This window comes from Streptomyces sp. NPDC006743, from assembly GCF_040703815.1.
GTDB lineage: Bacteria > Actinomycetota > Actinomycetes > Streptomycetales > Streptomycetaceae > Streptomyces.
The window spans coordinates 57,534-170,186 of sequence record NZ_JBEYJA010000014.1; the positions used below are offsets into that span (position 1 = coordinate 57,534).

Consider the following 112,653-nt stretch of genomic DNA (forward strand, 5'->3'; position numbering starts at 1 on the left):
ATCTTCGGTACGTCGATGCTCAGCCAGCTGTCCGCGTTCACGGTGCCCGGGATGTTGGCGCAGCCCGTGTCCGCCTTGGCGACCAGGTTGGTGCGCGGGGAGACCAGGATGAAGGGGGCGACCCGGCCGCTGCGCATCAGCCCTTCGAGCTGCTCGTGCACCTTCATCGAACCGAACCAGGCCTTCGCCGAGCCGGGGTAGCCGGACAGCAGCTCCACCACGGGGAACTTCCTGCCGCGGTAGGCGGGCTCGTCGTACTGCGGCGGCAGCCAGACGTAGACCTCGGCGCTCACCCCGGAGACCCGGCCCTTCAGCTGGGTGACGCGGACCCCGCCCGCCGCCCGCATGCCGGGCCCGTCGGCCTGCGTGAACTTCTGCCGGACCTTGGGCAGCTTGCGGTAGGCGATGCCGCCGGTGCCGTCGGCGCCCAGGTCGGCGGCCTGCTGGACGTGGTTGCCCGTGCCGAGCAGGTCGCCCCAGTTGTCGTACAGGTTGTTGGCGTTGTTCACCAGGACGAAGACCAGGGTGATGGCCGTGGCCTGGGCGAACAGCAGCATCAGGGCCCGCAGGGCGGTGCGCAGCACCTTGGGGCCCCGGGTCCGCGTCCACAGGGCGAACGGCAGGACGAGGGCCACCACGGCCAGCGCGATGGTGGTGTACAGGAACGGAGTCCCGGTGAGGCTCATGTCCCCGTAGAGGGAAAACCGGGGCCGTGGGTTTACGGACGAGTGCGGACACTTACCGAGAAATTGCCGGACGTTCACGCAGCGCGGGGCGTCCGTCACGGAGGCGTCATCAAAGAAAGCTACCGCTTAGTAGTTTGCTGTTGTACGGTTCCCGTATGCCAGAAGCAGCCTCCGCCCCGGCCGTACGGGCCGCGATCGGCGACAGCGAGTTCGACCGGGACACCGCCGTCACGCGGCGCGCCCCCGGCGTCTACGACGCCGGCCTCTCGGCCGGCTGGACCATCATCAACGCCGTCAACGGCGGCTATCTGCTGGCCGTCCTCGGCCGCGCGCTCGCGGACGCCCTGCCGCACCCCGATCCGTTCACGATCTCGGCGCACTACCTGACCGCCTCGCGGCCCGGCCCGGCCGTCGTGCGCACCGAGGTGGTCCGCACCGGCCGCACCCTCTCCACCGGCCAGGCCTCCCTCTTCCAGCGGGAGGAGGACGGCGCCGAGGTGGAACGCATCCGCGTCCTCGCCTCCTACGGCGACCTGGACGCGCTCCCCGACGACGTCCGCACCACCGCCGAGCCGCCCGCGCTCCCGCCGCTGGAGCAGTGCTTCGGCGCCGAGGACGGGCCGGCCCCGGTCGAGGGCAGCTCCGCCATCGCCGACCGCCTGATGCTCAAGCTGGACCCGGCGACCCTCGGCTGGGCGCTCGGCGCGCCGTCCGGCAAGGGCGAGATGCGCGCCTGGTTCGGACTGGCCGACGGCCGCGACCCCGACCCGCTCTCGCTGCTGCTCGCGGTGGACGCGCTGCCGCCGACCGCGTTCGAACTCGGCCTCAAGGGCTGGGTCCCGACCGTGGAGCTGACCGTGCACGTCCGCTGCCGCCCCGCCCCGGGCCCGCTGCGGGTCTCGATCACCACCCGCAACCTGGCCGGCGGCTTCCTGGAGGAGGACGCCGAGGTGTGGGACGGCGCGGACCGGCTGGTGGCGCAGTCCCGGCAGCTCGCGCGGGTCAGGCTCGGCTGAGCGGACGCCGGCCCAGCCAGGCCGCCAGCCGCTCGTAGGCGCCGGCGTCCTCGGACACCGGCTGGGCCGAGCCGAAGGGGACCCGCGCGTCCCGCTCCGGCTCGGCCAGCACCCGGCGGGCGTTGGCGAGCGAGAACTCGGCCAGCTCCGCATCGAGCGCCATCGGCCGGCCGAGGGCCTCGTTCAGGTCCCAGGTGTGGGTCACCAGCTCCATCACATAGCCGGTGAGCGCGGCCCGGCCGGGCACCTCGCCCCACGGTGCGCGCGTCATCGCCGTCATCCGCTCGTCGCTCGCCCACGCCTTCAGGACGCGGGTGCGGACCTCGTCGTAGGCGGCGGGCCAGCCGTCGTCGGGGACGCCCTCCACGGTGGTGTCGACGGCGAGTCCGTCGCCGCCCTCGCCGATGACCGCGATCCGCCGGCTGCTGCCGACCACGTGCGCCAGCAGCGCGCGCACGTCGTACTCGGTGCACGGTGTCGGATCGGTCAGCTGTTCGGGCCGGACGGTCGCGATCAGCGCGGCGGCCTGCTCGGTGGCGCGGGAGTAGAGGGGGCGGGGGTCGGGGGAGTTCATGTGCTTCCTCTTCCGGTTCGGCGACCGGGCCCGCTGCCCGGTGGTGAGTCCACGGTCGGCGCAAAACCTGACAACCGCCGTCAGCATTTGATCCGGGTGTCCAGGGACCTGATCCTGGGGCGGTGAAGTCCGACCGCCTGCTGTCGATCCTGCTGCTCCTGCAGACCCGGGGCCGGGTGCCCGCGCACGAACTCGCCGGCCGGCTGGAGGTGTCGGTGCGCACCATCTACCGCGACGTCGAGTCGCTCTCGGCCGCCGGCGTCCCGGTCTACGCCGAACGGGGCCGGTACGGCGGCATCGAACTGCTCGCCGGTTTCCGCACCGACGTCACGGGCCTGACCGCCGACGAGTCCCGCGCGCTGTTCGTACTGGCCGCGCAGGGCGCGCACGCGGCCCTCGGGCTGGACTCGGCGCTCGGTTCGGCGCTGCGCAAGGTGATGGCGGCGCTCCCGGCCCCGCACCGGCCCGCCGCCGAGGAGGTCAGCCGCCGGATCCTGGTGGACGCCACCCGCTGGAAGAGCGGTCCGCTGCTCCCCGTCGACCTGGGCGTCCTCCAGGACGCCGTGTTCAGCGACCGCCGGCTGCGGCTGCGCTACCGGCACGGCGGCGACGCGGAGCCGCGGACGTACACCGTGGACCCCTACGGGCTGGTCGCCAAGGCGGGCGTCTGGTACCTGGTCGCCGACCGGCGCGGGGCGCCGCGGCTGTTCCGGGCCGACCGGGTGCGCTCGGCCCGGGTCCTGGAGGATCCGGTGCGGCGCAGGCCGGGCGTCGGACTCGCCGATGCCTGGGAGGTGCTGCGCCGCCGGGTCGAGGAGCGGCCCGGCGGCCTGGACGTCACCGTCCGGGTGCGCCGCGAGCGCCTGGACATGTTCCTGCGCCTGTACGGCTCCTCGCTGACCGGGCACCCCGAGGACGACGGGGAGGGCGAATGGGTCACCGCCCGGCTGTCCTGTCCCGCGGTGGGCGCGGTGCGCCAACTGCTCGGTCTTTCCGACCAGGTGGAGGTGGTAGCGCCGCCCGAGGCGCGCGCGGAGCTGCTCGCCGCGGCCGCCTCGGTCACCGGGCTGTACGAGCGCGGTGCGGGGCAGGGGGCGTGAGCCTCACTCCCGCCAGTGCCGGCGGCCGATGCTGATCAGGCGCAACTGCCGGGTCGCGAGCCGGGTGACCCGGTCGCGTTCCGCGGGGGAGTCCGGCGCCTCCAGGAAGAGCGAGGCGGTGATCAGCATCTGGTCGACGTACAGATGCGCGAGCATCAGCAGGTCGTCGTCGCTCCACCCCTCGGCCAGGGCGTCCTCGGCCAGTTCCGCCTTCACCTCGTGCGCGAACCGCGCCAGTTGGCCGCGTATGGCCTCGCGCACCGGCTGGACCCCGCCGTGCCGCTCCCGGGCGATGAACCGGACGTGGGCCGGGTACTCGGCCACATGACGGGCGATCAGGCCGACGGCGCGCGCGATGCGTTCCTCGCTGTCGTCCGCGGCGGTCACGGTGGTCCTGATCATCGGGTGCAGGCTGCCCAGCGCCTCCTCCACCAGGGCCACGCCGAGGTCGGCGGTGGAGCGGAAGTGCCGGTAGAAGGCGGTCGGGGCCACCCCGACGGCCCGGGTGACCTCGCGCAGCCCCAGGCTGCTCAGGCTCTGCTCCTCCAGCAGCGCCAGCGCCGCGTCCAGCAGGGCCTGGCGGGTCTTCTGCTTCTGGGCCTGCCGGACGCCGGGCGTGTGACTCATGCCATACAGTTAACAACTGTTCTCCGGAATTTCCAAGCGGTGGGCAGCGCTAGACTGGGTAGTCAGTGAACAACTGTTACCGCAAGCGTCCGCCGGAAGAACACCGGCCGGCGCCGAAGGGGGATCTCGTTCCCATGCTGTTCCTCGTCGCCGCACTGATGCTGCTCGGTGTGACCCTGGGCGCCGTCGCCCACGTGCCGCTCGGCGTCACCGCCGTGGCCGGCGCCGTGATCGCCGCCTGGCTCGCCGTCTTCGCGCTCCGCGAGCGCCACGCGCGCCGCCGCGGCACCTCCCACTGAGGCCGCCGGGTCCGTCCGGCGCCCTCGTGCGGCCGCCCCGGCGACGGGCCCGACGTGCGGCCGGCCGACCGGCCGCAGGCGCCGTCCGCCCGGCCCTGCACCGCCGCCCGGCTCGTCCGCCGGGCTCGACCGCCAGCCCCTCCGACCGTCCCGTACGACCACAGGAGCCACCCGTCATGCAGCTCACCGCACCGGCCACACGCCGCACCGCCACGCGTGACGCCGACGGCATGGCCGTCGCGTCCTTCATCCTCGGCCTGCTCGGCCTGCTGGTCCTCAACGTCGTCCTCGGCCCCGTCGCCGTCGTCCTGGCGGCGGTGGCCCTGTGGCGCGGCACCGAACGCCGCGGCCGCGCCCTGCTCGGCCTCACCCTGGGCATCGCCGACCTCGTCGTCCTCCTGGCCCTGACGCAGATGGACCACACGATGTCCTGGAGCTTCTAGGGCGGCTCGCGGTCCTGGAGCTTCCAGGAGACCTCGCGCGGACCGTGCCGCGGACGCGGGGCCCGGGCGGGCCGGGTGCCGCGGGTTCCCCGCGATCCGGCGCGACCTCGACCGGGGATCCCCGGCGGGCGACCCGTAGAATCAGCCTCACCATGGCTTACCTCGACCACGCCGCGACCACCCCCATGCTCCCGGAGGCGGCAGAGGCGCTGACCGCCGCGCTGGGCGTCACCGGCAACGCCTCCTCCCTCCACGCATCCGGCCGCCGGGCCCGCCGCACCGTCGAGGAGTCCCGCGAAGCCCTCGCCGAAGCACTCGGCGCGCGCCCCAGCGAGGTCGTCTTCACCTCCGGCGGCACCGAGGCCGACAACCTCGCCGTCAAGGGCCTGTTCTGGTCCCGCCGCAACGCCGATCCGGCCCGCACCCGGGTCCTGGCCAGCCCCGTCGAGCACCACGCCGTCCTGGACGCCGTGCACTGGCTCGGCGAGCACGAGGGCGCCACCGTCGAGTACCTGCCCGTCGACGCCCACGGCCGCGTCCACCCCGAGACCCTGCGCGAGGCCATCGCCCGCGACCCCCGTGACGTGGCCCTCGCCACGGTGATGTGGGCCAACAACGAGATCGGCACGGTGCTGCCGGTGGCCGAACTGGCGGCCGTCGCCGCCGAGTTCGGCGTCCCGCTGCACGCCGACGCCGTCCAGGCCTTCGGCCAGGTCCCCGTCGACTTCGCCGCCTCGGGCCTGGCCGCGATGACCGTCTCCGGACACAAGATCGGCGGACCCTACGGCATCGGCGCGCTGCTGCTCGGCCGTGAGCACACGCCCGTACCCGTGCTGCACGGCGGCGGCCAGGAACGCCACGTCCGCTCCGGCACCCTGGACGTGCCCGCCATCGCCTCCTTCGCCGTGGCCGGCCGGCTCGCCGCCGAGCGGCGCGAGTGGTTCGCCCGCGAGATCGGCGCGCTGCGCGACGCCCTGATCACCGCCGTCCGCACGGCGGTCCCCGACGTGATCCTGGGCGGCGACCCCGCGCCCGCCGGGCGCCTCCCGGCCAACGCCCACTTCACCTTCCCCGGCTGCGAGGGCGACTCGCTGCTGCTCCTGCTGGACGCCCAGGGCATCGAGTGCTCCACCGGCTCGGCCTGCACCGCCGGCGTCGCCCAGCCCAGCCACGTCCTCCTCGCCACCGGCACCGACCCCGACCTGGCCCGCGGCACCCTCCGCTTCTCCCTGGGCCACACCTCCACGCAGGACGACGTCGACGCCGTCGCCAAGGCCATCGGCCCGGCGGTGGAGCGGGCCCGGGCGGCGGGACTCAGCTGACACCGCGCGGCGGCCCGGCACGCGCGGCGCGGAAGGCCGGGGCGCGCCGGGCTCAGGCGCGCGCCGCCCGTGAGGCCGGCGCGGTGGGTGAGGTGCTCGGCGCCGGCGCGGTCCGCGCGCGGCGCACCAGCCGCAGGTAACGGTCCCAGTCCCAGTACGGTCCCGGGTCCGTGTGGTCGGTGCCCGGCACCTCCACGTGCCCGATGATGTGCTCCCGGTCGACGGGTATGCGGTACCGCCCGCAGATCCCGGCCGTCAGCCGGGCCGAGGCGGCGTACATCGCGTCCGTGAACGACGACGCCTTCTCCACGAAGCCCTCGTGCTCTATGCCGACGCTGCGCTCGTTGTACGCGCGGTTGCCCGCGTGGAAGGCCACGTCCAGCTCGCGGATCATCTGCGTCACACGGCCGTCCGCGCCGACGATGTAGTGCGCCGCGGCCTGGTGCGCGGGGTCCTGGAACACCTTCACCGCGCTCGCGTAGCTGCCCTGGGTGACATGGACGACCACCCGGTCCACCGGGTAGTCCTCGGGCCGGTCCGCGCGCCGGTAGTTGGCCGGGGAGGCCGCCACCCAGCGGGCCCCGGCGAAGTCCACCGCACCGGCCACCCGGGGTCTGCGCTCGCCCGGCGATCGCAGGCCGCCGTGCCACAGCACCGCCCCGCCCGCGACGGCCACCGCCCCGCCCACGAGCACCGCCCGCCGCGCCGGCCACCGTCCCGCGCCACCGGCCCCGCCGGCCGGCCCCGCCTTCTTCGCCCCCATACGGTCTCCAACGCATATCCGGCGGACCCGGTTCCCGCACCCCCGTACCCTGGAGGGGCTATGACTGACACCTCGCAGCGCTCCCGCCCCCTCCGCGTCCTCGCCGCCATGTCCGGCGGGGTGGACTCCGCCGTCGCCGCGGCCCGCGCCGCGGAAGCCGGTCACGACGTCACCGGCGTCCACCTCGCGCTCTCCGCGAACCCGCAGTCCTTCCGCACGGGTGCGCGGGGCTGCTGCACCGTCGAGGACTCGCGCGACGCCCGCCGCGCCGCCGACGTCATCGGCATCCCCTTCTACGTGTGGGACCTCGCCGACCGCTTCCGCGAGGACGTCGTCGAGGACTTCGTCGCCGAGTACGAGGCGGGCCGCACCCCCAACCCGTGCCTGCGCTGCAACGAGAAGATCAAGTTCGCGGCGCTGCTGGACAAGGCGCTCGCCCTCGGCTTCGACGCGGTGTGCACCGGCCACTACGCGAAGGTGGTCGAGCACGAGGACGGCACCCGCGAGCTGCACCGCGCCTCCGACATGGCCAAGGACCAGTCGTACGTCCTGGGCGTCCTCGACGAGAGGCAGCTCGCGCACGCGCTGTTCCCGCTCGGCGACACCGTCACCACCAAGGACGAGATCCGCGCCGAGGCCGAGCGCCGGGGCCTGGCCGTCGCCAAGAAGCCCGACTCGCACGACATCTGCTTCATCGCGGACGGCGACACCCAGGGGTTCCTGGCCCGCCGCCTGGGCAAGGCCGAGGGCGACATCGTCGACGAGTCCGGCGCGGTCGTCGGCACCCACGAGGGCGCCTACGGCTTCACCGTCGGCCAGCGCAAGGGCCTGCGGATCGGCACCCCGGCCCCCGACGGCAAGCCGCGCTACGTCCTGGACATCTCGCCGGTGACCAACACGGTGACGGTCGGCCCGGCCGCCGCCCTCGACGTGGACGCCCTCACCGCGATCAGGCCCCGCTGGTGCGGCACCGCCCCCGCCGGCCCCGGCACCTACACCGCCCAGCTGCGCGCCCACGGCGGCGAGAGCGAGGTGCGCGCCGAACTGGTGGACGGCACCCTGGAGGTGACGTTCACCGAGCCGGTGCGCGGGGTCGCCCCCGGCCAGGCGATCGTGCTGTACGACGGCACGCGCGTGGTGGGCTCGGCGACGATCGCGACGACCCGGCGGGCGACGGCGGGCGCCGCCTGAGCGCGGAGCACCCCTGGCACCTCTCGTCCGGATCAGTCCGGGCCCGCGGGCTCCGGCCCTGACCCGGACGAAGGACCCCGCGCCCCGTAGAACTCCGCCAGCACCGGCGCCAGCACCTCCGGCTCCACCGCGTGGGTCTGGCCCGCCAGGACGCGGTACGTGCCCTGGGGGGCGGCCTCGGCCACCTGGCGGGCCGCCTCGCGCATCCACGCCGGGCCCGCGTCGCCCGCGACGGCCAGGACCGGCACGGTGACGGCCGCCAGCAGGTCGCGCGGGACCGTGCCGTCGCCCATGACCGCGTCGTCGTAGGCGAGGGTCGGGGCGACGGCCTCCAGGCCCGGCCACATGGGTGACTGGCGGGCGTTCACGATCATCTGCTCGGCCAGTCCGGTGACGCGCAGGAACAGCTCCACCGCGTCGCCGCGGCGGCCCTGCGCGAGCGCCCGCTCCAGCTCCTCGGTGTACCGGGCGTGGTCCGCGGCGCGGTCCTCCCGGACGTCGAACGGCGGCTCGTACACCGCGACCCGCCGTACCGGCAGCCCGGCCGCCGCCGCCCGCAGGGCCAGCGCACCGCCCGAGGAGATGCCGTAGAGCGCCGCGTCGCCGCCCACCGCGCCGATCACGGCCGCGAGGTCCTCCACCTCGCGCTCCACCGCGTACGGCGTGGTGTCCCCGCTCTCACCGCGGCCCCGCCGGTCGTACACGACCGCGCTGAACCGCCGCGACAGCGCCGCCGCCAGCGGCGCGACCGTGGCACCCGTCGACATCGCCCCGCTGACCAGGACGACCACCGGGCCCGTGCCGGTGCGCTGGTAGGCGATCGGGGTGCCGTCACGCGAGAGGGTCTTCTTGTCCATGGCTTCGAAGACTGCCACAAGAGCGCCGCGTCGGCGGCTCAGCGGGCTACAGCACCTCGGCGTCGTAGAAGCACAGGTGGTCCTTGATCGGCGCGACCTCGGGCTTCGGGTCCGGGTAGGCCCAGGCGAGGTCCGCCGCGTCCGGCAGGGACCAGTAGGAGGCGTCGCCCTTGAAGGGGCAGTGGGTGCGCGTGCCGGAGGGCGTCAGCAGGTCGAGGCGCACGTCCTCGGCGGGCAGGTAGTAGCGCGGGGGACAGCCGGTCTCGCGCAGCACCAGGGGGCGGTGGCTCTCGGCCAGGACCTGCCCGCCGCGCACCACGCGCACGTGCTCGTCGCCCTGTTCGACGGTGATCGTGTGTCCTTGGGTCATACCCGGGACAGCGCTCGCGCGCGCGGGCTTCTTCCCGCGCGCGGGAAGAACCCTCCGGCCGCGTACCGTGGGGCGCATGAACATCTGCGTCTTCCTCTCCGCCGCCGACCTCGACGAGCGCTACACGCGCCCCGCCCGGGACTTCGCCCGGCTGCTCGGCAAGGGCGGGCACAGCCTGGTGTGGGGCGGCTCGGACACCGGCCTGATGAAGGTGGTCGCGGACGGCGTGCACGAGGCGGGCGGCCGGCTGATCGGCGTGTCGGTCGACTTCCTGTCGGCCAAGGCCCGGCCCGGCGCCGACGAGATGGTGATCGCGGGCGACCTCGCCGAGCGCAAGAAGCTGCTCCTGGAGAAGGCCGACGCGGTGGTGATCCTGGTGGGCGGCACCGGCACCCTCGACGAGGCCACCGAGATCCTGGAGCTGAAGAAGCACGGCCGCACGGACAAGCCGGTGGTGCTGCTCAACACGGCGGGCTTCTACGACGGCCTGCGCGAGCAGTTCCGCCGGATGGAGGAGGAGGGGTTCCTGCCCCGGCCGCTGGCCGAGCTGGTGTTCTTCGCCGAGGAGCCCGCGGACGCGCTCGCGTACCTGGAGGAGTCGCTGAGCGGGCGCTGACCGGCGGGTGCGAGCATGGCGGGCATGGCTACACATGTGATCACCGGGGCCGGTTCCGGCATCGGCGCGGCCGTCGCCCGCCGTCTGCACGCGCGCGGGGACGACCTCGTGCTGCACGCGCGCGACGCGGGCCGGGCCAGGGAACTGGCCGCCGAGTTCCCCGGCGCCCGCACCCTGGTCGGCGACCTGGCCGACCCGGACCGGCTCAGCTGGGCCTTCTCGCACCAGACGCTCCCCGACCGGGTCGACTCCCTGCTGCACGTCGCGGGCGTGGTCGACCTCGGCCCCGTGGGTGAGCTGACGCCGAAGTCCTGGCACCACCAGCTGAACGTCAACCTGGTCGCCCCCGCCGAGCTGACCCGCCACTTCCTGCCCCAGCTGCGCGCCGCACGCGGCCACGTGGTCTTCGTCAACTCGGGCGCGGGCCTGAGCGCGAACGCCGACTGGTCCGCCTACGCCGCCTCCAAGCACGGCCTGAAGGCCCTCGCCGACGCCCTGCGCCAGGAGGAGCACCCCAACGGCGTCCGCGTCACCTCCGTCTACCCCGGCCGCACCGCGAGCCCCATGCAGGCCAAGGTGCACCGGCAGGAGGGCAAGGAGTACGAACCCGGGAAGTGGATCGACCCCGAGTCCGTGGCGACCACCGTCCTGATGGCCCTCGACCTGCCCCGCGACGCCGAGGTGAACGACCTCACGGTGCGCCCGGGGCGCTGACCGGGCCCGCCCGTTCCGTACGCTGCTGCGGTGAGCGAAAACAGCCAGTTCAGCTTCGGTGGCGCCACCGGGCTCGGGTCGATGCCCGGCGGGGACGCCCGCGAGGCCGTCAAGACCGTCACCGGGACCTTCGAGGACTTCCCCCACCTGCCCGAACTGCCCGCGCGCGGGCCGGGCGCCGACATGATCGGGCGTACCGCGGGCATGCTCGTCGAGATGTACGCGCGCGTGGAGCCCAGCGGGTGGCGCCTGGGCGACCGGCCGGGACGGGACACCAGACGGGCGCGGTCCTGGCTGGGCGAGGACCTCGACGCCCTGGAGGAGTTCACCCAGGGCCACGAGGGCGTCCTGAAGGTCCAGGCGGTGGGGCCGTGGACGCTCGCCGCCCACCTGGAGCTGCGGAACGGCGAGGCCGCCCTGTCCGACGCCGGCGCCTGCCGGGACCTGGCCGGCTCGCTCGCCGAGGGGCTGCGGCTGCACCTCGCGGAGGTCCGGCGGCGGGTGCCCGCCGCCCGCCTCGTCCTCCAGCTCGACGAACCGTCCCTCACCGCCGTGCTGCGCGGGCAGGTGCGCACCGCCAGCGGCTACCGCACCCACCGTGCCGTCGACCGGCAGGTCGTGGAGGCCACCTTGCGCGACGTCCTCGCCGCCCACCCCGGCGGGCCCGTCGTCGTCCACTCCTGCGCGCCCGACGTGCCCTTCGCGCTGCTGCGCAGGGCGGGCGCCGCCGGCGTCTCCTTCGACTTCTCGCTCCTCACCGAACGTGACGACGAGGCGATCGGGGAGGCGGCGGAGGGCGGCACCCACCTCTTCGCCGGTGTCGTCCCCACCACGGACGGCCCGTTGTCAGACCCTGCCGGTAGCGTCATGGGTGTCAGAACGCTGTGGCGCAGGCTGGGGCTGCGACCGGGGCTGCTCGCCCGGTCGGTCACCCTCACCCCGGCGTGCGGACTCGCGGGCGCTTCCCCCGCGTACGCACGCCAGGCCCTCGCCCACTGCGTACGGGCGGCGAGATCCCTCGCGGACAACCCAGAGTAACGGGAGGACAACACGGTGGCCGGCGACAAGCAGCAAGCGGAGACAGCGGTGCCCGCCGAGGCGCGGGAGGAGCACGCCCGGCTCGCGGAACAGGTCGAGGAGCACCGCTTCCGGTACTACGTCAAGGACGCCCCCGTCATCAGCGACGCCGACTTCGACCGGCTGCTGCGCTCCCTGGAGGCACTGGAGGACAGGCACCCGGAGCTGCGCACGCCCGACTCGCCGACCCAGAAGGTCGCCGGCTCGTACGCCACGGAGTTCACCGCGGTCGAGCACCGCGAGCGGATGCTCTCCCTGGACAACACGTTCAACGACGACGACCTCGCCGCCTGGGCCGACCGCATCGCCAGGGAACTGGGCGAGCAGGAGTACCACTTCCTGTGCGAGCTGAAGGTCGACGGCCTCGCCGTCAACCTCACCTACGAGCACGGCCGGCTCACCCGCGCCGCCACCCGCGGCGACGGCCGCACCGGCGAGGACATCACCCCCAACGTCCGCACGATCGCCGAGATCCCCGACCGGCTGCACGGCGACGAGGTGCCCGACCTCGTGGAGATCCGCGGCGAGGTCTACTTCCCGATGGACAAGTTCGAGGAGCTGAACGCCCGGCTGGTCGCGGCCGGCGACAAGCCCTTCGCCAACCCGCGCAACGCGGCGGCCGGTTCGCTGCGCCAGAAGGACCCGCGCGTCACCGCCACCCGTCCGCTGCACATGGTGGTCCACGGCATCGGCGCCCTGCGGGGGTACGAGGGCCTCACCCGCCTCTCCCAGGCCTACGAGCTGCTGCACACCTGGGGCCTGCCCACCTCCCCGCACAACAGGGTGGTCGACGGCCTCGCGGGCGTACGGGAGTTCATCGCCCACTACGGCGAGAACCGGCACTCCGTGGCGCACGAGATCGACGGCGCCGTCATCAAGCTCGACGAGATCCGTCTCCAGGGCCGGCTCGGCTCCACGGCCCGCGCGCCCCGCTGGGCGATCGCGTACAAGTACGCGCCCGAAGAGGTCAACACCAAGCTCATCGACATCAAGGTGGGCGTCGGCCGCACCGGCCGCGTCACGCCGTACGCCCAGGTGGAGCCGGTCACCGTGGCCGGCTCCGAGGTCGAGTTCGCCACCCTGCACAACCAGGAGGTCGTCAAGGCCAAGGGCGTCCTCATCGGGGACACGGTGGTGCTGCGCAAGGCCGGTGACGTCATCCCGGAGATCCTCGGCCCGGTCGTCGACCTGCGCGACGGCAGCGAGCGGGAGTTCGTGATGCCCGCCGAGTGCCCCGAGTGCGGGACGCCGCTGCGGGCCATGAAGGAGGGCGACATCGACCTCCGCTGCCCCAACGCGCGCACCTGCCCGGCCCAGTTGCGCGAGCGGGTCTCCTACCTCGCGGGCCGCGAGTGCCTGGACATCGAGCACTTCGGCGCGGTGGCCGCCGCCGCGCTCACCCGCCCGCTGGAACCGGCCGATCCGCCGCTGGCCGACGAGGGCGACCTGTTCGACCTGACGGTGGAGAAACTGCTGCCCATCAAGGCCTACGTCCTCGACCCGGACAGCGGGCTGCCCAAGCGCGACCCGAAGACGGGCGAGGAGAAGGTCGTCACGGTCTTCGCCAACCAGAAGGGCGAGCCGAAGAAGAACACCCTCGCGCTGCTGCGGAACATCGAGGCGGCCAAGGACCGTCCGCTGGCCCGTTTCCTGAACGGGCTCTCCATCCGGCACGTCGGCCCCGTCGCGGCCCAGGCGCTGGCGCGCGAGTTCCGTTCCGTCGACCGCATCGACCAGGCCACCGAGGAGGAACTGGCCGGCACCGACGGGGTCGGCCCGATCATCGCCGCCGCCGTCAAGGAGTGGTTCGCCGAGGAGTGGCACCGCGAGATCGTGCGCAAGTGGAAGGCCGCCGGAGTCCCGTTGGAGGACCGCTCCTCGGGAGAGGAGCAGGGGCCGCGTCCGCTGGAGGGCCTGACGGTCGTGGTCACCGGCACCCTGGAGCACTTCACCCGGGACGGCGCCAAGGAGGCGCTGCAGAGCCGGGGCGCGAAGGTGACCGGTTCGGTCTCCAAGAAGACCGCCTTCGTGGTGGTGGGGGACAACCCCGGTTCGAAGTACGACAAGGCGATGCAGCTGAAGGTTCCGGTGCTGGACGAGGCGGGTTTCGGCGTACTGCTGGAACAGGGCCCGGACGCGGCGGCCGAAGTCGCCCTGCCGACCGGCGAGTAGCGGTTGAAGGCCCCCCGTTCGGCGCATACCAGATGCATACGGGTGGCCGGGGCGCATTCGGGCAACCGTCGGCGACCGCTGCCCGGGGAAGCCTTCCGCGGCCTACTGTTGAGGGGTGCGCCCGCCGTGCCCGGCTGGGGTCGGGGCGTCCCCGTGCTCCTGCCGAGTACGTGGAAGGGTTTTCCAGCGCGGCCGTGCCCAGGGGACGTCGGGCACCGGGCCGCGTGGCGTGGGCACCGCCGGCAGTGAGAGGGACGGGAATGGAACCGACCGAGAGCGCCGCCCCGCACTCACGGCTGCGCCGGATGACCGGCGCATGGCGAGGGGGCCGGGAGCGGGCGGCAGAGCGTCCGGCCGCGGACAGGCACACCGGGCGCGCGGGACTCGCCGCCCGCGCCGCGCGGTCGTACCCGGTGGCGGAGGACCACGTCCCGGCGGGACCGCCCGGCCGGGGTGCCTCCGCGCTGCCGGGCGCCGGGGCCGAGCGGCCCCCGGCCCGGCCGGCCCTGCCCACGGTGGTCGTCGCGGTGGCCGCCCTCGCCCTCGGCGCCGGTCTCTACGGCGCCTTCTCCGCCGGGCACGCCCTCTTCCCCTCCGGTACGGCCGGCTGGTCGCTGGCCGTGCTCACCGGCGTCATCGTCGGCCACCTGGTCATGCTCGGCCGGGCCCGCTGGTGGGGCGGCACCGGCTCCGGCGCCGCCCTCACCCTGGCCGTGCTCCTGCTCTACGGCTGGGTCCCGGCCGGCCTGGTCAGCCTCACCGTCGTCGTCCTGGTCGGCATAGCCAGGCGGCACCGCTGGCGCCCGGGCGTACTGCACGGCGCGGTCGACATCCTCGGCATCGGCGCCGCCGCCCTGGTCCTCGGCGCCTTCGGCCGGGTACCGACCGTGGAACGGCCCTGGGACCCGGGCACCTGGACCGCGTACACGGCCCCCCAGGTGGTGCTGGTCGCCGCCGTCTACCTCGCGGTCACCCGCGTCCTGCTGTGGTACCTGCACTCCCCGCGCACCGACCCGCTGCCCACCGTCGCCCGCACCGCGCTGGTCCGGCAGGGCCTGGTCGCGGTGGCGCTGCTCGGGATCGCCCCGCTGGTCTGCGTCGTCGCCGTCGCCGCCCCGGTGCTGCTGCCGCTGTTCGCCATCCCGCTCATCGCCCTCGACTCCACGCTGTGGATCGCCCGCGCCCGCGCCGAGGAACAGCTGCGCGACCCGCTGACCGGGCTGCCCAACCGGCAGTGGCTCCTGGAGCGCATCTGGACCGCCCTGGACGACGCCGAACGCATCGGCGCCCGCGCCGCCCTGATGCTGATCGACCTCGACCGTTTCCGCTCGGTCAACGACACCCTCGGTCACCTCGCCGGGGACCGGCTGCTGCTCCAGATCGCCGACCGGCTGCGGCAGGCCCTGCCGCGCGGCGCGGAGGCGGCCCGGCTCGGCGGCGACGAGTTCGCCGTGTTACTGCCCGTCGCCGACTCCACGACGTCCGCGACGCGCATCGCGCGCGGCCTGGTCACCACCCTCAGCTCCCCGCTCGACCTCGACGGGCTCACCCTCGTCCTGGAGGCCAGCGCCGGGGTCGCCGTCTTCCCCGACCACGCCCTGGACGCCGAAGGCATGCTGCGCCGGGCGGACGTGGCGATGTACCAGGCCAAGCGGGACCGGACGGGCGTGGAGGCCTACGAGTCCAAGCGGGACTCCAACACTCCCGACCGGCTCGGCCTGCTCGGCGATCTGCGCCGGGCCCTGGACGCCCACGAGGTCCAGCTGCACTACCAGCCCAAGGTCCGCTTCGACGGCCAGGTCGCCGGCCTGGAGGCGCTGGTGCGCTGGGTGCACCCCGAGCGCGGCAAGGTCCCGCCGGACGAGTTCATAGCGATAGCCGAGTCCTCCGGACTGATGCCCCACCTGACGGAGTACGTACTGGAGACCGCCCTCGGACAGGTCGCCGCGTGGCGCGCCCAGGGCCTGTTCGTCCCGGTCGCCGTCAACGTCTCCCCGCGCGACGTGCACACCCCCGGCTTCGCCGGCTCGGTGGCCGCCCGCCTGGCCCGGCACGGCGTCCCGGCGGGCGCCCTCCAGCTGGAGATCACCGAGCACGTCCTCCTGGAGGACCCGCAGCGGGCCGCCGACACGCTGGCCGGCCTGACCGCGCACGGCGTGAAGATGTCGCTGGACGACTTCGGCACCGGCTACTCCTCGCTGGTGCACCTGCGGCGGCTGCCGGTGAGCGAGCTGAAGATCGACCGCTCGTTCGTGGCCCGCCTCGCGGTGGACACCGAGGACGCGGAGATCGTGCGCTGCACCGTCGACCTCGCCCACTCCCTGGGCCTGCTCGTCGTCGCGGAGGGCGTCGAGGACGACGAGACCTGGGAGCGGCTGCGCGACCTGGGCTGCGACGCCGTGCAGGGCTGGCTGGTCGCCGCCGCCATGCCGCCCGAGGAGACGACGGCGTGGCTGCGGGCGCGCGGCTCGCGCGGCTGGGTGCGGCCCGCCGCCGCGCTGCCCGCCGCGGCCGGCGACGAGTGAGGCCCGGTCCGGCGGGCAGCGAGGTCCCGGGCGGCCGGCCCGCCGGACCGCCGCGCCGCCGCGGCGGCAGGACGCGCGCCGCTGCCCGACGCCCGCACTGCCGCTGAAGGCGCACGCTGCCGCTGAGGCCCGCCCCGCCACTGATGACGCGCGCTGCCTCTCGCTCCGGGCGGTGCGCGCACGGGCGGTGCGTGCAGGTCAGATCAGGCCATATCTCGTCAGTTCGTGGCCCTCCAGTTCTGGCCATGGTGCTTCGAATCAGGCCAGACCGGACAGTTCGGTCCAGCCCGGTTCAGGCCGACTGAGGGCGAGCCGGGGTCACGCGGCCCGGCTAGGGCGAGCCGGGTCACGCGGCCCGGCTCGGCGCGGCTCACCGCGTGCCGGGCGGCACGAAGTGGCCGATCAGCAGGGACAGCCGGCGTTCGTGGGTGTGCTCCGGCAGCCGTCCGCTGCGCATCAGGGTCACCAGCCCGTGCAGACCGGCCCAGAACGTCTCCGTGAGGTGCCCGGGGTCCTCGCCCGGCGCCGCGACCGGCTCGACGGCCGCCAGCAGCTCGCCGAAGGCCTCGCGCAGGGCCGCGGGCGCCTCGGGCGTGGCGAACGGCAGGTCCACCAGGTGCGTGAACATCGCGTCGTAGAGTGCGGGCCGCCGCCGACCGAAGGCGGTGTAGGTCTCGCTGACCGCCGTCAGCGCCTCGCGCGTGCCCCCGGCCGCCGTGCGCGCCGCGCGCAGGGCGGCGGCCAGCTCCGCACAGCCCTCGACCGCGACCGCCGCCATGATCGCGTCCTTGCCCTTGAAGTGGCTGTACAGGACCGGCTGGCTGTACTCGATCTCGGCGGCCAGCCGCCGGGTGGTGACCGCGTCCCAGCCTTCCGCCTCGGCCAGTTCCCGGGCGGCCGTCACGATCAGCCGCTCGCGTTCCGCTCGTTCGCGCTCCCGGCGCGTCTGGATCGTCATGCCTTTCATTCTAGCGGTGCTAGCCAATCTGTCGATGCTCTGTTAGCTTCGCTCTCATTGCTAGCGCCGCTAGCTCATTCGAGGTGGGAGAAGAGACGTGACCGTCACCGCGTACACCCTGGCTGTCGTGCTCGACCTGTTCTGCGTCTTCCTCGGCTACCGCTTCCTGTTCCGGGCCGCCCCCTCCGCCGCCGCTTACGGGGTCCCCGCCGATCCGGCCGGCGACGCCGGCGCCTACCTGACGGTCAAGGGCCTGCGCGACGGCACCTTCGGCCTGGTCGGTCTCGCGCTGCTGGCCTTCGCGGGCGCCCGCGCCGAGGCCTGGTTCATGCTGTGCGTGGCCCTGGTGCCGCTCGGCGACACCCTGATAGTCCTGCGCCACGGCGGTCCGAAGGCCGTCGCCTTCGGAATCCACTGCGCCACGGCCGTCGTTGTCCTGATCGGTGCCGGACTGCTCTTCGCCGTCTGACGTCCGTGCCGGACCGCCTTCACCGGCCGGTGTCCGACCCGAACGGCCGAACCCACCGGGAGAGACGCATCATGTCCCTGTTCGTACCGAAGTTCGACGAGTCCGTGATCGTCCGCGAGGCCGAGGCCGAAGTGGTCGGCCGCGCGCCCGCCACCGTGCGGCTGCTGGCCGACAGCAGCGCGACCGGTGGTGCCCTGTCCACCCAGCGCGTCACCCTCGTGGCGGGCGCCGACGGCGCCAAGCCGCACTGGCACGACAACTCCGCCGAGATGTTCTTCCTGCTCGACGGCGCCGCCGACATCCTCTCCGGCGACGAGGTCCTCACCGCCGGCCCCGGCGACCTCGTCGTCGTCCCGCCCGGCAAGCCGCACGCCTTCGCCGCCGTGCCCGGAGCCGACGCCGACCTGCTCATCGTCCTGGCGCCGGGCGTCGAGCGTTTCGAGTACTTCCGCCACCTGCGGCGCATCGCCCTCGGCGAGGTCGCCCCGGAGAGTCTGCTGGAGGTCCAGGACCTCTACGACAACCACTTCCTGGGCAGCACCGCGTGGGACGCGCGGCGCCGGGCGCAGGCGCCGGGGGAAACCGTTTAACGGCCACGGGGTCCGGCCCCATAGGATTGGGCCAAACCGACTTTCCCAAGCCGATTTGCCCAACCACACACTCACCCCAGAGGAACGCTGCATGCCTGGCATCACGCGCGAGGAGGTCGCCCACCTCGCCCGGCTGGCGCGTCTGGAGCTGAAGCCCGAAGAGCTCGACCACTTCGCGGGACAGCTGGACGACATCATCGGCGCGGTGGCCCGCGTCAGTGAGGTCGCCGACCAAGACGTACCCCCGACCTCCCACCCGCTGCCGCTGACCAACGTCATGCGCGCGGACGAGGTCCGTCCGTCGCTCACCCCCGAGCAGGCGCTGTCCGGCGCCCCGGCCCAGGAGCAGCAGCGTTTCAAGGTGCCGCAGATCCTGGGGGAGGAGTAAGCAATGACGGACATCATCAAACTCACCGCTGCCGAGACGGCCGCGAAGATCGCCTCCGGTGAGCTGACGGCCGTCGAGGTCACCGAGGCCCACCTCGCCCGGATCGAGGCCGTCGACGAGAAGGTGCACGCCTTCCTGCACGTCGACCGCGAGGGCGCGCTCGCCCAGGCCCGCGCCGTGGACGAGAAGCGGGCGCGCGGCGAGAAGCTCGGCCCGCTGGCCGGCGTACCGCTCGCGCTGAAGGACATCTTCACCACCGAGGGCGTGCCGACCACGGTCGGCTCCAAGATCCTCGAAGGCTGGATCCCGCCGTACGACGCGACGCTCACCAAGCGGCTCAAGGACGCCGACGTCGTCATCCTCGGCAAGACCAACATGGACGAGTTCGCCATGGGGTCCTCCACGGAGAACAGCGCCTACGGCCCGACCGGCAACCCCTGGGACCTCACCAAGATCCCCGGCGGCTCCGGCGGCGGTTCCTCCGCCGCGCTCGCCTCCTTCCAGGCGCCGCTGGCCATCGGCACCGACACCGGCGGCTCCATCCGCCAGCCGGCCGCCGTCACCGGCACGGTCGGCGTCAAGCCGACCTACGGCGCGGTCTCCCGCTACGGCATGGTGGCGTTCTCCTCCTCCCTCGACCAGGGCGGCCCCTGCGCCCGTACGGTCCTGGACGCCGCGCTGCTGCACGAGGTGATCGCCGGGCACGACCCGCTCGACTCCACCTCCATCGACGAGCCGGTCCCGCCGGTCGTCGAGGCCGCCCGCAACGGCAGCGTGGCCGGCATGCGCGTCGGCGTCGTCAAGCAGTTCCGCGGCGAGGGCTACCAGGCCGGCGTCATCCAGCGCTTCGACGAGTCCGTCGAGGTGCTCAAGGAGCTGGGCGCGGAGATCGTCGAGCTGGACTGCCCGTCCTTCGACCTGGCCCTGTCGGCGTACTACCTGATCGCGCCGTCCGAGTGTTCGAGCAACCTCGCCCGCTTCGACGGTCTGCGCTACGGCCTGCGCACCGGTGACGACGGCTCGCACTCCGCCGAGGAGGTCACCTCCCTCACCCGTGAGGCGGGCTTCGGCCCCGAGGTCAAGCGCCGCATCATGCTCGGCACGTACGCGCTCAGCTCCGGCTACTACGACGCGTACTACGGCAGCGCCCAGAAGGTCCGTACGCTGATCAAGCAGGACTTCGACAAGGCGTTCGAGCAGGTCGACGTGATCGTCTCCCCGACGACCCCGACCACCGCCTTCGCGATCGGTGAGCGCGCCGACGACCCGATGGCGATGTACCTGGCCGACCTGTGCACCATCCCCACCAACCTGGCGGGCAACGCGGCCATGTCCCTGCCCTGCGGTCTCGCCCCCGAGGACAACCTCCCGGTGGGCCTGCAGATCATCGCCCCGGTGATGAAGGACGACCGCCTGTACAAGGTGGGTGCCGCCGTCGAGGCCGCGTTCGTGGAAAAGTGGGGACATCCGCTGCTTGAGGAGGCTCCGTCGCTGTGAGCAACGCACTGTCCAAGGCCAAGGGCTTCAAGAAGTCCAAGTCCGGTACGTACCTGTCCATGGCGACGACCGCGTTCGGCGCCGTCAGCGTCATCAAGCAGGCCAAGAAGGCCCGCACGGAGAGCGACACGCTGCGCCTGATCGACGCCGCCGTGTCGGCCGCCGCCATCGTCACCGGCCTCGCCATCCTCTACCGCGAGCTGAAGCGGCTGGGCGACGACGACGTCCTGCTGGGCTGAGAGGGAAGTTTTCACCGTGACCACCACGACCGACCTGGTGTCGTACGAGGACGCGCTGGCGTCGTACGACCCCGTCATGGGCCTCGAGGTCCATGTCGAACTCGGCACCCGCACCAAGATGTTCTGCGGCTGTTCGACCGCGCTCGGTGCCGACCCGAACACCCAGACCTGTCCCGTCTGCCTCGGCCTGCCCGGCGCCCTCCCGGTCGTCAACGCGACCGGCGTGGAGTCCGCCGTCAAGATCGGCCTCGCGCTGAACTGCTCGATCGCCGAGTGGTGCCGCTTCGCCCGGAAGAACTACTTCTATCCGGACATGCCGAAGAACTTCCAGACCTCCCAGTACGACGAGCCGATCGCCTTCGACGGGTACCTCGACGTGCAGCTGGAGGACGGCGAGACCTTCCGCGTGGAGATCGAGCGCGCCCACATGGAGGAGGACACCGGCAAGTCGACGCACGTCGGCGGCGCCACCGGCCGTATCCACGGCGCGTCCCACTCCCTGCTCGACTACAACCGCGCCGGCATCCCGCTCATCGAGATCGTCACCAAGCCGATCGTCGGTGCCGGTGAGCGTGCCCCGGAGGTCGCCAAGGCCTACGTCCGTGAGCTGCGCGAGCTGATCCGCGCGCTCGGCGTCTCCGAGGCCCGCATGGAGATGGGCCAGATGCGCTGCGACGTGAACCTGTCGCTGATGCCCAAGGGCGCCGACAAGTTCGGCACGCGCAGCGAGACGAAGAACGTCAACTCGCTGCGTTCCGTCGAGCGCGCCGCCCGGTTCGAGATCCAGCGGCACGCGGCGGTGCTCTCCTCGGGCGGCACCATCGTCCAGGAGACCCGCCACTTCCACGAGGACACAGGGTCCACGACCTCGGGCCGGATCAAGGAGGAGGCCGAGGACTACCGGTACTTCCCCGAGCCCGACCTGGTGCCGGTGGCCCCCTCGCGCGAGTGGGTCGAGCAGATCCGCGCCGCGCTGCCCGAGCTGCCGCTGGCCCGCCGCACCCGGCTGCTGGCGGAGTGGGGCATCTCGGCCACCGACATGCAGGCCATCCTCAACGCCGGCGCGCTGGACCCGATCGTCGCCACCATCGACGCCGGGGCCGATGCGGCCTCCGCCCGCAAGTGGTGGATGGGCGAGCTGGCGCGCAGCGCCAACGAGTCCGGCAAGAGCCTGGACGAGCTGGCCATCACCCCGCAGCAGGTCGCCCGGGTCACCGAGCTGGTCGCCGCGGGAGAGCTGAACGACAAGCTGGCCCGTCAGGTCATCGAGGGCGTCCTCGCGGGCGAGGGCACCCCGGACGAGGTCGTCGACAAGCGCGGCCTGAAGGTCGTCTCCGACGAGGGCGCGCTGACCGCCGCCGTCGAGGAGGCCATCGCCGGGAACCCGGGCGTCGCGGACAAGATCCGCGGCGGCAAGGTGGCCGCGGCCGGCGCGCTGGTCGGCGCCGTCATGAAGGCCACCCGCGGCCAGGCGGACGCGGCCCGCGTCAAGGAGCTGATCCTCGAGAAGCTCGGCGTCGGCGAGGGCTGAGCCGCCGGAGGCGGTGACGCAGTGACCCTGGGGGGACGCATCGGGCGCGATGCGTCCCCCCAGGGGTTTCCCGGGCCCTCGGGTTCCCGGGACGGGGCAGACGCCCCAGGGGGCGCCCCTCCGGTCGTCCCGCGGTGGTCGCGCCGGTCCTCGGCACCATGGCCGTCCCGTGGCCGTCGCCCCCGTCGGCGACCCCGCTTCAGGCCGGCCGGACGCAGCCGCTACGCTCGCCCGCCATGAGTGGACGCGCCGATTCCGAGACGCCGGCACGGATATCCGACACCGGGACGCCCGCCCGGACAGCCGACCCAGGGACGCCGCCACGGACAGGCGAGACGCCGGCACGGACAGCTGATGCAGGGACGCCGGCACGGACAGGCGAGACGCCGGCACGGACAGCCGAGGCGCCGACCCGGACGGCTGATGCCGGGACCCCGGCACGGTCCTCCGTGGCGCCCGCCCGGTCCTCCGTCGCGCCCGCGCAGTCGTCCATGGCGCCCGCACGGAGCGCAGGGACCCCCGCACGGAGCGCAGGAACGCCCGCATCGAGCGCAGGGACCCCCGCGCGGGCCCTGCCGAAGGGCGGGACGCCTCGTGGGGCACACGCCGGGCCGTGCGGTTCCGCCGGCGCACCCGCGGCGGACGTCGCCCTGCTGGACGCCGCCCCGCCGCACGAACCCGGCGACGAACCGCCCGAGGGCGTCTCGGTGGCCCGCCGGGCCCGCTGGGTGGCCGCCGGTACCGGTGCGCTGCTGACCCTCGCCGGACTCGGCGCGTCCCTGCTGCGGCTCAGCGGCGCCGCCCCGGCCCGCATACCGGCCGCCTACGCCGTCGGAGCCGTCCTGTGCGCCTGCGCGGCCGTCCTGGGACACCGGGGCCGTACCCGGCGGGCACTGTGGCTCCTCATCGCCGGGGTGATGGTGATGGCCCTCGGCGACGAGCCCGCCTGACGGCCCCTCGCCCCCGGCTCTCCCAGGAGCCTGTGACTTCCCCGGTGAATCGCGTCGCAATGGTGTGAGTAAGGCCACGAATGCGGTAAACGATCACATTCGCCTGCAAGAGTGTTTTCACCTTGCTCATGCGTTCTTTGCGGGCTGTTCCGTTCAGGGACGACTGTTCCTGGTCAAAGATCCACAAAAAGACACTGGGAGCACGTTTCGTGGCAGCCCTCGCGCGCTGGTGCGTCCGGCACCGCCTCGTCACCGTTCTGCTCTGGCTCCTCGCCCTCGGCGGGGTCACGGTCGCCGCCGCCGTCGCAGGCCCCGCGTACTCCAACGACTACGAGGTCCCCGGCACCGAGTCGGGCCGTGCCACCCAGTTGCTGCAACAGGGTTTCCCGGGCCTCGGAGGGGACAGCGACACCGTCGTCTGGCACACCGCCTCCGGCACCGTCCGGGCCGCCGACGTCGAGCAGACCATGACCCGCGCCCTGGACCGCATCGAGTCCCTGCCCGCCGTGGCCTCCGTGACCAGCCCCTACAAGGGCCAGGCCACCCAGGTCACGGACCGGATCAGCCGTGACGGCCACACCGCGTACGCGACGGTCACCTTCGCCCGCCCCGCCCAGGACATCACCAAGGCCCAGGCGGAGGCCGTCGTCCGGGCCGCCAAGGAGGCCCAGAGCGACGGGCTCCAGGTGGAACTGGGCGGGAGCGCCGTCGGAGCCACCCAGTCCTCCGGCGGGCACCTCGCCGAGATCCTGGGCGTCGCCGTGGCCGCCGTGGTGCTCCTGGTGGCGTTCGGTTCGCTCGCCGCGTCCCTGCTGCCCATCGCCACGGCGCTGGTGAGCGTCGGCACCGCCCACGCGGCCATAGGGCTGCTCGGCCACGCCATGACGGTCGCCGACTTCGCCCCGATGCTGGGCATGCTCATCGGGCTCGGCGTGGGCATCGACTACGCGCTGTTCATCGTCACCCGCCACCGCAGGGGGCTCAAGCGCGGTCTCCCGGTCACCGAGGCGGCCACGAACGCCGTCGCCACCACCGGACGCGCCGTGGTCTTCGCGGGCGCGACCGTCTGCATCGCCCTGCTGGGCATGCTGATCCTGCGTCTCGGCTTCCTCAACGGCGTCGCGGTCGCCGCCGCGTCCACCGTCGTCCTCACCGTCGCCGCCTCGGTGACCCTGCTGCCCGCCCTGCTGTCCTGGATCGGCCCGCGTGCCCTCAGCCGCCGCGAGCGGCGGCGCCTGGCCGAGCACGGCCCCGGGCCGGAGGTGCCCACCGGGTTCGCCGCCCGCTGGTCGGCCTTCGTGGAACGCCACCCCAAGCTCCTCGGCTCCCTCGCCCTCGCCGTCGTCACCGTGCTCGCCCTGCCCACGCTCTTCCTCCACCTGGGCACCTCCGACCAGGGCAACGACCCCGCGTCCTCGACCACCCGGCGGGCGTACGACCTCCTCGCCGACGGCTTCGGGCCCGGCGTCAACGGCCCGCTCACACTGGTGACCCGTATCGACGGGGCCGGGGACCGGCTCGCCCTGGACAACCTCGGCACCACCCTGCGCGCCACCGACGGCGTCGCCGCGGTCACCCCGGTGACCTACAACACCGGCGGCACCACCGCCTACCTGAACGTCGTCCCCGACTCCGCGCCCCAGTCGCAGCGCACCAGCGACCTCGTCGACCGGCTGCGCGAGAAGGTGCTGCCGCGCGCCGAGACCGGCACCTCGCTCGACGTGCACGTCGGCGGCGTGACCGCCGGGTACGACGACTTCGCCGGCGTCATCGTCGCCCGGCTGCCGCTGTTCGTCGGTGTCGTCGTGGGCCTCGGCTGCGTCCTGCTGCTGCTCGCCTTCCGCTCGGTGGGCATCCCCCTCAAGGCCGCCGTCATGAACGTCGCGGCCGTCGCCGCCTCCTTCGGCGTCGTCGTCACGATCTTCCAGTGGGGCTGGGGAAGCGAGTTCCTCGGCCTCGGCCGCGCCGGGCCCATCGAACCCTTCCTGCCCGTGATCATGGTCTCGGTCCTCTTCGGACTCTCCATGGACTACCAGGTCTTCCTGGTCAGCCGGATGTACGAGGAGTGGCTGGAGACCGGTGACAACCGGCGCGCCGTCCGGGTCGGCCTGGCCGAGACGAGCCGGGTGATCAACTCCGCCGCGGTCATCATGATCTCCGTCTTCCTCGCCTTCGTGCTCGGCGGCGACCGGGTGATCGCCATGTTCGGCATCGCGCTCGCCGCCGCCGTCGCCCTGGACGCCTTCGTCCTGCGCACCCTGCTCGTGCCCGCGCTCATGCACCTGCTCGGCCGTGCCAACTGGTGGCTGCCGCGCCGCCTGGACCGCGTCCTGCCGCGCATCAGCATCGAGCCGCCCGAGTGCCGCGCCGCCCATGAGAGGCTCGGCGACGTCATGGCGGAACTGGCGAAGGAGCAGGAAACGGATGTACGCGATATCCCTGGATGACGGCGCCGAACTGCGGCCGCTGGAACCCTGGCACGCCCAGGACTTCCTCGCCCACCTCGACCGCGGGCGCGCGTTCATCAACCGGCACGTCCCCTTCGCGGCGCACGCCACCGACGTGGACTCCGCCCGCGCCGTCCTCCAGTCGTACGCCGACAAGCGCGCCGCCGACCGCGGCTTCCTGCACGGCCTGTGGCTGGAGGGGACCCTGGTCGGCGGGCTGCTGTTCCCCGCCTTCGACGCGACGACCGGCACGTGCGAGATCGGCTGCTGGCTGGAACCGGAGGGCACCGGCCGGGGGCTGGTCACCCGTGGGGCCCGGGTCCTGCTCGACTGGGCGTTCGACGAGCGTGGCATGCACCGCGCGGAGTGGCACGTGTCGTCGGCCAACGAGGCGAGCATCAACGTCGCGCGGCGCCTGGGCCTGACCCGCGAGGGCGTGCTCCGCGAGCACTACCCCTACCGGGGCGTACGCCAGGACACCGAGATCTGGGCCGTCCTCGCCCCTGAGTGGCGGGCGTCCCGCGCGCATGGCGGCGACGGCGACCGTTAAGAGCCCTCTCAGACTGCGTCCGTACGGTGCCCGCATGGGAACCAGGACCGCAGACGAGGCCCGAGCCACCACCGGCACCGAGGCGACGGACGAGACGGAGGCGAAGCGCGAGACGCAGGCGCGGAACCGGGCGCAGCAGGAGACGGAGCAGCCGGCGGCGGCCGGCCGGGCGACCGCGCCGGACCAGACGAACGAGGCCGACGAGGCGCACGACGCCGACGAGGCCAAAGATGCGGAGACCGGGGTGACGGCTGGCGCCGGCGCGGCAGGGGAGGACCGGGACCGGGAAGCCGGTGAGCCCGGGGAAGCCGGTGCGACCGCTGCCGAGTCCGGTACCGCGACCGGCGAGCCCGGCCACGCCGGTCCCGAAGCCGGTACCGAAGAAGCCGGAGCCGGTACGGAGGAAGCCGAGGCCGGCGCCGAGGAAGCCGGTGCCGAGGAGGCCGGGGCCGAGGCGGCCCGCTCGGGCGTGGGGCAGGGCGCCGGTGCCGTCGTGTCCGCCGCCCTGGGCCTCGTCTCGCTCAGCGGCAGCTGGCTCGGCACCGTCGCCGGTGCCCGCGAGCAGTTGACCGGCCAGTTGCGGACCTCCACCTCCGCGAGCGTCGCCACGCAGATCAAGGAGGTCTACGGCGACGCCTGGCACACCACCGCCCTGTGGGGCGGCCTGTTCGCGCTGCTCGCTCTGATCGTCGGTGCCGCGGTGCTGGCCCGGCCGGCGTTCGGAGCCCCGGGCAGGCCGCAGGCACCCTGGACCAGGTCGGTCGCCTGGGCGGGCGTCGCCCTCGGTGCCGTCGGCCTGCTGCTGGCCGTCCTGAAGTACACCGACGTCCTGCTCGGGCTCCCCTCCGCCTGAGTCCGGCCACCCCCTGCCCCGGCCGTGCCACGCGGGATCTCATGACCCCGCGATCTCATGAACGTCATAAGGACCTCAGAGGCGGCTCCGAGGCCCCCGTGCGCGACTGAGAGCTGCGTGCAGAAGGGGGCGCCCGGCTCGCGACGCCCGGCACGCACCCTCGCGGCGTCGCCGAAAGGCCCTGACAGCTCCGCCACAACGGACCTTCCGGCGCCTTGCGATCGCACGCACCGGACGCCGCGACCTGGTCGGACTCCCCTTTCGTCCGCGGTTCTAAGGCCCCAGGCCCCCCGAAGATGCGGAACTCGCCCGATGCGGGCCGCCCGCCTGGGTGGCGAAGGTGGTGTCCGGCACCGCGAGAAGCGTGGCCGGACACCACCTCACCAGGGGGACACCATGTTCACGTACGAGTTCCACGAGCTGCGCTCCAGCGAGCTGCGCCGCCAGGCCGAACAGGAGCGGCTGGCCCGGTCGGTGCTCCGCCACCGCCGTGCCGCCCGCCGCACAGCCTCCCAGGAGGCACCCGAGGCCGAGGCGCATAGCGACGGCCCACGCCGGCACCGGTTCACCAGGGCCGCGTGAGGACACAGCCGCGGAAGGCGTCCGGCCCCCAGGAACAGGGCCGGCGCCTCCCGCCGGGCGACGACACGAAAACCCGTCCCGCACTGTCGTACCTCCGTGCGATGCTCGGGCCCGTGGAGACCAGGTCTGTCAGTCCGGTGTTCGTGGGCCGCTCGAACGAGCTGGACACGCTGCACGACGCACTCACCAGCGCCGACGCGGGCGAGCCGCGGACCCTGCTGATCGGCGGCGAAGCCGGCGTCGGCAAGACGCGGCTGACCGAGGAGTTCGCCGCCGCCGCCACCCGCCGGGGCGCGGTCGTCGCGGTCGGCGGCTGTGTGGAGATGGGCGCCGACGGACTGCCCTTCGCCCCGTTCTCCACCGCGCTGCGCGCCCTGCGCCGCGAACTGCCCGAGGCGTTCGAGGCGGCGACCCGCGGCCAGCAGGAGGAACTGGCCCGGCTGCTGCCCGAACTCGGCGAGCACCCCGCACCGCACGGCGCCGGCCGGCACGACGAGGAGGGCATGGCCCGCCTCTTCGAACTCACCGCCCGCCTGCTGGAGCACATGGGCGCCGAACACACCGTGGTCCTCGTCCTGGAGGACCTGCACTGGGCCGACGCCTCCACCCGGCACCTGCTCACCTACCTGTTCCGCACCCTGCGCACCGGCCGGCTGGTCGTGCTGGCCACCTACCGCTCCGACGACATCCACCGCCGCCACCCGCTGCGCCCCCTGCTCGCCGAACTCGACCGGCTGCGCACCGTCCGCCGTCTCGAACTGGACCGCTTCACCCGCTCCGAGGTGTGCCGCCAGATCGCCGGCATCCTCGCCGCCGAACCGGACCCCGCCCAGGTCGACCGCATCTTCGAACGCTCCGACGGCAACGCCTTCTTCGTCGAGGAACTCGCCGTCTGCGCCCACGAGGGCTGCGCCGACGACCTCAGCGACTCCCTGCGCGATGTGCTCCTGGTCCGTGTCGAAGCCCTGCCGGAGGCCGCCCAGGGGGTCGTCCGGATTGCCGCGGAGGGCGGATCCACCGTCGAGTACCGGCTGCTCGCCGCCGTCGCCCGGCTCGGCGAGGACGACCTCATCGAGGCCCTGCGGGCCGCCGTGAACGCCAACATCCTCACCGCCGCCCCCACCGGCGACGGCTACCGCTTCCGGCACGCCCTGGTCCGAGAGGCCGTCGGCGACGACCTGCTGCCCGGTGAACGCTCCCGCCTCAACCGCCGCTACGCCCAGGCGCTGGAGGACGATCCCTCGCTCGTCGCCGCCGACCAGCGCGTCATGCGGCTGGCCAGCTACTGGTACCACGCCCACGACCCGGCCAAGGCCCTGCCCGCCGTCCTGGAAGCCTCCGTCACCGCTCGCGCCCGGCACGCCTACAGCGAGCAACTCGGCCTCCTGGAACGGGCGATGGAACTGTGGGACGTCACCCCCGAGGACGTACGGGAGCGGCTGCGGCCCGTGGACTACACCGAGGTCTGCCCGCCGTGCGGCAGCGATCCCGCCACCACGTCCCTGTGCTACCTCGACCTCATGGCCGAGGCCGCCGTGGCGGGCCGCTTCTGCGGGGAGCGGGACCGCGCCATGAAGATCATCAAGCGGGCGCTGCGCCTGCTGGACGAGGAGCACGACCCCCTGCGGGCCGCCTGGTTCTGGGTCCAGCGCTCCCGCCTGGTCCAGGCGAAGGCCCAGGGCAACGGTTGGCGGGAGCTGGCCCGCGCCCAGGACCTGGTGCGCGGTCTGCCGCCGTCCGAGGTGCACGCCGAGGTCCTGGCCAACGTCGCCAACTGGTCGATGGTCCACGAGCCCGGTCCCGAGGCCTTCTCGGCCGCCGAGCGGGCCGTGGAGTACGCGCGCATGGTCGGCGCCCGCGAGATCGAGATGACCGCCCGGCTGACCCTGGGCGGTCTCATGGTCCAGGCGGGCGACGTCGAGGCGGGACTCGCTGAGATGCACGAGGTCAACCGGCGCACGGTGGAGGACGGCATCGCCGCCGTCGCCGGCCGCTCCTACGTCAACCTCCCCTCCGAACTGGAGTCCGTGGGCCGCTCCCGCGAGGCCGTCCCGCTGCTGGAGAAGGGCATCGCCTTCACCCAGCGCTACGGCCTGCTCGACCACGAGGCCTGGGTCTGGGGCAACCTCGCCGAGTCCCTGTTCACCCTGGGCCGCTGGGAGGAGGCGGCCGAGGCCGCCTCCCGGTCGCGGCGCGTCGGGCAGAGCGCCAAGCCGCGCGCCTTCCACGCCCGCATCCGCGCCGAACTCGCGCTCGCCCGCGGCGAGCTGACCGAGGCCGCCGCACAACTCGCCGACGGACGCTCCCACTTCGGCACGCACGACTGCGCGCCGCAGCACACCCTGCCCCTGGTCCGCATCGCGATCGGCGTCGCGGCGGGGGAGGGCCGCCTGCTGGACGCCCGCGCCGAACTCGACCGCGCCCTGGCGGACGGCTTCCCGCCCGGCACCCAGCGCTACGGCTGGCCCCTGCTGCTCACCGCCGCCACCGTCGAGGCCCGCACGGCCCCACTGCCCGCCGCCGGCCCGGGCCGCCCCGACGCCCTCGCACGCATCCGCGCGGCCGCCAAGTCACTGACCGTCAACGTGCCCGTCTGGGAGGCGTACGAACACTGGGTACGCGCCGAACTGCTGCGCGCCGAGGGGCACGTCCGCCCCGACGACTGGGCCCGGATCGTCGCCGCCTTCGAGACCCTGGAGCGCCCCTACGATCTCGCCCGTGTGCGGCTGCGACTGGCCGAGGCACTGCTCCTGGCCGGCGAGGACCGGCGGGAGGGCGCCACGGAACTGCTCCGGCTGGCCCACGCGGTCGCCGGCCACCTCCGCGCTCGCCCGCTCGCCGACTCCGTCGCCCTGCTCGCCCAGCGTGCCCGTCTCTCCCTGGCCCCGCCCGCCCAGCCGTGCACGGCCCCCGAGGACCCCGCCGAGTCCCTCGGCCTCACCAGCCGGGAACGCGACGTGCTGCGTCTGGTCTCCCTGGGCCGCACCAACCGCCAGATAGCCGAGGAACTGTTCATCTCGCCCAAGACGGCCAGCGTCCACGTCTCCAACATCCTCGCCAAGCTCGGCGTCTCCGGCCGGGGCGAGGCGGCGGCGGTGGCGCACCGGCTGGAACTGTTCCCCGGCGACACGCTCGCCGCCCCGGCGGCCGGCTGAGTCGTACGGTGGAAGCGGGACCGGGAGGGGAGGGGCCGTGTTCGACGTCTTCGAGGAACTGTTCGCCCCAGGACGCAAGCACACCCGTGACGAGCAGAAGCGGCTGGAACTGACCCGTGAGGACGTCGGGGACGGCGATCCCGGGCGGGGGCCGATCGATCTGGCCTCGGGCAAGGTCGTCGTACGGCCGCCGGGGCGTGAGAAGGCGTCCGGGGCGGACCCCGGCCCCGGGTCCGGGGCCGGGCCCGACGAGGAGTGAGCGCCGCCGCTCACCTCACCTCCAGTTCCAGGATCCGGTCGTCGCCCTTCTTCGGTGAGCCCCGGCCGTCGGTGTTGCTCGTGACCAGCCAGAGCCTGTGGCCGCCCGCCGGGGCGACCGTGCGCAGGCGGCCGAACCGGCCGGTGAGGAAGGCCTGGGGCGGGGCCGAGGCCGCCGTCCCCTTCAGGGGTGTCCGCCACAGGCGCTCACCCCGCAGACCCGCCATCCACACCGAGCCGCCGGCGTAGGCGATGCCGCTGGGGGAGGCCTGGCCGGTGTGCCACTGGGCGACGGGGTCGCGGTACCGCGCGTCACCGGACCTGCCCTCCGCGTCGGGCCAGCCGTAGTTGCCGCCGGGGGCGATCGCGTTCAGCTCGTCCCAGGTGTCCTGGCCGAACTCCGAGGCGAACAGCCGCTGTCTGCCGTCCCAGGCGAGGCCCTGCACGTTGCGGTGGCCGTAGGAGTACACCGGGGAGCCGGGGAAGGGGTTGCCCGGTGCCGGTTCGCCCTCCGGGGTCAGGCGCAGGATCTTGCCGCCCAGGGACTTCCTGTCCTGGGCCAGGCCGCGCTCGCCGCTCTCGCCCGTCCCCGCGTACAGCATGCCGTCGGGGCCGAAGGCGATCCGGCCGCCGTTGTGGACGTGGCCCTTGGGGATGCCCTTGAAGACCGTGTCGGGCGCCCCCAGTTGTTCTCCGGGGGGTTTCTTCTCGTCGTACAGCATCCGGACGATGCGGTTGTCCGAGGCCGAGGTGAAGTAGGCGTAGACCATGTGGTCGGAGGCGTAGTGCGGGGAGAGGGCGATGCCGAGGAGGCCGCCCTCGCCCTGCGGCGCCACTCCGGAGACCGTGCCCAGCTCCGTCTTCCGCCCCGTCTCCTCGTCCACGCGGGTGAGCGTCGCCCGGTCACGGGAGGAGACGAGGAGACCACCGCCCGGAAGCGCGGCCAGGCCCCACGGGGAGTCGAGGCCCTCGGTGACCGTGCGCAGCACTTTCACGGAGCCCTCGGCCCGTGGCGTGCTCTCCCCGGGGGGCCGTGCGGGGGAGGTGGACGCCACCGCCGGACCGGGCGGGGCGCTCCGGGCGCCGGGCGGCGGCTCCCCGGAGGAGCACCCGGCGGTCAGCAGCAGTGCGGCGGCGGCCAGCATGCCGGTCACAGCCCGAGCCTGAGCCTGCACGATCATGTCCTCTCGACGCGGCGGTCGCTCCTTCTCATACGCCGCCCGCGCCTCCCAGGTTCCCGGTCACCCGCACCCCACGCGGATCCGGATCCGGCCCGCACCCGCCACCGCAGCCCGCGCCGCCCACCGCCGCCCGCGACCCGCACCCGCCACCGCCGGCGTCCGTCACCGTCACCGGCGCCCCACGCGGCGGCCCCGGCGCGGCGCCCGTCACCCCGGCCGGTCCAGCCGGCGCCGTACCGCTCCCGCCCCGCCCGTGCTCACCGCCCCGCGGTCAGTCCCACGACCCCCGCGCCGCCGGAAGCCGTCCCAGCTCCGTCAGGTCGCGCGCCGTCAGCCGCAGCCCGGCGGCGGCCGCGTTCTCGGTGACCCAGCCTTCCCGCTTGGTGCCCGGCACCGGTATCACGTGCGGCCCCTGGGCGAGCACCCAGGCCAGGGCGACCTGGGCCGGGGTGACGCCGTCGCCGTGCCGGGCCGCGACCCGCCGCAGACCGGCGACGATCGGCTGGTTGGCGGCCATCATCTCGGCGGTGAAGCGGGGATGGCGGGCCCGCAGGTCGTCCGGTTCGAACCCCTCGCCCGGGGTCAGCGTGCCCGTCAGGAAGCCGTTGCCCAGCGGCATCGCGGCCAGCAGGCCCACCCCCCGGGACACGCACCACGGCAGCAGGGACTCCAGGGCCTGCGGCGACCACACGGACAGTTCGGCCTGCACGGCGCTCACCGGGAAGACCTGCTGCACCCGCTCCAGTTGGCGGATCGTTCCGTCGTACAGCGGGCCCCGGGACCGGCGTCCGCCGCGCACCCCCACGGCGCACAGGCCGAGCGCCCGCACCTTCCCGGCCCGCACCAGATCCGCCATCGCCCCCCAGGTCTCCTCCACCGGCACCTCGGGGTCGGCCCGGTGCAACTGGTAGAGGTCGATCACGTCCGTCTGCAGCCGCCGCAGCGACGCGTCGCAGGCCCGCCGCACGTACCCCGGACGGCCGTTGGCCACGATGTGCTGGTCGCCCGCCAGCAGGCCGACCTTGGTGGAGACGAACGCGTCGCTACGCCGCTCCTTCAGCACCCGCCCCAGCAGCAGTTCGTTGGTGAACGGGCCGTACATGTCGGCGGTGTCCAGCAGCGTCGAGCCCAGGTCGAGCGCCCGGTGCACGGCACGCAACGACTCCTCACCGCGCCGCCGGGACGCGCTGTAGGCCCAGCTCATCGGCATGCAGCCAAGTCCTACGGCCCCCACCGCGAGTGCCGCCGCGCCGATCGTCCTGCGCTCCACCTCGCCGTAACCCTCCCTCGCCTCGGTTCACCAACCTAACCTCTGCGTCCGCACGCGCCTGGCATAGCCTCCTGGCCATGAGTGCTGACGTGTGGCTGCCCATTCCGCCGGAGGAGATCGAAGGGCTCCCCGCGGGGCCGAACTACCTGTTCTGGGACGGAGGTGACGACGGTGAGCAGGCCTTTCCCGGCGATCCGGCCGACTGCGCCTTCTACGTCGTGCCCTACATGAGGCCCGCCGGTCTCGTCGTGCGCCCGCTGGAGCGCATGCGCTCGGTGCGGGTCGTGCAGACGCTGTCCGCCGGGACCGACAACGTGGAGCCCGGCCTGAAGCACCTCCCGCCCGGTGTGACGCTGTGCAACGCGCGCGGGGTGCACGAGGCGAGCACGGCCGAGCTGACCCTGACGCTCGTCCTGGCCTCCCTGCGCGGCGTCCCCGGCTTCGTGCGGGACCAGGACCGCCGGCGGTGGAACGGCGGTTTCCACCCCGCGCTCGCCGACAAGAACGTCCTCATCGTGGGGTACGGAGCCATCGGGGCCGCCATCGAGGACCGGCTCGTGCCCTTCGAGGTCGCGCGGGTGGCGCGCGTGGCGCGCTCCGCGCGCACCACGGCGCGCGGTCCGGTGCACCCCTTCACCGAGCTGCCCGCCCTGCTCCCCGACGCCGACGTCGTCATCCTGTCCACGCCCCTGACGAAGGCCACCCGCGGCCTGGTCGACGAGGGCTTCCTCGCCCGGATGAAGGACGGCGCGCTGCTGGTGAACGTCGCGCGCGGAGGGGTGGTGGACACCAAGGCGCTGCTGGCCGAGCTGGAGAGGGGACGGCTCACCGCCGCCCTCGACGTCACCGATCCCGAGCCGCTGCCCGAGGACCATCCGCTGTGGCAGGCGCCCGGCGTGCTGATCACTCCCCACGTCGGCGGCCCCACGTCGGCGTTCCGGCCGCGCGCCGAGCGTCTGCTGACGGGCCAGTTGCACCGGTTTGTGAACCACGAGCCGCTCGCGAACGTGGTCCTGACGACGGGCGCGGGCCGCGGATAGCCCCGGTCCGCGCACCGTCCGCGACCCCCCGGACGCGGTGCGTATCAGCATATGCGCTGGTCGTCACGGAGCGTAGAGCAACTATGTCCCTGAGTGACGAGACTGGTGTATCGTCCCCGGCAGGGGCTGCGCCGGGCACCGTTCGGCGCCGGGGATGGACATGTCGGACTGCGAGGGGGGCGACGGGCGATGCACGGCCTATGGACGAACGATCCGACGCGGCGAAGCCGCCGGAGGCCCTGGCACACGGCCGCTCGCGGCAGCGGGGACCGGTACGGCGACCGGCCCGGCCACCACGACCGCCGCGGCTGTCACCGGTGCCGTCACCGGGGGCCCGGTGGCCACGCGACGCACACGCACCGGAGCACGAGCAACACGGCGGCCCGGACCGGGAGGTCCAGGTGAGCCCGCCCACCGCCACCGTGACCGCGCTCGACGAGGCGCGCCCCACCCCGCCCTCGCCGGGTGCGCGCCCCGAGCGGCCGCCCGTCCCGGCAGGCGGGTTCGGCAGACTGGCCTCGCAGCTCCTGCTCGCCCTGGTGTGCGCGGGATATGCCGTCGGGTCGGCGTGCGACTGGGGTTCACGGGAACTCGCCCTGATCATGGGTGACTTCGGACTGGCCGCCGCGGCGGGCACGGCAGCCGTGTCGTGCGCTCTGTACGCCCGCAGGCACCGGGTCCGCTTCCGGTCCGCGTGGCTGCTGTTCGCCCTCTCCTCGGCCATGGCCGCCCTGGGCAACGGCGTCTGGGGCTGGTACGAGGTCGTGCTCGGCGAGCCCGTGCCCAGTCCCAGCTACGCGGACCTGTTCTTCCTGTGCTTCGCGCCGCCGGCGATCGTCGGACTGCTGGTGCTCGCCAAGCGTCCGGTGACGAAGGCCGGCTGGGTCTGCCTGGCGCTGGACGCCTGGCTGATCGGCGGTTCGCTGCTCACGCTCTCCTGGAGCCTGGCACTGGCGCAGGCGGCCAGGTTCGACGGGCCGAGCGTCGCGCACACCGCGCTCTCGCTGGCGTACCCGCTGCTGGACATCGCCCTGGTCAGCATGGTGCTCGCGCTGCACTTCCGGCGTTCCCCGCTCAACCGCACCGCGGTGAACACCGCGATCGGCGGGCTCGCCCTCACCGTGCTGAGCGACGCCCTGTTCACCTCGCCGCTGATGCACCACAGCTACCGCTCGGGGCAGCTCCTGGACGCGGGCTGGTTCGCCGGGTCGCTGATCCTGGCGTACGCCCCCTGGGTCGGCTCCTCGTGCGCTCCCGCGCCCGGAACCGGCCGTCCCACCCGGGACACCCGCCCCCACGACGGCCGCGCGACGGCACACGACGGCCGCGGAGCCCCCCAGGGCGGCCCCGCCCGTCACGGAACCGGCCACGACCGGTCCGGCCTCGACCGGCCCGCCCGCGACGGCACCCGCCACGACGGCACCGTCCGTCACGACTCGGGCCACGACGGCACCGTCCGTCACGACTCGGACCGCGACGGCACCGTCCGTCACGACTCGGACCGCGACGGCACCGTCCGTCGCGCCGCCGCCGAAGCGGCCGGCGCGCACCCGCTCAGCGCCCACGCCCGCCCGCACACCCGCGCGCGCGTGGCCGACGGGCACCCTCCCGAGGCCGACGGCCACGCCCCCGCGGGCGACGCCCCCGAGCCCGACGGGCACGCGCGCGTGCCGCATGAGCGCGTGCCCGGCCAGCGCCGGGCCCCGCGCGGCGCGTACGCCCCTTTGCCCGCCGCACCGGAAGCGGACCACGACCGGTATCCGGCGGCCCGGCCCATCGCCGGTTCCCTCGCCGCCCTCACGCCCTACCTCGCCGCCGCCGTGTGCACGCTGGGAGTCCTGTACAACGTGCTCAACGGCCACAGCGTCGACCGGGTGGTGCTGATCACCGCCGGTGCGGTGGTGCTCGCCCTCGTCGTGCGCCAGGGCATCATGCTGCTCGACAACATCGCCCTCACCCAGGAACTCGCGCAGAAGGAGAACCACTTCCGCTCCCTGGTGCAGGGCTCCAGCGACGTCATCATGATCGCCGCGCCCAACGGGATCCTGCGCTACGTCTCGCCTGCCGCGGCCGGGGTCTACGGCCGGCCCGCCGAGGAACTGGTCGGCACCGAGCTGGCCGGCCTCATCCACCCGGAGGACCTGGGCTGCGTGGTGCACGAGGTGCGCCGGTTCCTCGCCGCCAGCCCGCTGGAAGAACCCACTACGCGCATCGAGTGCCGCTTCCGGTCCGGAGGCGGGGGCACCTCCCGCTCGAGCGAGGGCGAGGGCGAGAGCGGGGGCGGCTGGCTCAACGTGGAGTCGACCATCAACCGCCACCACGGCGGCCTCATCTTCAACAGCCGGGACGTCACCGAGCGCGTGCGCCTGCAGGCGCAGCTCCAGCACAACGCCGAGCACGACCCGCTCACCGACCTGCCCAACCGCGCGCTGTTCACCAAGCGCGTGCAGCAGGCGCTGTCCGGCCGCCGTTCCACCGACCGCGGCACCGCCGTTCTCTTCATCGACCTGGACGGCTTCAAGGCCGTCAACGACACCATCGGCCACCAGGCCGGGGACGAGCTGCTCGTCCAGGCCGCCCGCAGACTCCAGGACGCCGTCCGGTACGGGGACACCGCCTCCCGGCTCGGCGGCGACGAGTTCGCCGCGCTCATCGTCGGGGACGGCACCCGCGACAGCACCGCCCGCGAGGGGCACATCCTGGAGCTGGCCGACCGGCTCAGGGTGACCCTCTCCCAGCCCTACCTCATCGACGGCAACGATGTCCGGGTCGCCGCGTCCATCGGCGTCGCCTTCGCCGAGCCGGGCCTGGGCGCGGGGGAGCTGCTGCGCAACGCCGATCTCGCCATGTACCGCGCCAAGGCGGCCGGAAAGGGCCGCGTCGAGCTGTACAAGCCGCAGATGCAGCAGGACGTCGTCCGCAAGGCGGAGCTGGCGACCCGGCTGCGGTCCGCCCTGCACGACGGCGAGTTCACGCTGCTGCACCAGCCGGTGGTCTGCCTGGCGACCGGCCGGATCACGTCGGTCGCCGCCCAGGCCCGCTGGCGCTCCTCGCAGGGCGTGCTGTTCACCCCCGCCGAGTTCCTGCGGGTCTCGGAGGACAGCGACAAGACGGCCGAACTGGGCCGCTGGATGCTGGAGGAGGCCGTCGAGCAGGCCGCCGAGCGGGCCCGGAGCGGGCTGAGCGTGTCCGTCGTGGTCCGCCTGGGCGCGCGCCGCCTGGTGGACCGCTCGATGCCGCCGGGCACCGTCGAGGCCCTTCTGACGCGGCACGGACTGCCCTCCGGGTCCCTGGTGATCGAGCTGGCCGACACCGACCCGCGGGTCTCGCCGGACGAGCTGGAGCGCCGCCTGTCCGCCCTCAGCCGGCTCGGCGTACGGATCGCCCTGGACGGCTTCGGCAGCGGCCACGGAGCCCTCACGGCGCTCCGCAGGCTCCCCGTCGACGTCCTCAGACTCGACCGCTCCCTGGTCGAGGGCGTCGTGGAGTCCGCCCGCCTGCACAAGATCACCAGCGGACTGCTGCGGATCGCGGGCGACCTCGGACTGCAGTCGGTGGCCGACGGCGTGGACCTGCCCGAGCAGGCCGAGGCCCTGCGCGCGATGGGCTGCACGCACGGGCAGGGCATGGCGTTCTCCGGCCCGCTCGACGAGCACCGGCTGCGCCGGGCGCTCGCCTGCGGCCACTACCCGGTGCCGCACGGCCCGGCCGAGCCCGCGTTCGCCGGGGGCGGCGGCGCCGGCGTGTACACCGGGCAGGTGCCGGCCGTCTTCGGCGGCGGGACGGCACTGCGCCCACATAATGAGACTCCCGTCCCACCCACTTGACAGTGGATGCGCGCCGGGGGGAGGGTCAGTGCCATGCGCACCCGAATTCTCGTACTTGGACAGCGCGTCGGCTGAGCTGGGACCCACCGGAGGACGATCCGGAATCCCCAGCGACCCTCACCGGCGCGCTCCCCTCGCTTGCCTCACGGCACGAGGGGTTTTTTGTTGCACGGGCACCCGCCGTACCGCGGTCCCGCACCGTGCGAACCTGGCGAAAGCCGACACCCGAATACTCGCAGAACCTCAGCATCGAGAAGAGAATGCCGATGACCGAGCAGGCCACCGGGGCCCACCATCCGCAGCCGCGGCCCCGTTCCGGAGGACAGCAGTCCGCTCCCGAGCACGTCACGGGTGCGCAGTCCCTCATCCGCTCCCTCGAGGAGGTCGGCGCGGACACGGTATTCGGCATTCCGGGCGGCACGATCCTGCCGGCGTACGACCCGCTGATGGACTCCACCCGGGTGCGGCACGTCCTGGTCCGGCACGAGCAGGGCGCCGGCCACGCCGCCACCGGCTACGCGCAGGCCACCGGCAAGGTGGGCGTCTGCATGGCCACCTCGGGCCCGGGCGCCACCAACCTGGTCACCCCGATCGCCGACGCCAACATGGACTCCGTGCCGCTGGTCGCGATCACCGGGCAGGTGGTGTCCTCCGCGATCGGCACGGACGCCTTCCAGGAGGCGGACATCGTCGGCATCACCATGCCGATCACCAAGCACAGCTTCCTGGTCACCAAGGGGGAGGACATCCCGCGGGTGATCGCGGAGGCGTTCCACATCGCCTCCACCGGCCGCCCCGGCCCGGTCCTGGTCGACATCCCCAAGGACATCCTCCAGAAGAAGACCACCTTCTCCTGGCCGCCCGTCATGGACCTGCCCGGCTACCGGCCCGTCACCAAGCCGCACGCCAAGCAGATCCGCGAGGCCGCCAAGCTCATCACCGCCGCCAGGCGCCCGGTCCTCTACGTCGGCGGCGGCGTCCTGAAGGCCAAGGCCACCGCCGAGCTGAAGGTGCTGGCCGAACTCACCGGAGCGCCCGTCACCACCACCCTGATGGCGCTCGGCGCGTTCCCCGACAGCCACCCGCTGCACGTGGGAATGCCGGGCATGCACGGTGCGGTCACCGCCGTCACCGCGCTGCAGAAGGCCGACCTGATCGTCGCCCTCGGAGCCCGCTTCGACGACCGCGTCACCGGCAAGCTGGACAGCTTCGCCCCGTACGCCAAGATCGTCCACGCCGACATCGACCCCGCCGAGATCGGCAAGAACCGCGAGGCCGACGTGCCGATCGTCGGTGACGCCCGCGAGGTCATCGCCGACCTGGTCCAGGCCGTCCAGAAGGAGCACGCCGAGGGCCACCGGGGCGACTACAGCGCCTGGTGGAAGGACCTCAGCCGCTGGCGCGACACCTACCCGCTCGGCTACGACGAGCCCGGGGACGGCTCGCTGTCCCCGCAGCACGTCATCGAGCGGATCGGACAGCTCGCCCCCGAGGGCACGATCTTCGCGGCGGGCGTCGGCCAGCACCAGATGTGGGCCGCGCACTTCGTCCGGTACGAGCAGCCCGCCACCTGGCTGAACTCCGGCGGCGCCGGAACCATGGGCTACGCCGTCCCGGCCGCCATGGGCGCCAAGGCCGGCATGCCGGAGCGGACCGTCTGGGCGATCGACGGCGACGGCTGCTTCCAGATGACCAACCAGGAACTGACCACCTGCGCCCTGAACAACATCCCGATCAAGGTCGCCGTCATCAACAACGGCGCCCTCGGGATGGTCCGCCAGTGGCAGACCCTGTTCTACAACCAGCGCTACTCCAACACGGTCCTGCACTCCGGCCCGGACGACGTCAACCCCGACGCCCGCGGCACCCGCGTCCCCGACTTCGTGAAGCTGTCGGAGGCCATGGGCTGCCACGCCATCCGCTGCGAGCGCCCGGAGGACCTGGACAAGGTCATCGAGGAGGCGAACGCGGTCAACGACCGGCCGGTCGTCATCGACTTCATCGTCCACGAGGACGCGATGGTCTGGCCGATGGTCGCCGCCGGCACCTCCAACGACGAGATCATGGCCGCGCGGGACGTCCGTCCCGACTTCGGCGACGGCGCCGACGACTGAGAGCCGTCCGAGGACTTCAGGAAGGTACGACCGTCATGTCCACCAAGCACACGCTCTCGGTCCTGGTCGAGAACACCCCCGGCATCCTCGCCCGGATCGCCGCCCTCTTCTCCCGCCGCGGCTTCAACATCGACTCGCTCGCGGTCGGCGTCACCGAGCACCCCGACATCTCCCGCATCACCATCGTGGTCGGTGTCGAGGACCTGCCGCTGGAACAGGTGACCAAGCAGCTCAACAAGCTCGTCAACGTGCTGAAGATCGTCGAACTGGAACCCGGCTCGGCCGTGCAGCGCGAACTGGTCCTGGTGAAGGTGCGCGCCGACAACGAGACGCGCTCCCAGATCACCGAGATCGTCCAGCTCTTCCGCGCCAAGACGGTCGACGTCTCCCCGGAGGCCGTCACCATCGAGGCCACCGGCTCCAGCGACAAGCTGACCGCGATGCTCAAGATGCTGGAGCAGTACGGCATCAAGGAGCTGGTGCAGTCCGGCACCATCGCGATCGGCCGCGGTGCCCGTTCGATCACGGACCGGTCGCTGCGCGCCCTCGACCGGTCGGCGTAACGACACCGGACGACGCATGCGGGCGCTCGGGTGACACCGTCCGCCCGTATGCCGAGACCCCGAAACCTCCCGTCCGCCCACCGGCATACGGTGGGACGCACAACCTGCACACCAAGGAGAGAACCCAGTGGCCGAGCTGTTCTACGACGCCGACGCCGACCTGTCCATCATCCAGGGCCGCAAGGTCGCGGTCATCGGCTACGGCAGCCAGGGTCACGCCCACGCCCTGTCGCTGCGCGACTCGGGTGTCGACGTGCGTGTCGGTCTGCACGAGGGATCCAAGTCCAGGGCCAAGGCCGAGGAGCAGGGCCTGCGCGTGGTGAGCCCGTCCGAGGCCGCCGCCGAGGCCGACGTCATCATGATCCTGGTGCCGGACCCGATCCAGGCCGAGGTCTACGAGAAGCACATCAAGGACAACCTGAAGGACGGCGACGCGCTGTTCTTCGGTCACGGCCTGAACATCCGCTACGGCTTCATCAAGCCCCCGGCCGGCGTGGACGTCTGCATGGTCGCCCCCAAGGGCCCGGGCCACCTGGTGCGCCGTCAGTACGAGGAGGGCCGCGGCGTCCCGTGCATCGTGGCCGTCGAGCAGGACGCCTCCGAAGGCGCGTTCGCGCTGGCGCTGTCGTACGCCAAGGGCATCGGCGGCACCCGCGCCGGCGTCATCAAGACCACCTTCACCGAGGAGACCGAGACCGACCTGTTCGGTGAGCAGGCCGTCCTGTGCGGTGGCACCGCCGCCCTGGTGAAGGCCGGTTTCGAGACGCTGGTCGAGGCGGGCTACCAGCCGGAGATCGCCTACTTCGAGTGCCTGCACGAGCTGAAGCTGATCGTCGACCTCATGTACGAGGGCGGCCTGGAGAAGATGCGCTGGTCGATCTCCGAGACCGCCGAGTGGGGCGACTACGTCACCGGCCCGCGGATCATCACCGACGCCACCAAGGCCGAGATGAAGAAGGTCCTCGCCGAGATCCAGGACGGCACCTTCGCCAAGAACTGGATGGACGAGTACCACGGCGGTCTGAAGAAGTACAACGAGTACAAGAAGCAGGACTCCGAGCACCTCCTGGAGACCACCGGCAAGGAGCTGCGCAAGCTCATGAGCTGGGTCGACGAGGAGGCCTGAGCCTCCTTCGGGTCGAGGGGCTGACGGGAGAGCGACGCCAGCCCCGGGGGCCGGAGCCTGTGCTCCGGCCCCTTGTGACGAACCGGGAGTAACGTCGAAGCCGTGGCCGGCTCGCGGCGTTGTCCACCCCGTCCAGCCACGGACGGGTGATCCTTCCGCAGCGGCGTAATACGACGCACGCGACGCCACTACACTGCTGCACAACAACGCGTCAGGCCCACAGCGTCGTGCGTCTTCCACGCGGCTAGCACCCCGCCCACTCCACCGCCTGCGGCCGTCGGGACGGCCGTCCGCACGCATTGGACTTGTGAGGACTCACGTGAGCTCGAAACCTGTCGTACTCATCGCTGAAGAGCTGTCGCCCGCGACCGTCGACGCACTCGGTCCGGACTTCGAGATCCGGCACTGCAACGGCGCCGACCGGGGCGAACTGCTGCCGGCCATCGCCGACGTCGACGCGATCCTGATCCGCTCGGCCACCAAGGTCGACGCCGAGGCGATCGCCGCCGCGAAGAAGCTCAAGGTCGTCGCCCGCGCCGGTGTCGGCCTGGACAACGTCGACGTCTCCGCCGCCACCAAGGCCGGCGTGATGGTCGTCAACGCCCCGACCTCCAACATCGTGACCGCCGCCGAACTGGCCTGCGGTCTCCTCCTCGCCACCGCCCGCAACATCCCGCAGGCCAACGCCGCGCTGAAGAACGGCGAGTGGAAGCGCAGCAAGTACACCGGTGTCGAGCTGGCCGAGAAGACCCTCGGTGTCGTCGGCCTCGGCCGCATCGGCGCCCTGGTCGCCCAGCGCATGTCCGCCTTCGGCATGAAGGTCGTCGCCTACGACCCCTACGTGCAGCCCGCGCGCGCCGCGCAGATGGGCGTCAAGGTGCTGACCCTGGACGAGCTGCTGGAGGTGTCCGACTTCATCACCGTCCACCTCCCCAAGACCCCCGAGACCCTCGGCCTGATCGGCGAGGACGCGCTGCGCAAGGTCAAGCCGAGCGTGCGCATCGTCAACGCCGCGCGCGGCGGCATCGTCGACGAGGAGGCGCTGTACTCGGCGCTCAAGGAGGGCCGCGTCGCGGGCGCCGGCCTGGACGTGTACGCCAAGGAACCGTGCACCGACTCCCCGCTGTTCGAGTTCGACCAGGTCGTGTGCACCCCGCACCTGGGCGCCTCCACGGACGAGGCGCAGGAGAAGGCGGGCATCGCCGTCGCCAAGTCGGTGCGTCTCGCCCTCGCCGGTGAACTGGTCCCGGACGCGGTCAACGTCCAGGGCGGCGTCATCGCCGAGGACGTCAAGCCGGGCCTGCCGCTCGCCGAGCGCCTGGGCCGGATCTTCACCGCGCTGGCCGGCGAGGTCGCCGTCCGCCTCGACGTCGAGGTGTACGGCGAGATCACCCAGCACGACGTGAAGGTGCTGGAGCTCTCCGCGCTCAAGGGCGTCTTCGAGGACGTCGTCGACGAGACCGTCTCCTACGTCAACGCTCCGCTGTTCGCCCAGGAGCGCGGCGTGGAGGTCCGGCTGACCACCAGCAGCGAGTCGGCGGACCACCGCAACGTGGTCACCGTGCGCGGCACCCTCGCCGACGGCCAGGAGGTGTCGGTCTCCGGCACCCTGGCCGGCCCCAAGCACGTGCAGAAGATCGTCGCCGTCGGCGAGTACGACGTCGACCTGGCGCTCGCCGAGCACATGGTCGTCCTGCGCTACGAGGACCGTCCCGGTGTCGTCGGCACGGTGGGCCGGGTCATCGGCGAGGCCGGTATCAACATCGCCGGCATGCAGGTCGCCCGTGCGACGGTGGGCGGCGAGGCGCTGGCCGTGCTGACCGTGGACGACACGGTGCCCGCCGGGGTGCTCGCGGAGGTCGCCGCCGAGATCGGGGCGACGTCCGCCCGCTCGGTGAATCTCGTCTGAGGCCGTCGCCCCCTTCCGGCAGCCGAAGGCGCCGGGTGAGCCGGAGGTTCCCGGCTCACCCGGCGCCTTTCGCGTGCGCCGCGGGGATCAGGCCGGCGCCTTCACCGTCCCGGCCCGCCCGGCCTGCGTGACCTCCCGGGCCTGCGTGACCTCCTCGGCCCGCGCGGCCGGCCGGGGCTCTTCGCGGACGTTCACCCGGCGCAGGGTGGCCGCCGCCGCGACACCGGCGAGCACCAGCAGCGCCGCTCCCGCGAGGGCCGCGCCGTGCATCCCGCTGGTGAACGCCTCCCGGGCCGCCGTCGCCAGGGCCTGCCCGGCCCGGTCCGGCAGCCGGCCCGCGACCGCGAGGGCGCCGCCGAGGGTCTCGTGGGCCTCGGCGGGGGCGCCGGAGGGGATCCGGTGACGGTAGACCGCGGTGCCGACGGAGCCGAGCACCGCCATGCCGAGCGCGCCGCCGAACTCCGAGCCGGTCTCCAGGAGGGAGGAGGCCGCGCCCGCCTGCTCCGCCGGGGCCGCGCCCAGTGCCAGGTCGGTCATCTGGGAGATGACCATCACGATGCCGCAGGACAGGACGGCACAGGCCGCCAGGACCAGCCAGAGGGAGTCCGTCCCGGCCAGGACCAGCATCCCGTAGCCCGCCGCGCCGATCGCGAAGCCGGTGGTGACGACGTGGGCCCGGTTGACGCCCTTCTGCACCAGCTGGGTGGCGACCGGGGCCGCCATGCCGATCGGCAGCGAGGGCAGCAGCGCCCACAGGGCCGCCTCCATCGCGCTCCTGCCGAGCACCGACTGCAGGTACTGGGTGGTGAAGAAGGCCGAACCCATCATGGCGAACGAGGAGACGAGGTTCAGGACCACCGCGGGGGCGAAGCCCCGGCCGCGGAAGAGGGCCGGCGAGATCATCGGGGAGGCCGCGGTGCGCTGGCGCCGGACGAAGACGGCGGCGAAGAGCAGACCGGTGGCGATCGAGGCGACGTAGAGCGGGTGCACGCCCTCGGAGGGGATCTCCTTGAGGCCGTAGACCACGGGGAGCACCGCGGCCATCGACAGCACCACGCTGACCAGGTCGAAGCGGCCGGGGGCGGGGTTCTTCGACTCGGGCAGCAGGAGGGGGCCGAGCACCAGCAGCAGGGCCATCGCGGGCAGGTTCACCAGGAAGACCGAGCCCCACCAGAAGTACTGCACCAGGAGGCCGCTGAGCACCGAGCCGAGCGCGATGCCGGCGGTCATCACACCGGACCAGATGCCGATCGCCCTGGCCCGCTGGCCCGGGTCGGTGAACATCGTGCGCACCAGCGCCATGGTCGAGGGCATCAGGGTCGCGCCGCCGATGCCGAGCACCGCGCGGGCGGCGATCAGCGTCTCGGCGCTGTGGGCGTACGCGGCCACCAGGGAGGCGGCGCCGAAGGCGGCGGCCCCGGCCAGGAGCAGCCGGCGGCGGCCGATGCGGTCGCCCAGGGAGCCCATGGTCATCAGCAGACCGGCCAGGACGAACGCGTAGATGTCGAAGATCCACAGCTGCTGGGTGCCGGTCGGCTCCAGGTCCGCGCTGATCGCCGGGATGGCGAAGTAGAGGACCGAGACGTCCATCGAGACCAGCAGCAGCGGCAGCATCAGCACGCCGAGGGCGGTCCATTCGCGGCGGCCGGCGAGACCGGCCGCGGTCGTGGTGGTGCTCGTCGAGTTCGTCATGGCCATGAATGTACAAGCGTCCTAAACAACTGTCTAGTACGGGCGTATAGATCGATCGTGTAAGACGGTCGTTTGGGACGGTCGTATGGATCCGCGGGTAGGCTGGAGGGCATGGGACACCGCGAAGATCTGCTCGACGGCGCCAAGCGCTGCCTGCTGGAGAAGGGGTTCGTGCGCACGACCGCGCGCGACATCGTCAAGGAGTCCGGGACCAACCTGGCCTCCATCGGCTACCACTACGGCTCCAAGGACGCGCTGCTGGTGAAGGCCTACGTCTCCCTGATCGAGGACATGGGGGACAGCTTCGGGCCCGCCTGGCCGGAGGGCGGGGCGGCCCGGACGCCCGCCGGGTCGCTGGAGCGCTTCCAGGAGGTCTGGGAGAGCATCATCCGCTCGGTGCCCGCGTCCCGCCCGATCTGGCTGCTGAGCCTGGAACTGGTCCTCCGGGGAGACCGCCTGCCCGAGGTGCGCAAGCTGCTCGCGCAGGCCCAGGAGGAGGGCCGCTCCGGAATGCTCCCGCTCTTCACCGACATCCCGGAGACCGACCTCGACAAGGAGACCGTCGACACTGAGGGCCGCCTCTACCAGACCCTGCTCCAGGGCCTCATGGTGCAGTGGCTCTTCGACCCCGGCACCGCGACCCGCGCCGACCAGCTCACGGAGGGCCTGCGCCGGGTCGTCGCGGGCGCCGCGCCGAGCGCCTGAGCGGGGAGGCGGCCGGCTACAGCCGCGCCGCCTTCAGCGCCATGTGCAGCAGCAGCCGGTCCTCGCCGTCGTCCAGGTCCAGGCCCGTCAGCTGTTCCACCCGGGACAGCCGGTAGTACAGGGTCTGGCGGTGCACGCCCAGCTCGGCGGCGGTGCGGCCGGCCTGGCCCGCGCAGTCCAGGTAGACCTCGGCGGTGCGTGCCAGCTCCTGGTGGGCGGGGGACAGGAGCGGGCTCACGGCCGCGTCGTGCCGCGCCTCGGGGGACAGCGAGGTCAGCAGACGGTACGGGCCGAGGCGGGCCCACTGCGCGACCGGGCCGAGCCGGGGCTCGGCGAGTGCGGCGCGGGCCGCCGCGACGGCCTGGGTCCAGGCCGTCCCCAGTTCGGCCGGCCCCGACCGCCCGGCGGCCACACCGGCGGCCACCCCGGGCCGGGCCGCGCCCGCCGCCGTGCCCGCCGTGGCGTGCCCCGCCGCCGCGCGCTCCAGCAGCCGGGTCGCGGCCGACACCGCCGGGGTCAGCGTGTCCGCCGAGCGCAACCGCACCAGCAGCGCCAGGCACTGGTCCGCCGTCCCCCACGGCACGGTGCACAACGCCGTCGCGCCCGGCAGGGTCCGCACCGACGGCGCGTCGTCCGGGTCGGCCGAGGGCCAGGGGGCCACGCACACCATCGTGTGCGGCCCCTGCGCGCGCGCCCCCAGCGCCGTGCGCAGCTCGGCCACCGCCATGTCCTGCGGCCAGCCCCGTTCGGCGGTCAGCACCGCGCGCAGCTCACGGGTGAGGTCGGCGCCGTGCTGCGCCTCGTCCGCGAGGAGCGCGCCGATCCGCGCGGTCACCCGCATGGCCGCCGCCAGCCGGGGTTCGTCGGGACCCGGCTCGTCGACCAGCAGCCAGACGTAGCCGAGGACCACCCCCCGGTGGCGTACCGGCAGGCAGATCCGTCCCCGGTAGACGCCGGCCTCGGGGGTGGGCGGGATCCGGACCGGTCCGGTGGCCCGGGTGATGCCGAACCCCTCGAACCAGCGGCGGACCGCGGCCGTGGAGCGGCGGGTGAGGATCGAGCGGGTGCGCACCGGGTCCAGCGCCGAGGGGTCCAGGTCGCCCTCGCTGTCGTAGGCGCCGAAGGCGATCAGCTCGAAGTTCCGGTTCTCCAGGGTGGCCGGAGCGCCCAGCAGCTCCGAGATCTCGTCGACCAGCTCCTGGTAGTCGCCCTTGTAATCCGCCGTCACCCGGGCATTCTCCCGCATTTCCGGGGAGCCTTCATACATCTGTCTGAGATCGGATCCACGGATGCGTGACAGCTGTCGATGGCAGACGATCGCACGGATCCCTAACTTTCACGGTGGTTCTCCGTGCCGTTCCCGATCGGTCGGGTGGCGGCCTTGTGCTCACTGTTGTGGAGGTGCCCCGTGCTGGGTCCCGTGATTCTTGCCGCGTCGCGCAGCGACCGGATGCGACGTCTGATCTCGGCGGCCCCGGTGACCAAGCAGGTCGTGGACCGCTTCATCCCGGGCGAGACCGTGGACGACATCGTCCCCATCATCGCGGACCTGACCGGCAAGGGCCTGGAGCTGACCATGGACGTGGTCGGCGAGGACATCACCACCCCCGAGCAGGCCACCGCCGCCCGGGACGCCTACCTGGCGCTGATCGACCACATCAAGGACCTGGAGCTGGGTCCGAAGGTCGAGATGTCGGTCAAGCTGTCCATGTTCGGCCAGGCGCTGTCCGGCGGCCACGAGCTGGCCCTCGCCAACGTCCGCCCGGTCGTCGAGGCCGCCGCCGCCATCGGCACCACGGTCACCCTGGACGCCGAGGACCACACCACCCTCGACTCGATGTTCGCCATCCACGAGGAGCTGCGGAAGGACTTCCCGCAGACCGGCTGCGTCATCCAGGCGTACCTCTTCCGCACCGAGGCCGACGCGCGCCGCCTCGCCGCGAGCGGCTCTCGCGTACGGTTGGTGAAGGGCGCCTACAAGGAGCCCGCCGAAGTCGCCTACCAGGACAAGCACGAGATCGACAAGGCGTACGTGCGGATCCTGCGCACCCTGATGGAGGGCGAGGGCTACCCGATGATCGGGTCCCACGACCCGCGCCTCATCTCCATCGCGCAGGAGCTGGCCCGCACGGCCGGCCGCAAGCTCGACGAGTACGAGTTCCAGATGCTGTACGGCATCCGCAGCGACGAGCACCTGCGGCTGGCCGCCGAGGGCCACCGCATGCGCGTCTACACCGCCTACGGCACCGACTGGTACGGCTACTTCATGCGCCGTCTTGCCGAGAAGCCGGCCAACCTGCGCTTCTTCGTCCGCTCGATGGTCAGCAAGGGCTGAGCGAGCCCGCTCCACAGCTCGAAACACCGCTCAAGTCAAGGAGTTACGGAACCCATGGACGCTGTGACCCAGGTCCCCACCCCCGTCAACGAGCCGGTGCACGGCTACGCCCCCGGTTCGCCCGAGCGGGCCCGTCTGGAGGCCAGGCTCAAGGAGCTGGCCGAGAACCCGGTCGACCTGCCGTGCACCATCGGCGGCGAGAAGCGGATGGGCGGCGGCGACGCCTTCGAGGTCGTGCAGCCGCACAACCACAAGGCCGTCCTCGGCACGTACCGCAACGCCACCCGGCAGGACGCCCAGGACGCGATCGACGCCGCCCTGGCCGCCGCCCCCGCCTGGCGCGCGATGTCCTTCGACGACCGCGCGGCGATCATCCTGCGCGCCGCCGAGCTGCTGGCCGGCCCCTGGCGCGAGACCATCGCCGCCTCCACCATGCTCGGCCAGTCCAAGACCGCGCAGCAGGCCGAGATCGACAGTCCCTGCGAGCTGGTCGACTTCTGGCGCTTCAACGTCCACTACGCCCGCCAGATCCTGGCCGAGCAGCCCCCGGCCAACGCGCCGGGCGTGTGGAACCGCCTGGACCACCGCCCGCTGGAGGGCTTCGTCTACGCGATCACGCCGTTCAACTTCTCGGCGATCGCGGCCAACCTGCCCACCGCGCCGGCCCTCATGGGCAACGTGGTGATCTGGAAGCCGTCCCCGACCCAGACGCACGCCGCCGTCCTGCTCATGAAGCTGCTGGAGGAGGCGGGCCTGCCCAAGGGCGTCATCAACCTCCTCACCGGTGACGGCCTGGAAGTCTCCGAGGTGGCCCTGAACCACCGCGACCTGGCCGGCATCCACTTCACCGGCTCGACCAAGACCTTCCAGCACCTGTGGAAGACGGTCGGCAACAACATCGAGAAGTACCGCTCCTACCCGCGCCTGGTCGGCGAGACCGGCGGCAAGGACTTCGTCGTCGCCCACCCGAGCGCCGACCGCGCGGTGCTGAAGACCGCCCTGACCCGCGGTGCCTTCGAGTACCAGGGCCAGAAGTGCTCGGCCACCTCCCGCGCGTACATCCCGGCGTCGATCTGGAACGACGGCTTCAAGGAGGAGTTCGCGGCGGAGGTCGACGGCATCACCATGGGTGACGTCACCGACCTGTCGAACTTCATCGGCGCGGTCATCGACGAGCGGTCCTTCGCCAAGAACAAGGCCGCCATCGACCGGGCCGAGGCGGACCCGAGCTGCACGATCGTGGCGGGCGGCTCCTACGACGACTCGGTCGGCTACTTCGTGCGTCCCACCGTCATCGAGTGCACCGACCCGGAGAACGAGGTGTTCACCACCGAGTACTTCGGCCCGATCCTCGCCGTGCACGTCTACGAGGACGACAAGTACGACGAGATGCTGACCCAGATGGAGTCGGTCTCCGACTACGCCCTGACCGGCTCGGTCATCGCGGGCGACCGCGCGGCGGCGGCGTACACCATGGAGAAGCTGCGCTACGCGGCCGGCAACTTCTACATCAACGACAAGTCGACCGGTGCCGTGGTCGGCCAGCAGCCCTTCGGCGGCGGTCGTGCCTCCGGCACCAACGACAAGGCCGGTGCCCCGCAGAACCTGATGCGCTGGACGCTGACCCGCGCCATCAAGGAGGCCCTGGTCGCGCCGACCGACTACACCTACCCGCACATGGGCTGACGCCCGCGCGCGACGGGCCGGGTCCGCCGAGGACCCGGCCCGTTCGCATGCCCGCCACCGCGCCGGCCGGCCCGGCCCGCCGGCCGGTCGGCCGCGGCACTAGCCGGGCAGTTCCGTCCGCTCCCACCACTCGTACACCGGGAGCCTGCCCTCCGGGGTGTCCGCGTGGCGCGAGGTCGGCCGGAAGTGCTCGTAGCCGCCCCGCAGCTCGATCTTCACGTCCTCCCCGGGTGCGGTGATCGGGACGATCCTCTCGGGCAGGTCCTGCGGGCCGCCCTCCAGCAGTGCCTTGGCCGTGTCGTTCATGACCTCACCGTTCCCCCCGCCGCGTCCCGATGCCGCCTGCCGCGCGGACGATCAGCCGTGTGGGCGATCCGCGCCCCGATCGCCTCCCGCCGCGGACCGCAATGCCGGCCGGCTCCCGCCGCGGACCGCGGTTCCGGCCCGGTTCCCGCCGCGGACCGCGATTCCGGCCCGCCGCCCGCCGGGGTCCGGGACACTGGCCCGATGACAGACGCGATCCGCACCATCCACACCGCCGGGCTCACCCCCGCCGAACTCCGCGCCGTCCGCACCCTCCTGGACGACGCCTTCGACGGCGACTTCAGCGACCACGACTGGGACCATTCCCTGGGCGGCCTGCACGCCCTGGTGCACGACGAGCACGGCCTGGCCGCGCACGGCTCGGTCGTCATGCGGCGGGTCCGGCTGCGCGGACGCTGGCTGCGCACCGGGTACGTGGAGGCCGTCGCCGTCCGCGGGGACGTCCGGCGCACCGGCCTCGGGACGCTCGTCATGGACGCCCTGGAGCAGGTCCTCGCCCGCGCCTACGACTTCGGCGCCCTCTCGGCGAGCGAGGCCGGCGCCCGGCTCTACGCGGCCCGGGGCTGGCGGGCCTGGCCCGGACCCGTGTGCGCCCTCGGACCGGACGGCGTGGTCCGGCTGCCCGGCGAGGAGGGGTCCACCTACGTCTGGCCCCGCGCCGCCGCGGCCGACCCTGGTGCCGAACTGGTCTTCGACTGGCGGGACGGCGACATCACCTGAAGGCGCCGTGGCGATCTCGCGCGGCCCGGCGGGAATCTCCCCAGGTCACGGGCGTGCGGCAAGGTCCGCGTCAGCCGTACGGCCGAGGCCGCCGTCTCAGATAGTAGGAAGTCCGAGTAATTGTGCAGACAGCGGCGCGGTCCTGGCCTAGTTTTGTAGGAGCCGAACGTCTCGCTGATCCAGCGAATGGCGGCCGTGAGCCGGGCCCCTGGCAGGACACCCCTGCGGCCCGCTCCCCGCCCACTCCGGCCTCTCGTATCCCTCTGCCGGTGCGCCGCATCCGTGCGCCGCTGCCGTGTGTCACGAAGGAGTCGATCCCCATGGCCGAGACCACCGTCCGCCGCCGAGTCCGCCACGCCTCCCGTACGACCGAGTCCGACCGCAAGAACGCCGCCGCGGCGCTCCAGCGCGCCCTGGACCGCCGGGACAACGGCGGCGAGACCGGCCACTGAGCCACCCGCCCGTGTCCAGATACCGGACACTCCATGTCATCTCTCGGGACGAGGGGTAGGGTGCCGACATGTCTCGCAGCATCGATCTCGCAGTGATCCCCGGTGACGGCATCGGCCAGGAAGTGGTGGCCGAGGGGCTGAAGGTCCTGGCCGCCGCCCTCCCGCAGGATGTGAAGCTGGAGACCAAGGAGTACGACTTCGGCGCCCGGCGCTACCACGCCACCGGTGAGACCCTCACCGACGCCGATCTCGACGCCCTCAAGGGCCACGACGCGATCCTGCTGGGTGCGATCGGTGACCCGTCGGTGCCCTCCGGTGTCCTGGAGCGCGGCTTCCTGCTCAAGCTCCGCTTCGCCTTCGACCACCACGTCAACCTGCGCCCGAGCAAGCTGCTCCCGGGTGTCGCCACCCCCCTCGCGGGCGAGCCGCGGATCGACTTCGTCGTCGTCCGCGAGGGCACCGAAGGCCCGTACACCGGCAACGGCGGCACGATCCGCAAGGGCACCGCGCACGAGGTCGCCACCGAGGTCTCCGTCAACACGGCCTACGGTGTCGAGCGCGTCGTCCGTGACGCCTTCGCCCGCGCTCAGGCCCGCCCCCGCAAGAAGCTCACGCTCGTCCACAAGAACAACGTGCTGACCTTCGCCGGTCACCTGTGGACGAACATCTTCAACCAGGTGGCCGAGGAGTACCCCGAGGTCACCACCGAGTACATCCACGTCGACGCGGCGACCATCTACCTGGTCACCCAGCCCGAGCGGTTCGACGTCATCGTCACCGACAACCTCTTCGGCGACATCATCACCGACCTCGCCGCGGCCGTCTCCGGCGGCATCGGCGTCGCGGCCTCGGGCAACATCAACCCGAGCCGCGAGTTCCCGTCCATGTTCGAGCCGGTGCACGGCTCGGCCCCGGACATCGCCGGCCAGGGCAAGGCGGACCCCACCGCCACGGTGCTCTCCGTCGCCCTGCTCCTGCGCCACCTCGGCTACGACGCCGAGGCGACCCGGATCGAGGACGCCGTCTCCGCCGACCTCGCGGAGCGCGGCACGCAGCCCGGGCGCACCACCGCCCAGATCGGCGACGCGCTCGCCGTACGAGTAGCCGGCTGACCTTTCCCAGTGCCTGAAGGACCTGGGTGGGACCCCCAGGCCACTCGAACCACTTCGAAGCCGTCGGGTCGCACACCGCGCCCGGCGGCTTCCCCCTGTCCGCCGCCGGGTGCCACCATCGAACCCTAGGGCCCCTCTGACGGATCTCCGCGGGACAAGGAGCGCCGTCAGAGGGACCCGGACCGCGTTCACCCCGTTTCCTGCCGCCGTGGACCCCGCGCGATAATCGAACGCGGAGCCGCGACATGAGGGAATGCTCGGACGTCCTAGCACCGGCCACGGGCCGTGCGGGCGTGAGCGCGGCCCGTCACGACAACCCGGTGAAGGACACTCACTCATGACGACGCCCACGATCGAGCTCAAGCCCTCGGCCAACCCGCTCTCCGCCGCCGAGCGCGACGCGCTCCTGGCCAACCCGGGATTCGGCCGCCACTTCACCGACCACATGGTGACGATCAGGTGGACCGAGGGCCGGGGCTGGCACGACGGTCAGCTCGTTCCGTACGCGCCGATCCCCATGGACCCGGCCACGACCGTCCTGCACTACGCCCAGGAGATCTTCGAGGGCCTGAAGGCGTACCGCCAGCCCGACGGCTCGGTCGCCACCTTCCGCCCGGAGAAGAACGCCCGGCGCTTCCAGGCCTCCGCGCGCCGGCTCGCCATGCCCGAGCTGCCCGTCGAGACCTTCATCGAGGCCTGCGACGTGCTGGTCCGGCAGGACAAGGACTGGGTGCCGGCGCACGGCGGCGAGGAGTCCCTGTACCTGCGCCCGTTCATGATCGCCACCGAGGTCGGTCTCGGCGTCAAGCCGGCCAACGAGTACCTGTTCCTCGTGATCGCCTCCCCGGCGGGGGCGTACTTCCCCGGCGGGGTCAAGCCCGTCTCCATCTGGGCCTCCGAGGACCGCGTCCGTGCCGTCCCCGGCGGCATGGGCGACGCCAAGACCGGCGGCAACTACGCGGCCTCCCTGCTCGCCCAGGCCGAGGCCGCCGCCGAGGGCTGCGACCAGGTCTGCTACCTCGACGCCGTCGAGCACAAGTGGGTCGAGGAACTGGGCGGCATGAACCTGTACTTCGTGTACGGCGACAAGATCGTCACGCCCACCCTCAGCGGCTCGATCCTGGAGGGCGTCACCCGCGACTCGCTCCTCACCGTCGCCCGTGACCTCGGCTACCGGGCCGAGGAGGCGCGGGTCTCCGTCGACCAGTGGCAGCGCGACTCCGAGAACGGCACGCTGACCGAGGTCTTCGCCTGCGGCACGGCCGCCGTGATCACCCCCGTGGGCACGGTCAAGCGCGCGAACGCCCAGTGGCAGCAGTCGGGCGGCGAGCCCGGCGAGGTCACCATGCGGCTGCGCCAGGCCCTGCTCGACATCCAGCGGGGCGTCACCGAGGACAAGCACGGCTGGATGCACCGGCTCGGCTAGGACCCGTCCGGCCGGTCAGGGCGCAGGGAAGTCACGGCGCCCGGCCGGCCCCCCGCGTCCGGGTCCGGTCCGCCGGACGGGGCCCGGCGCACCCGCGCCCACCGGAGGCCGCCGTGGACACCGCGTCCACGGCGGCCTCCGTGCGTTCCCGACGGGTTCCTTCCGCCGTTCCTCCTGTGCTCCTCGCGCGCCCGCGCGTTCCGATTTGAGCGTTGCTCCAAATGTGACGCGGTAGCGCGCACCCATGTCTATCGCTCCTTTGTCTCCACTGTTTAGAGTGTCGTTCTAAACTCTGGAAGCCAAGGAGGTGCCGCCGCGTGAGACTGACCCCCACCGAGCGTGACCGGCTGCTGCTCTTCAGCGCCGCCGAGCTGGCCCGCGCCCGCAGGTCCCGCGGTCTGCGGCTCAACGTGCCGGAGGCCACCGCGCTGATCGCCGACACGGTGTGCGAGGCGGCCCGCGACGGGGCCCGGCTCGCCGAGGCGATCGAGCGCGCCCGCACGGTGCTCGGCCCGGACGACGTCCTGCCGGGCGTCGCCGACGTGGTCACCGAGGTCCACGTGGAGGCCGTCTTCGACGACGGGTCACGGCTCGCGATCGTCACCGACCCCCTCGCCGGCGGCTCCCTCGGCGAGGACGGACCGGGCGCGCTGCTGCCCGGTCCGCGGCACGCCGACCCGGAGCCCGCCCTGCGGCTCACGGTCACCAACACGGCGGCCGTCCCCGTCTCCGTCACCTCCCACTTCCACTTCTTCGAGGCCAACCCGCGTCTCGACTTCGACCGGGCCGCCGCCTACGGCACGCACCTGGCGGTGCCCGCCGGCTCGTCGGTGCGGTTCGGGCCGGGGGAGAGCGCCGAGGTCGGTCTCGTGCCGATCGGCGGCGAACGGATCGCGATCGGCTTCGCCGGGCTCGTCGACGGGCCGCTGGACGCGCCGGGCGCGAAGCAGGAGGCGCTGCGCAGGGCCGCCGCCTGCGGCTACCTCGGAGTCACCGCTGTGGACACACCGGAAGGAGACGTCCGATGAGCCGCTCGAAGGGACGCGAGGTGAGCCGGGCGATCCACGTCGACCCGCACGCCTACGCCGCCACCCACGGCCCGCGCGCCGGCGACCGCATCCGCCTCGGCGACTCCGGTCTCGTCGTCCGCGTGGAGTCCGACGCCCAGAAGTACGGCGACGAGTTCCTCGCCGGGTTCGGCAAGACCGCCCGCGACGGCCTGCACCTCAAGGCCGCCGCCGTCCGCGAGACCTGCGACGTGGTGATCAGCAACGTCGTCGTGATCGACGCGGTGCAGGGCATCCGCAAGGTGTCCATCGGCATCCGCGAGGGCCGCATCAGCGCGGTCGGACGGGCCGGGAACCCCGACACCCTCGACGGCGTCGATGTCGTCGTCGGCACCGGGACCACCATCGTCTCCGGCGAGGGCCTGATCGCCACCGCCGGTGCCGTCGACACCCATGTCCACCTGCTGTCACCGCGCATCATGGAGGCCTCGCTCGCCTCCGGCGTGACCACGATCATCGGCCAGGAGTTCGGGCCGGTGTGGGGCGTCGGTGTCAACTCGCCCTGGGCGCTCAGGCACGCCTTCGACGCCTTCGACGCCTGGCCGGTCAACATCGGCTTCCTGGGCCGGGGTTCGTCCTCGCACCAGGCGCCCCTGGTCGAGGCGCTGGCCGAGGGCGGCGCCTGCGGGTTCAAGGTGCACGAGGACATGGGCGCCCACACCCGCGCCCTGGACACCGCCCTGCGCGTAGCCGAGGAGCACGACGTCCAGGTCGCCCTGCACAGCGACGGCCTCAACGAGTGCCTGTCGGTGGAGGACACCCTCCGCGTCCTGGAGGGACGCACCATCCACGCCTTCCACATCGAGGGCTGCGGCGGCGGGCACGTCCCCAACGTGCTGAAGATGGCCGGCGTGCCCAACGTCATCGGCTCCTCCACCAACCCCACCCTGCCCTTCGGCCGGGACGCGGTCGCCGAGCACTACGGCATGATCGTCTCCGTCCACGACCTGAAGACCGACCTGCCCGGCGACGCCGCCATGGCCCGCGACCGCATCCGCGCCGGCACCATGGGCGCCGAGGACGTGCTGCACGACCTGGGCGCGATCGGTATCACCTCCTCCGACGCGCAGGGCATGGGCCGCGCGGGCGAGACCGTACGCCGCACGTTCGCGATGGCCGGGAAGATGAAGGCCGAGCTGGGCCCGGTCGAGGGGGACGGCCCCGACGACGACAACGGCCGCGTGCTGCGCTACATCGCCAAGCTGACCGTCAACCCCGCCATCGCGCACGGGCTCTCGCACGAGGTCGGCTCGATCGAGGCGGGCAAGCTGGCCGACATCGTGCTGTGGCGCCCGGAGTACTTCGGCGCCAAACCGCAGCTCGTGCTCAAGTCCGGCTTCCCGGCGTACGGCGTGACCGGCGACCCCAACGCCGCCACCGACACCTGCGAACCCCTCGTCCTGGGCCCGCAGTTCGGCGCGCACGGCGCCACCCCGGCCGACATCTCGGTGGCGTTCGTCGCGCGGTCCGCACTCGACCAGGGCAACGACACGATGCCCACCCGCAGGCGCCGGGTCGCCGTCCGCGGCACCCGCGGCATCGGCCCCGCAGACCTGCGGCTCAACTCCCGTACCGGAGCGGTCGACGTCGACCAGCGCACCGGCCTGGTCACCCTCGACGGCGACCCGCTGCGCTCCGAGCCCGCCGACTCCGTCTCCCTCAACCGCCTGTACTTCCTCTAAGGATCCGCGAGATGACCACCCCCGCCGCCGACGGCTTCCGCATGCCCGCCGAGTGGGCGCCGCACGAGCGCACCTGGATGGCCTGGCCGGGCGCCAACCCGACCTTCGACACCCCCGAGGAGCTGGCCGCCTCCCGCGCCGCCTGGGCCTCGGTCGCCCGGGCGGTCCGCCGCTTCGAACCGGTCACCGTGGTGTGCGGCCCCGGCCAGTCGGCCGACGCCCGCACCCTGCTCGGCGACGGGATCGACACCGTCGAGCGTGACCTCGACGACGCCTGGATGCGCGACATCGGCCCCACCTTCCTCACCGACGGCAAGGGCTCACTCGCCGCCGTGGACTGGACGTTCAACGGCTGGGGCGCGCAGGACTGGGCCCGCTGGGAGCACGACGCGAAGATCGGCGCGTACGTCGCGGACCTCGCCGGCGCGAAGACGTACGCCTCGAAGCTGGTGAACGAGGGCGGTGCGATCCACGTCGACGGCGAGGGCACCGTCCTGCTGACCGAGACCGTCCAGCTCGGCCCGGAGCGCAACCCGCACTGGACCAGGGAGCAGGTCGAGGCGGAGATCCACGCCCACCTCGGCACCGAGAAGGCGATCTGGCTGCCGCGCGGCCTCACCGGCGACTACCCCCCGCACGGCTACGGCACCCTCGGCCACGTCGACATCGTCGCCGCCTTCGCCCGCCCGGGCGTCGTCGTCGCCCACCACCAGCCCGACCCGGCCCACCCCGACCACGAGGTCACCCAGGAGGTCATCGGCCTTCTCCGGTCGGCCACCGACGCGCACGGCCGTCCCCTGGAGGTCGTCGAGGTGCCCGCGCCCACCGTCCTGGAGGCCGACGGCCGCTGGGCCGACTACTCCTACATCAACCACTACCTCTGCAACGACGGTGTCGTGCTGTGCGGCTTCGACGACCCGCGCGACGAGACGGCCGCGGACATCTTCCGCCGCCTCTTCCCGGAGCGGACGGTGACCCTCGTCGACGCCCGTACGATCTTCTCCGGTGGCGGTGGCATCCACTGCATCACCCAGCAGCAGCCGAAGCGCGCAGGTCAGTGAGCTGACCAGCGGATATGTCGAACGACAGCTAGCTCTAGTTAGCCTTAGTTAGCTCTAGTCGGCTCCCATGAGCAAGATCATTCTCCCATTCATCTCCCATGGGAGAAGCGGACAGCCCCCAACGGTGACGGTTTGGGGCTGGGGGAGGGCCGTGTCACAGTCCACCCAGCCGGTCGGCCAGAAGGCGGACTGCTCGCTGAGGGGAAGATCTACGTGCCGCTGCCGACGCGTGGTGGCTGCCCTCACAGGGGGCACAAGGGCGGCCACCTTTCCGCCCGGGCGCATGACCAGGAGCGGGAGACCAGGGGGGAGCGCTGGCTCGCCTCAACCGAAGACGAGTTCCATCTCGATCGCGAGCGCGCCCAGTGACTCCTTCTCAGCCGGATAGATGCTGCGGATGTTCGCGAGTTGCTGCTCGCGGCTCGCTGTGGGGTTGACGTTCGCCGGCCCCTCGCCGTCGAGCAGCGTCTCGAAGTCGGGGTAGGGGGTCACCCGCAGCACGCGTACGTCGCACGTCTCGGCAGTGCCCTTGACCCGGAACCGGATCTGGTCACCGGCGGCCATGTCGGCGAGATGCGGATACCGCACCCGGACCTCGATCGATTTGCGGCCGGCGGCCACCAGATCGAAGTACCGGCGGTACAGGTTCAGCTCGTGCCTGCGGGCGGCCCTGGTGGTGCTCATAGAGGTGTGACGCTCCTCGTCGGGTGGGACATCAGCCGGCCGAGTTCGCCGGCCGAGTACGAGCGGAAGAAGTGCCTCGGTGTGGCGAGCAGCACGCCGGCCATGGTGAGCAGTCGCTCGGCGTATTCGGACACCGAGCCGGGCCACATCCGCGTGTCGAGCATCCACGGCGCGGACCCGTCAGGCAACGGCGCCTTACCGTCCCGGATGAGGCTTTTCGACAGCTTGGCTCCGGTGTCTGTGAGGACCTGCGGGCAGAACAGGCGGGTGGGGAGTTGGGCCCCGGTGAGTCCGATCGCGGTCAGGGCGTTGTCGACGAGGGTCGATCCGAACACCCAGTCGCCGCCCTTCACCATCACGCTCAGGCGCTCGCGGTCGACGGTCGCGGCTGTCTCCTTGACGAGGTTGCGGTACAGCGTGGCGAGGTCCAGGTACCCGCCGCTGTCGGGAGCGATGACGACCTCGTACGGCCCGTGGTGCATGCACACGGCGTGCACTTCGGCGTGGTCGGCGTCGAGCAGGATGCGGGTCCGTTCGGCGTACTTCTCGGCCCACCCGCAGCCCGGGGCCGGGCAGGGGATGCGCACGTGAGGTACCCCGTGAGCCGGGTCGAGCCACCAGCGGGCGGCGTCGATGCGGCGGTGCACCCGTAACCAGGTGCGCCGGTACTGCTCGGTCTGCTGCTGCCGGGAGTACATCTCAACGGAGTAGGGGATCGACAACTGTTCCGACAGCGCATCGAACAGCGGCCGGTACAGCTCGTCGACCTGCTTGGCGAGGACGTCCTCGCCAAGCGCTTGGGCGTACGCGCGCTGGTAGCTGTGCCCGGTGGCCGGGTCGATGACGACCTCGTGCGGCGCGTTGTCGAGGGCGCCGAACGCGACCTCGGCAGGGATACCGAAACGCTGTCGTGCGCGGGCGGCTGCCGCGAACGCCAGAGACTGGACCAGCGAGGTACCCAGGTGGGGCACGCCGTTGATCTGGGTACCGACCACGAACACGATGCGCTGGGGCGACTCCGTACGAATGCGAGGCGCGAGCACGTCCTCGGCGTGGTGGAGAGCGTTGGCCAGGACGGTGTTCGGTGAGACGAGTGTGGCAGTCATTTCACTCCCTTGTGAATGGGGCTGCGGTGAGGGCTCAGCGTGCGGGCCTGAGATCAGCGGAGGCGTCGGCGACCTCCAGCTCGGCCCGCTGGTGCGCGCCGGCGGCGGGCCGCCCGTGCGGCGCCTCGACGGGATCGGCACGCTGATGCCGTGCGGGAGTGCAGCCGTGTCAGGTACGTCCCACCCGGCGGCGGCCCGGCCGGGATGAAGTAGTACGTCACCCGCTTCTGCGGGTCCTCCACGACAGCGCCGGCGCGCGCCGAGGATCGTCAGGGCGGCGAGACCTCGCCGCGACGGGACGCGGGCGGCGTCCCGTTCGTCTCGGCGGGTGGCGGTGCTGGAGGTGTGGGCATCGGGGGCTCCTCCGGACCAGGTGGATCTGGTGTGCCCAAGACTGGTCCTCGCGGTGCCCTATTCCGAGGACTTCTAGAGGTCTTTCAGTGGCCGTAAAGGGGACTTTCGCTGAGTCGTCAGGGTGACGACTGGTCAACGGGAGGGCCTGACAGGATACTTGGCGCAGTGCACGACGATGGAGGTGCAGCAGTGCCACGTCCCACAGGCAACGCTCGGCTCAAGGCTGCCCGGTTGGCCGCCGGTTACCACTCTCAGCAGGCCCTCGCGGATGCACTGCAGGTGGGGGTGCGGCAGGTCCGCCGCTGGGAGTCCGATGCGCCCCCCTGGCCTCAGCCCGAGGTGGGCCGAGCTCTCACACGACTCCTCGGCCAGGAACTGGAAGCGCTCGGGTTCACCCCACCGGGTGGCAGCACTGCCGCCCAAAGTCGGCGCACAGTGCTCGCCGCCACGGCGGCCGCCGTCGGCCTCGCCGCGGTCCCCACCCAGGCCGTGGCCATGCAGCCCGCGACAGCGGCCGACGACTACGAGGCCGTGACCCGCTCGCACCGACGCCTGTACTGGTCGGTCGCGCCGGCAACCCTGCACCCTGCCGCCCTCGCGCACGCCACCCTGGGCTGCGCCCTGCTGCCGGAGACGGCCGGCCAGACCCGGCAGCGGACGGCCGCTGCGCTGGCCGAGACGTGGTTGCTCGCTGCGCGGATCGAGTTCTTCGACATGCGTGACGCGGGTCGGGCCCAGCAGACCCTGCTCCGCGCGCTTCAGGCCGCGGGCGAGGCAGACGATCCGCTCATGGGCAGCGCAGTCCTCGCACACAGCGCGTTCATCCCTGCATGGGCGGGCGACCGCGATGCGGCCGTCGAGCGGATGGTGGCCGCGCGGACCTACGCCCGGCGGGGCCCTGCGTCCGCCGAACTGCTCGCATGGCTGGACGCGGTGGAAGCCGAGTGCGAGACCCGATGCGGCAATCCCCGGACGGCGCTGCACCTGATCGGTCACGGCGAGGGTCTGCTCGCCGCGGGCAGCGACCACGGCAGCCCGGAGTGGCTCGACTGGTTCAGCGCCGTGCGTCTCGCGGCGTTCAAGGGCAACACGCAGCTGAAGGCCGGGCACCTGCCACAGGCCCGGACCACCCTGCTCGGCGTCCTCGATGCGCTGGATGCGACCGAGGAGAAGCAGCGGACAGTTGTCCTCGGTGACCTCGCCGCCGTCGAGGCTGCGGCAGGCCGCCCGGACGAGGCCTGCGCGTATGCGCTGCGCGCGCTCGACCAGTTGGAGCGCACCTGGTACGCGATGGGGATGGACCGGGTGCGTGAGGTGCGGCGGGCGCTGGCGCCGCACCAGCACGAGACGTGCGTGCGGGAACTGGACGACCGGCTCTACGGCTGGTCGACGACGGTCAGCGCGCTCGCTCGTTGAACTGCTTGATCAGCGGAGACAGTTCCAGCAGCGTCTCGATGCGGAACGTCGGCAATTTCTGTGCCTGCTCGCTGCGCCACTGGATCGTCGCCCACGGGCCGCGCCGGACGAGCGCGGTGTGCATTCCGGCCGCGCGGGCGGGGGTGATGTCGTTGTCGACGCGGTCGCCGACGTACAGCATCTCGTCGGGCTCGGCGGGGACGACCTCGGCGACACGATCGAAGAACGCGCGGTCCGGCTTGCCGGCGCCCCAGTCGTCCGAGGTGCCGATCAGGTCGACGTCGGTGGCGAACAACTCGCGCAGGATCTTCCCGGCCCGGGTCGTCTGGTTGCCGGCGATGCCCAGCCACAGGCCGTCGGCCCGCAGCGTGGCGAGCGCGTCGCGGACGTCCGGGTACAGGTCCTCCTCGCCGAAGTGCTCCGGCCGGCCAGCGGCAGCCCGGGCTTCGCGTTCGGCGTACAGGTCGAAGCCGGGCCGGAACTCCTGGAACGTCTCGCGGTAGTCGCGGCCCTGGGCGATGACGGCGCCGAACATTGCATGGAAGGTGTGGCGGCGCACGCCGAGCCAGTCGGCCCAAGTGCCGTACTCGGTGGTCTCGTCTACGAGGCACTCGCCGACGTCGAAGATCACAGCGCGAATCATGGCGTGAGCGTATCGGGGCACGACGAAAGCGGCCTCGTCATCTCCAGAGAAGGGGGACGGGGCCGCGGTGGTCGGGGGCTCAGCGGCCGAGGGCCTCGTACAGTCCGAGGACCAGGACGCCGACCGAGGCGACGGCGGCGAGGGACTGCAGGGGCCGGCGAGCAGGAGGCGGGCAAGCGGTGAGCACCTTGTCAGGTTGCTCGCCCGAGGCTAACTCCCATTCCTCTCCCATCGGGTGTGGGAGAATCGCCATCTGTGCAGGTCATCGCCTTAGTGGTTCGAACTACGGCGGTATCCACTGCATCACCCAGCAGCAGCCGAAGGTCTGACAGGTACAGGAGCAGCAGATGGCCGGTGCGGCACGGGCCCGCAGGAACGCGCCGCCCCGCGAGGAGGTCCTCGCCGCCGCCATGGAGATGATCGCCGAGCGCGGTCTGGAGAAACTCACCATGGCGGCGCTCGGCCGCGAGGTCGGCATGAGCAGCGGCCATCTGCTCTACTACTTCGGCTCCAAGGACGAGCTGCTGCTGCGCACGCTGGAGTGGAGCGAGAGCCGCCTCGGTGCCGAACGCGGACGGCTGCTCACCCGGGCCTGCTCCGCCCGCGAACGCCTGGACGCCTACGTCGGCCTCTACCTCCCCGACGGCCACCGCGACCCGCACTGGACGCTGTGGCTGGAGGTCTGGAACCGCTCGCTGACCGCCGACGACGACGCCCGCGAGCGGCAGGCCGCCATCGAGGGCGCCTGGCACCGCGACCTGGCCGCGCTCGTGGCCGAGGGCGTCTCGCGCGGCGAGTTCCGCCCCGTCGACGCCGACCGCTTCGCCACCCGGCTGCGCGCCCTCCTCGACGGCTTCGCCATCCACGTGGCGATCGGCCTGCGCGGCACCGGCCGGGAACGGGTGCTCGGCCACGTGCGCGAATTCCTGGACGCGTCGCTGAACCGCTAGACCCGCTCGCGCACCGCGTCGCCGGACCGCTGGACCCGCTCCCGCCACCCCCGCCGGCTCCCGCCGCGGCCCCAGCCGCTTCCCGTCGCCGTGCGCCGGCCGGCTCCGCCCGATGCGTCGGCCGTGTCCCGGCGGGGCAATGAGGGCTCATGGGACGAGAGCAGTGGAAGAAGATCTGGGTCGGTTCGGCCGGCAACATGGTGGAGTGGTACGACTGGTTCGTCTACGCCAGTTTCGCCACCTACTTCGCCGGGGCGTTCTTCCCGCACGGGAACCCGACCGCCCAGATGATGAACACCGCGGGCATCTTCGCGGTCGGGTTCTTCATGCGGCCGGTGGGCGGCTGGCTGCTCGGCCGGGTCGGCGACCGCCGGGGCCGCAAGGCGGCGCTGACCCTCACCGTCACCCTGATGTCCGCCTCCGCCGTCCTCATCGCCGTCGCACCGACCTACGGGGTCGCCGGGTACGGGGGCGCGCTGGTGCTGCTCCTGGCCCGGCTGCTCCAGGGGCTGTCGGTCGGCGGCGAGTACGCGGCGAGCGCCACCTACCTCACCGAGGCCTCCGACCCGCGCCGGCGCGGCTTCGCCTCCAGCTTCCAGTACGTGTCGATGACCGCCGGCCAGATCGTGGGCCTCGGCCTGCAGATCCTGCTCCAGCGGACCATGTCCGACGACGCGCTGCACAGCTACGGCTGGCGCATCCCGTTCGTGGTGGGCGCGCTCGGCGCCGCCGTCATCTTCTACCTGCGGCGCAGCATGCTGGAGACCGAGGTGTACGAGGCCGACGACAGCGGTGAGGAGCGCGGCACGCTGCGCGCGCTGTGGGCGCACAAGCGGGAGGCGCTGCTGGTGATGGCGCTGACCATGGGCGGCACGGTGGCGTACTACACGTACACCACCTACCTCACCAAGTACCTGTCCAACTCGGCGGGCCTGCCCAAGCGGACCGCGACGCTGGTCTCCTTCACCGCGCTGATCGTCTTCGCCTGCCTCCAGCCGCTCGCCGGACGCCTGTCCGACCGGATCGGCCGCCGCCCGCTGCTGATCACCTTCGCGGTCGGCTCGACCTTCCTGACCGTGCCGATCATGACGCTGCTGCGGCACGCGGGCAGCTTCTGGCCGGCGCTCGGCCTGTCCCTGCTCGCGCTGGTCGTGGTCACCGGCTACACCTCCATCAACGCCTGCGTGAAGGCCGAGCTGTTCCCGACCGGCGTGCGCGCGCTCGGCGTCGCCCTGCCGTACGCCTTGGCCAACGCGCTGTTCGGGGGCACCGCCGAGTACGTCGCCCTGTGGTTCAAGAAGGCCGGGGCCGAGTCCGGGTTCTTCTGGTACGTGGCGGCGTGCGCGGCCGTCTCCCTGGTGGTGTACCTCACCATGCGGGAGACCCGCGACCTGGACCTGACCCGGGTGAAGAACACCGGGGCGTCCACACTGACGCCCGCATCCTGAGACATCGATGAGGACGGGGGCAGGACTGTGCCAGACTGCTCCCGTGCTCTCGTTCGCCATGATTATTGGCAGCAGGCGCGCCGGTCCGCAGTGACCGTCACGTACGACCAGGTACGGGCGGCCACCGTCGTCCTCGACCCGCGCGCAGACCTCTCGCACCCGCGAGGGGTCTTTCGTTTTCCCGGCCCACCTTCAGCCGGGGACGGGGCGCGCGGGAGGATTGGGGGGACGGTGGAGCCGGTTATTCCGGTACGACCGAGATCCCACATCAGGAGCCTTGAGACATGTCCGAAACCAGCCGGCTGGACGATTCGTTCCACGTCTTCGACACCACCCTGCGCGACGGCGCCCAGCGGGAGGGCATCAACCTCACCGTCGCCGACAAGCTGGCCATCGCCCGCCATCTGGACGACTTCGGCGTGGGGTTCATCGAGGGCGGCTGGCCCGGCGCCAACCCGCGGGACACCGAGTTCTTCGCCCGCGCCAAGGACGAGATCGCCTTCCGCCACGCCCAGCTGGTCGCCTTCGGCGCCACCCGCCGGGCCGGCGCCAAGGCCGCGGACGACCCCCAGGTCAAGGCGCTCCTGGACTCCGGCGCCGAGGTGATCACGCTGGTCGCCAAGTCCCACGACCGGCACGTGGAGCTGGCGCTGCGCACCACGCTGGAGGAGAACCTGGAGATGGTCCGCGACACCGTCTCCCACCTGCGCTCCCAGGGCCGCCGCGTCTTCGTCGACTGCGAGCACTTCTTCGACGGCTACCGCGCCGATCCCGAGTACGCCAAGTCCGTCGTCCGGGCCGCCTCCGAGGCCGGCGCCGACGTCGTCATCCTCTGCGACACCAACGGCGGCATGCTCCCCGCCCAGGTCCACGCGGTCGTCGCCACCGTGCTGGCCGACACCGGCGCCCGGCTCGGCATCCACGCCCAGGACGACACCGGCTGCGCGGTCGCCAACACCCTGGCCGCCGTCGACGCCGGCGCCACCCACGTGCAGTGCACGGCCAACGGGTACGGCGAACGCGTCGGCAACGCCAACCTCTTCCCGGTCGTCGCCGCGCTGGAACTCAAGTACGGCAAGCAGGTGCTCCCCGAGGGCCGGCTGCGCGACATGACCCGGATCTCGCACGCCATCGCCGAGGTCGTCAACCTCACGCCCTCCACCCACCAGCCCTACGTCGGCCTGTCCGCCTTCGCCCACAAGGCGGGCCTGCACGCCTCCGCCATCAAGGTCGACCCCGACCTGTACCAGCACATCGACCCCGAGCAGGTCGGCAACACCATGCGGATGCTGGTCTCCGACATGGCCGGCCGCGCCTCCATCGAGCTGAAGGGCAGGGAACTCGGCATCGACCTCGGCGGCGACCGCGAGCTGGTCGGCCGGGTCGTCGAGCGCGTCAAGGAGCGCGAACTCAAGGGCTACACCTACGAGGCCGCCGACGCCAGCTTCGAACTCCTGCTGCGCGCGGAGGCCGAGGGCCGGCCGCTGAAGTACTTCGACGTCGAGTCCTGGCGGGCCATCGTCGAGGACCGCCCCGACGGAACCCACGCCAACGAGGCCACCGTCAAGCTGTGGGCCAAGAAGGAGCGCATCGTCGCCACCGCCGAGGGCAACGGACCGGTCAACGCCCTCGACCGCGCCCTGCGCGTCGCCCTGGAGAAGATCTACCCCCAGCTGGGCTCCCTGGAGCTGGTGGACTACAAGGTCCGCATCCTGGAGGGCCGGCACGGTACCTCCTCCACCACCCGGGTCCTCATCTCCACCTCGGACGGCAAGGGCGAGTGGGCCACGGTCGGCGTCGCCGACAACGTCATCGCCGCCTCCTGGCAGGCCCTGGAGGACGCGTACACCTACGGCCTGCTGCGCGCCGGGGTGGACCCGGCGGCGTAGGAACGCTCGTCCGGATCGGGGCGGGGCCGCCGACGCCCCGCCCCCGCCCGGTCAGGGCCCCCGCCAGATGTTGTCGAAGGCGGCGTTCTCCACGCGCCGCCGCTGGCGCACGCCCTCCAGTTCGGTGACGGCGTCGCCGACGGCGGCCAGCACGGTCACCGCGCTCTCGTCCTCGGGCTCGGCGGCCCGCTCGGCGCCGGCCGGGTCCGGGGCCACGCCCAGCGCGGCGGCCAGGGCGGCGAGGACCGGTTCGCGGGCGGCCCAGCGGTCGGCGGAGGACCGCCGGTCCGGTGCCCCGTCGGCCGGCACCACCCGGTCCACCGGGCGGCTGGGCAGCCAGCGGTGGCGCCGGACGGTGCCGAGCTGCCCCTCCGCCTCCAGCGCGGCCGTGTAGTGCGCCGCCAGCCCGCGCCCGCGCCGCCACAGCCAGTCCTCGACGCTCTCGTACGGCTCCCGGCCCACCACGGCGGCCGCCGCCTCGTCCAGGAGCGGGTCGCCCGCCAGGGTGCGCGGACCCGGCCGCAGCCGGTCCCCGATGAGCAGGGCCGCCCCGCTCGCCAGCAGGTCGACGAGCTCGGCGCCGGCCAGGGCGAGCGAGAGGTCCCCCTGTTCGACCGGATGGTCACCGGGCACGTCCAGGGTGACGAAGAGCAGATCGCGGGCTGTGCTCATGCCGGGCTCCCGGTGACAGGTCGGACACGACGGTGGCCCGACGATACGTCACCCCAGGTGCCACTTCCGGTTCGCCGCCCCCGTGCACGACCGGATCGGCGCGCGGGCGCCGTCGGCGGCGGAGTCGCCGGTGACGTCCGGGCACTCGCCGGCGGGGGTGTTCACCGTGGAAGCGGTGAGGCAATGACGGCGCGCGGCCCGCGTCGAGGGGCCGCGCGTTCAGAACCCGAAGGGACAACGCTCGTTCCCCGTACGGGCGTTGCCTGTGTACCGGTTGTGGCGTGAAGCCTTGACGCCGTGAGGTGGTCCCCTTTGACTCACGCTGTGAACTAAGCCCTGAGTTGAGCGTTCAGCGACGTGTCGGAACAATCCGGATACCGAGGGAAGGTCCATGCGAAGAACCGCCCTGCTCGCCTCCGCCGCCCTGCTCACCGCCCTGCTGCCGCTCGGCGCGGCCGGTGCCGCCGCCGGTGCGGACGACCCCGCCCCCGTGCCCGTCGACCGCTTCGAGGGCGAGGTGCCCTTCGCGAACCAGCCCGCCGACGGCATCTTCACCTGGGGCGGTGACGGCGACGACGCGCCCGCGCTCCGGCTGGCGGAGCGCCCCGACGCCCCCGAGGGCACCAAGGTCCTGGCCGGCACCTACGACATCAGCGGCTACGGCGGCTTCACCCACGACTTCGCCGCCGGCCGGCCCGCCCACGACTGGTCCGCCCACCGGGGCGTCCGCCTGTGGTGGGAGGGCCGCGCCACCGGCAGGAAGATCCCCTTCGAGATCAAGGACGGCGGCGCCGACGGCGAGGCGTCCGAGCTGTGGATGACGTCCTTCACCGACGACTTCACCGGCTGGAAACAGATCGAACTGCCCTTCACCGACTTCACCTACCGGACGGACTACCAGCCCGTCGGCGGCATCGACCACGTCCTGGGCCTCACCCAAATGTGGGGCTACGCCCTGACGCTGCCCACCGGCGTCAAGGGCGAGTTCGCCCTGGACGACGTGGAGCTGTACGGCCGGGCGGACCAGTCCCTGCGCGCCTCCGTCACCACGGACGCGGCCGTGTACCCGGTGCCGGAGGGCACCGCCGCGGCCGTCCGCGTCACCGTCGCCACCACCGGCTCCGCGCCCCTCGACGAGCCGGTCACCGTCGCCTACACGACCACGGGCGGCACCGCGCGGCCGGGCGAGGACTACACCCCCGTCTTCGGCACCCTCACCTTCCCCGCGGGCACCGCCTCCGGCACCTCCCGCACGGTCCGCGTCCCCACCCTGAAGGACCGGTCGGCCGAACCGGCCGAGACGATTCCGCTGAAGCTCACCGTCACCGGCGCCAAGGCCCCCGCCGAGACCCCCCAGGTCGTCGTGGACGCCCACGGACTGCCCTACCTGGACAGCCGCCTGCCCGTGAAGAAGCGGGTCGCCGACCTGGTCTCCAGGATGTCCCTCGCGGAGAAGGCCGGACAGATGACCCAGGCCGAGCGCGGCGCGATGTCCGCGCCCGGAGACATCGCCTCCTACGCCCTCGGCTCGCTGCTCTCCGGCGGCGGCTCGGTCCCCGAACCCAACACGCCCGAGGCCTGGGCGAGGATGATCGACGGCTTCCAGCTGCGCGCGCGGGCCACCCGCTTCCAGATCCCGCTGATCTACGGCGTGGACGCGGTGCACGGCCACAACAACCTGGCCGGGGCCACGGTCATGCCGCACAACATCGGCATCGGCGCCACCCGCGATCCGGCACTCGCCGAGAAGACCGGCGCGGTCACGGCGGCCGAGGTGCGCGCCACCGGCGTGCAGTGGGACTTCGCGCCCTGCGTGTGCGTCACACGCGACGAGCGCTGGGGCCGCTCCTACGAGTCCTTCGGTGAGGACCCGGCCCTGGTGGAGTCCATGGAGACGGTCGTCCAGGGCCTCCAGGGCCGGGCCGACGGCCGGGACCTGGACCGCGCCGACAAGGTGCTGGCCACCGCCAAGCACTTCCTCGGCGACGGCGGCACCGAGTACGGATCCTCGACCACCGGCACGTACACCGTCGACCAGGGCGTCACCAAGGTCACCCGCCAGGAGCTGGAGGCCGTCCACCTCGCGCCCTTCGCCAGGGCCGTGGACCGGGGCATCGGCACCGTCATGCCCTCCTACTCCTCGCTCGACATCGCCGGCGACGGACGGGGCCCGGTGAAGATGCACGCCCGCGCCGACATGATCGACGGCGTGCTCAAGGGCCGGATGGGCTTCGACGGCTTCGTCATCAGCGACTGGAACGCCATCGACCAGCTCCCCGGCGACTACGCCTCCCACGTGCGCACCTCGGTCGAGGCGGGCCTCGACATGATGATGGTCCCCTACACCTACAAGGAGTTCAGCACCACCCTGGCCGACGAGGTGAGGGCGGGCCGGATCAGCGAGCGGCGCGTCGACGACGCGGTCTCCCGCATCCTCACGCAGAAGTTCCGGCTGGGCCTGTTCGAGCACCCCTACGCCGACACCTCGGGCGCCGCCCGGATCGGCTCCGCGGCGCACCGGGCGGTGGCCCGGCAGGCGGCGGCCGAGTCCCAGGTCCTGCTGAAGAACAGCGGCGGCGTCCTCCCGCTCAGGAAGGACCAGAAGGTCTACGTCGCCGGATCCAACGCCGACGACCTCGGCAACCAGACGGGCGGCTGGACCATCACCTGGCAGGGCGCCTCCGGCACCCACACCCAGGGCACGACCATCCTCCAGGGCATGCGGAACGCCGGCGGGAACGTCACCTACTCCAAGGACGCCTCCGCGCCGACGAGCGGCTACGACGCCGGGGTGGTCGTCGTCGGCGAGACCCCGTACGCCGAGGGCGTCGGGGACGTCGGCAACGGCCACGACCTCCAGCTCTCGGCCGCCGACAAGGCGGCGGTGGACAAGGTGTGCGCCGCGATGCGGTGCGCGGTGCTGATCGTCTCGGGCCGGCCCGAGCTGATCGGTGACCGGCTCGGCGCGATCGACGCGCTCGTCGCCTCCTGGCTGCCCGGCACCGAGGGCGACGGCGTCGCGGACGTCCTCTACGGCAAGCGAGCCTTCACGGGTCAGCTCCCGGTGACCTGGCCGAAGTCGGAGGGGCAGCTGCCGGTCAACGTCGGTGACGCCTCCTACGACCCGCAGTTCCCCTACGGCTGGGGGCTGACGACGCTGACGCACGTGCCCACGGGCGGCACGACGGCCCTGCGGGCGCTCGGCGTGGCCGCGGCGGCGGCCGAACGCGCCCACGCCGCGCAGGCGGGCCGCGCCCTCGTCACCCGGGCGCGGCTGATCGTCCAGCAGAGGGCGGCCGGGCGTGGCATGAGCGCGGCGGTGGCGAAGCCCTTCGCCGACGCCGACCACCTGCTGCTCACCGGCCGCTACGGCGCGGCGGTGGAACGGCTGACGGCGGCCTACCGGGCGGCATGAGAACACGGTGGGGGGCACCCGCTGCGACGGGCGCCCCCCACCGGCGGGGACACCCTCCTTGTCTCATTTCAGGTAGCTTCGAGATATGAAGGCCGTCGCCCCGCCCCGGGCCCCCGTCAGACTGCTGGCAGCACTGACCGTGGCCGTCCTGGCCGCCCTGTCCCTCCTGCTGGCCGGCGTCCCGCGCGCCGAGGCGGCGACCGGCGTCTCGACCATCGCCCAGGCCCTGCGCAAGAGCCCCGTCTACGTCGACCCGGCCGCGTCCGCCCAGTTGCCGCCCGCCGACGCCGACGCGCTGGCGCGCACGATCAAGGACGCCGACAAACCCCTGTTCATCGCCGTCCTCCCGGCCGGCTACCCCACCCAGAACCTCTTCACCGACCTGCGCACGGCCACCGGCATCACCGGCGCCTACGCCGTCCGCCTCGGCGACCGCTTCGACGCCCGCGCCGATGCCCGGGTGCTGCCGCGCACCGCCGTGCAGAACCTGGTGACCAGCGTCCAGGGCGAGAGCGCCGCCACCCAGCTCAAGGACTTCACCGACCGGGCCCTGGCGAACATGCACGGCTCGGCGCCCTCCACCTGGGGCACCTCGGGCCGCTCCACCGGTATGTCGGGCACCGCCCTGATCACCGGCGCCGCGGTCCTGGTGGCGGCCGGCGTCGGCGCGTACGCCCTGGTCCGGCGCTCCTCCCGGCGCCGGGAGGCGGACCAGCGGGCCGCGCTGGAGAAGCTGCGGGTCGTCGTCGACGAGGACATCACCGCCTTCGGCGAGGAGCTGGACCGCCTGGACTTCCACCCGGCCGAGCCCGGCGCGGACGACGCCATGCGCGCGGACTACGAACGCGCGCTGGACGCCTACGAGCAGGCCAAGCAGTCCATGGCCGCCGCCCGGCGGCCCGAGGACGTCCGCGCGGTCACCCAGGCCCTGGAGGACGGCCGCTTCTCCCTCGCCCTGCTCGCCGCCCGCCGCGAGGGCCGCCCGCTGCCCGAGCGCCGCCCGCCCTGCTTCTTCGACCCCCGTCACGGTCCCTCGGTCAGCGACGCCGACTGGACCCCGCCGGGCGGCGCGCCCCGCCGGGTCCCGGTCTGCGCCGCCGACGCCACCCGGCTGGCCGACGGCCACGACCCGGTGATCCGCGAGGTCGACACCGCCGAGGGCCGCCGCCCCTACTGGGACGCGGGCCCCGCCTACGGCCCCTGGGCCGGCGGATACTTCGGCGGCGGCATCCTCCCCGGCCTCCTCGTCGGCACCGTCCTGGGCAGCATGATGGCCGGCCCGGCCTACGCAGCCGACTACGGCACCGGCTACGGCGACTTCGGCGGTGACGGCTTCGGCGGCTACGACGGCGGCGACGTCTCGGGCGCCGACTTCGACCCCGGCGACTTCGGCGGCGGCTTCGGCGACGGAGGCGGCTTCGGCGGTGGCGGGGACTTCGGCGGAGGCGGCGGGGGAGGGGGCGGGGACTTCGGGGGCGGGTTCTGAGCCCGCTCTCACCGCTCGTCGTGACGGCGCCGTACGGACCCCCGTGCCGCGTACCGCGCACCGGCGGCATGCCACCAGCGGGGCGGGGACGGTCCGTCCACCACCGAGGACGGCTGATCGGGATGGAGGCCGAGCCGCCGCAGGGCGCGGGCCTCCACGTTCACCGCGACCGTGCCGTGCCAGTGCCCGTCCTCGTCCCTGCGGCACATGAGGTCGATCCTGATCTCGTGCTCCTCGAACGGCATCCAGTCGATGCCGCGCTCCCGCAGTCAACCGAGCAGGAAGGGCCCCGCGCCGGGCCGCCCCGGCAGGTTCGGGTACGAGGCGAGGTGAACCCAGTCAGCCGGCGACTCGGTCAAGGAACTCACTCCAGGCTGCGGGGGAGACGGTGAGAACGGGGCCGACGGGGGCGGCTTTGGAGTCACGGATGTGGACGGCGGCGGGGTGAGCGGCGACCTCTACGCAGTTACCGCCCTCGTTGCTGCTGTAGCTGGACTTGCGCCAGGCGTAGGAGACTTCGAGGCAGTCGCCGCCCTCGCTGCCGCTGTAACTGGACTTGAACCATGCGGTCTTCATGACTCTCCTAGCAGTCCGTGCAAGAGGCGCACACTTTTGTCAGGTGAGAGGGCCTGTGACCGCAGCATTCCATACTTGTGGTGGTAGTCGCAGACCTCGTCCGGGTCATCGACAAGGAAACTGGCCCGCTGTACTTCCAGGTAGGCGAGACGCTCATGTTCCGGTGTCTCCAGCAGTGTCATTGGACCCGCTAGCCCGGCGTGTGGCATTTGGTCCATGGGCATGATCTGGAAGCTCATGTGGACGGGCTTGGTGTACTCCAGGATCTGACGGAACTGCTTCCGCATGACATCCGGCCCGCCTACCTGACGCTTCAGTACGCTCTCTTCGATGATGAAGTGCCCCACCGGGGGGTGTTCGCGTCGCCAGAGCAACTGCCGATCCATGCGGGCGGTCACCCATTGCTCTGCTGTTTCGCTTCCTAGCGACGGATAGCGGGAGTCGAAGGCGGCGAGACAGTATTCCCTGGTCTGAAGAAGTCCAGGCACCATTTGCGTCTCGTAGGTCAAGATGCCCACCGCTTCCTGCTCGTGCTCCACCAGCCCCTGCGCGAACTGCACCACCCGGTCCCGTACCGGCAGGCGCGCCACCAGTACCGCCAACGCCCCGCCCGTCTCCAGCAGTTCGTCGAACTGCTCGGCCCGGTCCGGCTGGAGGGCCAGCCGGCCCTGCTCGATCGAGCCCACGGTGTCGACATGGACGCTGGCCGCCTCGGCGAACTGCTCCTGGGTCATCCGGGCCCGCCTGCGGTAGTGGGCGACCAGTGAACCGACGGCCTGCCAGGTCCCGACTTTCCTGTTCTTCTTCCCCGAGTGCATGGCCGGTCCTTTCCCCCGTGGGCGTGCGAAGTGAGCCGACTGGAGTCGTAGCGATGAGGAGTACGATCTCACTCGTTGGTCCACTGTAGTGACGCACAGTGACACTCGTCTCATGAACGTGGAAGTCCAACACCCCCTCACGCGCGCGGCGTTCTTCCGGAGGGACCGCAGGTCGGTGCGGATCGCACGCGAGTTCGTACGCGCCGCGCTGGCCGACTGGGAGCTGACGGCGCGCGGCGAGGACGTACTGCTCTGCGTGAGCGAGCTGGCCACCAACGCGCTGCTGCACGGCGTACCGCCAGGGCGCGGTTTCGCCGTGCTCCTCACGCTGCACGCGGGCGGCGTCCTGCGGGTCGAGGTGCACGACAGCGGGGGCGGCCAGGTGCGGGAGCCGGAGGCGTCGGCGGAGTCGGAGCACGGCAGGGGACTGCTGCTGGTGGCCGCGCTGGCCGACAAGTGGGGTGTGGAGGGGCGGGTGCCCGGCAAGACCGTGTGGTGCGAGTTCGGGGGCCCGCGCCCCGCCTGAGCGCCTACATCTTCGCGCCGAAGTCCTGCGTCCACCACGGTCCGCCGGAGCCCTTGTGGACGCCGACGCCGATGTTCTTGAAGGAGCAGTTGAGGATGTTGGCGCGGTGGCCTGGGCTGTGCATCCAGGAGTCCATCACCGACGCCGGGGTCTGCTGGCCGCGGGCGATGTTCTCGCCGTAGGCGGACCAGCGGTAACCGGCGGCGGTGATGCGCCGGCCCGGGTCCTTGCCGTCGGGGTCGGTGTGGTCGAAGAAGTCGCGCGCGGCCATGTCGTCGGAGAGGCCCTGGGCGGCCGCGTCGAGCTGCGGGTCCTCGGTGAGGGGACCGCAACCCGCCTTCGCCCGCTCCTTGTTGACCAGGGCGACGACCTGGGCCACGGTGCCCGCCGGGGCGGGCGGCGCCGGGTGCGTGGCGGGGGCGGTACGGGTCGGCCGGTGCGGCTGCTTCGACGTGGGCGAGGGCGTACTCCGGTGCCTGCGGGGGCTGTTGGACGCGCTCGGGCTCTTCGACGGCGAGGCGGAGGCGGTGGGGGAGGGGGAGGCGGACGGTGACGTCGGCGCGGTCGTGGCGGGGTGGGTCGCCGGTGCGGCCAGGCCGGTGACCGGCGTGACCGGGGTGCGTACCGCCGTGTCGCCGGCGTCCTGGGCCGCCGTGCCCGGACCGCCGCCGAAGTACCAGAGGCCGGCGCCCGCCACACAGGCGGCCACGGCCGCCGCGCCCGCCGCCCGTCGCCGGCCGCGACGACGGCGGGCCGCGCTGCGGGCGGCGGCCCGGCCGCCGGACCGGGCGGAGGCGGAGGCGGGGGACGCTGCCGGGCCGGACGCGGACGTGGCCGGGGGCGCGTAGCCGGCGGGCGCACCGTCGAAACCGGGGCGTAGGTGCGACAGCAGCGCCACCGGCACCGGGACCAGCGCGAGCCCCGCCAGCAGTCCTTCGGCGGGCATCAGGCCGCTCCACAGGCCCGCGCAGTGCACGCACGCGCGCGCGTGCCGGGCTATGCGCTTGCGCCACAGGGCGGACGGACGGCCGTCCCAGCCCGCCGCCAGGACGCCGCTCAGCTCCGCGCAGCGCGGCCGGGAGTCGAGCGCCCGGACGACCACCCGGGCGGCTTCCAGCTGCGCCTTCATCCGCTGGACGCGCACCGCCGTGTGCTGCGGGGACAGCCGCAGCGCCGCGGCGACCTCCGCGCGGGTCAGTTCACCCGCGCACTCCAGCCACCACAGCGACAGCAGCGCCCGGTCGTCGGGCTCCAGCCAGCGGGTGGCCCGCGCCGTCTCCTGCCGCTGGCCGGACAGTTGCAGCCGGACCATGGTCAGGTCGACGAAGTCGCCCCCCGGGTCGGCGACCTCGCCGGCGTCCTCCACGGCGTGCGGGGCGGCCTGCCGGTCCTGCCAGTGCGCCCGGACCCGGTTCATCGCGATCGCCACCAGCCAGGAGCGGAAACTCGCGGGGTCCCGCAGTGAGTCCAGCCCGTCCAGGGCCCGCAGCATGGTGTCCTGCACGACGTCGTCGACGTCCACGGAGCCGTTCAGCGCCCGGCCCACGACGTTGTAGACCAGCGGCAGATACGCGCCGACCAGGGTGTCCTGGGCCGCCGGGTCGCCCTCGCGGGCGGCGGTCACCAGGGTCACCAGGGCGGCCGGGTCCACCGGGTGCGGTGTGCTCATACGAGAAATTCCCTGTCCCTCGGCGTCGGTCGATGATGTCCGATGCCTGGGAGACCGGGGGAGGGGAACCGGATAACAGTTCCCCGCCGGAAAGTTCCCGTCAGTTTTCGTCACCTGCCCGGGACCCTCCGCGGTGGCCCGCGAGACGGTTCCCGGGGAGCGCTCAGCCCTGCTTGATCGCCGAGATGTCGAAGTTGAGCTTGATCTTGTCGGAGACCAGGACGCCGCCCGTCTCCAGCGCCGCGTTCCAGGTCAGGCCCCACTCGGAGCGCAGGATCTCGGCCTTGCCCTCGAAGCCGACGCGCTCGTTGCCGAAGGGGTCCTTGGCCGCGCCGTTGAACTCCAGGTCGATGCTGATCGGCTTGGTGACGCCGAGGATGGAGAGGTCGCCGGTGATGCGGTAGTCGTCGCCGCCCAGGGACTCGGCCGCGGTGGAGCGGAAGGTCATCGTCGGGAACTCGTCGGTCTTGAAGAAGTCCGCGCTCTTGAGGTGCCCGTCGCGGTCCGCGTTGCCGGTGTCGATGCTGTCCATCGTGATGTCGAGCGTGGCCGTGGACTTCGACGGGTCGGTGCCGTCCAGGTGCAGGGTGCCCGTGAAGTCCGTGAAGGCGCCCTTGACGTTGGTGACCATGGCGTGCCGCGCGACGAACCCGAGCGTGGAGTGCGCGGGGTCGATCGTGTACTCGCCGGTCAGCGCGGCCGTCTCGGGCGCCGCGGCGGGGGCCGGGACGGACGCGGTGGCGGTGGTCTCGGTGTCGTTCTTGCGGCCGAAGATGCCCATGGCGTGCTCCTTGGGGACGGGGTGCGCTCGGCGTCAAGGGGGAACGCCGAGGACGTTGAATGTTCAACTAGAGCCAACAGGGACGACAGTAGCCCCATTCCGTTCAACTTTCAACATCATTCGCGGCGTGTTTTCCGGCTCACGCACGGTCACGCCGGACGCCCTCTGGCGAACGCGCGTAGACCTCGGGCACCATCGGCGTGCACCACCTGCACAGCCGTCGCACAGCAAGCCCGGCCCACCGCAGGAAGGGGTTCCCATGAAGGCCGCCAAGGCCCGTGCCGTCGTCACCGCTCTCGCCCTCGTCGTCGCCCCCGGCGTCGCCGTCGTCGGCACCGCGACCGACGCCTTCGCCGTCACCAAGATCAGCCACGCCACCGCGACCGGGATGTTCCGCCAGTCGGGCATCACCTGGTCCTCCTCCGGCAACTGCTCGGACCGCAACAACCCGACCTGTACGTCCTTCGACCAGCTCAACCTCCCCACCGCCCAGGGCGCCCAGACCCTCAAGAGCGCCAGCGGCTGCGCCCTGAACATCACGGGCGGCACCGAGACCGGCCACGCCTCGGGCACCTACTCCCACTGGAACGGGTACAAGCTCGACTACGGCAAGAACACCTGCGTGACCAGCTACATCAAGAACGCCTTCACCTACATCGGCCTGCGCGGCGACGGAGCCCCGCAGTACAAGTCCGGCTCCGGCAACATCTACGCCGACGAGGGCAACCACTGGGACGTCCTCTACTACAACTGCGGCGGCTGCTGACCCGGCAGGCCGTGCCCGTCCCGCGGGCGGCGGCGGCACCGCGCCGCCACCGTCCGCGGGGCCCGGCACCGTTGACGGACGCCCGGCCCGCGACTAACCAGTCCCCATGACGAAGCATCAGCAAGGGACCCCCGCCCCCGGAGCCTTCGTACGACCCACCCGCCGCACGCTCCTGCTCACCGCCGCCCTCCTCGCGGCCGGCACCGCCCCCGCCGCGGCGCTCGGCACGCAGGGCGCCCCCGGCGCGACCGACGACCCCTTCGACGCCCTGCGCGCCCGCTGGCTCGCCATCGCCCTCGGCAGCGGCTACGACCCCGCCGCCGAGCCCTACGCCTCCCGGCTCGCCGAGACCGGCCGGCTGGCCCGCGGCTTCCAGGCCGCCATGGCCCCGGCCCCCGCCTCCCTGTGGCCCGGCCTCCCCTTCGATCCGCCCTCCGGCGTCACGGCCTCCTACGGCAGGCTGTGGACCATGGCCCGGGCCCACGTCCAGCCCGGCACCGGCTCCACCGGCGACCCCGCCCTCCTCGCGGACGTGCTGCGCGGCCTCGACCACCTCTCCGCCACCGTCTACCACCCCGGCACCACGCCCTACGGCAACTGGTGGGAGTGGCAGATCGGCAGCCCGCGCCTGCTCATGGACATCACGGCCGCCCTCCACGACCACCTGAGCGCCGCCCGGCTCGCCGCCGCCTGCGCCGCCGTCGACCACTTCGTCCCGGACGCGGTGCTGCGCGACTACTCCGGCACCTCCACCGGCGCCAACCGCGTCGACCTGTGCCGCAGCGTCGCCCTGCGCGGGGTCCTCGGCCGGTCGCCGGAGAAGATCGCGCTTGCTCGGGACGCCCTCTCGCCCGTCTTCCCGTACGTCACCACCGGCGACGGGCTCTACGCCGACGGGTCGTTCGTCCAGCACACCGACGTCGCCTACTCGGGAACGTACGGCCAGGTCATGCTCGACGGGCTCGGCCGGCTCTTCGCGCTGCTGGCCGGGTCCCCCTGGGAGGTCACCGACCCGAACCGGCAGAACATCCTCGACAGCGTCGAGCACGCCTACGCCCCGCTCATCCACGACGGACTCGTGATGGACAGCGTCAACGGCCGCGCGATCAGCCGGGGTCACCTCACCGGCGACGACCGGCACGTCCTGCGCAGCGACCACTTCCACGGGCAGGGACTGATCGCCGCCATCGCCCTGCTCGCCGAGGGCGCGAGCCCGGCCGAACGCGAGCGCTGGCACGCGCGCGTGAAGGGCTGGATCGAACGGGACACCGGCACTCCCCTCCTCACCGCCCCCCAGTTCGACGTAGCCGACCTCGCCCGGCTGCACGCGGTCGCCGACTCGCCCGTCGCCGCCGCCCCCGAACCACTGGGCCACCGCCTGTTCCCGGCCATGGACCGCGCCGTCCACCGTCGCCCCCGCTTCACCGCCGGCCTCTCCATGGCCAGCGACCGCATCACCTACTACGAGTGCGGCAACGGCGAGAACCCGCGCGGCTGGCACACCGGCGCCGGCATGCTCCTGTGGTGGGCGGCGGGCGAGCCCACCGACCAGTACACGGACTGGTTCTGGCCGACCGTCGACTGGTACCGGCTGCCCGGCACCACCGTCTCCACCAAGCGCCTCGCCGACCGCGCGGGCGGCGAGTGGGGCGCCTCCCGCCCCGGCGTCCGCTGGGTCGGCGGCACCACCGACGGCACGTACGCGGCGATCGGACAGCACGTCAAAGGGCTCGGCTCCACACTGGAAGCGCGCAAGTCCTGGTTCTTCACCGACGACGCCGTCATCTGCCTGACCGCCGGGATCACCTGCGCCGACGGCGTGCCGGTCGAGACCGTCGTCGACAACCGCAACCTGGGGGAGGGCGGCACCCAGGCCTTCGTCCGCGGGGACGGCTGGGCCCATCTGGAGGGGCACGGCGGCTGGGTGCTCCCCGCCACCGGCCACGGCCCCCGGGCCGGCCGCCCGGAGCTGAAGGCGCTGCGCGAGGACCGCACGGGCGCCTGGTCCGACATCAACACCACCAGCTCGCCCGAGCGCCGCACCCGGCGCTGGCAGACCCTCTGGATCGACCACGGCACCGACCCGGCCGACGCCTCCTGCGCGTACGTCCTCATGCCCGGCGCCTCCCGGCGGGCCGTCGCCGCGCGCGCCGCCGACCGGCACTGGACGACAGTCCTCGCCAACGACGCCGGCGGCCAGGGGATCTCCGTGCCCTCGCTCGGCCTGCTCGCCGCCACCTTCTGGCAGGCCGGTACGGTAGGACCCCTCACCGCGTCGGCGGGCGCCAGTGTGCTGGTCCGCCGTCAGGGCCGTACCGCTACGCTCTGCGTGAGCGAGCCGCCGCGCACCGGCGAGCCGCTGGAGATCGTCTGGGACACCCGGGGCCGTCCGGCGCACCGCGTGCTGCGGGCCGACGACACCGTCGAGGTGGTCCGGCGAGGCACCCATCTGGGTCTGCGTGTCACTCCGGGGAAGGCATGTGCCACCCACGAATGTGAGGTGGCTCTCGCACCCTGACTTTGTGTGACCTCTACAACGCCGATCCCCTCTGAGCAGTCGGAAAGGCTGCACGGCGCCCAGGTTCTGTTCAGTGGTACCAGGAAAACGGGCCGGAGACTGTACGGAGTCGACGGCTCGCTTTCCTTGGTGTCCTTCGTAAGGTCGCTACATGACCGTTTTGGAAGAGACGACGGGTGAGCCCACCGGCGAGCCGGCTGACGCGCGCGGCCGGGTCGCCGAGCTGCACGGGATCCGTGCGCAGGCGGTGGCGGGGCCGAGCGAGAAGGCGACCGCGGCGCAGCACGCGAAGGGCAAGCTGACGGCGCGGGAGCGGATCGAGCTGCTCCTGGACGCGGGGTCCTTCCAGGAGGTCGAGCAGCTGCGCCGGCACCGGGCGTCCGGCTTCGGCCTGGAGTCCAAGAAGCCGTACACCGACGGTGTGGTCACCGGCTGGGGCACGGTGGAGGGCCGTACGGTCTTCGTGTACGCCCACGACTTCCGGATCTTCGGCGGCGCGCTGGGCGAGGCGCACGCGACGAAGATCCACAAGATCATGGACATGGCGATCGCGGCGGGTGCGCCGCTGGTGTCGCTGAACGACGGCGCGGGCGCCCGCATCCAGGAAGGCGTCTCGGCGCTGGCCGGGTACGGCGGCATCTTCCAGCGCAACACGAAGGCGTCCGGCGTCATCCCGCAGATCAGCGTGATGCTCGGCCCGTGCGCGGGCGGTGCGGCCTACAGCCCGGCGCTGACGGACTTCGTGTTCATGGTCCGTGAGACCTCGCAGATGTTCATCACCGGTCCGGACGTGGTCAAGGCCGTCACGGGCGAGGAGATCACGCAGAACGGGCTGGGCGGCGCGGACGTGCACGCCGAGACGTCGGGCGTGTGCCACTTCGCCTACGACGACGAGGAGACCTGCATCGCCGAGGTCCGCTACCTCCTCTCCCTGCTCCCGCAGAACAACCGCGAGAACCCGCCCCGCGTGGAGTGCTCCGACCCCGCCGACCGCCGCTCCGACGTGCTCCTCGACCTGGTCCCGGCCGACGGCAACCGGCCGTACGACATGACCAAGGTGATCGAGGAGATCGTCGACGACGGCGAGTACCTGGAGGTCCACGAGCGCTGGGCGCGCAACATCGTCTGCGCGCTGGCCCGGATGGACGGCCAGGTCGTCGGCCTCATCGCCAACCAGCCGCAGGTCCTCGCCGGTGTCCTCGACATCGAGGCGAGCGAAAAAGCTGCGCGCTTTGTCCAGATGTGTGACGCTTTTAACATTCCGATCGTCACTCTGCTGGACGTGCCGGGGTTCCTCCCCGGTGTCGACCAGGAGCACGGCGGGATCATCCGGCACGGCGCGAAGCTGTTGTACGCGTACTGCAACGCCACGGTGCCGCGGATCTCGCTGATCCTGCGCAAGGCGTACGGAGGTGCGTACATCGTGATGGACTCCCAGTCGATCGGCGCGGACCTGACGTACGCCTGGCCGACCAACGAGATCGCGGTGATGGGCGCGGAGGGCGCGGCCAACGTCATCTTCCGCCGTCAGATCGCCGACGCTCCCGACCCCGAGGCCATGCGGCAGAAGATGGTCAAGGAGTACAAGGCCGAGCTGATGCACCCCTACTACGCCGCCGAGCGCGGTCTCGTGGACGACGTCATCGACCCGTCCGAGACCCGGGAGGTCCTCATCCGCTCGCTGGCGATGCTGCACACCAAACACGCCGACCTGCCCTCCCGCAAGCACGGCAACCCGCCGCAGTGACCGCGACGGCCGCCCTCACCCGGCGGCCGTGCCGCGGTCGTCCCGCGGACCCCTCAGCCACGGAGACCACACCCATGGACATGCCTGACATCCGCGTCGAGAAGGGCCACGCCGAGCCCGAGGAAGTCGCCGCCCTGACGGCCATACTCCTGGCCCGCGCGGCGGCCCGCCCCGCCGAGACCGCCCCGGCCCACCACGGCCGCCCCCGGGCCCGCTGGCGCCGCCTGGAGCGCGAGAACGGCTTCCGCGCCCCGCACAGCTGGCACTGACCCGCACGACGACGAAGGGTCCCTCTCCCGGGAGAGGGACCCTTCGTCGTCGTCTCGCGCCGTGCGGCTACCGCAGCCGGGCCATGAGTGCGTGCTCGACCAGCGTGATCAGCGTCGACTTGGCGTCCGCGCGGTGGCGGGCGTCGGTGGTGATGATCGGGGTGTCCGGGCCGATCTGCAGGGCCTCGCGGACCTCGTCGGGACCGTAGGGCTGGTTGCCGTCGAATCCGTTGAGGGCGATGACGAACGGCAGCCCGCTGTTCTCGAAGTAGTCGACGGCGGGGAAGCAGTCGGCGAGCCTCCTCGTGTCGACCAGCACGACGGCGCCGATCGCGCCGCGCACCAGGTCGTCCCACATGAACCAGAAGCGGTCCTGGCCGGGCGTGCCGAACAGGTAGAGGATCAGGTCCTGGTCGAGGGTGATGCGGCCGAAGTCCATGGCCACCGTGGTGGTGGTCTTGTCCCCGGTGTGGGTGAGGTCGTCGATGCCCGCCGACGCAGACGTCATGACGGCCTCTGTGCGCAGCGGGTTGATCTCCGAGACGGCGCCGACGAACGTGGTCTTGCCCACGCCGAAGCCGCCCGCCACCACGATCTTCGCGGAGGTGGTGGAGCGACTCTGAGAAACCGGCCCTCCGCTAGAGCTTGCGAAGTCCACTGAGCACCCTTTCGAGCAGTGTCACGTCTGGCTGGCCGCCGGCGTTCTCGTCGCCGCCGGGCTGATGGATGGCGACCAGGCCCGCCTCCGCCAAGTCGGCGACGAGGATCCTGGCCACGCCGAGAGGAATCGTCAGCAGGGCCGAGATCTCGGCCACCGACTTGATCTCGCGGCACAGATGGCAGATCCGCTGATGTTCGGGCAACTGGCCCTGCATCTGGTGCGGTTGCGCGGTGGTGTGCACCAGGGCCTCGATGGCGAGCTGGTACCGGGGCCTGGTGCGGCCGCCCGTCATGGCGTACGGGCGGACCAGCGGGTTGTTCGACGCCGCGGGCGCCGGCTCAGGGGTGCGTCGCTGCGGCTGCACCGGCTGGATGCGCGGTGCCGGCGGCTGGTCGTACGGCGAAGGGCCGGGACCCTGCGGGGCGTACGGCTGCTGGTGGTAGGGGGAGGGGTAGGCGTACGGGTTCGCCTGGCCGTCGCCGTGGCCCTGCGCGGGGCCGTACGACCAGTTGCCCGAGGACGAACCGCCTGGGTGTGTTGCCACTCTTACTCCTCCTCCGACTGCGCCGGGCACCCAACCGAGTGGAAGCCGCGTCCCGAAACCTTACGGCCCCGGGACACCGCGACGCACCGTCTGTCTTTCAGTTGAGAAGGCTTCCCTGGAGTTCGGCGCGCAGGTCCGGGGTCAGGACCGTGCCCGCGCGATCCACCAGAAGGGCCATTTCGTACCCGATGAGACCGATGTCCGCTTCAGGGTGGGCAAGTACGGCGAGGGACGAACCGTCGGAGATGGACATGATGAAGAGGAATCCCCGCTCCATCTCCACAACCGTCTGGTTCACGCTGCCGCCCTCGAAGATGCGCGAGGCACCCGCGGTCAGCGACGTCAGACCGGAGGCGACGGCCGCGAGCTGGTCGGCACGGTCGCGGGGGAAGCCTTCGGACATCGCCAGAAGGAGTCCGTCGGCGGAGACCACCACCGTGTGGGACACCCCGGGGGTGTTGTCCACGAAGTTGGTGATCAACCAGTTCAGGTTCTGTGCCGCCTGGCTCATCGGGCTCACACTAACGCTCCTGGTTGTAGGTGCTGTCAGGACCACTGTGTTCATTCCTTGTGGCCTGGCCGTTCTTTTCACTTCCTGCGCTGCGTCCCCGCTGTACGCCCTGGCGCAGGTTGCTCAACCTGCCCCGGACGTCCTCGGGGGCGCGGGAGACCTGTGGGCCGCCCTGCGGGGTCGATTCCGCGGTGCCCTCGACCAGGTTGGCCTTGGGCACCCGGCGCGGCAGGCCGGAGGAGGTGACCCCGCCCGCCTTGGGCTTCTTGAGCTGCGAGGCCTGCTGCCACCGCTCGTCGTTGGCCGAACGCCAGCCGCTGCCGCCGCTGCCGTCGTTGCCGCCGGCGGCCGGGTCCGGCGTCTGACGGGGCGCGGGCCCCGTGCCGTTCGCACCGCCGGCCGGGGAGCCGCGGCGCGGCAGGCCGGCGTCGGTCAGCTCGTGGCCGGCCGGGGAGGCCGGGTCCGGTCCGTCGAAGCCTACGGCTTGAGCGTCCCGCCCGTCAGTGGCCTGCGCCGATTCCGCTTGCGGAGCGTACTGGTCCGCGTAGTTGTTCGGATAGCCGTCCGCCTGCGGCCAGTCGTCCTGGTAGGGCTGGGCCTGGAAACCGGCGTACGGGTCGGCGGCGGCGCCCGCCTGCTCCTGCTGCCCCGGCTCCGCGTAGGCGGCCGGGTCCGGGTAGCCGGCGTCCGTGGCGTACCCGCCGTTTCGCGGCACCCCGCCGTCCGGCGCGTAGTACGTCTGCTCGTACGACGGCTGCCCCTGCGGCTCGTACGCCGTCTGCTGCTGCTCGTCGTAGGCCGTGCGCTGGTCGTAACCGGGCTGCTGCGCGGGGAAGACCGTCCCACCGGTGTCGTACGGCTGCTGTCCCGTGTCGTACGCCTGCTGCTGCCCGGCGCCGTACGGCTGCTGCTGTCCGGTGTCGTACGCCGGCTGCCGGCCGGTGGTGTCGTCGGCGTGGGCGGGCGCCCCGGGAGCGGCCGCCTGGTCCGGCGTCTGGGCCTCCAGGGTCGCCCGGCGCTCCTCGCGCTTGAGGGAACGGCCGACCGGGTCGAGGTCCCGGATGTCGTCGGGCACCTCGCCGTAGCGGCTGTCGTCGAAGCCGAGTTCCGCGGCCGTGCGCATCGGTGGAAGCTGGCTGCCGCCGAAGCCCTCACCCTGGAACTGCTGCTCGGGGATGATCTGCGGCACGGTGAACTCGCCGCCGTCCACGCCCTGTTCGCCGCCGCCGCCGTGCGTGATGGCGTCGGGCAGCATGACCAGCGAGGTGGTTCCGGCCTGCTCGCCCGAGGGGCGCAGCTGGACCCGGATGCCGTGCCGGTCGGCGAGGCGGCCGACCACGAACAGGCCCATGCGCTGGGAGATCGCGACGTCCACGGTGGGCGGGTTGGCCAGCTTGTGGTTGATGTCCGCGAAGTCCTCGGCGGTCAGGCCGATGCCCTTGTCGTGGATCTCGACCATGACCCGGCCGTCCGGCAGCCGGGTCGCGGTGACGCGGACCTTGGTCTGCGGCGAGGAGAACGTGGTGGCGTTCTCCAGCAGCTCGGCCAGCAGGTGCACGAGGTCGGTGACGGACCGGCCGTGGATCTCCGCCTCCGGGACACCGGACAGCTCGATGCGCTCGTACTGCTCCACCTCGGAGGAGGCGGCGCGCAGCACGTCCACCAGCGGGACCGGCTGGTCCCAGCGGCGGCCGGGCTCCTCGCCCGCGAGGACCAGGAGGTTCTCGCCGTTGCGGCGCATACGGGTGGCCAGGTGGTCCAGGCGGAAGAGGTTCTCCAGCTGGTCGGGGTCGGCCTCGTTGTTCTCCAGGTCGGTGATCAGGGTCAGCTGGCCCTCGATCAGCGACTGGTTGCGGCGCGAGAGGTTGGTGAAGATGGCGTTGATGTTGCCCCGCAGCAGGGCCTGCTCGGCGGCGAGCCGGACGGCCTCGCGGTGCACCTGGTCGAAGGCGCGGGCGACTTCGCCGATCTCGTCGGTCGAGGTGATCGGGATCGGCGCGACCCGGGTGTCGACCCGGCCGGGGTCGGTGCGGGAGAGCTGGTCGACCAGCATCGGCAGGCGCTGCTCGGCGATGCCGAAGGCGGCGTTGCGCAGCCGGCGCATGGAGCGGCTCATCTGGCGGGCCACCAGGCCGGCCAGGAGGAAGGCGGCGAGCAGGGCGACGACGACGACGGCACCGGTGATGAACGTCGACTGCTTGGCGTCGTCGGCGATGCCGGCGGCCTCGTCCACCGCGGTGTCGGCCATGTCCGACTCGATCTTGCGGTAGGCGTCGAACTTGAGGGTGTTGACGGCCCACCAGTTCTGCGCGGTGACGCCCTTGGCGGCCAGCGCCTGGCGGGTGGCGGGACCGGTGTCCTTCAGCGTGGCGAGCGCCGTGACCATCTTCTGCGGGTCGGACGGCGGGGGCACGTAGCCGGCGTCCTTGCCCTTGGCGTCCTGCGCCATCTCCGCGGCCCTGGTCTGGATGTCCTTCTTCTGCGCGTCCAGCTTGTCCGCGTCGGCCTGGGTGCCGCCGCCGAGGTACTCCTCGACGGCGATGTTCTCCAGGTAGGCGTAGGAGGACAGTGCGATGCGCTGGCTGGCCAGGTTGCCGTCGTCCGGACCCGGCTTGATCAGCAGGTGCATGCCGATCGAGCGTTCCAGCGACAGGGCCGCCTTGGTCAGGGAGATGGCGTAGACCGTGCGGCCGTAGGAGGTGATGTTGCCGGTGCCCAGGCCCAGCTCGTTGGCGAACTCCATCAGCGGGTGCGCGACCTGGACGTAGCCCTCCTCGGTCTGCACGCCGTTCAGCTTGGAGGTGTACGCGGCGGCGCGCAGCGACCGCAGCTGCGGCTCGGTCTCCCGGAACAGCTTCAGCCGGCGCTCCAGGCCGGCCTTGTGCGGCATGTTCTCGGCGGCCTTGTCGAAGGCGTCGGCGGCCTGGTCGGTGAGGTGCCGGGCCTGGGCGACGGCCGAGTCGTTCGCACCCTTGCCCTGGAGCAGGGGAGCGGCGCTGGTGTCGCGCTCGTTGTAGAGGGCGTTGGCGTAGGTCAGCGAGGCCCGTACCAGGCGTGCGGTGTTCTCGGCGTCCTGGGCGTCCTGCCAGGTGTCGATGGAGCTCTTGACCTGGAAGCCGCCCATGACGAGGCCGACCAGCACGGGTATGAGCAGGATCGCGTTCAGCCGGGTGGGCACCCGCCAGTTGCGCGGGGAGAGGCGCCCGCCGCTCGGCGGGGGAGTGTCGGCCGGCTCCGAACCGGGCACGTGTGCCGGCGCCGCGCCGCGCTGCGGCGGGGTGAAGTTGCCCCGTGCCGACGGCTCGGGGCCGTTCTTGCTTCGCCTCACTCGACCAACAACCTCTCGGCGGCCGGCACCCAACTGTTGTGCCGCAGTGTCTCAGAGCCCCGTCCGGCGCGGACGGACATCAGGACCGGAGGGAACCGGGGTACCGATGAGTACGTCTTCGACCATGGGGCAGTTCAGGCATTCCAGCACGCCGACATGCGCTCTTCCAAACAGTGGAAACCACCGATTCGAAGTGATGTAAGTCCCAGATAAAACGGTCATAAAGAGCGAGCCGCGTCAAATGGCGGGACGCTCATGTGCGCAGCGAGACCACATGTGTGCGACGCGTGGCGGTGCCACCCGATTCCTCTGCCGAAACGTTATGAACACCGGGGCCGGCCGTGTCCAAGGACACAGCCGGCTCCGGTGCGTCTACGGCAACTGCCGTACAGCCCTGCCGACTTGGGCGCTATGCGAAATGTGTCCCGGTGTTACCTCAGCCGGGCCATGAGCGCGTGCTCGACCAGCGTGATCAGCGCCGACTTGGCGTCCGTGCGGTGCCGGGCGTCGGTGGTGATGATCGGTGCGTCGGGCCCGATCTGCAGCGCCTCGCGGACCTCGTCCGGCGTGTACGGCTGCTGGCCGTCGAAGCCGTTGAGGGCGATGACGAACGGCAGCCCGCTGTTCTCGAAGTAGTCGACCGCGGGGAAGCAGTCGGCCAGGCGCCGGGTGTCCACGAGCACCACCGCGCCGATCGCGCCGCGCACCAGGTCGTCCCACATGAACCAGAAGCGGTCCTGGCCGGGCGTGCCGAACAGGTACAGGATCAGGTCCTGGTCGAGGGTGATGCGGCCGAAGTCCATGGCCACCGTGGTGGTGGTCTTGTCCCCGGTGTGCGTGAGGTCGTCGATGCCCGCCGAGGCGGACGTCATCACGGCCTCGGTGCGCAGCGGGTTGATCTCCGAGACGGCACCGACGAAGGTCGTCTTGCCGACGCCGAAACCACCCGCCACCACGATCTTCGCGGAGGTGGTGGCCCGGCCCCCGTCAGAGCTTGCGAAGTCCACTGAGCACCCTTTCGAGCAGCGTCACATCCGGTGCGCCGCCGTTGTTCTCGTCGCCGCCCGGCTGGTGGATGGCCACCAGACCGGCCTCGGCCAGGTCCGCGACGAGGATCCGCGCCACACCCAGCGGCATCGCCAGGAGCGCCGACACCTCGGCGACGGATTTCACCTCGCGGCACAGATGGCAGATCCGCTGGTGCTCCGGGAGCAGTCCCATCAGCGCTGCCGGGTCGGCCGTGGTGCTGATCAGCGCCTCGATGGCGAGCTGGTAGCGCGGCCGGGTCCGGCCGCCGGTCATCGCGTACGGACGAACCAGCGGCTGGTCGCCCTCGTCCCCGTACGGCTCGGCGTACGGATCATGATGGGCGGTGGGCGGGGTCATGAATCCTCCGGGCGGGACAGCAAGTCGGTCGGGCAAGCCGTCGGACGGGGCCGGTGGGGGGATTGTGGCGGCCGGACGGTGATTTGGTGACGCGGGTGGTGCCGGGGCCGGTCAGTGGAGCAGACTGCCCTGTAGTTCGGCGCGCAGGTCGGGCGTGAGGACGGCCCCCGCGCGGTCGACGAGCAGCGCCATCTCGTAGCCGACGAGGCCGATGTCGCACTCCGGGTGGGCCAGTACCGCGAGGGACGACCCGTCCGAGATGGACATCAGGAACAGAAAGCCGCGCTCCATCTCCACGACCGTCTGCGCCACGTTGCCGCCCTCGAAGATCCGGGACGCCCCGGCGGTCAGCGAGGTGAGGCCGGACGCGACGGCTGCGAGCTGGTCGGCGCGGTCACGCGGGAAGCCTTCGGACATCGCCAGAAGAAGTCCGTCCGCGGACACCACGACGGTGTGGGACACCCCCGGGGTGTTGTCCACGAAGTTGGTGATCAACCAGTTGAGGTTCTGTGCCGCCTGGCTCATCGGGCTCAACTAACGCTCCTGCTGGTGAGTGGGGCTCGGGAAGCTGCCCGTCTGGCCGGTACCGGCCTGACGACCCTGTGCGATGCCCCGACGGAGATTGGTCAGCCGGCCGCGTACGTCGTCGGGCGAACGCGAGACCTGCGGACCGTTCTGGTGCTGTTGCTGCTGAGCCGTGCCCGGGACGAGGTTCGCCCTGGGCACCCGGCGCGGCAGGCCGGAGGTGGTGACGCCGCCCGCGGCCGGCTGCCGTACGCGTTCTGCCTGCCGGACGAGTTCGTCGTTCGGCGAGCTGCGCCAGGCGGAGGTTGCGGGACGCTGGGGGGCGGAAGGTGCCTGGGGGGCCGCGGGCGCCTGCGGGGCCTGCGGCTGCGGGGGCTGGGAGCCCGCCTGCTGCTGTTCGCCGCGGAACCAGTTGGTCTCCAGGGTGTCGTACAGCGGCGTGCGGCCGTCGCCCGGGCCCGCGGCCGGCGGCAGCGCCCACCCGTCGCCCTGAGCGCGCTGCTCGTCGGGCCGCTGCTGCTGCGGGGCCGGCGGGCGCGGGGCGCCGAAGTCGGCCGGCCCGGACGGCTGGGGACGCTCGAACTGACCGGTGGCCGACGGGTCCTGACGGCCCGGCAGCGAAGGCCGGCCCGCACCGTCCTGACCGGCCTGCGGGAACTGGCCCGTGGTGCCGTTGTCGTAGCCCTGCGGGGCGGTGAACTGGCCCGTGGTGCCGTTGTCATAGCCCTGCGAGGTGGCGAACTGGCCGGTGGTGCCGTTGTCGTAGCCCTGCGCGGTGGGGAACTGGCCCGTGGTGCCGTTGTCGTAGCCCTGGGGGGCGGCGAACTGGCCCGTGGTGCCGTTGTCGTAGCCCTGCGCGGTGGGGAACTGGCCGGTGGAGCCGTTGTCGTAGCTCTGCGGGGCGGCGAACTGGCCCGTGTCCGACGGGTTGCCCGGTGCCGCACCCGGCGCGTTGCGCTGCCCCGGGTTCTGCGGGGTGGGCGCCGCCTGGCCGAAGATGTCCGAGCGGACGAACGAACCCGTGTTCTGCCCGGCGTCCCCGGTCGGTGCCGGGAACTGCCCGGTGGACTGCGGGTCGTTCGCCTGCGGGCGCCGCGCGTCGAAACCGGGCCGGGCGAAGCCCGCCGGGTCCGCCGCGCCGGGAGCCTGACGGCCCTCCGGACCGGGGAGCACCGGCATCTCCGCCGTGGCACCCGGACCCTGGTGGTCCTCGATGCGCGGCATGCGGGAGGTCTGCGCCTGCTCCGCCTCGTCGTGACCGCGCGGAGTGTCGAGGGCGGCCGGCCCTGCCGTGTTCTCGTTGCCCCAACTCGGCGTCCGCGGCTGCGGGTTGCCGCCCGGCAGCTCCGCGCGCGGACCACCGCGCGACGGCAGCTGCGGCTGCCTGCCCTGTTCGCCGCCCTCAGCCCGCCGCGGGGGCAGCCCGCCGCGTCCGCCGCCGAAGACGTCCGTCCGGCCGCCGTCCGCGAAGCCCTGCTGCTGCTGTTCGCCGGTGCGCCGGCCGTCGCCGGAACCGGGACGCCCCTCGCCCTGCCGTCCGTCGCCGAAGCCCTGGGGACCGCCGGAGCCCGCACGGCCGCCGCCCGGCTGCTGACCCTCACCGAAGGCCTGCCGTCCGTCGCCCTGCCGTTGGTCGCCGAAGCCCTGGGGGGCACCGGGGCCCGCGGCCTGAAGACCCTGCGGCCCGCCCGGTGCGCGTCCGCCGAAGCCGGACCCGGCACCCGCCGGTTCCGGACGGCCCTGCTGGGGCCGGCCCTGCTGCGGCAGGCCCGGACCCTGCGGCCCGCGCGCTCCGCCCGGACCGGCGGGACCGCCCGGACGGCCGCCCGTACCGGGCAGCGCGGCCCGCGGACCCTGGCCGGCCCCGACCTGACCACGCTGGGCACCCGGGCCGAGCCGGCCCGAGCCGCCCGCAGGCGCGCCCGCGCCGAGGGCCGGACCGCCCTGCTGGCCGTTCTGGCGCCGCGCCGCCGCCGCGCCCGCCGCGGCGGCCGCTGCCGCCGGGCCGCCCGCGGACGGGCCGCCGGGCTTGCCGGGGGCCGGCTTCTTGCCGCCCTGGGCGACGTCCACCGGCAGCATGACGAGCGCCGTCGTACCGCCGGAGTCCGACGGACGCAGCTGGATGCGGATGCCGTGCCGCTGGGAGAGCCGGCCGACCACGAAGAGGCCCATGCGGCGGGAGACGGAGACGTCCACGGTGGGCGGCGAGGCGAGCCGCTCGTTGATCGCGGCGAGGTCCTCGGGGGAGAGGCCGATGCCGGTGTCGTGGATCTCGATCAGGACGCGGCCGTCGGGCAGCGCGTGACCGGTGACCTTGACCTTGGTCTGCGGCGAGGAGAACGAGGTCGCGTTCTCCAGCAGCTCGGCGAGCAGGTGCACGAGGTCGTTGACGACGCGGCCGGCGACCTCGGTGGTCGGCACGGAGGCCAGCTCGATGCGCTCGTACTGCTCCACCTCGGAGGCGGCGGCGCGCAGCACGTCGACCAGCGGGACCGGACGCGTCCAGCGCCGGCCCGGCTCCTCGCCCGCGAGGACGAGGAGGTTCTCGCCGTTGCGGCGCATACGGGTGGCGAGGTGGTCGAGCTTGAACAGCGAGGACAGCTGGTCCGGGTCGGCCTCGCGGGACTCCAGCTCGGAGATGAGCGAGAGCTGGCGCTGGATCAGGCCCTGGGAGCGGCGCGAGAGGTTGGTGAACATCGCGTTGACGTTGCCCCGCAGCAGGGCCTGCTCGGCGGCGAGGCGGACCGCCTCGCGGTGCACCTCGTCGAAGGCCGCGGCCACCTGGCCGATCTCGTCCCGGGAGTGCACACCGACCGACTCCACGGACGTGTCGACGTCCTGCGGGTCGGACTCGGACAGCTGCTTGACCAGCTCGGGCAGACGGTCCTGGGCGACCTTGGTCGCGGTGTCCTGGAGCCGGCGCAGCGAGCGGATCATGGAGCGGGCCACGACGAAGGCGCCGACCAGCGACACACCGAGGACGAGGAGGATCAGCGCACCGGAGATGATGGCGTCGCGCTCGGTGGCGCTGCGCAGCTCACGGGCCTTCTGTTCCATCTCCTCGAGCAGCGTGTGCTCGATCTTCTTCATCTGCTCGATCTTCGTCGAGCTGTCGTCCACCCAGTCGCGGTAGGAGCGCTTGGTCTGCTGGTCCAGACCCGAGCTGCTGTCCAGGGCGCGCTTGGCGTAGGTGTCCGCCGACTGGATGGTCGGGTTGCCCTCCTCCATGGGCTTGATCAGCTCTTCCGCACCGTCGCCGTAGATGTTGCGGAAGCTGTTGATCTCGGAGGTCTGGCTGTCGAGCGCCGACTGCGCGTACAGCCGGTCGTTCTCGGAGAGGTTGGCCGCGGAGGTGTTGTTGGCGGGCAGCGCGGCGGCGATGACGGCTCGCTGGATGGAGGCGTACTCCTTGGCGGAGGAGAACGCGGACAGCGCGCGGGTGCGCTGGATCATCTCCGGGTTGCTGGTCGCCTCGGCCATGTCCTGGGAGAGGCTGAGCAGCTCGGTGATGAGCCGGTGGTAGGCCTCGACGGTCTGGGTCGAGTTCTTCTCGTGCGCGTACGCCGTCTTGCGGATGCTGCCGAGGTGGTTCAGCTCGCTGGCGAGGCCGACGAGCGTCTCGCGGACACCCTGGAGGTTGCCGCCCTTGCTGGCGCTGTCGATCTCCTCGGAGGCGGCGAGGAAGTTCTCCGTGGCCCGGTCGGTCTTGTCCCGGAAGCCCTTGACGGTGATCGCGCTCGCGCTGGAGGGGTGCGACAGCGGGCCGGCGGACTGGTCGCGCTCCTCCTGGAGCGCGGCGGCCAGCTCGGTGGCCTGCTTGGTCATGTCCGTCAGCAGCTTCATGTTGTCGAGCTGCTGGATGTCGTCCAGGTTCTGGTTGATGCGCAGCGCACCGAGGGTGGTGGCCGCGATCACGGGGAGCGCGAGCAGGGACACCAGGCGGGTGGAGATGCGCCAGTTGCGCAGGGCCACGCGGGAGCCGGGGCCGACGGGGGCCGGGCTCTTGGCGGACTTGGCCGCGGGGGCGGCCTCCGGCTTCGCCGAGGCCGAAGGTGCTGCGCCGCCGGAGCGCGCGGCGCCGTCGCCGGACGGGGCGGGGCCCTGGTTCTGGGCGTGCTGGGGCGAGGAACTGACGGCCTTGGGGCCAGTCCCGCCGTGCGGCTCCGGCTCCGCCGAAGCGCTGCCATCCCTCTTGAAACGTCCCTGCACTAGCGTCGCAACCTCTGGACCAGGCGCCTTTCCACGCGAGCGGAAAGGCGGTGTCGGCGTCGTGGGAAGCGCCCTGAAAACGCTCCCCGGTGGTCGTGAGTGACCGGCGCTGGTTCCCCCTATCTCGCCGCCCACTCGGCGCTGCGTTGCGCCCCCTGCGCGCCGGCTCGATCCCGCGGCGGTCCGTGGCATTCCAGCACAGTGCAGGATCTCCAACAAGGCATGTGGGCCAGCCCGTGACCTCTGTGACAGCGCGTGAGGAGCGGGTTACGAGATGTGGAAAGTGACCTCCCCTATACCGGACATATCTCTACGAGCCGATGAGCCGCCACAGGTGTCCCAGTCGCGATGATCGGGAGCGGAATGACGGCTTCAGGTGGTTGATGTCCGTTTTATCGGGGTCAACCCCGGCCAGGAATTGTCCGGATTGTCGAGGGTGCCGTGAGCAAACTCACATGGAGATCACGGTCTCTTCACGTCGTGGGCCGGGAATTGCACGTTTAGCCTGACGCTTTACATAAGGCGTGCAACTGCCCACCCGCGCCCGCGCGGGGGTCCCGAGGCCCTCCAGGCGCCTGTACACGACAAGGTCTGCTACCACCGTGAAGACGACGATGATGTTCCGCACCATAGCCAACCCCCGGCGCACCACGCTGGCGCACCTGGAGGACGCCGAAGCGCTGGAGACGCCTCAGCTGCCGGAACACTCCGTCTCCCTGCCCGCCCAGACCGCCAACCCCCGGCGCACCGTCCTCATGGAGATCCCGGTCGCGGCCACGGCCGCGGAATAGCCGCTCACGGCCACGGCGCGGCCGGCCGCCGCGCAGACCGCGCCCGCCCGGGGGGGGGCGGCCCCCGGACGAAGCCGCGCAGCCGCCCGAGAGCCACAGCGGGACAGGGGCGCCCCCTCGCGAAGGGGCGCCCCTTCGTCATGTACGCACCTGCCGTGCCGCACCCCGATGCGCGAGGCGCGGGCCGCCCGCCGCGTTAGCCTGGAGCGTCAGACTCCAGCCAGCTCAGTCAAGGGGCCAAGCAACCCGTGCGCATCGCCAGGTTCTCCATCGACGGGAACGTCGCCTTCGGCGCGGTCGAGGGCGACCAGCCGGACCAGCTCGTCCTCGACATCATCAAGGGCATCCCGTTCGCGGACTTCGAGCTCTCCGGCACCAAGGTGCCGCTGAGCAAGGTGCGGCTGCTGCCGCCGGTGCTGCCCAACAAGGTCGTCGCCTTCGGCCGCAACTACGCCGAGCACGCCCGCGAACTCGGCAACGAGGTGCCCGACGCCCCGTTCGCCTTCTTCAAGCCCTCCACCTCGGTCATCGGCCCCGGCGACCCCATCCAGTACCCCTCCTTCACCGAGGAACTGCACCACGAGGCCGAGCTGGCCGTCGTCATCGGCCGCATGTGCCGCGAGGTCCCGCGCGACCGCGTCCAAGACGTGATCCTCGGCTACACCTGCGCCAACGACATCACCGCCCGCGACGTCCAGCGGCGCGAGAAGCAGTGGGCCCGGGCCAAGGGCTTCGACAGCTCCTGCCCGCTCGGCCCCTGGGTGGAGACGGACCTCGACCTCGCCGCCGCGGCCGACCTGACCATCCAGCTCACCGTCAACGGCGAGCAGCGGCAACTGGGCCGCACCAGCGAGATGATCCACCCCATCGAGGATCTGATCGTCAACATCTCCGAGGCCATGACGCTGCTCCCCGGCGACGTGATCCTCACGGGCACCCCGGCAGGGGTCGGCCCCCTCAGCGTCGGCGACGAGGTCGCCGTCACCATCGAAGGCATCGGCACTCTCACCAACAAGGTTGTCAAGCGTGGCTAGCGCACCAGTCCGTGTCCGTTTCTGTCCCTCGCCCACCGGTAACCCCCACGTGGGGCTGGTCCGCACCGCCCTGTTCAACTGGGCGTTCGCCCGCCACCACCAGGGCACCCTCGTCTTCCGCATCGAGGACACCGACGCGGCCCGCGACTCCGAGGAGTCGTACCAGCAGCTGCTGGAGGCGATGCGCTGGCTGGGCTTCGACTGGGACGAGGGTCCCGAGGTCGGCGGCCCGCACGCGCCGTACCGCCAGTCGCAGCGCATGGACCTCTACAAGGACGTCGCCCAGAAGCTCCTGGACGCCGGCCACGCCTACCGCTGCTACTGCTCCCAGGAGGAGCTGGACAGCCGCCGCGAGGCCGCCCGCGCCGCCGGCAAGCCGTCCGGCTACGACGGCCACTGCCGTGAGCTGAGCGCCGAGCAGGTCAGGCAGTACGAGGCCGAGGGCCGCGCCCCGATCGTCCGCTTCCGCATGCCCGACGAGACGATCACCTTCGACGACCTGGTGCGCGGCGAGATCACCTACCTCCCCGAGAACGTCCCGGACTACGGCATCGTCCGCGCCAACGGCGCCCCGCTGTACACGCTCGTCAACCCGGTCGACGACGCCCTCATGGAGATCACCCACGTCCTGCGCGGCGAGGACCTGCTCTCCTCCACCCCGCGCCAGATCGCCCTGTACAAGGCGCTGATCGAGCTGGGCATCGCCAAGGAGATCCCCGCCTTCGGCCACCTGCCCTACGTCATGGGCGAGGGCAACAAGAAGCTCTCCAAGCGCGACCCGCAGTCCTCGCTCAACCTGTACCGCGAGCGCGGCTTCCTGCCCGAGGGACTGCTCAACTACCTCTCCCTGCTGGGCTGGTCGCTCTCCGCCGACCAGGACGTCTTCTCGGTCGAGGAGATGGTCGCGGCCTTCGACGTCAAGGACGTCAACCCCAACCCGGCCCGCTTCGACCTCAAGAAGTGCGAGGCGATCAACGCCGACCACATCCGCCTGCTCGACGTGAAGGACTTCACCGAGCGCTGCGCGCCCTGGCTGACCGCCCCCTTCGCCCCCTGGGCGCCGGAGGACTTCGACCAGGCCAAGTGGCAGGCCATCGCCCCGCACGCGCAGACCCGCCTGAAGGTGCTCTCCGAGATCACCGACAACGTCGACTTCCTCTTCCTGCCCGAGCCGGTCTTCGACGAGGCGAGCTGGACGAAGGCGATGAAGGAGGGCAGCGACGCGCTCCTGCGCACGGCCCGCGAGAAGCTGCAGGCGGCCGACTGGACGTCCGCGGACTCCCTGAAGGAGGCCGTCCTGGCCGCCGGTGAGGCGCACGGCCTCAAGCTCGGCAAGGCGCAGGCCCCGGTCCGCGTCGCCGTCACCGGCCGCACGGTCGGCCTGCCGCTCTTCGAGTCCCTGGAGGTCCTGGGCCAGGAGAAGACGCTGGCCAGGATCGACGCGGCCCTGGCGAGGCTCGCGGCCTAGGCCCTGCCCGGCCGGTCACGGCACAGACAAGGGGCGGCACCCGGACCTCCGGGCGCCGTCCCTTCGCCGTCCCGGCGGACGCGGGTGCGCCGTCCCTTCGCCGTCCCGGCGGACGCGGGTGCGCCGCCCTTCCCCGTTCCGGCGGACGCGGGCGGCCTCCCGGCGTTACGGTCGGATCATGAGCATTCGCGCGGTGGTCTGGGACGTGGACGACACCCTCTTCGACTACACGAGCGCGGACCGCGCCGGCATGCGCGCCCACCTGGTGGCCGAGGGCCTGCTCGCCGGGTACGGCTCCGCGGAGGAGGCCCTGGTGCGCTGGCGGGAGATCACCGACCGGCAGTGGGCCCGCTTCGCGGCCGGCGAGGTGGACTTCGTCACACAGCGGCGCGACCGCACCCGCGTCTTCCTGGGCCGCGACCTCACGGACGCCGAGGCCGACGCCTGGTTCGACCGCTACGTGGCGCACTACGAGGCCGCCTGGGCGCTCTTCCCGGACGTGCTGCCCGTCCTCGACGCCCTGGCCGCCAGCCACCGGCACGCGGTGCTGTCCAACTCCAGCCTCCTCGTCCAGGACCGCAAACTGCGCGTCCTCGGCGTGCGCGAACGTTTCGAGGCCGTGCTGTGCGCCGCCGAGCTGGGCGTCTCCAAGCCCGAGGCCGACGCCTTCCTCGCGGCCTGCGAGGCCCTGCGCCTGCCCCCGCACGAGGTGGCGTACGTCGGCGACCACCCGGAGATCGACGGACGCGGCGCCGCCGACGCCGGGTTGCTCTCGGTGTGGATCGACCGCGGCGGTGCCCTCGCGACGCTGGACCCGCCCGCCGGGCCGCGCCGCATCGCCTCCCTCTCCGAACTGCCCGCGCTGCTGCGCGCCGATACTCGTTTTGGAGCCCCGTCCACCTTCAGGTAATGTTCTTCCTGCGCCGCGGGGAGCGGGCCGGAAGGCCGGAAACCCGAGGACGCAGTACTAGAACAAGAACCCCGCAGGGGCTTGCGTTCCAGTGGCCTATGGTGTAATTGGCAGCACGACTGATTCTGGTTCAGTTAGTCTTGGTTCGAGTCCAGGTAGGCCAGCTCGCAGACGCTTCAGTCTGCACCCGCGGATCTCATCCGCAAAGCCCCCGTTGTGTAGCGGCCTAGCACGCTGCCCTCTCAAGGCAGTAGCGCCGGTTCGAATCCGGTCGGGGGTACAGATCCTTCCCGCGGGGACGGTCAGGGTAGCTCCCGCCGACCTCGATGCAGGATCGCTAGGGCCCCCGTTGTGTAGCGGCCTAGCACGCCGCCCTCTCAAGGCGGTAGCGCCGGTTCGAATCCGGTCGGGGGTACTGACTGGTCTAAACCATCATTGGTCTATGGTGTAATTGGCAGCACGACTGATTCTGGTTCAGTTAGTCTTGGTTCGAGTCCAGGTAGACCAGCTCGGACCTGCGGCGGTGCAGTATTGAACGCCTGCAGTGTCCACGCCCCCGTTGTGTAGCGGCCTAGCACGCCGCCCTCTCAAGGCGGTAGCGCCGGTTCGAATCCGGTCGGGGGTACATCGCAGAAGAAGGGCCCTCCCTCGGGAGGGCCCTTTTCTTCTTCCCCCCTCCCTGTCACCTGCTGTCGAACCGGCGGTGCGACTCCTCGGCCTCCGCCAGCCGGCGCAGGCTGAGCAGCACCGGCTCGTACAGCACGGTCAGCGCCACGGCGGCCTCCACCTGCTCGTCGGGCGTCCCGTACCGCTCCACCAGATCCAGGTCACTGGCGGCGATCCGCTCCATCGCGCGCGCGTACGGCTCCAAGTCGTCGGCGGCACAGGGATAGCCGAGCCGGGAGAGCGCGGTGATCGCGGTCACCAGCATCGCGTACGCCGGCGGGAGCGGCGCCCCGCCGTCCGCCCCGCCGTCCGCCCCGCCGTCCGCCCCGCCGTTCGCCCGGCCCCTCGTCTCGGCGTACGCCGACCAGCCGATCCGCTCCAGGAGTTCATCCGCGGTGCGCCGGGCCGCCTCGGTGGCCGGGTCCCTCTCGTCGGGCGCGGGGCCGTGCGGCAGGGCCCACACGGCCGTGCCGAGGCGCTGGCTGCGGTCCAGGTCCTCGTCCGCCAGCGCGGCGAGCACCTCACGCGCCGACTTCACGGGGATCCGCCCCACCTGGATCAGGGCGCGCACCAGCCGCAGCCGCCGCAGGTGCTCCTCGTCGTACTCCGCCTCCGTGGTCGTGACCCGGCGGCCGGGGTGCAGCAGCCCTTCCCGCAGGTAGTACTTGATCGTCGCCCGCGAGACCCCGCTGCGCGTGCTCAGCTCCGCCAGTCGCATGCCGTTGCCGTGGCCTTTCCCGCTTGCCTCGTTCGTTGGAGAGTGGCACGATCCAATCATGGATAGCGCGGCTATCCAGTAGGTCGGCCGAGGGGAGAGGGGAATCGCTCATGAGCGACAAGCCGATCGAGGGGCGGATGACCGCGGCGAGCGGGAGCGGGGTGGTGGTCTTCCTCATCGGGATGAGGATCAACGACTTCACCGCGGTGCGCAGTTGGTGGCCGGTGGCCCGGGCCATGGCTCCGATGCTCCGGGAACTGAAGGAGGACGGGGACAGCGGACTGCTCGGCGTGAAGACCCTGCTGGCCGGGCCGCGGGAGACGTACCTGGTGCAGTACTGGGAGTCGAAGGAGAAGCTCCTCGCCTACGCCGCCGCCCCCGACCGTAGTCACCGTCCCGCCTGGGCCGCCTTCAACCGCAGGCTGCGCGAGGGCAGGGGCAAGGTCGGCTTCTGGCACGAGACGTACGTCGTCCCTGCCGGCTCGCACGAGGCCGTCTACGTCAACATGCCCCCGTACGGCCTGGCCCGGGCCACGGAGGTCGTCCCGGTGGGCCGCAAGGGAGAACGGGCGGGGGAGCGCCTGCGGATGGCGTGAGGCGGGCCGGAAGAGGGGGCGGCGCCGGGCGGAACGGTGACGCTCGGCCGGGGGAGCCGTGGCCGGTCCCGACGGCTGCGCGGAGTGAGGGTGGAGTCATGGCCGGCCCCGATGGCGGGGCCGCCGGGGCTCTCACCGGTGCGGCACGGCGGACCTCATCGCCGGGACGGTTCGGGCGGTGCCGCGGCTCTCCCGGGGCACCGCCTGCCGCTCACCACGCGGGACACACTCGCCACGCAGGCCACCACAGCCACGTCTGCCCCCGCTGCCGCGGGAAGGCGGCGGCGGGGGCAGACCGGGCTCGGGCCGGGAGGGGTGGACGGGGCAAGGAACGTACGGCGTCCGCAGAAGGGCCTGCCGCGGCGTTGAGGCCGGTCCTTCGCGCAGACGCGGGGGGTGGGGCTGGCCGGAGCCCGGGTCAGCCGGAGCGGCGCAGCGCCTCGGAGAGGCGGGCGGCGGCGTCGATGACGGCCTGGGCGTGCATCCGGCCGGGGTGGCGCGACAGGCGCTCGATGGGGCCGGAGACGGACACGGCGGCCACCACGCGGTTCGACGGGCCGCGCACCGGGGCGGAGACGGACGCGACGCCCGGCTCGCGCTCACCGATCGACTGGGCCCAGCCCCGGCGCCGCACGCCCGACAGGGCGGTCGCGGTGAAGCGGGCCCCCTGCAGGCCGCGGTGCAGCCGCTCCGGTTCCTCCCAGGCCATCAGCACCTGGGCCGACGAACCCGCCTTCATGGTGAGCGTCGAACCGACCGGGACCGTGTCCCGCAGACCGGACAGCCGCTCCGCCGCCGCCACGCAGATGCGCATGTCGCCCTGGCGGCGGTAGAGCTGCGCGCTCTCACCCGTGACGTCACGGAGGTGGGTGAGCACCGGACCGGCCGTGGCGAGGAGACGGTCCTCACCGGCCGCGGCGGCCAGTTCCGCGAGGCGGGGGCCGAGAATGAAACGGCCCTGCATGTCGCGCGCGACCATGCGGTGGTGCTCCAGGGCCACGGCCAGCCGGTGGGCCGTGGGTCGTGCCAGTCCGGTCGCCGCGACCAGACCCGCGAGGGTGGCCGGACCGGACTCCAGGGCGCTCAGGACAAGGGCTGCCTTGTCCAGGACGCCGACGCCGCTACTGTTGTCCATGAAACGATACTCGCGTCTCACTCTGTGAAACGCAAGTTCAATTTTCCGTGGAACGCGCCACCCTGGAAGACACAGCGGCCCGTGGACCGGCGGGCCCGGCGGCGGCTGCCCTTGAGGGGGGACGCGGGTGCCGCCACCCCAAGATCTAGTTGGGCCGGCGCCCCGTGCGTCCGGCCGGAGGGAAAGCGATGGGTAGGACACTCGCGGAGAAGGTCTGGGACGACCACGTCGTCCGGCGCGCCGAGGGCGAGCCCGACCTCCTCTTCATCGATCTGCACCTGCTGCACGAGGTGACCAGCCCCCAGGCCTTCGACGGCCTCCGCAAGAGCGGGCGCGGTGTGCGCCGGCTCGACCTGACCATCGCCACCGAGGACCACAACACCCCCACCCTCGACATCGACAAGCCCATCGCGGACCCGGTCTCCCGCGCCCAGCTGGAGACCCTGCGCAAGAACTGCGCCGACTTCGGTGTCCGTCTGCACCCGCTGGGCGACGTCGAGCAGGGCGTCGTGCACGTGGTCGGCCCCCAGCTGGGGCTGACCCAGCCCGGCACCACCGTCGTCTGCGGCGACTCGCACACCTCCACGCACGGCGCGTTCGGCGCGCTGGCGTTCGGCATCGGAACGTCGCAGGTGGAGCACGTGCTCGCCACCCAGACGCTGCCGCTGGCCCGCCCGAAGACCATGGCGATCACCGTCGACGGCGAACTGCCCGAGGGCGTCACCGCCAAGGACCTGATCCTGGCGATCATCGCGAAGATCGGCACCGGCGGCGGCCAGGGCTACATCCTGGAGTACCGCGGCTCCGCCATCGAGAAGCTCTCGATGGAGGCCCGGATGACCATCTGCAACATGTCGATCGAGGCCGGCGCCCGCGCCGGCATGATCGCCCCCGACGAGACGACCTTCGCCTACCTGAAGGGCCGCCCGCACGCCCCCGAGGGCGAGGAGTGGGACGCGGCGGTCGCGTACTGGAAGACACTGCGCACGGACGACGACGCCGAGTTCGACGCCGAGGTGGTCATCGACGCCGCCGAGCTGTCCCCGTTCGTCACCTGGGGCACCAACCCCGGCCAGGGCGCACCGCTTTCCGCGCGGGTCCCCGACCCGGCTTCGTACGAAGACGCCTCGGAGCGACTGGCCGCCGAAAAGGCCCTGGAGTACATGGGGTTGGACGCCGGTCAGCCGCTGCGCTCCATCAAGGTGGACACCGTCTTCGTAGGCTCCTGCACCAACGGCCGCATCGAGGACCTGCGCGCCGCCGCCGGCATCGTGCGGGGCCGCAAAGTCGCCGAGGGCGTACGGATGCTGGTCGTGCCGGGTTCCGCACGGGTGGGCCTCCAGGCCGTCTCCGAGGGTCTGGACGTGGTCTTCAAGGAGGCCGGCGCCGAGTGGCGGCACGCGGGCTGCTCGATGTGCCTGGGCATGAACCCGGACCAGCTGGCCCCGGGAGAGCGCTCCGCCTCCACCTCCAACCGCAACTTCGAGGGCAGGCAGGGCAAGGGCGGCCGTACGCACCTGGTGTCGCCGCAGGTCGCCGCCGCCACCGCGGTCCTCGGTCACCTGGCCTCCCCGGCCGACCTGTCCGACGCCGACGTCCCCACGCCCGCTGGAGTCTGATCAGCCATGGAAGCATTCACCACGCACACCGGCCGGGCCGTCCCGCTGCGCCGCAGCAACGTCGACACCGACCAGATCATCCCCGCCCACTGGCTCAAGAAGGTCACCCGCGACGGGTTCGAGGACGGGCTGTTCGAGGCCTGGCGCAAGGACCCCGAGTTCGTGCTCAACCGCCCCGAGCGGCAGGGCGCCACCGTCCTGGTCGCCGGCCCGGACTTCGGCACCGGGTCCTCCCGCGAGCACGCCGTCTGGGCGCTGCAGAACTACGGCTTCAAAACCGTGATCTCCTCCCGCTTCGCCGACATCTTCCGGGGCAACTCGCTGAAGAACGGCCTGCTCACGGTGGTCCTGGAGCAGCAGACCGTGGACGCGCTGTGGGAGCTGACCGAGAAGGACCCGACGGCCGAGATCACGGTGGACCTCCAGGCGCGTGAGGTGCGCGCCGAGGGGATCACCGCCTCCTTCGAGCTGGACGAGAACTCCCGCTGGCGGCTGCTGAACGGCCTGGACGACATCTCGATCACCCTGCAGAACGAGGACGAGATCGCCGCCTACGAGGCGAAGCGTCCCTCCTTCAAGCCGCGGACCCTCCAGGTCTGACCCGGACGTCGAGTTTCGGCCACGCCGGACGCCGCTGTACCCCCGATCGCCACGATCGGGGGTACAGCCGTTTCCGGGCCCTCCCCTTTCGGAACGCCGCCGGGGAGCGCGCCAACTTCCCACGTTAGGACGGTTGTTGCCGGGGTACGTGAGGTCCGTGTCCTCGGTCGGCGAGCGGGCCGGAAACCCCGCCGACGGCGGCAGTTGCCCCCTGCGCAGGCGACAACTCGCCCCAGATGGCACAATCTGTGCATGGACAACGACGGCCAACTCGAGCTCTATACGGCGGTCGCGGCCCAACTCAAGGAAGCGCACCGAAGGGTGCGCGCACTGCAAGTCCCGGAGGGCGTACGGATGGCGCTGACCCGGAAGCTGCTGGTCATTACGGCCGCGGCCAAGCACGATCTCGCCGGTGCGACCAGGCGTCTGGAGCGGTTCACCGCGGACCTCGACGAGGGCCGAATCCCCGGCGGGGAAGGCTGAACAGCCCGAGACCGCCGAGTCCGTTGCGGCACAAGGGTGATTAGCCCGTTTCGTGTTTGATTTGCGGTATATATCTGCCTAACGTGCGAAAAAGCTTGAACACTTTCGTTCCGGCCAGGTCTCCGAAGGGGAAGACGTGAACAAGGCGCAGCTCGTAGAAGCGATTGCCGACAAGATGGGTGGCCGGCAGCAGGCCGCCGACGCCGTCGACGCGGTACTGGACGCCATCGTCCGCGCGGTCGTCGCGGGAGACCGGGTCTCGGTCACCGGCTTCGGGTCCTTCGAGAAGGTGGACCGCCCCGCCCGCTACGCCCGCAACCCGCAGACGGGTGAGCGGGTGCGGGTCAAGAAGACCTCCGTTCCCCGCTTCCGGGCCGGTCAGGGCTTCAAGGACCTGGTGAGCGGCTCGAAGAAGCTGCCGAAGAACGACATCGCGGTGAAGAAGGCCCCCAAGGGCAGCCTGTCCGGGCCGCCCGCCACCATCGCCAAGGCGGTCGGCAAGAAGGCCGCCGCCAAGAAGACCACGGGCGCCGCGAAGAAGGCCGCCGCCAAGAAGACCACGGCGGCGGGTGCCGCGAAGAAGACCACCGCCAAGAAGACGACGGCCGCGGCGAAGAAGGCGACGCCCGCCGCCAAGAAGACCACCGCGGCGGGTGCCGCGAAGAAGACCGCGGCCAAGAAGGCCCCGGCCAAGAAGGCGACGGCGAAGAAGGCCCCGGCCAAGAAGTCGACCGCCCGCAAGACCGCCGCCAAGAAGACCGCCCGCAGCAAGTAGGCGACCGGGTACTCACGCGCCGGGCCGGACTCCCGAGGGAGCCCGGCCCGCGGCATGTGCGGCGGCCGTTCGCCCGCTCACGACGGTCCGGCCGCGTCCGGCGAGGTCAGAAGGTCTGCAGCGTCACCAGCGTGATCCGCAGGCCGCTGCCCTCACCCTCGGTCTCGATCCGCACCCGCTGGCCCGGGCGCAGCAGCCGCAGACCCCCCGCGTCGAACGCCCCCGCGTCGAAGGGCACCGGCGTGCCGTCGTCCAGGAGCACCTGCCCGCTGCGGCTTTCGGCGTCGTACGTGTATGCGGTGGCCTGCATGACGGCAGCCTACTGCCCCCCTCCGGAGCCCGCCCGCCCCTGCCCGGCCTCCCGGATCCCGGCCTCCGTTCCACGCCTCCCGGATCCCGGCCTCCCAGTTCCACGCCTTCCGTTTCCCCGGCCTTCCGCTTTCCGGTCTTCCCGGCCCGGCCGGCCCCTCCCGGCCTCCCCTTCCCGGGACCCCGCGTGTTCCGGGATCACCTTCCCCCCTCCCCGCCCGTTCTCAATGCCCGGCGGTCAGCAGCCGTGCCGCCGCGGCCGCCGTGCGCGGGCCGACCCCCAGGGCCAGGGCCGCCCGCAGGTCGTCGCCGGTGTCCACGTCCTGGCGTACCGAAGGCACCGAGTCGAGCCGCAGTTCCACCGCCCCGGATTCCCGGTGGCGGCCGCGGGAACCGGTGCCGAAAGCCGGCCGCAATTCCTGGTCGGGGGCGACCGCGAGCAGGGTGGTGCCGATCTGTGCCGCGTCCGCGAGAAATGCGCGCGGGAATTCCGCCGCGGCGTCCAGGACCCGGGCCAGTTCCGCCGGCCGCAATGCGGGCAGGTCCGCGTTCAGGGCCGCCACCGGGCGGGCCCCGCCCGTCGCCCGGACGGTCGCCGCTCCGTGCGCCAGCGCGGCGTTCAGGCCGGCCCGCGGGGCGTCGGGGACGATCCGCGCGCCCAGCACCGCCAGCTCCCGCGCGGCCAGCCGGTCGTCCGTGACGACCGCCACATCCGCGACCGCGGGGCAGTCCAGCGCCGCCGCCACCGTGTCCTGGGCGAAGGCGAGCGCCAGCTGCGGGCGTACGCCGTCGTGGGCGGTGTCCGAGAGTCTGCTCTTGGCCCGCGACAGGGGCTTCAGGGGGATCACCAAGGTCCACTGCACGGGCGTTCGTCCCTCTCTCGTCGCGGACATTCTCCCTGGCCCATCGGGGCGCGGGCAGGCCGGGGCGTACGGTGTCCCTCGACAGACCGGCGGCCTGGGGCGACACTTGTGCGGCCCCCCGGCCCACAGGTCAGCCCTAGAGGAAGGTGTTCGTGTGCCCCGCCGCAGAATCGGCTTCTGGTACCGCTTCGCAGCGGTGATCTGCAAACCGCCGCTGGTGGTTCTGATCAAGCGGGACTGGCGTGGAATGGAGAACATGCCGGCGGAGGGTGGATTTATCACGGCGGTGAACCACAATTCGCACATCGACCCCTTCGCGTACGCCCACTTTCAGTACAACACCGGCCGCGTCCCGCGATTCCTCGCCAAGAGCGGGCTTTTCAAGAAGGGATTCGTCGGCGCCGCCATGCGCGGCACCGGGCAGATCCCCGTCTACCGGGAGAGCACGGACGCGCTGAGCGCCTTCCGCGCCGCGATCGACGCCGTGGAGCGCGGCGAGTGCGTCGCCTTCTACCCCGAGGGCACCCTCACCCGCGACCCCGACGGCTGGCCGATGACCGGCAAGACCGGTGCCGCCCGGGTCGCGCTGCAGACCCGGTGCCCGGTGATCCCGGTCGCCCAGTGGGGCGCCAACGAACTCCTGCCGCCCTACGCCAAGAAGCCCAGGCTGCTGCCCCGCAAGACCCACCACGTGCTGGCCGGCCCGCCGGTGGACCTCTCGCGCTTCTACGACCGCGACATGACCCCGGAAGTGCTGAAGGAGGCCACCGAGGTCATCATGGCCGCCGTCACGCGCCAGCTGGAGCACATCCGCGGCGAGAAGGCGCCCGCCGTGCCGTACGACCCGCGCCGTGAGCGGATCGAACAGCGCCGCAGGACCCAGGCCCAGGCCCAGGCCCAGGCCCAGGCGGCCCAGGGCCGGACCGGGGCCGCGCGGGAACAGGACGAGGCAGCGCGGGAGAAAGCGGTGCAGGAAGAGGGGCAGGGCACGTGAGCAAGCCGGACCAGCCGGTCAGGGCGGCCGTCTTCGGCACCGGATCGTGGGGCACCGCCTTCGCCGTGGTCCTCGCCGACGCCGGCTGCGAGGTCACCCTGTGGGCCCGCCGCCCCGAGGTGGCCGAGGCGGTCAACTCCACCCGGACCAATCCGGACTACCTGCCCGGCATCGAACTCCCGCGCACCGTGCGGGCCACGACGGACCCCGCCGAGGCCGCCCGCGGCGCCGACTTCACGGTCCTCGCCGTGCCCTCCCAGACCCTGCGCGCCAACCTGGCCGCATGGCGGCCGCTGCTGGCCCCGGACACCGTCGTCGTCTCCCTGATGAAGGGCGTCGAACTCGGCTCGGCCATGCGCATGAGCGAGGTCATCGAGGACGTCCTGAAGGTCGGACCCGAGCGCATCGCCGTGGTCACCGGACCCAACCTCGCCCGCGAGATCGCCGCCCGCATGCCGGCCGCCGCCGTGGTGGCCTGCACCGACGCGGCTGTCGCCCGCCGGCTCCAGGCCGCCTGCCACACCCCGTACTTCCGGCCGTACACCAACACCGACGTGGTCGGCTGCGAACTGGGCGGCGCCGTCAAGAACGTCATCGGCCTCGCCGTCGGCATCGCGGACGGCATGGGGCTCGGCGACAACGCGAAGGGGTCCCTCATCACGCGCGGGCTCGCCGAGACCACCCGCCTGGGCATGGCCCTGGGCGCCGACCCGCTGACCTTCGCCGGCCTGGCGGGCCTCGGCGACCTGGTGGCCACCTGCTCCTCGCCGCTCTCGCGCAACCACACCTTCGGCACCAACCTCGGCAAGGGCATGACGCTCCAGGAGACCATCGCGGTCACCAAGCAGACCGCCGAGGGCGTCAAGTCCTGTGAGTCGGTGCTGGATCTGGCGCGCCGGCACGGCGTCGACATGCCCCTGACCGAGACGGTCGTCGGCATCGTGCACGAAGGCAAATCCCCGAAGGACGCCGTCAAGGAGCTGATGTCGCGCAGCGCGAAGCCCGAACGACGCTGAGCGACCCGCGTTTCCCAGCCTGCCCCGGGGCTCTACCACCGGGTACTCTCATCGCGATATGAGCACCGAGAACCTCCCCCAGAGCCCCGAGCAGCCGCCTCGCAAGCCGCGCGTGGCCGTCGTCTGCGGCGGCCGCAGCTCCGAACACGGGATCTCCGTGGTCACCGCGGGTGCGGTGCTGCGCGCCATCGACCGGACCAAGTACGAGGTCCTGCCGATCGGCATCACCCGGGACGGCCGTTGGGCCCTGACCGCGGACGACCCGGACCGCATGGCGATCACCGACCGGCGTACGCCCAGCGTCGACGACCTCGCCGAGACCGGCGAGGGCGGCGTGGTGCTCCCCGTCGACCCGGGCAGCCGTGAAGTCGTCTACAGCGAGCCGGGCTCGGTGCCCAAGGCGCTCGGCGAGGTCGACGTCGTCTTCCCGGTGCTGCACGGCCCCTACGGCGAGGACGGCACCCTCCAGGGCCTGCTGGAGCTGTCCGGCGTGCCCTACGTCGGCTCGGGCGTGCTCGCCTCGGCCGTCGGCCAGGACAAGGAGTACATGAAGCGGGTGTTCACCTCCTTCGGGCTCAAGGTCGGCCCGTACGTGGTGATCCGCCCGCGCGAGTGGGCGGGGGACCGGCCGGCGGCCCGCAAGAAGATCGTCGACTTCGCCGGCGAGCACGGCTGGCCGCTGTTCGTGAAGCCCGCGCGCGCGGGCTCCTCGATCGGCATCACCAAGGTCGACGACCTCTCCGGCCTGGACGAGGCGATCGAGGAGGCCCGGCGGCACGACCCGAAGGTGCTCGTGGAGGCCGCGGTGCGCGGCCGGGAGATCGAGTGCGGGGTGCTGGAGTTCGAGGACGGCCCGCGTGCCTCCCTGCCGGCCGAGATCCCGCCGCCCCAGCAGCACGCGTACTACGACTTCGAGGCCAAGTACATCGACTCCACGCCCGGCATCGTGCCCGCCCCGCTCACCGGGGAGCAGACCGCCGAGGTGCGCCGGCTGGCGGTGGAGGCGTTCGAGGCCGCGTCCTGCGAGGGGCTGGTCCGCGCGGACTTCTTCCTCGACGAGGACGGCGAGTTCGTCATCAACGAGATCAACACCATGCCCGGCTTCACGCCCATCTCGATGTACCCGAAGATGTGGCAGGCCACCGGCGTCTCCTACGAGGAACTGGTGGACCGCCTCATCCAGGCGGCGCTGAACCGGCCGACCGGCCTGCGCTGAAAGCGCCCCGCAAGGGGCGCGGGGCGGTGCCGGCACGCGTACCGACGCGGGCCGCGGCGCCGCCGGTCCGGGCCCCGCGGCGCCGCCCCGCCCCCCGCCCCCGGCGAAGATCTCAGTCGGCGATCCCCTCGGGGATCGCCTTCTTGACGGCCGGGGCCAGGGACACCAGCGGGGCCACGCCGTTCCCGGTGCGGCTCGCGGGCAGGCTGACCTCCACGTAGGCCTTGCGCAGGGTGGTGGTGAAGCGGAACGATCCGTCCGGCTGCTTCTGGAGCAGCCAGCCGACCCCGTCCACCTCCGCGCCGTCGGCCTCCGGGTCGTCCATCTCGGCGGGCCGGGGGACACCGCAGCGCAGTATGATCGCCGGGCTTCCCCAGCCCGCGGTGAGCGCGGAGCCGGGCCGCGGGTCCTTGCGGCTCAGCCCGTCCACTTTCTGCGGCAGTGCTCTGTCCAGGTTCCCGCACAGCTTCGCGACCGCCGTGTCCGGGCTGGGAACCGCGGCGGTGGCACGGTCGTCGCTTGAGGAGCAGCCCGCTGCGGTGATCAGCGCGGCGAGGGCGACGGGCAGGCCGAGCAGCCGGTGACGGAAGGAACTCACCGGCCCAAGGGTAGACGGGGGCTACAGATGCACGACCGGGCAGGTCAGGGTGCGGGTGATGCCCTCCACTTGCTGGACCTTGGCGACCACCATGCGACCCAGGTCGTCGACGGTGTCGGCCTGCGCGCGCACGATGACGTCGTAGGGACCCGTCACGTCCTCGGCCTGGATCACTCCGGGCAGTCTGCTGATCGTCTCGGCGACGGTCGACGCCTTGCCGACCTCCGTCTGGATCAGGATGTACGCCTGTACCACGGAACCTCCAGGGCGGCCACGAGGATCATGTGGGGAAAAGGAACGCCACGGTATCGCGTCGCCGCACGCCACGGGGAGACCCGGGACCGACGTGGCCCGCGCGCCGGGGTGCAGGTAGGACTGAAGTCGACGGACACCACGACCGTAACGAGGCCCGCGCACACGCGCGAGTGGGAACCCGACCGGGAACGCACAGGGACAGAAGGGGCGTAAGGGCAATGAAGGGCACTGTTGGTGAACTCGGGGAGTTCGGGCTCATCAGGGAGCTCACCTCCCGTCTCACCACCACCCCGGCGGTCCGGGTCGGCCCCGGCGACGACGCCGCGGTGGTCGCCGCCCCCGACCGCAGGGTCGTGGCGAGCACCGACATACTCCTGGAGGGGCGGCACTTCCGCCGCGACTGGTCCACGGCGTACGACGTGGGCCGCAAGGCCGCCGCGCAGAACCTCGCGGACATCGCCGCCATGGGCGCCGTGCCGACCGCGCTGCTGCTCGGCCTGGTCGTCCCCGCCGAACTGCCGGTCACCTGGCCCACCGAGATGATGGACGGCCTGCGCGACGAGTGCCAGGTCGCCGGAGCTTCCGTGGTCGGCGGCGACGTGGTCCGCGGCGACACGATCATGGTGTCGATCACCGCCCTCGGCGACCTGCGCAACCACGAACCGGTGACCCGCGCGGGCGCCCAGCCCGGCGACCTCGTCGCCGTCACCGGCTGGCTGGGCTGGTCCGCCGCCGGGTACGCCGTGCTCTGCCGCGGCTTCCGCTCCCCCCGCGCCTTCGTCGAGGCCCACCGCAGGCCCGAACCGCCGTACCACGCGGGCCCCGCCGCCGCCGGACTCGGCGCGACCGCGATGTGCGACGTCAGCGACGGACTCATCGCCGACCTCGGGCACATCGCGGAGGCCAGCAAGGTCCGCATCGACGTCCGCTCCGGCGCCATCGACATCCCCTCGCAGATGAACGACATCGGGCAGGCCGTCGGCGTCGACCCGCTGCAGTGGGTGCTGACCGGAGGGGAGGACCACGCGATCGTGGCGACCTTCCCCCCGGACGTGAAACTGCCGGCCCGCTGGAAGGTGATCGGCGAAGTGCTCAACCCCTCGGCCCTGCCCCAGGTCACGGTCGACGGCGCCCCCTGGACCAAAAAGGGCGGCTGGGACCACTTCGGGGACATCGAGTCGTGAGCGCCGCACCCCCGCGCGTCCTGACCGTCGCCGGTTCCGACTCCGGCGGCGGCGCCGGCATCCAGGCCGACCTGAAGACGATGCTCGCCCTCGGCGTGCACGGCATGAGCGTGCTCACCGCGGTCACCGCACAGAACTCCCTGGGCGTGCAGGGCGCCTGGGAACTGCCGGTGGAGGCGGTCCGGACCCAGTACCGCAGCGTCGTCGACGACATCGGCGTCCAGGCGGTCAAGACCGGCATGCTGTCCTCGGCGGAACTGGTCGAGGCGGTCGCCGCGTTGCTCGCCGGCACGGACGCGCCCGTGGTCGTCGACCCCGTCGGCGTCTCCAAGCACGGCGATCCGCTGCTGGCCGCCTCCGCCCTGGAGTCGGTGCGCACCGCACTGCTGCCCACGGCCACCGTCGCCACCCCCAACCTCGACGAGGTCGCCCAGCTCACCGGCGTCGAGGTGACCTCGGAGGAACAGCTGCGCGAGGCCGCCGACGCCGTCCTGGCGTACGGCCCGGCCTGGGTGCTGATCAAGGGCGGCCACCTCGCGGGAGACGCCGTCGACCTGCTCACCGACGGCCGTGAGGAACACTGGCTGCGCGCCCCGCGCCACGACAACCGGCACACGCACGGCACGGGCTGCACCCTGGCCTCCGCCGTCGCCGCGCAGCTCGCCAAGGGCCAGTCCGTGCCCGAGGCCGTGACGGCCGCCAAGGAGTACGTCACCGGGGCCATCGCGGCCGGCTTCGCGCTCGGCGGCGGGATCGGTCCCGTGGACCACGGCTGGAGGTTCCGCACACCTCACGGCGCCGGGTAGTCCGCCGGCCCGGACGCGGTGGCCGCCCTCCCGGTGAGCCGGCCGGAGAAACGGGCCATCCCGCGAGAGCCGGGCAGCCGGCCCGTCCGGCCCCGGCCGCGCCACCCGCCGGCGGCGGACGCACCACCCCCGGCGGCGTGAAGGCCTTTCCCCGGATTCCGGCAGGCGGGCGCGGTACCCGGCGTCCGGGTACGGCAAAAAGCCGGCCCACCTGACAGGTGGACCGGCTCAGTGCAGCGAACCGGCAGTGGCCGCGCGCTCAGCTGAGCGTCAGCGCGAGACCTTGCCGGCCTTGATGCACGAGGTGCAAGCGTTCACGCGCTTCGGCGTCCCGCCGACCACGGTACGCACACGCTGGATGTTCGGGTTCCAGCGACGGGACGTACGGCGGTGCGAGTGCGAGATGTTGTTGCCGAAGCCCGGCCCCTTGCCGCAGACGTCGCAGTTGGCAGCCACGGGTCACTCCAAAGACTTCAGATGCACTTACGGTTGATCCCGGCATGCCGGGATCAGGATCCGGAGGCTCGGAGAGCACGCTGAATCTGAGTGGCGGTGCCAGGGGGAAGAGCCCGACAGGATCGGGCAACCGGAGCAGCATACAACGCCTGCTCCCGTACAACGAAACTACCATGGCGGCTCAGGGGCCCGCCCGGGCCCTCCTCCGGCGGGCGCCGCCCCTGGGTCTACGCTGCCGTCCGGTCCAGCAGCTCGAGGAGGCGCAGGTGGCGCAGGTGGCGCAGACGTTCGACGCGCCGGCGGTGCGCACCTGGTGCGGCCTGGCCCTGCGCGCCCTGGGTCGCGCGCGCGAGGAGATCGACGCGATCAACGTCTATCCCGTGGCCGACGGCGACACCGGCACCAATCTCTACCTGACCGCCGAGTCCGCCGCCGCGGCCGTCGAGGCCGTCTTCGCGGGCCACGAGGCGGCCGGTGCGGCGTCCGGCGGCCCCTCGCTCTCCGAGGCCGCGCGCGCGATGGCGCACGGGGCGCTCATCGGCGCCCGCGGCAACTCCGGCACGATCCTCGCCCAGCTGCTGCGCGGCATGGCGGAGGTGCTCGCCGCCGACGGTGACCACGCTCACACCGACGGCCGCGGGCTGCGGCTCGCCCTGCGGCGGGCCGCCGACTCGGCCCGGCAGGCCGTGGCCCACCCCGTCGAGGGCACGGTCCTCTCGGTCGCCTCGGCCGCCGCCGACGCGGCCACCGGCGCGGAGGGCGACTGCGGGGCGGTGGCACGGGCGGCCTACGAGGGCGCGTGCGCGGCCCTGGCCGCGACCCCCGGCCAACTGGCCGTCCTGGAGCGCGCCGGGGTGGTCGACGCGGGCGGACGCGGCCTGGTGGCCGTCCTCGCGGCCCTGGTCGAGACGTTCACGGGGCAGGCGCCGTCCGCCGCCCGCGAGGTGCCCGCCGGGAAGCCGCCCGCCGCCCGGGGACCGGGCGCGCGGACCGGGCCGGGGGAGGGCGGCGCCCCGCCGGTGCGGGCGGCCGGAAACCGGTCCGGGGGGGGGGCCCCCCCCGCCGGGGGGGGCGCCCCCGCCCCCCCCCCCCCCCGGGGGGGGGGGGGGGGGGCGGCCCCCCCCCCCCCGCCCCCCCCCCCCCCCCCCCCCGC

Annotated in this window: 103 protein-coding genes and 5 tRNA genes (1 of these 108 cut by a window edge); 71 read left to right on the top strand and 37 right to left on the bottom strand. The window is 72.5% G+C overall.

Annotation, left to right across the window (positions count from 1 at the left end; genetic code table 11):
• Positions 1-686: the 5' portion of an alpha/beta hydrolase-fold protein gene (locus tag ABZ719_RS14670; protein WP_366725559.1), read on the bottom strand. The gene continues 559 nt to the left of window position 1, outside the view; only the first 686 of its 1,245 coding nucleotides appear in the window; the start codon lies at positions 684-686; its stop codon lies beyond the left edge, outside the window.
• Between the two features lie 155 nt (positions 687-841).
• Here ABZ719_RS14670 and ABZ719_RS14675 point away from each other — a divergent pair, with 155 nt between their 5' ends.
• Positions 842-1,702, top strand: coding sequence for a thioesterase family protein (locus ABZ719_RS14675; protein ID WP_366725560.1), 861 nt, complete (start codon positions 842-844; stop codon positions 1,700-1,702).
• Here ABZ719_RS14675 and ABZ719_RS14680 read toward each other — a convergent pair.
• On the bottom strand, positions 1,689-2,276 hold the full coding sequence (locus tag ABZ719_RS14680; RefSeq protein WP_366725561.1) for a TIGR03086 family metal-binding protein: 588 nt from the start codon (positions 2,274-2,276) through the stop codon (positions 1,689-1,691). The genes ABZ719_RS14675 and ABZ719_RS14680 overlap by 14 nt on opposite strands.
• Before the next feature lie 122 nt (positions 2,277-2,398).
• Here ABZ719_RS14680 and ABZ719_RS14685 point away from each other — a divergent pair, with 122 nt between their 5' ends.
• On the top strand, positions 2,399-3,376 hold the full coding sequence (locus tag ABZ719_RS14685) for a YafY family protein (protein ID WP_366725562.1): 978 nt from the start codon (positions 2,399-2,401) through the stop codon (positions 3,374-3,376).
• Between the two features lie 3 nt (positions 3,377-3,379).
• On the opposite strand, the gene ABZ719_RS14690 is transcribed toward ABZ719_RS14685, so the two are convergent.
• Positions 3,380-4,003 (bottom strand): TetR family transcriptional regulator, encoded by a 624-nt coding sequence (locus tag ABZ719_RS14690; protein ID WP_366725563.1) that lies wholly within the window; start codon positions 4,001-4,003, stop codon positions 3,380-3,382.
• Between the two features lie 134 nt (positions 4,004-4,137).
• On the opposite strand from ABZ719_RS14690, the gene ABZ719_RS14695 reads away from it, so the two are divergent.
• The 3 genes from ABZ719_RS14695 to ABZ719_RS14705 all read left to right on the top strand — a co-directional run bounded on the left by ABZ719_RS14695 (position 4,138) and on the right by ABZ719_RS14705 (position 6,067).
• A complete protein-coding gene (locus ABZ719_RS14695; RefSeq protein WP_366725564.1) occupies positions 4,138-4,302 on the top strand; it encodes a hypothetical protein in 165 nt (54 codons plus the stop codon).
• A gap of 176 nt (positions 4,303-4,478) precedes the next feature.
• Positions 4,479-4,745: a DUF4190 domain-containing protein gene (locus tag ABZ719_RS14700; RefSeq protein ID WP_366725565.1), complete on the top strand. Its 267-nt coding sequence runs from the start codon at positions 4,479-4,481 to the stop codon at positions 4,743-4,745.
• 152 nt (positions 4,746-4,897) lie between these two features.
• Positions 4,898-6,067: a cysteine desulfurase family protein gene (locus ABZ719_RS14705; RefSeq protein ID WP_366725566.1), complete on the top strand. Its 1,170-nt coding sequence runs from the start codon at positions 4,898-4,900 to the stop codon at positions 6,065-6,067.
• 52 nt (positions 6,068-6,119) lie between these two features.
• On the opposite strand, the gene ABZ719_RS14710 is transcribed toward ABZ719_RS14705, so the two are convergent.
• Positions 6,120-6,830 (bottom strand): N-acetylmuramoyl-L-alanine amidase, encoded by a 711-nt coding sequence (locus ABZ719_RS14710; RefSeq protein ID WP_366725567.1) that lies wholly within the window; start codon positions 6,828-6,830, stop codon positions 6,120-6,122.
• 60 nt (positions 6,831-6,890) lie between these two features.
• Here ABZ719_RS14710 and mnmA point away from each other — a divergent pair, with 60 nt between their 5' ends.
• Positions 6,891-8,021 (top strand): tRNA 2-thiouridine(34) synthase MnmA, encoded by a 1,131-nt coding sequence (gene mnmA, locus ABZ719_RS14715; RefSeq protein WP_366725568.1) that lies wholly within the window; start codon positions 6,891-6,893, stop codon positions 8,019-8,021.
• Positions 8,022-8,053: 32 nt separating this feature from the next.
• Here mnmA and ABZ719_RS14720 read toward each other — a convergent pair whose 3' ends face one another.
• Positions 8,054-8,878, bottom strand: a complete 825-nt coding sequence (locus ABZ719_RS14720) for an alpha/beta fold hydrolase (RefSeq protein ID WP_366725569.1) — start codon at positions 8,876-8,878, stop codon at positions 8,054-8,056.
• A gap of 46 nt (positions 8,879-8,924) precedes the next feature.
• Complete coding sequence (locus ABZ719_RS14725; protein ID WP_366725570.1) at positions 8,925-9,248, bottom strand: DUF427 domain-containing protein; 324 nt, start codon at positions 9,246-9,248, stop codon at positions 8,925-8,927.
• A 76-nt stretch (positions 9,249-9,324) separates the two neighbouring features.
• Between ABZ719_RS14725 and ABZ719_RS14730 the strand changes: the two genes are divergently transcribed.
• From ABZ719_RS14730 to ABZ719_RS14750, 5 genes are all read left to right on the top strand, one after another.
• A complete protein-coding gene (locus ABZ719_RS14730) occupies positions 9,325-9,864 on the top strand; it encodes a TIGR00730 family Rossman fold protein (RefSeq protein WP_366725571.1) in 540 nt (179 codons plus the stop codon).
• 15 nt (positions 9,865-9,879) lie between these two features.
• Complete coding sequence (locus ABZ719_RS14735; RefSeq protein WP_366725572.1) at positions 9,880-10,578, top strand: SDR family oxidoreductase; 699 nt, start codon at positions 9,880-9,882, stop codon at positions 10,576-10,578.
• 30 nt (positions 10,579-10,608) lie between these two features.
• Positions 10,609-11,616: a methionine synthase gene (locus ABZ719_RS14740; RefSeq protein WP_366725573.1), complete on the top strand. Its 1,008-nt coding sequence runs from the start codon at positions 10,609-10,611 to the stop codon at positions 11,614-11,616.
• A 15-nt stretch (positions 11,617-11,631) separates the two neighbouring features.
• On the top strand, positions 11,632-13,827 hold the full coding sequence (gene ligA, locus ABZ719_RS14745) for an NAD-dependent DNA ligase LigA (protein ID WP_366725574.1): 2,196 nt from the start codon (positions 11,632-11,634) through the stop codon (positions 13,825-13,827).
• 260 nt (positions 13,828-14,087) lie between these two features.
• Positions 14,088-16,352: a bifunctional diguanylate cyclase/phosphodiesterase gene (locus tag ABZ719_RS14750; RefSeq protein WP_366725575.1), complete on the top strand. Its 2,265-nt coding sequence runs from the start codon at positions 14,088-14,090 to the stop codon at positions 16,350-16,352.
• Between the two features lie 370 nt (positions 16,353-16,722).
• Here the strand turns inward: ABZ719_RS14750 and ABZ719_RS14755 are convergent, their stop codons facing one another.
• Positions 16,723-17,310, bottom strand: coding sequence for a TetR/AcrR family transcriptional regulator (locus ABZ719_RS14755; RefSeq protein WP_366725576.1), 588 nt, complete (start codon positions 17,308-17,310; stop codon positions 16,723-16,725).
• A gap of 97 nt (positions 17,311-17,407) precedes the next feature.
• Between ABZ719_RS14755 and ABZ719_RS14760 the strand changes: the two genes are divergently transcribed.
• The 13 genes from ABZ719_RS14760 to ABZ719_RS14820 all read left to right on the top strand — a co-directional run bounded on the left by ABZ719_RS14760 (position 17,408) and on the right by ABZ719_RS14820 (position 30,820).
• Positions 17,408-17,779 (top strand): DUF4267 domain-containing protein, encoded by a 372-nt coding sequence (locus ABZ719_RS14760; protein WP_366725577.1) that lies wholly within the window; start codon positions 17,408-17,410, stop codon positions 17,777-17,779.
• Positions 17,780-17,850: 71 nt separating this feature from the next.
• On the top strand, positions 17,851-18,369 hold the full coding sequence (locus ABZ719_RS14765; protein ID WP_366725578.1) for a cupin domain-containing protein: 519 nt from the start codon (positions 17,851-17,853) through the stop codon (positions 18,367-18,369).
• Positions 18,370-18,460: 91 nt separating this feature from the next.
• Positions 18,461-18,757 (top strand): Asp-tRNA(Asn)/Glu-tRNA(Gln) amidotransferase subunit GatC, encoded by a 297-nt coding sequence (gene gatC, locus ABZ719_RS14770; RefSeq protein WP_006130840.1) that lies wholly within the window; start codon positions 18,461-18,463, stop codon positions 18,755-18,757.
• A gap of 3 nt (positions 18,758-18,760) precedes the next feature.
• Positions 18,761-20,254 (top strand): Asp-tRNA(Asn)/Glu-tRNA(Gln) amidotransferase subunit GatA, encoded by a 1,494-nt coding sequence (gene gatA / locus ABZ719_RS14775; RefSeq protein WP_366725579.1) that lies wholly within the window; start codon positions 18,761-18,763, stop codon positions 20,252-20,254.
• Entirely contained in the window at positions 20,251-20,493 is a 243-nt protein-coding gene (locus ABZ719_RS14780; RefSeq protein ID WP_037858086.1) for a hypothetical protein, read from the top strand. The genes gatA and ABZ719_RS14780 overlap by 4 nt, the downstream gene beginning before the upstream one ends.
• Positions 20,494-20,509: 16 nt before the next feature.
• On the top strand, positions 20,510-22,024 hold the full coding sequence (gatB, locus tag ABZ719_RS14785; RefSeq protein WP_366725580.1) for an Asp-tRNA(Asn)/Glu-tRNA(Gln) amidotransferase subunit GatB: 1,515 nt from the start codon (positions 20,510-20,512) through the stop codon (positions 22,022-22,024).
• Between the two features lie 650 nt (positions 22,025-22,674).
• Positions 22,675-22,974 (top strand): hypothetical protein, encoded by a 300-nt coding sequence (locus tag ABZ719_RS14790; RefSeq protein WP_366725646.1) that lies wholly within the window; start codon positions 22,675-22,677, stop codon positions 22,972-22,974.
• A 209-nt stretch (positions 22,975-23,183) separates the two neighbouring features.
• Entirely contained in the window at positions 23,184-25,421 is a 2,238-nt protein-coding gene (locus ABZ719_RS14795; protein ID WP_366725581.1) for an MMPL family transporter, read from the top strand.
• The gene (locus tag ABZ719_RS14800; RefSeq protein ID WP_366725582.1) at positions 25,399-25,971 is read left to right on the top strand and encodes a GNAT family protein; all 573 of its coding nucleotides are present in this window, start codon (positions 25,399-25,401) and stop codon (positions 25,969-25,971) included. The genes ABZ719_RS14795 and ABZ719_RS14800 overlap by 23 nt, the downstream gene beginning before the upstream one ends.
• A gap of 244 nt (positions 25,972-26,215) precedes the next feature.
• The gene (locus tag ABZ719_RS14805) at positions 26,216-26,824 is read left to right on the top strand and encodes a hypothetical protein (RefSeq protein ID WP_366725647.1); all 609 of its coding nucleotides are present in this window, start codon (positions 26,216-26,218) and stop codon (positions 26,822-26,824) included.
• 396 nt (positions 26,825-27,220) lie between these two features.
• A complete protein-coding gene (locus ABZ719_RS14810) occupies positions 27,221-27,406 on the top strand; it encodes a hypothetical protein (protein ID WP_366725583.1) in 186 nt (61 codons plus the stop codon).
• A gap of 101 nt (positions 27,407-27,507) precedes the next feature.
• A complete protein-coding gene (locus tag ABZ719_RS14815; protein WP_366725584.1) occupies positions 27,508-30,561 on the top strand; it encodes an AAA family ATPase in 3,054 nt (1,017 codons plus the stop codon).
• Between the two features lie 37 nt (positions 30,562-30,598).
• Positions 30,599-30,820, top strand: coding sequence for a DUF6191 domain-containing protein (locus tag ABZ719_RS14820; protein ID WP_366725585.1), 222 nt, complete (start codon positions 30,599-30,601; stop codon positions 30,818-30,820).
• Positions 30,821-30,830: 10 nt separating this feature from the next.
• Here the strand turns inward: ABZ719_RS14820 and ABZ719_RS14825 are convergent, their stop codons facing one another.
• A complete protein-coding gene (locus ABZ719_RS14825) occupies positions 30,831-31,973 on the bottom strand; it encodes a PQQ-dependent sugar dehydrogenase (RefSeq protein WP_366725586.1) in 1,143 nt (380 codons plus the stop codon).
• Positions 31,974-32,271: 298 nt separating this feature from the next.
• The gene (locus ABZ719_RS14830; RefSeq protein WP_366725587.1) at positions 32,272-33,270 is read right to left on the bottom strand and encodes an aldo/keto reductase; all 999 of its coding nucleotides are present in this window, start codon (positions 33,268-33,270) and stop codon (positions 32,272-32,274) included.
• A gap of 77 nt (positions 33,271-33,347) precedes the next feature.
• Here ABZ719_RS14830 and ABZ719_RS14835 point away from each other — a divergent pair, with 77 nt between their 5' ends.
• From ABZ719_RS14835 to serA, 6 genes are all read left to right on the top strand, one after another.
• Positions 33,348-34,310 carry a 2-hydroxyacid dehydrogenase gene (locus tag ABZ719_RS14835; protein WP_366725588.1) on the top strand — a complete coding sequence of 321 codons (963 nt, stop codon included), beginning with the start codon at positions 33,348-33,350 and terminating at the stop codon, positions 34,308-34,310.
• A 401-nt stretch (positions 34,311-34,711) separates the two neighbouring features.
• Positions 34,712-38,137: an EAL domain-containing protein gene (locus ABZ719_RS14840; protein ID WP_366725589.1), complete on the top strand. Its 3,426-nt coding sequence runs from the start codon at positions 34,712-34,714 to the stop codon at positions 38,135-38,137.
• 266 nt (positions 38,138-38,403) lie between these two features.
• On the top strand, positions 38,404-40,251 hold the full coding sequence (locus tag ABZ719_RS14845) for an acetolactate synthase large subunit (RefSeq protein ID WP_366725590.1): 1,848 nt from the start codon (positions 38,404-38,406) through the stop codon (positions 40,249-40,251).
• Positions 40,252-40,286: 35 nt separating this feature from the next.
• Entirely contained in the window at positions 40,287-40,814 is a 528-nt protein-coding gene (gene ilvN, locus ABZ719_RS14850) for an acetolactate synthase small subunit (protein ID WP_018568644.1), read from the top strand.
• A gap of 127 nt (positions 40,815-40,941) precedes the next feature.
• Entirely contained in the window at positions 40,942-41,940 is a 999-nt protein-coding gene (gene ilvC / locus ABZ719_RS14855) for a ketol-acid reductoisomerase (RefSeq protein WP_366725591.1), read from the top strand.
• 319 nt (positions 41,941-42,259) lie between these two features.
• Positions 42,260-43,849, top strand: a complete 1,590-nt coding sequence (gene serA, locus ABZ719_RS14860; RefSeq protein WP_366725592.1) for a phosphoglycerate dehydrogenase — start codon at positions 42,260-42,262, stop codon at positions 43,847-43,849.
• A gap of 87 nt (positions 43,850-43,936) precedes the next feature.
• On the opposite strand, the gene ABZ719_RS14865 is transcribed toward serA, so the two are convergent.
• The gene (locus tag ABZ719_RS14865; protein ID WP_366725593.1) at positions 43,937-45,541 is read right to left on the bottom strand and encodes an MFS transporter; all 1,605 of its coding nucleotides are present in this window, start codon (positions 45,539-45,541) and stop codon (positions 43,937-43,939) included.
• Between the two features lie 111 nt (positions 45,542-45,652).
• Between ABZ719_RS14865 and ABZ719_RS14870 the strand changes: the two genes are divergently transcribed.
• Positions 45,653-46,246 (top strand): TetR/AcrR family transcriptional regulator, encoded by a 594-nt coding sequence (locus ABZ719_RS14870; RefSeq protein WP_366725594.1) that lies wholly within the window; start codon positions 45,653-45,655, stop codon positions 46,244-46,246.
• Positions 46,247-46,262: 16 nt separating this feature from the next.
• Here the strand turns inward: ABZ719_RS14870 and ABZ719_RS14875 are convergent, their stop codons facing one another.
• On the bottom strand, positions 46,263-47,474 hold the full coding sequence (locus ABZ719_RS14875) for a helix-turn-helix domain-containing protein (RefSeq protein WP_366725595.1): 1,212 nt from the start codon (positions 47,472-47,474) through the stop codon (positions 46,263-46,265).
• A gap of 180 nt (positions 47,475-47,654) precedes the next feature.
• Here ABZ719_RS14875 and ABZ719_RS14880 point away from each other — a divergent pair, with 180 nt between their 5' ends.
• Entirely contained in the window at positions 47,655-48,581 is a 927-nt protein-coding gene (locus ABZ719_RS14880) for a proline dehydrogenase family protein (protein WP_366725596.1), read from the top strand.
• Positions 48,582-48,635: 54 nt separating this feature from the next.
• Positions 48,636-50,267, top strand: coding sequence for an L-glutamate gamma-semialdehyde dehydrogenase (pruA, locus tag ABZ719_RS14885; protein ID WP_366725597.1), 1,632 nt, complete (start codon positions 48,636-48,638; stop codon positions 50,265-50,267).
• Between the two features lie 99 nt (positions 50,268-50,366).
• Here the strand turns inward: pruA and ABZ719_RS14890 are convergent, their stop codons facing one another.
• A complete protein-coding gene (locus tag ABZ719_RS14890) occupies positions 50,367-50,573 on the bottom strand; it encodes a DUF5988 family protein (protein ID WP_366725598.1) in 207 nt (68 codons plus the stop codon).
• Between the two features lie 201 nt (positions 50,574-50,774).
• Between ABZ719_RS14890 and ABZ719_RS14895 the strand changes: the two genes are divergently transcribed.
• The 7 genes from ABZ719_RS14895 to ABZ719_RS14925 all read left to right on the top strand — a co-directional run bounded on the left by ABZ719_RS14895 (position 50,775) and on the right by ABZ719_RS14925 (position 58,111).
• Entirely contained in the window at positions 50,775-51,311 is a 537-nt protein-coding gene (locus ABZ719_RS14895; RefSeq protein WP_366725599.1) for a GNAT family N-acetyltransferase, read from the top strand.
• A 320-nt stretch (positions 51,312-51,631) separates the two neighbouring features.
• Positions 51,632-51,763 carry a hypothetical protein gene (locus tag ABZ719_RS14900; RefSeq protein WP_366725600.1) on the top strand — a complete coding sequence of 44 codons (132 nt, stop codon included), beginning with the start codon at positions 51,632-51,634 and terminating at the stop codon, positions 51,761-51,763.
• 68 nt (positions 51,764-51,831) lie between these two features.
• Positions 51,832-52,875: a 3-isopropylmalate dehydrogenase gene (locus ABZ719_RS14905; RefSeq protein ID WP_366725601.1), complete on the top strand. Its 1,044-nt coding sequence runs from the start codon at positions 51,832-51,834 to the stop codon at positions 52,873-52,875.
• A gap of 337 nt (positions 52,876-53,212) precedes the next feature.
• On the top strand, positions 53,213-54,301 hold the full coding sequence (locus ABZ719_RS14910; RefSeq protein ID WP_366725602.1) for a branched-chain amino acid aminotransferase: 1,089 nt from the start codon (positions 53,213-53,215) through the stop codon (positions 54,299-54,301).
• 317 nt (positions 54,302-54,618) lie between these two features.
• Positions 54,619-55,329, top strand: a complete 711-nt coding sequence (gene ureA, locus ABZ719_RS14915) for an urease subunit gamma (protein WP_366725603.1) — start codon at positions 54,619-54,621, stop codon at positions 55,327-55,329.
• Complete coding sequence (locus ABZ719_RS14920) at positions 55,326-57,050, top strand: urease subunit alpha (RefSeq protein WP_366725604.1); 1,725 nt, start codon at positions 55,326-55,328, stop codon at positions 57,048-57,050. Before ureA ends, ABZ719_RS14920 begins: the two co-directional genes overlap by 4 nt.
• An 11-nt stretch (positions 57,051-57,061) precedes the next feature.
• Positions 57,062-58,111, top strand: coding sequence for an agmatine deiminase family protein (locus tag ABZ719_RS14925; RefSeq protein ID WP_366725605.1), 1,050 nt, complete (start codon positions 57,062-57,064; stop codon positions 58,109-58,111).
• A gap of 324 nt (positions 58,112-58,435) precedes the next feature.
• On the opposite strand, the gene ABZ719_RS14930 is transcribed toward ABZ719_RS14925, so the two are convergent.
• Complete coding sequence (locus ABZ719_RS14930; protein WP_366725606.1) at positions 58,436-58,795, bottom strand: ASCH domain-containing protein; 360 nt, start codon at positions 58,793-58,795, stop codon at positions 58,436-58,438.
• Positions 58,792-59,901: a hypothetical protein gene (locus tag ABZ719_RS14935; RefSeq protein ID WP_366725607.1), complete on the bottom strand. Its 1,110-nt coding sequence runs from the start codon at positions 59,899-59,901 to the stop codon at positions 58,792-58,794. Before ABZ719_RS14935 ends, ABZ719_RS14930 begins: the two co-directional genes overlap by 4 nt.
• A gap of 543 nt (positions 59,902-60,444) precedes the next feature.
• On the opposite strand from ABZ719_RS14935, the gene ABZ719_RS14940 reads away from it, so the two are divergent.
• Positions 60,445-61,671 carry a helix-turn-helix domain-containing protein gene (locus ABZ719_RS14940; protein WP_366725608.1) on the top strand — a complete coding sequence of 409 codons (1,227 nt, stop codon included), beginning with the start codon at positions 60,445-60,447 and terminating at the stop codon, positions 61,669-61,671.
• On the opposite strand, the gene ABZ719_RS14945 is transcribed toward ABZ719_RS14940, so the two are convergent.
• Both ABZ719_RS14945 and ABZ719_RS14950 read right to left on the bottom strand, forming a co-directional pair.
• The gene (locus ABZ719_RS14945; RefSeq protein WP_366725609.1) at positions 61,652-62,314 is read right to left on the bottom strand and encodes an HAD family hydrolase; all 663 of its coding nucleotides are present in this window, start codon (positions 62,312-62,314) and stop codon (positions 61,652-61,654) included. The two genes, ABZ719_RS14940 and ABZ719_RS14945, sit on opposite strands and share 20 nt — an antisense overlap.
• A gap of 79 nt (positions 62,315-62,393) precedes the next feature.
• Positions 62,394-62,567, bottom strand: a complete 174-nt coding sequence (locus tag ABZ719_RS14950) for a hypothetical protein (protein ID WP_366725610.1) — start codon at positions 62,565-62,567, stop codon at positions 62,394-62,396.
• 94 nt (positions 62,568-62,661) lie between these two features.
• Here ABZ719_RS14950 and ABZ719_RS14955 point away from each other — a divergent pair, with 94 nt between their 5' ends.
• From ABZ719_RS14955 to cimA, 3 genes are all read left to right on the top strand, one after another.
• Positions 62,662-63,264, top strand: a complete 603-nt coding sequence (locus ABZ719_RS14955) for a TetR/AcrR family transcriptional regulator (protein ID WP_366725611.1) — start codon at positions 62,662-62,664, stop codon at positions 63,262-63,264.
• A 149-nt stretch (positions 63,265-63,413) separates the two neighbouring features.
• Positions 63,414-64,712 (top strand): MFS transporter, encoded by a 1,299-nt coding sequence (locus ABZ719_RS14960; RefSeq protein ID WP_366725612.1) that lies wholly within the window; start codon positions 63,414-63,416, stop codon positions 64,710-64,712.
• Between the two features lie 284 nt (positions 64,713-64,996).
• Entirely contained in the window at positions 64,997-66,601 is a 1,605-nt protein-coding gene (gene cimA / locus ABZ719_RS14965; RefSeq protein ID WP_366725613.1) for a citramalate synthase, read from the top strand.
• A gap of 51 nt (positions 66,602-66,652) precedes the next feature.
• Here the strand turns inward: cimA and ABZ719_RS14970 are convergent, their stop codons facing one another.
• Positions 66,653-67,273: a GPP34 family phosphoprotein gene (locus tag ABZ719_RS14970; RefSeq protein ID WP_366725614.1), complete on the bottom strand. Its 621-nt coding sequence runs from the start codon at positions 67,271-67,273 to the stop codon at positions 66,653-66,655.
• Positions 67,274-67,664: 391 nt separating this feature from the next.
• Here ABZ719_RS14970 and ABZ719_RS14975 point away from each other — a divergent pair, with 391 nt between their 5' ends.
• Both ABZ719_RS14975 and ABZ719_RS14980 read left to right on the top strand, forming a co-directional pair.
• Positions 67,665-70,688, top strand: coding sequence for a glycoside hydrolase family 3 N-terminal domain-containing protein (locus ABZ719_RS14975; RefSeq protein ID WP_366725615.1), 3,024 nt, complete (start codon positions 67,665-67,667; stop codon positions 70,686-70,688).
• 85 nt (positions 70,689-70,773) lie between these two features.
• The gene (locus ABZ719_RS14980; RefSeq protein ID WP_366725616.1) at positions 70,774-72,174 is read left to right on the top strand and encodes a hypothetical protein; all 1,401 of its coding nucleotides are present in this window, start codon (positions 70,774-70,776) and stop codon (positions 72,172-72,174) included.
• 8 nt (positions 72,175-72,182) lie between these two features.
• On the opposite strand, the gene ABZ719_RS14985 is transcribed toward ABZ719_RS14980, so the two are convergent.
• The 3 genes from ABZ719_RS14985 to ABZ719_RS14995 all read right to left on the bottom strand — a co-directional run bounded on the left by ABZ719_RS14985 (position 72,183) and on the right by ABZ719_RS14995 (position 73,568).
• Positions 72,183-72,419: a hypothetical protein gene (locus tag ABZ719_RS14985; protein WP_366725617.1), complete on the bottom strand. Its 237-nt coding sequence runs from the start codon at positions 72,417-72,419 to the stop codon at positions 72,183-72,185.
• A gap of 94 nt (positions 72,420-72,513) precedes the next feature.
• The gene (locus ABZ719_RS14990; protein ID WP_366725618.1) at positions 72,514-72,750 is read right to left on the bottom strand and encodes a DUF397 domain-containing protein; all 237 of its coding nucleotides are present in this window, start codon (positions 72,748-72,750) and stop codon (positions 72,514-72,516) included.
• Complete coding sequence (locus tag ABZ719_RS14995; protein WP_366725619.1) at positions 72,747-73,568, bottom strand: helix-turn-helix transcriptional regulator; 822 nt, start codon at positions 73,566-73,568, stop codon at positions 72,747-72,749. The genes ABZ719_RS14990 and ABZ719_RS14995 overlap by 4 nt, the downstream gene beginning before the upstream one ends.
• Before the next feature lie 112 nt (positions 73,569-73,680).
• On the opposite strand from ABZ719_RS14995, the gene ABZ719_RS15000 reads away from it, so the two are divergent.
• A complete protein-coding gene (locus ABZ719_RS15000) occupies positions 73,681-74,094 on the top strand; it encodes an ATP-binding protein (protein ID WP_366725620.1) in 414 nt (137 codons plus the stop codon).
• A 4-nt stretch (positions 74,095-74,098) separates the two neighbouring features.
• Here ABZ719_RS15000 and ABZ719_RS15005 read toward each other — a convergent pair whose 3' ends face one another.
• The gene (locus ABZ719_RS15005) at positions 74,099-75,763 is read right to left on the bottom strand and encodes a sigma-70 family RNA polymerase sigma factor (RefSeq protein WP_366725621.1); all 1,665 of its coding nucleotides are present in this window, start codon (positions 75,761-75,763) and stop codon (positions 74,099-74,101) included.
• A gap of 163 nt (positions 75,764-75,926) precedes the next feature.
• A complete protein-coding gene (locus ABZ719_RS15010) occupies positions 75,927-76,544 on the bottom strand; it encodes a YceI family protein (protein ID WP_366725622.1) in 618 nt (205 codons plus the stop codon).
• A gap of 259 nt (positions 76,545-76,803) precedes the next feature.
• Here ABZ719_RS15010 and ABZ719_RS15015 point away from each other — a divergent pair, with 259 nt between their 5' ends.
• The 4 genes from ABZ719_RS15015 (at position 76,804) to ABZ719_RS15030 (ending at position 81,844) form a co-directional block, all read left to right on the top strand.
• A complete protein-coding gene (locus ABZ719_RS15015) occupies positions 76,804-77,310 on the top strand; it encodes a hypothetical protein (protein WP_366725623.1) in 507 nt (168 codons plus the stop codon).
• 106 nt (positions 77,311-77,416) lie between these two features.
• Positions 77,417-79,828 carry a polysaccharide lyase 8 family protein gene (locus ABZ719_RS15020; RefSeq protein WP_366725624.1) on the top strand — a complete coding sequence of 804 codons (2,412 nt, stop codon included), beginning with the start codon at positions 77,417-77,419 and terminating at the stop codon, positions 79,826-79,828.
• 151 nt (positions 79,829-79,979) lie between these two features.
• Positions 79,980-81,575: an acyl-CoA carboxylase subunit beta gene (locus ABZ719_RS15025; protein WP_366725625.1), complete on the top strand. Its 1,596-nt coding sequence runs from the start codon at positions 79,980-79,982 to the stop codon at positions 81,573-81,575.
• 74 nt (positions 81,576-81,649) lie between these two features.
• A complete protein-coding gene (locus tag ABZ719_RS15030) occupies positions 81,650-81,844 on the top strand; it encodes an acyl-CoA carboxylase epsilon subunit (protein WP_366725626.1) in 195 nt (64 codons plus the stop codon).
• Between the two features lie 67 nt (positions 81,845-81,911).
• On the opposite strand, the gene ABZ719_RS15035 is transcribed toward ABZ719_RS15030, so the two are convergent.
• The 8 genes from ABZ719_RS15035 to ABZ719_RS15070 form a co-directional block, all read right to left on the bottom strand.
• Positions 81,912-82,502, bottom strand: coding sequence for an ATP/GTP-binding protein (locus ABZ719_RS15035; RefSeq protein WP_037858015.1), 591 nt, complete (start codon positions 82,500-82,502; stop codon positions 81,912-81,914).
• Positions 82,483-83,049, bottom strand: a complete 567-nt coding sequence (locus ABZ719_RS15040) for a DUF742 domain-containing protein (protein WP_037858013.1) — start codon at positions 83,047-83,049, stop codon at positions 82,483-82,485. The genes ABZ719_RS15035 and ABZ719_RS15040 overlap by 20 nt, the downstream gene beginning before the upstream one ends.
• A gap of 97 nt (positions 83,050-83,146) precedes the next feature.
• Entirely contained in the window at positions 83,147-83,560 is a 414-nt protein-coding gene (locus tag ABZ719_RS15045) for a roadblock/LC7 domain-containing protein (protein WP_004983065.1), read from the bottom strand.
• A gap of 10 nt (positions 83,561-83,570) precedes the next feature.
• On the bottom strand, positions 83,571-86,888 hold the full coding sequence (locus ABZ719_RS15050) for a nitrate- and nitrite sensing domain-containing protein (RefSeq protein ID WP_366725627.1): 3,318 nt from the start codon (positions 86,886-86,888) through the stop codon (positions 83,571-83,573).
• A gap of 431 nt (positions 86,889-87,319) precedes the next feature.
• Positions 87,320-87,895, bottom strand: a complete 576-nt coding sequence (locus ABZ719_RS15055; protein WP_037858010.1) for an ATP/GTP-binding protein — start codon at positions 87,893-87,895, stop codon at positions 87,320-87,322.
• Positions 87,876-88,274: a DUF742 domain-containing protein gene (locus ABZ719_RS15060; protein WP_009190816.1), complete on the bottom strand. Its 399-nt coding sequence runs from the start codon at positions 88,272-88,274 to the stop codon at positions 87,876-87,878. The genes ABZ719_RS15055 and ABZ719_RS15060 overlap by 20 nt, the downstream gene beginning before the upstream one ends.
• Positions 88,275-88,385: 111 nt before the next feature.
• Positions 88,386-88,799 (bottom strand): roadblock/LC7 domain-containing protein, encoded by a 414-nt coding sequence (locus ABZ719_RS15065; RefSeq protein WP_030382516.1) that lies wholly within the window; start codon positions 88,797-88,799, stop codon positions 88,386-88,388.
• A 9-nt stretch (positions 88,800-88,808) separates the two neighbouring features.
• Complete coding sequence (locus ABZ719_RS15070; protein ID WP_366725628.1) at positions 88,809-93,008, bottom strand: nitrate- and nitrite sensing domain-containing protein; 4,200 nt, start codon at positions 93,006-93,008, stop codon at positions 88,809-88,811.
• Positions 93,009-93,610: 602 nt separating this feature from the next.
• Between ABZ719_RS15070 and ABZ719_RS15075 the strand changes: the two genes are divergently transcribed.
• The 9 genes from ABZ719_RS15075 to ABZ719_RS15115 all read left to right on the top strand — a co-directional run bounded on the left by ABZ719_RS15075 (position 93,611) and on the right by ABZ719_RS15115 (position 97,836).
• On the top strand, positions 93,611-93,799 hold the full coding sequence (locus tag ABZ719_RS15075; RefSeq protein ID WP_366725629.1) for a hypothetical protein: 189 nt from the start codon (positions 93,611-93,613) through the stop codon (positions 93,797-93,799).
• Between the two features lie 248 nt (positions 93,800-94,047).
• Positions 94,048-94,833 (top strand): fumarylacetoacetate hydrolase family protein, encoded by a 786-nt coding sequence (locus tag ABZ719_RS15080; protein ID WP_366725630.1) that lies wholly within the window; start codon positions 94,048-94,050, stop codon positions 94,831-94,833.
• Positions 94,817-96,301, top strand: coding sequence for a glutamate--tRNA ligase (gene gltX, locus ABZ719_RS15085; RefSeq protein WP_366725631.1), 1,485 nt, complete (start codon positions 94,817-94,819; stop codon positions 96,299-96,301). The genes ABZ719_RS15080 and gltX overlap by 17 nt, the downstream gene beginning before the upstream one ends.
• Positions 96,302-96,479: 178 nt before the next feature.
• Positions 96,480-97,211: an HAD family hydrolase gene (locus ABZ719_RS15090; RefSeq protein WP_366725632.1), complete on the top strand. Its 732-nt coding sequence runs from the start codon at positions 96,480-96,482 to the stop codon at positions 97,209-97,211.
• A 92-nt stretch (positions 97,212-97,303) separates the two neighbouring features.
• Positions 97,304-97,375: transfer RNA gene (locus tag ABZ719_RS15095), tRNA-Gln, on the top strand.
• Positions 97,376-97,418: 43 nt separating this feature from the next.
• Positions 97,419-97,491 (top strand) — tRNA-Glu (locus ABZ719_RS15100).
• A 62-nt stretch (positions 97,492-97,553) separates the two neighbouring features.
• Positions 97,554-97,626 (top strand) — tRNA-Glu (locus tag ABZ719_RS15105).
• Positions 97,627-97,647: 21 nt separating this feature from the next.
• Positions 97,648-97,719, top strand: a tRNA-Gln gene (locus ABZ719_RS15110).
• 44 nt (positions 97,720-97,763) lie between these two features.
• Positions 97,764-97,836: transfer RNA gene (locus ABZ719_RS15115), tRNA-Glu, on the top strand.
• 57 nt (positions 97,837-97,893) lie between these two features.
• Here ABZ719_RS15115 and ABZ719_RS15120 read toward each other — a convergent pair.
• Positions 97,894-98,595 carry a MerR family transcriptional regulator gene (locus tag ABZ719_RS15120; protein ID WP_366725633.1) on the bottom strand — a complete coding sequence of 234 codons (702 nt, stop codon included), beginning with the start codon at positions 98,593-98,595 and terminating at the stop codon, positions 97,894-97,896.
• 110 nt (positions 98,596-98,705) lie between these two features.
• Here ABZ719_RS15120 and ABZ719_RS15125 point away from each other — a divergent pair, with 110 nt between their 5' ends.
• Positions 98,706-99,191, top strand: a complete 486-nt coding sequence (locus ABZ719_RS15125) for a DUF4188 domain-containing protein (RefSeq protein ID WP_366725634.1) — start codon at positions 98,706-98,708, stop codon at positions 99,189-99,191.
• Between the two features lie 418 nt (positions 99,192-99,609).
• Here ABZ719_RS15125 and ndgR read toward each other — a convergent pair whose 3' ends face one another.
• Positions 99,610-100,326, bottom strand: coding sequence for an IclR family transcriptional regulator NdgR (ndgR, locus tag ABZ719_RS15130; RefSeq protein ID WP_366725635.1), 717 nt, complete (start codon positions 100,324-100,326; stop codon positions 99,610-99,612).
• A 188-nt stretch (positions 100,327-100,514) separates the two neighbouring features.
• Between ndgR and leuC the strand changes: the two genes are divergently transcribed.
• From leuC to ABZ719_RS15150, 4 genes are all read left to right on the top strand, one after another.
• A complete protein-coding gene (gene leuC, locus ABZ719_RS15135) occupies positions 100,515-101,945 on the top strand; it encodes a 3-isopropylmalate dehydratase large subunit (protein ID WP_366725636.1) in 1,431 nt (476 codons plus the stop codon).
• Positions 101,946-101,951: 6 nt separating this feature from the next.
• Complete coding sequence (gene leuD, locus ABZ719_RS15140; RefSeq protein ID WP_366725637.1) at positions 101,952-102,545, top strand: 3-isopropylmalate dehydratase small subunit; 594 nt, start codon at positions 101,952-101,954, stop codon at positions 102,543-102,545.
• 252 nt (positions 102,546-102,797) lie between these two features.
• Complete coding sequence (locus tag ABZ719_RS15145; protein ID WP_037857985.1) at positions 102,798-103,028, top strand: hypothetical protein; 231 nt, start codon at positions 102,798-102,800, stop codon at positions 103,026-103,028.
• 136 nt (positions 103,029-103,164) lie between these two features.
• Positions 103,165-103,803, top strand: a complete 639-nt coding sequence (locus ABZ719_RS15150; protein WP_037857983.1) for an HU family DNA-binding protein — start codon at positions 103,165-103,167, stop codon at positions 103,801-103,803.
• Between the two features lie 106 nt (positions 103,804-103,909).
• Here ABZ719_RS15150 and ABZ719_RS15155 read toward each other — a convergent pair whose 3' ends face one another.
• Positions 103,910-104,113 carry a hypothetical protein gene (locus tag ABZ719_RS15155; RefSeq protein ID WP_037857982.1) on the bottom strand — a complete coding sequence of 68 codons (204 nt, stop codon included), beginning with the start codon at positions 104,111-104,113 and terminating at the stop codon, positions 103,910-103,912.
• 223 nt (positions 104,114-104,336) lie between these two features.
• Positions 104,337-104,975: a 2-phospho-L-lactate guanylyltransferase gene (gene cofC / locus ABZ719_RS15160; RefSeq protein ID WP_366725638.1), complete on the bottom strand. Its 639-nt coding sequence runs from the start codon at positions 104,973-104,975 to the stop codon at positions 104,337-104,339.
• Between the two features lie 154 nt (positions 104,976-105,129).
• Between cofC and ABZ719_RS15165 the strand changes: the two genes are divergently transcribed.
• Genes ABZ719_RS15165 through ABZ719_RS15175 form a run of 3 tightly spaced genes read left to right on the top strand, consistent with a single transcriptional unit; the run spans position 105,130 to position 108,201 of the window.
• Positions 105,130-105,969 carry a lysophospholipid acyltransferase family protein gene (locus ABZ719_RS15165; protein ID WP_366725639.1) on the top strand — a complete coding sequence of 280 codons (840 nt, stop codon included), beginning with the start codon at positions 105,130-105,132 and terminating at the stop codon, positions 105,967-105,969.
• The gene (locus ABZ719_RS15170) at positions 105,966-106,985 is read left to right on the top strand and encodes an NAD(P)H-dependent glycerol-3-phosphate dehydrogenase (protein WP_366725640.1); all 1,020 of its coding nucleotides are present in this window, start codon (positions 105,966-105,968) and stop codon (positions 106,983-106,985) included. Before ABZ719_RS15165 ends, ABZ719_RS15170 begins: the two co-directional genes overlap by 4 nt.
• Before the next feature lie 58 nt (positions 106,986-107,043).
• Positions 107,044-108,201, top strand: a complete 1,158-nt coding sequence (locus ABZ719_RS15175) for a D-alanine--D-alanine ligase family protein (RefSeq protein WP_366725641.1) — start codon at positions 107,044-107,046, stop codon at positions 108,199-108,201.
• A 112-nt stretch (positions 108,202-108,313) separates the two neighbouring features.
• Here ABZ719_RS15175 and ABZ719_RS15180 read toward each other — a convergent pair whose 3' ends face one another.
• Both ABZ719_RS15180 and ABZ719_RS15185 read right to left on the bottom strand, forming a co-directional pair.
• Positions 108,314-108,799, bottom strand: coding sequence for a DUF3515 domain-containing protein (locus ABZ719_RS15180; RefSeq protein WP_037862136.1), 486 nt, complete (start codon positions 108,797-108,799; stop codon positions 108,314-108,316).
• 21 nt (positions 108,800-108,820) lie between these two features.
• A complete protein-coding gene (locus tag ABZ719_RS15185) occupies positions 108,821-109,054 on the bottom strand; it encodes an Lrp/AsnC ligand binding domain-containing protein (protein ID WP_366725642.1) in 234 nt (77 codons plus the stop codon).
• 218 nt (positions 109,055-109,272) lie between these two features.
• On the opposite strand from ABZ719_RS15185, the gene ABZ719_RS15190 reads away from it, so the two are divergent.
• Together ABZ719_RS15190 and thiD are read left to right on the top strand one after the other, a co-directional pair.
• Positions 109,273-110,238, top strand: coding sequence for a thiamine-phosphate kinase (locus tag ABZ719_RS15190; RefSeq protein ID WP_037862137.1), 966 nt, complete (start codon positions 109,273-109,275; stop codon positions 110,236-110,238).
• Positions 110,235-111,044: a bifunctional hydroxymethylpyrimidine kinase/phosphomethylpyrimidine kinase gene (thiD, locus tag ABZ719_RS15195; protein WP_366725643.1), complete on the top strand. Its 810-nt coding sequence runs from the start codon at positions 110,235-110,237 to the stop codon at positions 111,042-111,044. The genes ABZ719_RS15190 and thiD overlap by 4 nt, the downstream gene beginning before the upstream one ends.
• A 270-nt stretch (positions 111,045-111,314) precedes the next feature.
• Here thiD and rpmB read toward each other — a convergent pair whose 3' ends face one another.
• Entirely contained in the window at positions 111,315-111,500 is a 186-nt protein-coding gene (rpmB, locus tag ABZ719_RS15200; protein ID WP_003993230.1) for a 50S ribosomal protein L28, read from the bottom strand.
• A 266-nt stretch (positions 111,501-111,766) separates the two neighbouring features.
• On the opposite strand from rpmB, the gene ABZ719_RS15205 reads away from it, so the two are divergent.
• On the top strand, positions 111,767-112,653 hold an 887-nt coding region (locus ABZ719_RS15205; protein ID WP_366725644.1), incomplete at its 3' end, for a DAK2 domain-containing protein.

Bases quoted from the DNA above. Each gene is read 5' to 3' on its own strand.
- ABZ719_RS14675 (WP_366725560.1), top strand. From the start codon at position 842: ATGCCAGAAGCAGCCTCCGCCCCGGCCGTACGGGCCGCGATCGGCGAC.
- ABZ719_RS14680 (WP_366725561.1), bottom strand. From the start codon at position 2,276: ATGAACTCCCCCGACCCCCGCCCCCTCTACTCCCGCGCCACCGAGCAG.
- ABZ719_RS14690 (WP_366725563.1), bottom strand. From the start codon at position 4,003: ATGAGTCACACGCCCGGCGTCCGGCAGGCCCAGAAGCAGAAGACCCGC.
- ABZ719_RS14695 (WP_366725564.1), top strand. From the start codon at position 4,138: ATGCTGTTCCTCGTCGCCGCACTGATGCTGCTCGGTGTGACCCTGGGC.
- ABZ719_RS14700 (WP_366725565.1), top strand. From the start codon at position 4,479: ATGCAGCTCACCGCACCGGCCACACGCCGCACCGCCACGCGTGACGCC.
- ABZ719_RS14705 (WP_366725566.1), top strand. From the start codon at position 4,898: ATGGCTTACCTCGACCACGCCGCGACCACCCCCATGCTCCCGGAGGCG.
- ABZ719_RS14710 (WP_366725567.1), bottom strand. From the start codon at position 6,830: ATGGGGGCGAAGAAGGCGGGGCCGGCCGGCGGGGCCGGTGGCGCGGGA.
- mnmA (WP_366725568.1), top strand. From the start codon at position 6,891: ATGACTGACACCTCGCAGCGCTCCCGCCCCCTCCGCGTCCTCGCCGCC.
- ABZ719_RS14720 (WP_366725569.1), bottom strand. From the start codon at position 8,878: ATGGACAAGAAGACCCTCTCGCGTGACGGCACCCCGATCGCCTACCAG.
- ABZ719_RS14725 (WP_366725570.1), bottom strand. From the start codon at position 9,248: ATGACCCAAGGACACACGATCACCGTCGAACAGGGCGACGAGCACGTG.
- ABZ719_RS14730 (WP_366725571.1), top strand. From the start codon at position 9,325: ATGAACATCTGCGTCTTCCTCTCCGCCGCCGACCTCGACGAGCGCTAC.
- ABZ719_RS14735 (WP_366725572.1), top strand. From the start codon at position 9,880: ATGGCGGGCATGGCTACACATGTGATCACCGGGGCCGGTTCCGGCATC.
- ABZ719_RS14750 (WP_366725575.1), top strand. From the start codon at position 14,088: ATGGAACCGACCGAGAGCGCCGCCCCGCACTCACGGCTGCGCCGGATG.
- ABZ719_RS14755 (WP_366725576.1), bottom strand. From the start codon at position 17,310: ATGACGATCCAGACGCGCCGGGAGCGCGAACGAGCGGAACGCGAGCGG.
- ABZ719_RS14765 (WP_366725578.1), top strand. From the start codon at position 17,851: ATGTCCCTGTTCGTACCGAAGTTCGACGAGTCCGTGATCGTCCGCGAG.
- gatC (WP_006130840.1), top strand. From the start codon at position 18,461: ATGCCTGGCATCACGCGCGAGGAGGTCGCCCACCTCGCCCGGCTGGCG.
- gatA (WP_366725579.1), top strand. From the start codon at position 18,761: ATGACGGACATCATCAAACTCACCGCTGCCGAGACGGCCGCGAAGATC.
- ABZ719_RS14800 (WP_366725582.1), top strand. From the start codon at position 25,399: ATGTACGCGATATCCCTGGATGACGGCGCCGAACTGCGGCCGCTGGAA.
- ABZ719_RS14810 (WP_366725583.1), top strand. From the start codon at position 27,221: ATGTTCACGTACGAGTTCCACGAGCTGCGCTCCAGCGAGCTGCGCCGC.
- ABZ719_RS14815 (WP_366725584.1), top strand. From the start codon at position 27,508: ATGCTCGGGCCCGTGGAGACCAGGTCTGTCAGTCCGGTGTTCGTGGGC.
- ABZ719_RS14835 (WP_366725588.1), top strand. From the start codon at position 33,348: ATGAGTGCTGACGTGTGGCTGCCCATTCCGCCGGAGGAGATCGAAGGG.
- ABZ719_RS14845 (WP_366725590.1), top strand. From the start codon at position 38,404: ATGACCGAGCAGGCCACCGGGGCCCACCATCCGCAGCCGCGGCCCCGT.
- ilvN (WP_018568644.1), top strand. From the start codon at position 40,287: ATGTCCACCAAGCACACGCTCTCGGTCCTGGTCGAGAACACCCCCGGC.
- ABZ719_RS14865 (WP_366725593.1), bottom strand. From the start codon at position 45,541: ATGACGAACTCGACGAGCACCACCACGACCGCGGCCGGTCTCGCCGGC.
- ABZ719_RS14870 (WP_366725594.1), top strand. From the start codon at position 45,653: ATGGGACACCGCGAAGATCTGCTCGACGGCGCCAAGCGCTGCCTGCTG.
- pruA (WP_366725597.1), top strand. From the start codon at position 48,636: ATGGACGCTGTGACCCAGGTCCCCACCCCCGTCAACGAGCCGGTGCAC.
- ABZ719_RS14890 (WP_366725598.1), bottom strand. From the start codon at position 50,573: ATGAACGACACGGCCAAGGCACTGCTGGAGGGCGGCCCGCAGGACCTG.
- ABZ719_RS14895 (WP_366725599.1), top strand. From the start codon at position 50,775: ATGACAGACGCGATCCGCACCATCCACACCGCCGGGCTCACCCCCGCC.
- ABZ719_RS14900 (WP_366725600.1), top strand. From the start codon at position 51,632: ATGGCCGAGACCACCGTCCGCCGCCGAGTCCGCCACGCCTCCCGTACG.
- ABZ719_RS14905 (WP_366725601.1), top strand. From the start codon at position 51,832: ATGTCTCGCAGCATCGATCTCGCAGTGATCCCCGGTGACGGCATCGGC.
- ABZ719_RS14910 (WP_366725602.1), top strand. From the start codon at position 53,213: ATGACGACGCCCACGATCGAGCTCAAGCCCTCGGCCAACCCGCTCTCC.
- ABZ719_RS14920 (WP_366725604.1), top strand. From the start codon at position 55,326: ATGAGCCGCTCGAAGGGACGCGAGGTGAGCCGGGCGATCCACGTCGAC.
- ABZ719_RS14925 (WP_366725605.1), top strand. From the start codon at position 57,062: ATGACCACCCCCGCCGCCGACGGCTTCCGCATGCCCGCCGAGTGGGCG.
- ABZ719_RS14930 (WP_366725606.1), bottom strand. From the start codon at position 58,795: ATGAGCACCACCAGGGCCGCCCGCAGGCACGAGCTGAACCTGTACCGC.
- ABZ719_RS14935 (WP_366725607.1), bottom strand. From the start codon at position 59,901: ATGACTGCCACACTCGTCTCACCGAACACCGTCCTGGCCAACGCTCTC.
- ABZ719_RS14945 (WP_366725609.1), bottom strand. From the start codon at position 62,314: ATGATTCGCGCTGTGATCTTCGACGTCGGCGAGTGCCTCGTAGACGAG.
- ABZ719_RS14950 (WP_366725610.1), bottom strand. From the start codon at position 62,567: ATGGCGATTCTCCCACACCCGATGGGAGAGGAATGGGAGTTAGCCTCG.
- ABZ719_RS14955 (WP_366725611.1), top strand. From the start codon at position 62,662: ATGGCCGGTGCGGCACGGGCCCGCAGGAACGCGCCGCCCCGCGAGGAG.
- ABZ719_RS14960 (WP_366725612.1), top strand. From the start codon at position 63,414: ATGGGACGAGAGCAGTGGAAGAAGATCTGGGTCGGTTCGGCCGGCAAC.
- cimA (WP_366725613.1), top strand. From the start codon at position 64,997: ATGTCCGAAACCAGCCGGCTGGACGATTCGTTCCACGTCTTCGACACC.
- ABZ719_RS14970 (WP_366725614.1), bottom strand. From the start codon at position 67,273: ATGAGCACAGCCCGCGATCTGCTCTTCGTCACCCTGGACGTGCCCGGT.
- ABZ719_RS14975 (WP_366725615.1), top strand. From the start codon at position 67,665: ATGCGAAGAACCGCCCTGCTCGCCTCCGCCGCCCTGCTCACCGCCCTG.
- ABZ719_RS14980 (WP_366725616.1), top strand. From the start codon at position 70,774: ATGAAGGCCGTCGCCCCGCCCCGGGCCCCCGTCAGACTGCTGGCAGCA.
- ABZ719_RS14985 (WP_366725617.1), bottom strand. From the start codon at position 72,419: ATGCCGTTCGAGGAGCACGAGATCAGGATCGACCTCATGTGCCGCAGG.
- ABZ719_RS14990 (WP_366725618.1), bottom strand. From the start codon at position 72,750: ATGAAGACCGCATGGTTCAAGTCCAGTTACAGCGGCAGCGAGGGCGGC.
- ABZ719_RS14995 (WP_366725619.1), bottom strand. From the start codon at position 73,568: ATGCACTCGGGGAAGAAGAACAGGAAAGTCGGGACCTGGCAGGCCGTC.
- ABZ719_RS15000 (WP_366725620.1), top strand. From the start codon at position 73,681: ATGAACGTGGAAGTCCAACACCCCCTCACGCGCGCGGCGTTCTTCCGG.
- ABZ719_RS15005 (WP_366725621.1), bottom strand. From the start codon at position 75,763: ATGAGCACACCGCACCCGGTGGACCCGGCCGCCCTGGTGACCCTGGTG.
- ABZ719_RS15010 (WP_366725622.1), bottom strand. From the start codon at position 76,544: ATGGGCATCTTCGGCCGCAAGAACGACACCGAGACCACCGCCACCGCG.
- ABZ719_RS15015 (WP_366725623.1), top strand. From the start codon at position 76,804: ATGAAGGCCGCCAAGGCCCGTGCCGTCGTCACCGCTCTCGCCCTCGTC.
- ABZ719_RS15020 (WP_366725624.1), top strand. From the start codon at position 77,417: ATGACGAAGCATCAGCAAGGGACCCCCGCCCCCGGAGCCTTCGTACGA.
- ABZ719_RS15025 (WP_366725625.1), top strand. From the start codon at position 79,980: ATGACCGTTTTGGAAGAGACGACGGGTGAGCCCACCGGCGAGCCGGCT.
- ABZ719_RS15030 (WP_366725626.1), top strand. From the start codon at position 81,650: ATGGACATGCCTGACATCCGCGTCGAGAAGGGCCACGCCGAGCCCGAG.
- ABZ719_RS15045 (WP_004983065.1), bottom strand. From the start codon at position 83,560: ATGAGCCAGGCGGCACAGAACCTGAACTGGTTGATCACCAACTTCGTG.
- ABZ719_RS15060 (WP_009190816.1), bottom strand. From the start codon at position 88,274: ATGACCCCGCCCACCGCCCATCATGATCCGTACGCCGAGCCGTACGGG.
- ABZ719_RS15065 (WP_030382516.1), bottom strand. From the start codon at position 88,799: ATGAGCCAGGCGGCACAGAACCTCAACTGGTTGATCACCAACTTCGTG.
- ABZ719_RS15090 (WP_366725632.1), top strand. From the start codon at position 96,480: ATGAGCATTCGCGCGGTGGTCTGGGACGTGGACGACACCCTCTTCGAC.
- ABZ719_RS15120 (WP_366725633.1), bottom strand. From the start codon at position 98,595: ATGCGACTGGCGGAGCTGAGCACGCGCAGCGGGGTCTCGCGGGCGACG.
- ABZ719_RS15125 (WP_366725634.1), top strand. From the start codon at position 98,706: ATGAGCGACAAGCCGATCGAGGGGCGGATGACCGCGGCGAGCGGGAGC.
- ndgR (WP_366725635.1), bottom strand. From the start codon at position 100,326: ATGGACAACAGTAGCGGCGTCGGCGTCCTGGACAAGGCAGCCCTTGTC.
- leuC (WP_366725636.1), top strand. From the start codon at position 100,515: ATGGGTAGGACACTCGCGGAGAAGGTCTGGGACGACCACGTCGTCCGG.
- leuD (WP_366725637.1), top strand. From the start codon at position 101,952: ATGGAAGCATTCACCACGCACACCGGCCGGGCCGTCCCGCTGCGCCGC.
- ABZ719_RS15145 (WP_037857985.1), top strand. From the start codon at position 102,798: ATGGACAACGACGGCCAACTCGAGCTCTATACGGCGGTCGCGGCCCAA.
- ABZ719_RS15155 (WP_037857982.1), bottom strand. From the start codon at position 104,113: ATGCAGGCCACCGCATACACGTACGACGCCGAAAGCCGCAGCGGGCAG.
- ABZ719_RS15175 (WP_366725641.1), top strand. From the start codon at position 107,044: ATGAGCACCGAGAACCTCCCCCAGAGCCCCGAGCAGCCGCCTCGCAAG.
- ABZ719_RS15190 (WP_037862137.1), top strand. From the start codon at position 109,273: ATGAAGGGCACTGTTGGTGAACTCGGGGAGTTCGGGCTCATCAGGGAG.